Annotated in this window: 104 protein-coding genes, 1 pseudogene and 1 riboswitch (2 of these 106 running past the window's edge); of the genes and pseudogenes, 33 read left to right on the top strand and 72 right to left on the bottom strand. The window is 43.0% G+C overall.

All coding sequences use genetic code 11. The features are described 5' to 3' along the window. On the top strand, nucleotides 1–636 hold the 3' portion of the coding sequence (locus tag C0J08_RS06145) for an efflux RND transporter periplasmic adaptor subunit (protein ID WP_212655224.1). 531 nt of this gene lie to the left of the window's left edge; 636 of the gene's 1167 nt are visible here — the last part of the coding sequence; the start codon falls outside the window, past its left edge; its stop codon occupies nucleotides 634–636. Continuing rightward, nucleotides 636–3836 carry an efflux RND transporter permease subunit gene (locus C0J08_RS06140; RefSeq protein ID WP_212655223.1) on the top strand — a complete coding sequence of 1067 codons (3201 nt, stop codon included), beginning with the start codon at nucleotides 636–638 and terminating at the stop codon, nucleotides 3834–3836. The genes C0J08_RS06145 and C0J08_RS06140 overlap by 1 nt, the downstream gene beginning before the upstream one ends. Nucleotides 3837–3896: 60 nt before the next feature. Here the strand turns inward: C0J08_RS06140 and zigA are convergent, their stop codons facing one another. After that, nucleotides 3897–5108 carry a zinc metallochaperone GTPase ZigA gene (zigA, locus tag C0J08_RS06135; RefSeq protein WP_212655222.1) on the bottom strand — a complete coding sequence of 404 codons (1212 nt, stop codon included), beginning with the start codon at nucleotides 5106–5108 and terminating at the stop codon, nucleotides 3897–3899. 300 nt (nucleotides 5109–5408) lie between these two features. Here zigA and C0J08_RS06130 point away from each other — a divergent pair, with 300 nt between their 5' ends. Further along, nucleotides 5409–5885, top strand: coding sequence for an Lrp/AsnC family transcriptional regulator (locus tag C0J08_RS06130; RefSeq protein WP_212655221.1), 477 nt, complete (start codon nucleotides 5409–5411; stop codon nucleotides 5883–5885). Between the two features lie 42 nt (nucleotides 5886–5927). Further along, complete coding sequence (locus C0J08_RS06125; protein WP_212655220.1) at nucleotides 5928–7601, top strand: aminotransferase class V-fold PLP-dependent enzyme; 1674 nt, start codon at nucleotides 5928–5930, stop codon at nucleotides 7599–7601. Between the two features lie 28 nt (nucleotides 7602–7629). On the opposite strand, the gene C0J08_RS06120 is transcribed toward C0J08_RS06125, so the two are convergent. The 3 genes and pseudogenes from C0J08_RS06120 to C0J08_RS06110 all read right to left on the bottom strand — a co-directional run. Next, a complete protein-coding gene (locus C0J08_RS06120; protein ID WP_212655219.1) occupies nucleotides 7630–8097 on the bottom strand; it encodes an MOSC domain-containing protein in 468 nt (155 codons plus the stop codon). A gap of 36 nt (nucleotides 8098–8133) precedes the next feature. Then, a complete protein-coding gene (locus C0J08_RS06115) occupies nucleotides 8134–8598 on the bottom strand; it encodes a VOC family protein (protein ID WP_249344640.1) in 465 nt (154 codons plus the stop codon). 18 nt (nucleotides 8599–8616) lie between these two features. Next, nucleotides 8617–8808, bottom strand: a pseudogene (locus C0J08_RS06110) (DUF6500 family protein); the annotation flags it as partial. A 156-nt stretch (nucleotides 8809–8964) separates the two neighbouring features. On the opposite strand from C0J08_RS06110, the gene C0J08_RS06105 reads away from it, so the two are divergent. The 3 genes from C0J08_RS06105 (at nucleotide 8965) to C0J08_RS06095 (ending at nucleotide 11608) form a co-directional block, all read left to right on the top strand. Continuing rightward, nucleotides 8965–9225, top strand: a complete 261-nt coding sequence (locus C0J08_RS06105; protein WP_212655218.1) for a DUF4212 domain-containing protein — start codon at nucleotides 8965–8967, stop codon at nucleotides 9223–9225. A 5-nt stretch (nucleotides 9226–9230) separates the two neighbouring features. After that, nucleotides 9231–10997, top strand: coding sequence for a sodium:solute symporter family protein (locus tag C0J08_RS06100; protein WP_212655217.1), 1767 nt, complete (start codon nucleotides 9231–9233; stop codon nucleotides 10995–10997). Between the two features lie 98 nt (nucleotides 10998–11095). After that, the gene (locus C0J08_RS06095) at nucleotides 11096–11608 is read left to right on the top strand and encodes a hypothetical protein (protein WP_212655216.1); all 513 of its coding nucleotides are present in this window, start codon (nucleotides 11096–11098) and stop codon (nucleotides 11606–11608) included. Between the two features lie 32 nt (nucleotides 11609–11640). Here C0J08_RS06095 and C0J08_RS06090 read toward each other — a convergent pair whose 3' ends face one another. From C0J08_RS06090 to C0J08_RS06045, 10 genes are all read right to left on the bottom strand, one after another. Then, nucleotides 11641–12609 (bottom strand): NAD-dependent epimerase/dehydratase family protein, encoded by a 969-nt coding sequence (locus tag C0J08_RS06090; protein ID WP_212655215.1) that lies wholly within the window; start codon nucleotides 12607–12609, stop codon nucleotides 11641–11643. 90 nt (nucleotides 12610–12699) lie between these two features. Then, a complete protein-coding gene (locus C0J08_RS06085) occupies nucleotides 12700–13278 on the bottom strand; it encodes a cupin domain-containing protein (protein ID WP_212655214.1) in 579 nt (192 codons plus the stop codon). Nucleotides 13279–13355: 77 nt separating this feature from the next. Then, on the bottom strand, nucleotides 13356–14486 hold the full coding sequence (locus tag C0J08_RS06080) for an FAD-dependent oxidoreductase (protein WP_212655213.1): 1131 nt from the start codon (nucleotides 14484–14486) through the stop codon (nucleotides 13356–13358). 32 nt (nucleotides 14487–14518) lie between these two features. Beyond that, a complete protein-coding gene (locus C0J08_RS06075) occupies nucleotides 14519–14881 on the bottom strand; it encodes a Rieske (2Fe-2S) protein (RefSeq protein ID WP_212655212.1) in 363 nt (120 codons plus the stop codon). Between the two features lie 5 nt (nucleotides 14882–14886). Further along, nucleotides 14887–17280, bottom strand: a complete 2394-nt coding sequence (locus C0J08_RS06070; RefSeq protein WP_212655211.1) for an efflux RND transporter permease subunit — start codon at nucleotides 17278–17280, stop codon at nucleotides 14887–14889. Then, complete coding sequence (locus C0J08_RS06065) at nucleotides 17277–18362, bottom strand: WD40/YVTN/BNR-like repeat-containing protein (protein ID WP_212655210.1); 1086 nt, start codon at nucleotides 18360–18362, stop codon at nucleotides 17277–17279. Before C0J08_RS06065 ends, C0J08_RS06070 begins: the two co-directional genes overlap by 4 nt. A gap of 8 nt (nucleotides 18363–18370) precedes the next feature. After that, nucleotides 18371–19534, bottom strand: a complete 1164-nt coding sequence (locus tag C0J08_RS06060) for an MFS transporter (RefSeq protein ID WP_212655209.1) — start codon at nucleotides 19532–19534, stop codon at nucleotides 18371–18373. A gap of 227 nt (nucleotides 19535–19761) precedes the next feature. Continuing rightward, a complete protein-coding gene (locus C0J08_RS06055; RefSeq protein WP_212655208.1) occupies nucleotides 19762–20715 on the bottom strand; it encodes a VOC family protein in 954 nt (317 codons plus the stop codon). A 320-nt stretch (nucleotides 20716–21035) separates the two neighbouring features. Continuing rightward, a complete protein-coding gene (locus tag C0J08_RS06050) occupies nucleotides 21036–22397 on the bottom strand; it encodes a DUF1329 domain-containing protein (RefSeq protein ID WP_212655207.1) in 1362 nt (453 codons plus the stop codon). 17 nt (nucleotides 22398–22414) lie between these two features. After that, nucleotides 22415–24025 (bottom strand): DUF1302 domain-containing protein, encoded by a 1611-nt coding sequence (locus C0J08_RS06045; protein WP_212655206.1) that lies wholly within the window; start codon nucleotides 24023–24025, stop codon nucleotides 22415–22417. A gap of 154 nt (nucleotides 24026–24179) precedes the next feature. Between C0J08_RS06045 and C0J08_RS06040 the strand changes: the two genes are divergently transcribed. Next, nucleotides 24180–25097: a LysR substrate-binding domain-containing protein gene (locus C0J08_RS06040; RefSeq protein WP_212655205.1), complete on the top strand. Its 918-nt coding sequence runs from the start codon at nucleotides 24180–24182 to the stop codon at nucleotides 25095–25097. A gap of 152 nt (nucleotides 25098–25249) precedes the next feature. On the opposite strand, the gene C0J08_RS06035 is transcribed toward C0J08_RS06040, so the two are convergent. The 5 genes from C0J08_RS06035 to C0J08_RS06015 all read right to left on the bottom strand — a co-directional run bounded on the left by C0J08_RS06035 (nucleotide 25250) and on the right by C0J08_RS06015 (nucleotide 31790). Then, the gene (locus C0J08_RS06035; RefSeq protein WP_212655204.1) at nucleotides 25250–26221 is read right to left on the bottom strand and encodes a fumarylacetoacetate hydrolase family protein; all 972 of its coding nucleotides are present in this window, start codon (nucleotides 26219–26221) and stop codon (nucleotides 25250–25252) included. Nucleotides 26222–26262: 41 nt separating this feature from the next. Beyond that, nucleotides 26263–27042 carry a cyclase family protein gene (locus tag C0J08_RS06030; RefSeq protein WP_212655203.1) on the bottom strand — a complete coding sequence of 260 codons (780 nt, stop codon included), beginning with the start codon at nucleotides 27040–27042 and terminating at the stop codon, nucleotides 26263–26265. Between the two features lie 6 nt (nucleotides 27043–27048). Further along, nucleotides 27049–28209 carry an alpha/beta hydrolase family protein gene (locus C0J08_RS06025; RefSeq protein ID WP_212655202.1) on the bottom strand — a complete coding sequence of 387 codons (1161 nt, stop codon included), beginning with the start codon at nucleotides 28207–28209 and terminating at the stop codon, nucleotides 27049–27051. Nucleotides 28210–28698: 489 nt separating this feature from the next. Then, complete coding sequence (locus C0J08_RS06020; protein ID WP_212655201.1) at nucleotides 28699–29922, bottom strand: anaerobic sulfatase maturase; 1224 nt, start codon at nucleotides 29920–29922, stop codon at nucleotides 28699–28701. 32 nt (nucleotides 29923–29954) lie between these two features. Next, nucleotides 29955–31790, bottom strand: coding sequence for an arylsulfatase (locus C0J08_RS06015; protein ID WP_212655200.1), 1836 nt, complete (start codon nucleotides 31788–31790; stop codon nucleotides 29955–29957). 323 nt (nucleotides 31791–32113) lie between these two features. Between C0J08_RS06015 and bluB the strand changes: the two genes are divergently transcribed. Beyond that, nucleotides 32114–32767, top strand: coding sequence for a 5,6-dimethylbenzimidazole synthase (bluB, locus tag C0J08_RS06010; RefSeq protein ID WP_212655199.1), 654 nt, complete (start codon nucleotides 32114–32116; stop codon nucleotides 32765–32767). Nucleotides 32768–32931: 164 nt separating this feature from the next. Beyond that, nucleotides 32932–33135, top strand: a complete 204-nt coding sequence (locus C0J08_RS06005) for an RSP_7527 family protein (protein WP_249344531.1) — start codon at nucleotides 32932–32934, stop codon at nucleotides 33133–33135. Nucleotides 33136–33305: 170 nt separating this feature from the next. Here C0J08_RS06005 and C0J08_RS06000 read toward each other — a convergent pair whose 3' ends face one another. Then, a complete protein-coding gene (locus C0J08_RS06000) occupies nucleotides 33306–33782 on the bottom strand; it encodes a WbuC family cupin fold metalloprotein (RefSeq protein ID WP_212655197.1) in 477 nt (158 codons plus the stop codon). Between the two features lie 234 nt (nucleotides 33783–34016). Here C0J08_RS06000 and C0J08_RS05995 point away from each other — a divergent pair, with 234 nt between their 5' ends. After that, entirely contained in the window at nucleotides 34017–34484 is a 468-nt protein-coding gene (locus tag C0J08_RS05995; protein WP_212655196.1) for a GNAT family N-acetyltransferase, read from the top strand. Here the strand turns inward: C0J08_RS05995 and C0J08_RS05990 are convergent. The 5 genes from C0J08_RS05990 to C0J08_RS05970 form a co-directional block, all read right to left on the bottom strand. Beyond that, nucleotides 34453–35079, bottom strand: coding sequence for a uracil-DNA glycosylase family protein (locus tag C0J08_RS05990; RefSeq protein WP_212655195.1), 627 nt, complete (start codon nucleotides 35077–35079; stop codon nucleotides 34453–34455). The two genes, C0J08_RS05995 and C0J08_RS05990, sit on opposite strands and share 32 nt — an antisense overlap. Nucleotides 35080–35139: 60 nt before the next feature. Next, on the bottom strand, nucleotides 35140–35928 hold the full coding sequence (locus C0J08_RS05985) for a hypothetical protein (RefSeq protein WP_212655194.1): 789 nt from the start codon (nucleotides 35926–35928) through the stop codon (nucleotides 35140–35142). 294 nt (nucleotides 35929–36222) lie between these two features. Then, nucleotides 36223–36705: an FKBP-type peptidyl-prolyl cis-trans isomerase gene (locus C0J08_RS05980; protein WP_212655193.1), complete on the bottom strand. Its 483-nt coding sequence runs from the start codon at nucleotides 36703–36705 to the stop codon at nucleotides 36223–36225. A 278-nt stretch (nucleotides 36706–36983) separates the two neighbouring features. After that, entirely contained in the window at nucleotides 36984–37412 is a 429-nt protein-coding gene (locus C0J08_RS05975; protein ID WP_212655192.1) for a GNAT family N-acetyltransferase, read from the bottom strand. Nucleotides 37413–37436: 24 nt separating this feature from the next. Next, a complete protein-coding gene (locus C0J08_RS05970) occupies nucleotides 37437–37799 on the bottom strand; it encodes a DOPA 4,5-dioxygenase family protein (RefSeq protein ID WP_212655191.1) in 363 nt (120 codons plus the stop codon). Between the two features lie 214 nt (nucleotides 37800–38013). Between C0J08_RS05970 and C0J08_RS05965 the strand changes: the two genes are divergently transcribed. Then, nucleotides 38014–41472, top strand: a complete 3459-nt coding sequence (locus C0J08_RS05965; RefSeq protein ID WP_212655190.1) for a hybrid sensor histidine kinase/response regulator — start codon at nucleotides 38014–38016, stop codon at nucleotides 41470–41472. A gap of 6 nt (nucleotides 41473–41478) precedes the next feature. Here the strand turns inward: C0J08_RS05965 and C0J08_RS05960 are convergent, their stop codons facing one another. From C0J08_RS05960 to C0J08_RS05885, 16 genes are all read right to left on the bottom strand, one after another. After that, nucleotides 41479–42108, bottom strand: a complete 630-nt coding sequence (locus C0J08_RS05960) for a TetR/AcrR family transcriptional regulator (protein ID WP_212655189.1) — start codon at nucleotides 42106–42108, stop codon at nucleotides 41479–41481. A gap of 198 nt (nucleotides 42109–42306) precedes the next feature. Further along, complete coding sequence (locus C0J08_RS05955; RefSeq protein WP_212655188.1) at nucleotides 42307–42675, bottom strand: DUF2750 domain-containing protein; 369 nt, start codon at nucleotides 42673–42675, stop codon at nucleotides 42307–42309. A gap of 13 nt (nucleotides 42676–42688) precedes the next feature. Beyond that, nucleotides 42689–43378 carry a pseudouridine synthase gene (locus tag C0J08_RS05950; RefSeq protein ID WP_212655187.1) on the bottom strand — a complete coding sequence of 230 codons (690 nt, stop codon included), beginning with the start codon at nucleotides 43376–43378 and terminating at the stop codon, nucleotides 42689–42691. Nucleotides 43379–43408: 30 nt separating this feature from the next. Next, nucleotides 43409–43939, bottom strand: coding sequence for a GNAT family N-acetyltransferase (locus C0J08_RS05945; RefSeq protein WP_212655186.1), 531 nt, complete (start codon nucleotides 43937–43939; stop codon nucleotides 43409–43411). A gap of 137 nt (nucleotides 43940–44076) precedes the next feature. After that, a complete protein-coding gene (locus C0J08_RS05940) occupies nucleotides 44077–44697 on the bottom strand; it encodes a YitT family protein (protein ID WP_212655185.1) in 621 nt (206 codons plus the stop codon). A gap of 107 nt (nucleotides 44698–44804) precedes the next feature. Then, nucleotides 44805–45119 carry a S24/S26 family peptidase gene (locus tag C0J08_RS05935; RefSeq protein ID WP_212655184.1) on the bottom strand — a complete coding sequence of 105 codons (315 nt, stop codon included), beginning with the start codon at nucleotides 45117–45119 and terminating at the stop codon, nucleotides 44805–44807. 117 nt (nucleotides 45120–45236) lie between these two features. Continuing rightward, nucleotides 45237–45467: a hypothetical protein gene (locus C0J08_RS05930; protein ID WP_212655183.1), complete on the bottom strand. Its 231-nt coding sequence runs from the start codon at nucleotides 45465–45467 to the stop codon at nucleotides 45237–45239. A gap of 28 nt (nucleotides 45468–45495) precedes the next feature. Continuing rightward, the gene (locus C0J08_RS05925) at nucleotides 45496–45939 is read right to left on the bottom strand and encodes a DUF2753 family protein (protein ID WP_212655182.1); all 444 of its coding nucleotides are present in this window, start codon (nucleotides 45937–45939) and stop codon (nucleotides 45496–45498) included. A gap of 212 nt (nucleotides 45940–46151) precedes the next feature. After that, entirely contained in the window at nucleotides 46152–46790 is a 639-nt protein-coding gene (cobO, locus tag C0J08_RS05920; protein ID WP_212655181.1) for a cob(I)yrinic acid a,c-diamide adenosyltransferase, read from the bottom strand. Between the two features lie 3 nt (nucleotides 46791–46793). After that, nucleotides 46794–47408 (bottom strand): trimeric intracellular cation channel family protein, encoded by a 615-nt coding sequence (locus C0J08_RS05915; RefSeq protein WP_212655180.1) that lies wholly within the window; start codon nucleotides 47406–47408, stop codon nucleotides 46794–46796. 68 nt (nucleotides 47409–47476) lie between these two features. After that, complete coding sequence (locus C0J08_RS05910; RefSeq protein ID WP_212655179.1) at nucleotides 47477–48070, bottom strand: histidine phosphatase family protein; 594 nt, start codon at nucleotides 48068–48070, stop codon at nucleotides 47477–47479. After that, the gene (locus C0J08_RS05905) at nucleotides 48067–48843 is read right to left on the bottom strand and encodes an adenosylcobinamide-GDP ribazoletransferase (RefSeq protein ID WP_249344528.1); all 777 of its coding nucleotides are present in this window, start codon (nucleotides 48841–48843) and stop codon (nucleotides 48067–48069) included. The genes C0J08_RS05910 and C0J08_RS05905 overlap by 4 nt, the downstream gene beginning before the upstream one ends. A 26-nt stretch (nucleotides 48844–48869) precedes the next feature. Further along, nucleotides 48870–49931 (bottom strand): nicotinate-nucleotide--dimethylbenzimidazole phosphoribosyltransferase, encoded by a 1062-nt coding sequence (gene cobT / locus C0J08_RS05900; RefSeq protein WP_212655177.1) that lies wholly within the window; start codon nucleotides 49929–49931, stop codon nucleotides 48870–48872. A gap of 14 nt (nucleotides 49932–49945) precedes the next feature. Then, nucleotides 49946–50713, bottom strand: coding sequence for a 23S rRNA (guanosine(2251)-2'-O)-methyltransferase RlmB (rlmB, locus tag C0J08_RS05895; RefSeq protein WP_212655176.1), 768 nt, complete (start codon nucleotides 50711–50713; stop codon nucleotides 49946–49948). Nucleotides 50714–50800: 87 nt separating this feature from the next. Next, nucleotides 50801–53380 (bottom strand): ribonuclease R, encoded by a 2580-nt coding sequence (gene rnr, locus C0J08_RS05890; RefSeq protein WP_249344526.1) that lies wholly within the window; start codon nucleotides 53378–53380, stop codon nucleotides 50801–50803. A 404-nt stretch (nucleotides 53381–53784) separates the two neighbouring features. After that, nucleotides 53785–54588 carry a pyruvate, water dikinase regulatory protein gene (locus tag C0J08_RS05885; protein ID WP_212655175.1) on the bottom strand — a complete coding sequence of 268 codons (804 nt, stop codon included), beginning with the start codon at nucleotides 54586–54588 and terminating at the stop codon, nucleotides 53785–53787. A 219-nt stretch (nucleotides 54589–54807) separates the two neighbouring features. On the opposite strand from C0J08_RS05885, the gene ppsA reads away from it, so the two are divergent. From ppsA to C0J08_RS05850, 7 genes are all read left to right on the top strand, one after another. Next, entirely contained in the window at nucleotides 54808–57207 is a 2400-nt protein-coding gene (ppsA, locus tag C0J08_RS05880) for a phosphoenolpyruvate synthase (RefSeq protein WP_212655174.1), read from the top strand. 816 nt (nucleotides 57208–58023) lie between these two features. Next, nucleotides 58024–58722 (top strand): hypothetical protein, encoded by a 699-nt coding sequence (locus C0J08_RS05875; RefSeq protein ID WP_212655173.1) that lies wholly within the window; start codon nucleotides 58024–58026, stop codon nucleotides 58720–58722. 147 nt (nucleotides 58723–58869) lie between these two features. Further along, nucleotides 58870–59850, top strand: coding sequence for a hypothetical protein (locus tag C0J08_RS05870; protein ID WP_212655172.1), 981 nt, complete (start codon nucleotides 58870–58872; stop codon nucleotides 59848–59850). Nucleotides 59851–60277: 427 nt separating this feature from the next. Further along, on the top strand, nucleotides 60278–60532 hold the full coding sequence (locus tag C0J08_RS05865) for a type II toxin-antitoxin system Phd/YefM family antitoxin (protein ID WP_012069116.1): 255 nt from the start codon (nucleotides 60278–60280) through the stop codon (nucleotides 60530–60532). Beyond that, the gene (locus C0J08_RS05860) at nucleotides 60525–60788 is read left to right on the top strand and encodes a Txe/YoeB family addiction module toxin (RefSeq protein WP_212655171.1); all 264 of its coding nucleotides are present in this window, start codon (nucleotides 60525–60527) and stop codon (nucleotides 60786–60788) included. Before C0J08_RS05865 ends, C0J08_RS05860 begins: the two co-directional genes overlap by 8 nt. Before the next feature lie 124 nt (nucleotides 60789–60912). Further along, nucleotides 60913–61188: a type II toxin-antitoxin system Phd/YefM family antitoxin gene (locus C0J08_RS05855; protein ID WP_212655170.1), complete on the top strand. Its 276-nt coding sequence runs from the start codon at nucleotides 60913–60915 to the stop codon at nucleotides 61186–61188. After that, the gene (locus C0J08_RS05850) at nucleotides 61188–61514 is read left to right on the top strand and encodes a type II toxin-antitoxin system RelE/ParE family toxin (RefSeq protein WP_212655169.1); all 327 of its coding nucleotides are present in this window, start codon (nucleotides 61188–61190) and stop codon (nucleotides 61512–61514) included. Before C0J08_RS05855 ends, C0J08_RS05850 begins: the two co-directional genes overlap by 1 nt. Before the next feature lie 46 nt (nucleotides 61515–61560). Here C0J08_RS05850 and C0J08_RS05845 read toward each other — a convergent pair whose 3' ends face one another. The 5 genes from C0J08_RS05845 to C0J08_RS05825 all read right to left on the bottom strand — a co-directional run bounded on the left by C0J08_RS05845 (nucleotide 61561) and on the right by C0J08_RS05825 (nucleotide 67248). Beyond that, on the bottom strand, nucleotides 61561–62145 hold the full coding sequence (locus C0J08_RS05845; RefSeq protein ID WP_212655168.1) for a 3'-5' exonuclease: 585 nt from the start codon (nucleotides 62143–62145) through the stop codon (nucleotides 61561–61563). A gap of 18 nt (nucleotides 62146–62163) precedes the next feature. Then, a complete protein-coding gene (locus C0J08_RS05840) occupies nucleotides 62164–62583 on the bottom strand; it encodes a tetratricopeptide repeat protein (RefSeq protein ID WP_212655167.1) in 420 nt (139 codons plus the stop codon). A 77-nt stretch (nucleotides 62584–62660) separates the two neighbouring features. Then, a complete protein-coding gene (locus C0J08_RS05835) occupies nucleotides 62661–63389 on the bottom strand; it encodes a DUF1266 domain-containing protein (protein WP_212655166.1) in 729 nt (242 codons plus the stop codon). Then, the gene (locus C0J08_RS05830; protein WP_212655165.1) at nucleotides 63382–65529 is read right to left on the bottom strand and encodes a tetratricopeptide repeat protein; all 2148 of its coding nucleotides are present in this window, start codon (nucleotides 65527–65529) and stop codon (nucleotides 63382–63384) included. The genes C0J08_RS05835 and C0J08_RS05830 overlap by 8 nt, the downstream gene beginning before the upstream one ends. Nucleotides 65530–65589: 60 nt before the next feature. Next, a complete protein-coding gene (locus tag C0J08_RS05825) occupies nucleotides 65590–67248 on the bottom strand; it encodes an Hsp70 family protein (RefSeq protein WP_212655164.1) in 1659 nt (552 codons plus the stop codon). A 657-nt stretch (nucleotides 67249–67905) separates the two neighbouring features. Between C0J08_RS05825 and C0J08_RS05820 the strand changes: the two genes are divergently transcribed. Further along, nucleotides 67906–68451 (top strand): DUF3237 family protein, encoded by a 546-nt coding sequence (locus C0J08_RS05820; protein WP_212655163.1) that lies wholly within the window; start codon nucleotides 67906–67908, stop codon nucleotides 68449–68451. Nucleotides 68452–68473: 22 nt separating this feature from the next. Here the strand turns inward: C0J08_RS05820 and C0J08_RS05815 are convergent, their stop codons facing one another. Continuing rightward, nucleotides 68474–69679: an MFS transporter gene (locus C0J08_RS05815; protein WP_212655162.1), complete on the bottom strand. Its 1206-nt coding sequence runs from the start codon at nucleotides 69677–69679 to the stop codon at nucleotides 68474–68476. Between the two features lie 135 nt (nucleotides 69680–69814). Between C0J08_RS05815 and C0J08_RS05810 the strand changes: the two genes are divergently transcribed. Beyond that, the gene (locus C0J08_RS05810) at nucleotides 69815–70702 is read left to right on the top strand and encodes a LysR family transcriptional regulator (RefSeq protein WP_212655161.1); all 888 of its coding nucleotides are present in this window, start codon (nucleotides 69815–69817) and stop codon (nucleotides 70700–70702) included. 64 nt (nucleotides 70703–70766) lie between these two features. Here the strand turns inward: C0J08_RS05810 and C0J08_RS05805 are convergent, their stop codons facing one another. The 3 genes from C0J08_RS05805 to yegD form a co-directional block, all read right to left on the bottom strand. After that, the gene (locus C0J08_RS05805; protein WP_212655160.1) at nucleotides 70767–71438 is read right to left on the bottom strand and encodes an energy-coupling factor ABC transporter permease; all 672 of its coding nucleotides are present in this window, start codon (nucleotides 71436–71438) and stop codon (nucleotides 70767–70769) included. A gap of 67 nt (nucleotides 71439–71505) precedes the next feature. After that, a riboswitch (cobalamin riboswitch) is annotated at nucleotides 71506–71716 on the bottom strand. A gap of 155 nt (nucleotides 71717–71871) precedes the next feature. Continuing rightward, on the bottom strand, nucleotides 71872–72945 hold the full coding sequence (locus tag C0J08_RS05800) for an FUSC family protein (protein ID WP_212655159.1): 1074 nt from the start codon (nucleotides 72943–72945) through the stop codon (nucleotides 71872–71874). 164 nt (nucleotides 72946–73109) lie between these two features. Further along, nucleotides 73110–74474 (bottom strand): molecular chaperone, encoded by a 1365-nt coding sequence (yegD, locus tag C0J08_RS05795; protein WP_212655158.1) that lies wholly within the window; start codon nucleotides 74472–74474, stop codon nucleotides 73110–73112. 193 nt (nucleotides 74475–74667) lie between these two features. On the opposite strand from yegD, the gene C0J08_RS05790 reads away from it, so the two are divergent. Beyond that, a complete protein-coding gene (locus C0J08_RS05790; RefSeq protein WP_212655157.1) occupies nucleotides 74668–76578 on the top strand; it encodes a methyl-accepting chemotaxis protein in 1911 nt (636 codons plus the stop codon). Nucleotides 76579–76664: 86 nt separating this feature from the next. Here the strand turns inward: C0J08_RS05790 and C0J08_RS05785 are convergent, their stop codons facing one another. Further along, the gene (locus C0J08_RS05785; RefSeq protein WP_212655156.1) at nucleotides 76665–77246 is read right to left on the bottom strand and encodes an NnrU family protein; all 582 of its coding nucleotides are present in this window, start codon (nucleotides 77244–77246) and stop codon (nucleotides 76665–76667) included. 293 nt (nucleotides 77247–77539) lie between these two features. On the opposite strand from C0J08_RS05785, the gene nspC reads away from it, so the two are divergent. Together nspC and C0J08_RS05775 are read left to right on the top strand one after the other, a co-directional pair. Continuing rightward, nucleotides 77540–78637 carry a carboxynorspermidine decarboxylase gene (gene nspC, locus C0J08_RS05780; RefSeq protein WP_212655155.1) on the top strand — a complete coding sequence of 366 codons (1098 nt, stop codon included), beginning with the start codon at nucleotides 77540–77542 and terminating at the stop codon, nucleotides 78635–78637. A gap of 36 nt (nucleotides 78638–78673) precedes the next feature. Then, the gene (locus C0J08_RS05775; protein ID WP_212655154.1) at nucleotides 78674–79912 is read left to right on the top strand and encodes a saccharopine dehydrogenase family protein; all 1239 of its coding nucleotides are present in this window, start codon (nucleotides 78674–78676) and stop codon (nucleotides 79910–79912) included. A 117-nt stretch (nucleotides 79913–80029) separates the two neighbouring features. Here the strand turns inward: C0J08_RS05775 and C0J08_RS05770 are convergent, their stop codons facing one another. The 4 genes from C0J08_RS05770 to C0J08_RS05755 all read right to left on the bottom strand — a co-directional run bounded on the left by C0J08_RS05770 (nucleotide 80030) and on the right by C0J08_RS05755 (nucleotide 84107). Further along, nucleotides 80030–81403, bottom strand: a complete 1374-nt coding sequence (locus C0J08_RS05770; RefSeq protein ID WP_212655153.1) for a short-chain fatty acid transporter — start codon at nucleotides 81401–81403, stop codon at nucleotides 80030–80032. Between the two features lie 129 nt (nucleotides 81404–81532). Further along, nucleotides 81533–82708, bottom strand: coding sequence for an acetyl-CoA C-acetyltransferase (locus tag C0J08_RS05765; RefSeq protein ID WP_212655152.1), 1176 nt, complete (start codon nucleotides 82706–82708; stop codon nucleotides 81533–81535). A 21-nt stretch (nucleotides 82709–82729) separates the two neighbouring features. After that, nucleotides 82730–83389, bottom strand: a complete 660-nt coding sequence (locus C0J08_RS05760; protein ID WP_212655151.1) for a CoA transferase subunit B — start codon at nucleotides 83387–83389, stop codon at nucleotides 82730–82732. Nucleotides 83390–83402: 13 nt separating this feature from the next. Further along, nucleotides 83403–84107 (bottom strand): CoA transferase subunit A, encoded by a 705-nt coding sequence (locus tag C0J08_RS05755; RefSeq protein WP_212655150.1) that lies wholly within the window; start codon nucleotides 84105–84107, stop codon nucleotides 83403–83405. A 163-nt stretch (nucleotides 84108–84270) separates the two neighbouring features. Here C0J08_RS05755 and C0J08_RS05750 point away from each other — a divergent pair, with 163 nt between their 5' ends. After that, the gene (locus C0J08_RS05750; RefSeq protein WP_212655149.1) at nucleotides 84271–85152 is read left to right on the top strand and encodes a LysR family transcriptional regulator; all 882 of its coding nucleotides are present in this window, start codon (nucleotides 84271–84273) and stop codon (nucleotides 85150–85152) included. 12 nt (nucleotides 85153–85164) lie between these two features. Here the strand turns inward: C0J08_RS05750 and C0J08_RS05745 are convergent, their stop codons facing one another. Next, a complete protein-coding gene (locus C0J08_RS05745; protein ID WP_212655148.1) occupies nucleotides 85165–86076 on the bottom strand; it encodes a LysR family transcriptional regulator in 912 nt (303 codons plus the stop codon). Between the two features lie 418 nt (nucleotides 86077–86494). Between C0J08_RS05745 and C0J08_RS05740 the strand changes: the two genes are divergently transcribed. Then, complete coding sequence (locus tag C0J08_RS05740; RefSeq protein WP_212655147.1) at nucleotides 86495–87790, top strand: hypothetical protein; 1296 nt, start codon at nucleotides 86495–86497, stop codon at nucleotides 87788–87790. A gap of 367 nt (nucleotides 87791–88157) precedes the next feature. After that, nucleotides 88158–89351, top strand: a complete 1194-nt coding sequence (gene fdhA, locus C0J08_RS05735; RefSeq protein ID WP_212655146.1) for a formaldehyde dehydrogenase, glutathione-independent — start codon at nucleotides 88158–88160, stop codon at nucleotides 89349–89351. An 85-nt stretch (nucleotides 89352–89436) separates the two neighbouring features. Here fdhA and C0J08_RS05730 read toward each other — a convergent pair whose 3' ends face one another. Next, nucleotides 89437–90963: an NAD(P)H-hydrate dehydratase gene (locus C0J08_RS05730; protein ID WP_212655145.1), complete on the bottom strand. Its 1527-nt coding sequence runs from the start codon at nucleotides 90961–90963 to the stop codon at nucleotides 89437–89439. 472 nt (nucleotides 90964–91435) lie between these two features. On the opposite strand from C0J08_RS05730, the gene C0J08_RS05725 reads away from it, so the two are divergent. After that, a complete protein-coding gene (locus C0J08_RS05725) occupies nucleotides 91436–92431 on the top strand; it encodes a porin (protein WP_212655144.1) in 996 nt (331 codons plus the stop codon). A gap of 206 nt (nucleotides 92432–92637) precedes the next feature. Then, nucleotides 92638–93417 carry an IclR family transcriptional regulator domain-containing protein gene (locus C0J08_RS05720; RefSeq protein ID WP_212655143.1) on the top strand — a complete coding sequence of 260 codons (780 nt, stop codon included), beginning with the start codon at nucleotides 92638–92640 and terminating at the stop codon, nucleotides 93415–93417. A 46-nt stretch (nucleotides 93418–93463) separates the two neighbouring features. Here the strand turns inward: C0J08_RS05720 and C0J08_RS05715 are convergent, their stop codons facing one another. The 3 genes from C0J08_RS05715 to C0J08_RS05705 all read right to left on the bottom strand — a co-directional run bounded on the left by C0J08_RS05715 (nucleotide 93464) and on the right by C0J08_RS05705 (nucleotide 97802). Continuing rightward, nucleotides 93464–94777, bottom strand: coding sequence for a sulfatase-like hydrolase/transferase (locus C0J08_RS05715; protein WP_212655142.1), 1314 nt, complete (start codon nucleotides 94775–94777; stop codon nucleotides 93464–93466). Then, the gene (locus tag C0J08_RS05710) at nucleotides 94777–96720 is read right to left on the bottom strand and encodes a TRAP transporter permease (RefSeq protein ID WP_212655141.1); all 1944 of its coding nucleotides are present in this window, start codon (nucleotides 96718–96720) and stop codon (nucleotides 94777–94779) included. The genes C0J08_RS05715 and C0J08_RS05710 overlap by 1 nt, the downstream gene beginning before the upstream one ends. Nucleotides 96721–96794: 74 nt before the next feature. Further along, nucleotides 96795–97802, bottom strand: coding sequence for a TAXI family TRAP transporter solute-binding subunit (locus tag C0J08_RS05705; protein ID WP_212655140.1), 1008 nt, complete (start codon nucleotides 97800–97802; stop codon nucleotides 96795–96797). A gap of 264 nt (nucleotides 97803–98066) precedes the next feature. On the opposite strand from C0J08_RS05705, the gene C0J08_RS05700 reads away from it, so the two are divergent. Together C0J08_RS05700 and C0J08_RS05695 are read left to right on the top strand one after the other, a co-directional pair. Next, nucleotides 98067–99830, top strand: a complete 1764-nt coding sequence (locus C0J08_RS05700; protein WP_212655139.1) for a SulP family inorganic anion transporter — start codon at nucleotides 98067–98069, stop codon at nucleotides 99828–99830. A gap of 20 nt (nucleotides 99831–99850) precedes the next feature. Continuing rightward, on the top strand, nucleotides 99851–100780 hold the full coding sequence (locus tag C0J08_RS05695) for a LysR family transcriptional regulator (RefSeq protein WP_212655138.1): 930 nt from the start codon (nucleotides 99851–99853) through the stop codon (nucleotides 100778–100780). 4 nt (nucleotides 100781–100784) lie between these two features. Here the strand turns inward: C0J08_RS05695 and C0J08_RS05690 are convergent, their stop codons facing one another. Next, nucleotides 100785–101735 carry a LysR family transcriptional regulator gene (locus C0J08_RS05690; RefSeq protein ID WP_212655137.1) on the bottom strand — a complete coding sequence of 317 codons (951 nt, stop codon included), beginning with the start codon at nucleotides 101733–101735 and terminating at the stop codon, nucleotides 100785–100787. Between the two features lie 110 nt (nucleotides 101736–101845). On the opposite strand from C0J08_RS05690, the gene C0J08_RS05685 reads away from it, so the two are divergent. Then, complete coding sequence (locus tag C0J08_RS05685; protein WP_212655136.1) at nucleotides 101846–102616, top strand: class II aldolase/adducin family protein; 771 nt, start codon at nucleotides 101846–101848, stop codon at nucleotides 102614–102616. A 135-nt stretch (nucleotides 102617–102751) separates the two neighbouring features. Continuing rightward, complete coding sequence (locus tag C0J08_RS05680; protein WP_212655135.1) at nucleotides 102752–105028, top strand: copper amine oxidase; 2277 nt, start codon at nucleotides 102752–102754, stop codon at nucleotides 105026–105028. Nucleotides 105029–105134: 106 nt separating this feature from the next. On the opposite strand, the gene C0J08_RS05675 is transcribed toward C0J08_RS05680, so the two are convergent. From C0J08_RS05675 to paaK, 11 genes are all read right to left on the bottom strand, one after another. Beyond that, a complete protein-coding gene (locus C0J08_RS05675; RefSeq protein WP_212655134.1) occupies nucleotides 105135–105956 on the bottom strand; it encodes a helix-turn-helix domain-containing protein in 822 nt (273 codons plus the stop codon). Nucleotides 105957–106059: 103 nt separating this feature from the next. Next, nucleotides 106060–107088: a TRAP transporter substrate-binding protein gene (locus C0J08_RS05670; RefSeq protein WP_212655133.1), complete on the bottom strand. Its 1029-nt coding sequence runs from the start codon at nucleotides 107086–107088 to the stop codon at nucleotides 106060–106062. Between the two features lie 146 nt (nucleotides 107089–107234). Next, entirely contained in the window at nucleotides 107235–108563 is a 1329-nt protein-coding gene (locus C0J08_RS05665) for a TRAP transporter large permease (RefSeq protein WP_212655132.1), read from the bottom strand. Nucleotide 108564: 1 nt separating this feature from the next. Then, nucleotides 108565–109098 carry a TRAP transporter small permease gene (locus C0J08_RS05660; protein WP_212655131.1) on the bottom strand — a complete coding sequence of 178 codons (534 nt, stop codon included), beginning with the start codon at nucleotides 109096–109098 and terminating at the stop codon, nucleotides 108565–108567. Nucleotides 109099–109181: 83 nt separating this feature from the next. Beyond that, a complete protein-coding gene (paaZ, locus tag C0J08_RS05655) occupies nucleotides 109182–111236 on the bottom strand; it encodes a phenylacetic acid degradation bifunctional protein PaaZ (protein WP_212655130.1) in 2055 nt (684 codons plus the stop codon). A gap of 112 nt (nucleotides 111237–111348) precedes the next feature. Further along, nucleotides 111349–112422, bottom strand: coding sequence for a 1,2-phenylacetyl-CoA epoxidase subunit PaaE (gene paaE / locus C0J08_RS05650; RefSeq protein ID WP_212655129.1), 1074 nt, complete (start codon nucleotides 112420–112422; stop codon nucleotides 111349–111351). Nucleotides 112423–112458: 36 nt separating this feature from the next. Further along, complete coding sequence (gene paaD / locus C0J08_RS05645) at nucleotides 112459–112992, bottom strand: 1,2-phenylacetyl-CoA epoxidase subunit PaaD (protein ID WP_283247153.1); 534 nt, start codon at nucleotides 112990–112992, stop codon at nucleotides 112459–112461. Next, nucleotides 112979–113740 carry a 1,2-phenylacetyl-CoA epoxidase subunit PaaC gene (paaC, locus tag C0J08_RS05640; RefSeq protein ID WP_212655128.1) on the bottom strand — a complete coding sequence of 254 codons (762 nt, stop codon included), beginning with the start codon at nucleotides 113738–113740 and terminating at the stop codon, nucleotides 112979–112981. Before paaC ends, paaD begins: the two co-directional genes overlap by 14 nt. A 7-nt stretch (nucleotides 113741–113747) precedes the next feature. After that, on the bottom strand, nucleotides 113748–114029 hold the full coding sequence (gene paaB, locus C0J08_RS05635; RefSeq protein WP_212655127.1) for a 1,2-phenylacetyl-CoA epoxidase subunit PaaB: 282 nt from the start codon (nucleotides 114027–114029) through the stop codon (nucleotides 113748–113750). Between the two features lie 20 nt (nucleotides 114030–114049). After that, nucleotides 114050–115048 carry a 1,2-phenylacetyl-CoA epoxidase subunit PaaA gene (gene paaA / locus C0J08_RS05630; protein WP_212655126.1) on the bottom strand — a complete coding sequence of 333 codons (999 nt, stop codon included), beginning with the start codon at nucleotides 115046–115048 and terminating at the stop codon, nucleotides 114050–114052. A gap of 174 nt (nucleotides 115049–115222) precedes the next feature. Then, on the bottom strand, nucleotides 115223–115343 hold the end of the coding sequence (gene paaK, locus C0J08_RS05625; protein WP_212655125.1) for a phenylacetate--CoA ligase PaaK. 1199 nt of this gene lie beyond the right edge of the window; only the last 121 of its 1320 coding nucleotides appear in the window; the start codon falls outside the window, past its right edge; the stop codon is at nucleotides 115223–115225.

The raw sequence follows: 115343 nt of genomic DNA, 5'->3' as shown, positions 1-115343 counted from the left end.
CTTTTAGAAGCACAAGACAACCTCAAGCACACACAAATCCTTGCGCCATTTGATGCTCTCGTCATCAGCAGAGCTATTGCTCCGGGTTCTTATTTAAGCTCAGGTGGTGAAGTGGCGACTTTGTACAGTACAGATCGGGCAGAAATCACCATTAATTTGGCCAGCACGGATTGGCAAAAATTGCCCGACATGAAAACACTTCTTAAGCGTAAAACACCAGTACGTGTCAATAGCATTGAATCGAATGACCATTGGCAAGGTCATATCATTGGTATTGATCAACATATAGACACGACCACCAGAATGCGTAGCCTAGTGGTCGGCATTGATGCCCCATTAGATCAAACTCCGCCTTTATTACCTGGAGCCTTTCTTACCGTTCAGCTAGAAGGCAAAGCCATTGAACACCTCTGGAAGCTTCCCAGTACAGCACTAAGCCAAACCAGTGAAATATGGTATGTCAACGATCAGAGTCGTTTAGATGCTTTCGACACCACACCACTCTTCGTGGACGCAACATTTATCTATGTTTTAGTACCGGAAAAGCTACGAGGTCGCTCATATCAAGTTGTCAGAAAGCCCTTTAGTAGCTACCTAAAAAACACCCTTGTTAATCCGTCTGAGCCGTCGAAATAATGAACCCACTTGATCAACCAAAAGGTATTATTCCCTGGTTTGCTGGCAACCCTGTCGCCGCCAACCTACTGATGCTGCTTGTTATTTCTCTCGGTGTCATCAACATGGGGTCGCTCAATAAAAAAAGCTTCCCGACATTACCACCTAATGGCATCGATATTCGCGTAAGCTATGACAGTGGCTCGGCTAAAGAAAGCGAAGAAGGCATTGCCATTCCCATTGAACAAAAGCTTCAAGGCGTAGAAGGCATCAAAAATGTTATGTCTCAGTCTTCTGCCACAGGTGCTGAGGTGAGCATTGAAGTCAAAGATGACTATGTGCTTGATAATGTGTTTTCCGATATCAAAGATAAAATTGGCGAAATAAACTCATTCCCCAGTGAAGCTGATCGTCCGGTTATAACAAAAGACACACGGTCCGAACTGGCCATCATCATTCAACTCTACGGCGATGCAGATAGACGCACCTTACAGAAACTGGCAAACGAATTAAAAACCGACCTACTCAGCGATGAAAACATCAATTCAGTCGGGATTTCTGGCACATTAGAACCAGCTATGCTGATTGATGTCGATAAAAACAAACTCGAAGCTTACGATTTAAGCTTAAGCGATATTAGTAGTGCTATTTCTGCCGAATCATCCTCTTCACGGGTAGCGGCCTTAAGCAACAAAGATGTCTATCTAAAAATTAGCGCCGCAGAGCAAGCTTATTTCAAACAACAATTTAGCCATATTATCGTTAAAACCAACGCCACAGGCGGCAATATCAAGCTTGGTGACATCGCAACGATTCGTGACGCCTTTGATGATGACAAATTTGTACTGTCACGCTTTAACCAAAAAGACAGTCTATCCATTCGAGTGAATACCACGGGCAATGACGACATTATAAATACTGTCGAAGCGACCAAAAGAGTGGTGAATAAATGGCAAGCAAGCGACCGATTGCCTTCGCAAGTACAACTCGCCACTTGGAACGATCGCAGCGAATCCATTAATCAGCGTTTAGAGCTTATGGTTAAAAATGCCCTCACGGGGGTGTTATTAGTATTCGTGTTATTGGCCATTTTTCTCAATGTTACCGTGGCTTTTTGGGTTGCCATGGGCCTGCCTTTCATCTTCTTCGGCACTATTTTTGCCATGGGCACCAGCAGCATCGATCTCACCTTAAACATGATCACCACCTTTGGTTTCATTCTGGCGCTGGGGATTGTAGTCGATGATGCCGTGGTGGTGGGTGAAAGTATTTACACCACCCGAGCCAGAGATGGCGACACATTAGGCAATACCATCAAAGGTACAATGGAAGTGGCTGTACCAACCTTATTTGGTGTATTCACCACAGTGGCGGCGTTTTGGGCATTATCAAATATTGATGGTCGACTCGGCCAAATTTACTCGCAATTCGCTATTGTGGTCGCCATTTGCTTGGTGCTTTCGGTCATTGAATCAAAAATCATTTTGCCTGCCCATTTATCGCATTTAAACACCCGCAAAACCAAACCCAACAATATACTCTCCTCTTCTTGGGGAGTGGTTCAAGCGGGTGCAGACAAGGGACTGCAATTCTTTAGCGAAAAGCTCTACCGCCCTGCTATCGATTTTGCTTTAAAACAGCGCTATGCCATGTGCGTTGTTTTCATTACTTTGTTTGCTCTGGTGATGTCCATGCCTTTCACTGGTGACATTCGCATGAGCTTTTTTCCGCGTATTCCGGGTGATTCCGTTCGAACCACACTGACCATGCAAAGTGATAGTAGCTATGGTGAAACACAAAAAGCGCTATTAGCCATCGAGCAGAAAGCGTATCAAGCGGATAAAATACTGATTGAGCAAGCCAAGAAAAGTGGCAAAATCCCTGCGGATACCCCATCAAAAGCAACGGGCATTAAGCACATACAGACGTCATCGAATGGTGATCAAGGCGGTAATTTCCGTGTCGAACTCATGAGTGGTTCCCCTTATTACAACTCCAGACAATTCACCAGTAAATGGCAAGAGATTTCGGCACATGTAGAAGGTGTGAAAAGTCTGCGAATTCGTTATGGGCAAGATACCGTAGACGCCCTGTATGTTGAACTCACCAGCAGTGATTCCAGTGCCCTGAATGGTGCCATGGAAACCTTTATCGAAAAATTAAATGCTGTGCCTGCGGTAACGGGCGTAGAAAAGTTTGATACACCGCCTGAGGCTCGTTTATCCCTAGAGCTGACAGAGCAAGGACGATTATTAGGGCTAAACACCAAAGAGCTAGCCAGCCAAATTGCTTTGAATTTCGATGGTACTGTGGTGCAAAAATACCAGCGAGACAATGATGAAATGGAAGTTCGCTTAGGTTTCCCGAAAGATCAGCAGGAATCTCCCGCCGCTGTGATGGACACCAAAATCACCTTAGAAAATGGCAAAAGAATACCGCTTTCAACGGTCGCTAGCCTAAGCAAAACCGAAGTTCAAACTGACATCATCCGCATTGATGGCAAGCGTTCCTATTACTTATCGGCCGAAGTAGACAAAGACGTCATGTCCTCAACAGAAGTCGTTGAGTACTTGCAAAGTGCCGTGATGCCAAACCTGCAAAAGCAATTCTCTAGCGTGAATTTTAATTTTTCTGGCGAAGCAGAAGAACAAGCGGAAACAGAGTCCTCGCTGGCGAAGATGTTCATGCTCGCGCTACTTATCATTTATGCCCTTTTGGCGATTCCGCTTAAATCCTACAGCCAACCCATTATCATCATGATGGCGATTCCGTTCGGCATTATTGGGGCGTTATTAGGGCACTGGATGAACGACCTCGCTTTAAGCATTTTTTCTCTCAATGGTATCTTGGCACTAAGTGGTGTTGTGGTGAATGATAGTTTACTGCTTGTCTCACGATTTAATGACATTCGCAAAGACACAGTGCACGTAAAACTCGCGATCCGCCAAGCTTGTCAAAGTCGCCTACGAGCCGTGTTATTGACCTCTTTCACCACGTTCGCCGGACTGATGCCAATCTTGTGGGAAACCTCAAGACAGGCACAAGCTCTGATTCCTGCTGCCGTTTCTTTGGGTTATGGCATCCTTTTCGCGACCCTTATTACACTGATTTTGATCCCTGTTCTCTTGATGATTAAAGAAGACGTTCACTTACTGATGGCTCGCTTTAAGAACAAAACGACAGAGGTATTAGAGCCCGTGAAGACTGGGGAAGAAAAATAGAAAATAAAAGAGAAACAAAGGCATTTGATTAAATGCCTTTGTTTCATTTGAAGACGGCTCTTAAGCCACTTCAGACCATTCAGGAAACGGATCTGGCAGTTTTGCCCACGATGCTTTACCTGCTAGCAATTCTTCATCACTTAACAAACACTCATCCAGTGCCTCAATTACCGCTTCTTTTTTCAGATTTTGTCCGATAAAAACCAGTTCTTGGCGCATGTCACCAAAGGGCTCCACCCACTGGCTTTCTATCGACGCTAGGTATTCAGGGTCTTGTGGCCATCGATCTTTAGGAACCGCTTTCCAAAACATCCCTGCAAAACCATAATGAGCAATGCCACCAGCCTGACTCCATTGACCAGCAAATTCAGGACGAGTCGCTAACCAAAAGTAGCCTTTTGAACGCAGCAGTTTGCCATACGCTTCAGTACTATGAAGAAAGTCAAAGAAGCGCTGAGGGTGAAAAGGTCGACGTGCTAAATAAGAAAAACTGCCAATGCCATACTCTTCCGTTTCAGGTACATGCTCGCCACGCATTTCTTTTAGCCAACCTGCCGCTTGCTGAGCTTTTTCGAAGCTAAATTTATGGGTTCCTAATAAACGTTTTGGCTCAATTTGCCCCTGCTGAATAGGAACAATATCAGCTTCTGTATTAAAGCTTCGTAGAATGGACTCTAACTTTTTTAATTCCGTCGCACTGACTAGATCGGTTTTGCTGACCAAAATGATGTCAGCAAATTCGACTTGATCAATTAACAAGTCCGCCACACTGCGCTCATCCTCTTCGCCCAGAGATTCCCCTTTTTCTTGGAGAGACATGGCTTCATCGTAATCTTTCATGAAATTAACCGCATCAACCACGGTCACCATGGTATCTAGACGAGCAATATCCGAAAGACTGATCCCATCTTCATCGGCAAAAGTGAATGTCTCGGCCACAGGCAATGGTTCGGAAATGCCAGTAGACTCAATGACCAAGTAATCAAAACGATTGTCTTCCGCTAGCTTTCGTACCTCAATAAGCAAATCTTCGCGTAAGGTGCAGCAGATACAACCATTGCTCATTTCCACCAGCTTTTCTTCGCTGCGATTAAGCGACACATCTTGCTGTATCGTCGCGGCATCGATATTGATTTCACTCATATCGTTCACAATAACCGCCACTTTCAAACCGTCTCGATTATTCAATATATGACTTAATACGGTGGTTTTACCCGCCCCTAAAAAACCCGATAACACAGTAACGGGTAATTTGCTTTTCACATTGTTCATAAATCCCTCCCCAAACCAAAACGTTATGATATAACATTTCTTTTATTTCAGGTAGGTACATTTTTAAGAAGGGCCACAGACAAATAAAAAAACCGTGACTCAACCCCTCGTGAAAAGCCATTTTGTACAAATACTCGGTATTCTTATTTAAAAAAATTCATTTTTTTACGTTTTTTTCTCTTCGATTAAGAAAACCAAATTCCCTTATTGAGCAGAGTTAAGAAACCAAGTTGCAGCAAGCTAAAAAAAACACCACAATAAGAAATAAAAATCTAAAAAAACATTAAAAAAGAGATCAAAATGTACTTAGATGAGATAGATTTGCAACTACTTGCCTTAATTCAGAGTGATGATAGTATTTCCACAGAATCGATGGCTCAGCAAGTTGGCCTATCAAAAACCCCTTGCTGGAGACGAATTCAAAAGCTCGAAAATGCGGGGTTTATTAAACGCCACGTTGCTCTGTTGGATGCTGATAAATTAGGGCTTGGCGTATCCGTCTTTGTCCAAGTGAAAACCAATCAGCATGATGCAAACTGGGCAGAAGAGTTCGCCCACGTTGTTGCCGAGTTCCCTGAAGTGGTGGAGTTTTATCGCATGGCTGGGGAATACGATTACTTACTTCGTGTGTTGGTAAAAGACATTCCAGCGTACGACAAATTTTATAAACGATTAATTAGTGCCACCGCATTAACTGACGTCACCTCAAACTTCGCGATGGAGCAAATTAAGTGGACAACTCAGTTGCCCTTGCCCAATCCGATGCAATCAAAGTGACGACAGTATTTCTCCGTGCGGCAAGCCAAAAAGGAAAGAAACATGTCCATTGCTGCCGCAGAGAACATAACCGCCCCAAAAACCAATACGTCATTAGATAAAGACGCTTTGTTTGCCCGCATTCGTGATGGCATTATTGGTAAAGACACGCAAATACAAACACCTTTTGGCACAAGAACTTTGACTTACGCTGACTACACCGCCTCCGGCCGTAGTCTAGACTTTATCGAAGACGCCATTCGTCAACATGTCTTACCGCTTTATGCCAACACGCACACCGAAGCCAATGCCACCGGCCAACAAACAACCGCCTTTCGAGAACAAGCACGTCAACAAATCAGACAAGCCGTTAATGCCAGTGAAGACGACCTAGTTATATTTTGTGGCAGCGGTGCCACCAGCGCGATTAACACCTTGATTAGCCAATTAGGCCTGCGTCAATTGAGTCCGTCTGAGAAGTCTGAAATCTGCGTTTTCATTGGTCCATATGAACACCATTCCAATGAATTACCATGGCGAGAATTGGGCGTTGAAGTGATCCGTATTGCCGAATCTACAGACGGTGGTGTGTGTCTCAACACTTTAGAAACAGAGTTGCAGGCTAAACAAGGGAAACGTCTTATCGGTAGTTTCAGCGCAGCGTCCAACGTCACAGGCATTTTGTGCGATCAAGATGCCATTACCGCCTTGCTCCATCGCTACCAAGCGTTGGCTTTTTGGGATTTTGCTGCAGCTGCGCCTTATGTTGCACTGAACATGAACCCAAATGCGTCCTCCGATCTGGCGAAAGATGCGATCTTTTTCTCTACTCATAAATTCATTGGTGGCCCAGGTACTCCGGGGATTTTGGTGGTTAAAAAAGCCATTATTCACAACGCTAAACCCAGTCTGATTGGTGGTGGCACAGTATCTTTTGTTACTCCAGAAGAGCATACATTTTTGCCCGTTGGTGAACGCCGAGAAGAAGGCGGTACACCCAGTATTGTCGAATCGATTCGTGCCGGTTTGGTATTTCAACTTAAACAAACCGTTGGCGAAAACGCCATCGAAGCGCGTGAACATCAGCTAGTGCAAATGATCGACCAGCGTTGGCAGAACCACCCAAGAATTGAGCGACTAGGGCACCATCAAGCAGCACGCTTGTCCATTACCGCGTTTCGCATCAAAACAGATATTGGCTATCTGCATCACGGTTTTATCACCGCATTATTAAACGATTTATTTGGTATTCAAGTTCGCGGTGGTTGCTCTTGCGCTGGCCCTTATGGACACCAACTATTGGGCATTGGTAAAGCGGAGTCTGAACGAATCCAAGAAGCGATGAAAAAAGGCGAAAAGCTAGTCAAACCTGGTTGGGTTCGTTTCAATTTGAACTATTTTTTAGATGAGGCAGAAGCCACCTTTATTTTAGACGCCATCGATTTTGTCGCGAAACATGGCACGACTTTATTGCCCTACTACGCTTATGACCAAAAAAGCGATTTGTGGCGCTTCCAAGGCCAATCGGTAACACCTAAATCGCTCAACGACGTATTGTGGACGGCACCGATCAAGGAGACAAAACTAAGCCCAGTAGAAGATAAAATGGCTTATTTAATAGCCGCGGAAGCCACTGTCAAAGACTGCTTGGCAGGGAATTATCAACCGCAAACTCAACCATTTAATACCGAGTTCAGCGATATTAAATGCTTTGTTCTAGCAACGGACTTGGCTTAACTTTCTTACCCTTTGATCCCAAGAAACACTATTTGCTGTTTCTTGGGATCAAGTTAAATTGCATGCCAGTACGCAAAATACCGGTACTCAAAACATTGGCTCGTAACCCGCCACGATGTAACCAAGCTCTAACCACTTGTGCTGACGTAATGGTGTCATTCGCTAATGACTTACCCAGTGAAGCACAAGGTTCACACAATTCCACGCCATAAAAACGCACATCGCCAATAGAAAATTCTTGTCCGACTAACTGATTTAAGCGTACACCCTGCGTAATAATGTTACGGCGCGTATCAGACAAGCTAATGTTCTGCTCAAAATTCGCATTGAATGCGGCGATTTCTTCACTCTCTACAAAGGTAATATTCGGACCATCACTACCCTTTTTGCCATAATAGCGATCACCTACGATTCCTTTGCCCATATCTACTTTTACTGCATCAATGCCAACCTGAGGCTGAGCGGATTTTTTGGCGACAAAAATGGCTTGAATCATCCATTTACTCCTACTAATCGTCTGTGCAAATTCATTTTATAAAGACCTTATGGTATCGCTTTCATTTAGCCACACCAAACCGTCATAGGGATTTTCCTGCAATGAGTTTAGTCGCGTTGCTAGTGATCCAGAATGCAGCTCCAGTTTATGCCCATCTGGGTCTTCAATATACAAAGAATCGCCTTCGCTGGTGTTCGCTTGCCAGTGCCTGACCGCTGAAAAGCCTCTTTTTTTCTGCACATGAGACATGGCTTCTGCACTAAAACTGAAAGCAAAATGCGTATAATCTTGGCTAGGCTTAGGCGTTCCTAATGACAGGCATAGCCAACAATCACCATAAGACAAATAGGCGCCTGTTTTCCAACGTACCTCCCCAGTAAAGCCCAATACATCACAATAAAACGTCAGCGAAGCATCAAGGTTACTGACACTTAACGTGAGATGATTTAGCCCTTGGGAAGGACCAATCAAACTAGAAGATAGGAAGGCGTGGTCGTCCATGGAAGAAACCATGGCATAAATCTTGGTCGCTTTTTCAAAGTGATTTAATTGATTCTCTTCAATCCACCAACGAGCCACAGCCGTTAAAGTCATAGGATCATCATTTTTATTGGCAAAAAAAGCGTAGAATGAGACTTGAACCCCATCGCCCTTTTGTCTAATTTTTTCCGCACAAACTGAAAGAATCTTTTGTTTAATCTGGGTATTCACGTCTAATTACTCTCTTTTATATAACAACATTGCGAGAATCACGTACAAGCATTAACTGATCAAAAAACACACTATGCGACTAAAGTCTGACTTCTTATTAAACCACTGCCTGCTAAATTAACGGGGCGTATAAAAATAATTATAAGGAGATCTACCGTGTCAGATCATAACATCAATGCAGAAAAATACTGGCAAGCAAACCTCAGACTGATACTAGGCAGTTTAGTGGTTTGGGCATTGGCCTCTTATGGCTGTGCTATCCTTCTTCGCCCAATGCTCTCAGGCATTCATATCGGAGGAACGGATTTAGGATTCTGGTTCGCTCAGCAAGGTTCTATCCTCGTATTCATCATTTTGACTTTCTTCTACGCATGGAGAATGAACAAACTTGATGAAGAATTTGGCCTTCAGGAGTAAGTCGCATGGATCAGTTTACTGTTAACCTACTTTTCGTCGGCGGTTCCTTTGCTCTTTACTTCGGTATTGCGTTTTGGGCCCGCGCTGGTTCAACAAAAGAATTCTATGTCGCCGGTGGCGGCGTTCATCCGGTACTCAATGGTATGGCAACCGCCGCAGACTGGATGTCTGCGGCCTCGTTTATTTCAATGGCGGGTTTGATCGCCGCTGGCGGCTACGCTAACTCCACCTTCTTAATGGGCTGGACTGGCGGCTATGTGCTTCTGGCTATGCTACTCGCTCCTTACCTGCGTAAATTTGGTAAGTTCACTGTGCCTGATTTTATTGGCGATCGCTTTTACAGTAAAACAGCTCGTCTTGTGGCGGTTGCCTGCTTGATCATTGCCTCGGTGACCTATGTTATCGGACAAATGACGGGGGCGGGCGTTGCCTTTTCTCGCTTCTTAGAAGTCGATAACAACACAGGACTTCTGATCGCTGCCGTAGTGGTTTTCTTTTACGCTGTATTGGGCGGTATGAAAGGCATCACTTATACCCAGGTGGCACAATACATTGTGTTAATCATTGCCTATACCATCCCAGCGGTGTTTATCTCACTACAACTGACCGATACTTTCATTCCTGCGATTGGTCTGTTCTCAACACACACTGAATCAGGTATGCCATTACTGCAAAAACTCGATGAAGTGGTTCGTGAACTCGGCTTTAGAGATTATACCGCCGACGTGGAAAACAAACTTAATATGGTGCTGTTTACTCTGTCTCTGATGATAGGTACAGCGGGGTTACCACACGTTATTATTCGCTTCTTTACTGTACCAAAAGTAGCCGATGCACGTTGGTCTGCTGGCTGGGCACTTGTTTTCATCGCAATGCTTTATCTAACAGCACCAGCGGTTGCTTCTATGGCTCGCTTGAATCTATTGACCACTATCTATCCTTCTGGACCTACGGAACAGCCTATTGAATATGCTGAACGTCCTGATTGGATTCAAACTTGGGAAACCACTGGATTAATCAAGTTTGAAGACAAAAACGGTGACGGTCGCGTGCAGTTCTATAATGATGTTCCCGCCTTTAAGGACGAAGCAACCGCGCGTGGCTGGGAAGGTAATGAACTGGTAGTGAATCGCGACATTCTGGTGTTAGCCAACCCAGAAATTGCCAACCTACCAAGTTGGGTTATCGGACTCATCGCGGCCGGTGGTCTTGCTGCTGCACTTTCCACGGCGGCGGGTTTGCTCTTGGCCATTTCTTCAGCCATCAGCCATGACTTAATCAAAGGATCGATCAACCCCAATATCAGCGATAAAGGGGAATTGAAGGTCGCTCGGGTATCCATGTTCGTTGCCATTGCTGTAGCCACTTACCTTGGTATGAATCCACCAGGATTCGCCGCTCAAGTGGTTGCCTTGGCCTTTGGTATCGCCGCTGCGTCTATCTTCCCCGCGCTGATGATGGGTATTTTCTCGAAACGCGTAAACAGCACAGGAGCCGTTGCTGGTATGTTAGCTGGATTAATTTCCACCTTGGTTTATATCTTCCTCTTCCTTGGCTGGTTCTTTATCCCAGGTACAGCGTCTTTGGCAAATACCCCTGATAATTGGTTATTCGGAATTTCACCATTATCGTTCGGTGCCATTGGTGCCGTGATTAACTTTGTGGTTGCATTTGTTGTTTCTTCTATGACAACGCCACCACCAAAAGAAATCCAAGACCTTGTTGAAAGCGTTCGCTACCCACAAGGAGCAGGCGGCGCTGTTGACCACTAAGGTTTAAGGCAATCGTCCTCTATCTGTTGGGCCTTACTTCTTTGTAGGGCCCAACTTCTCTATAATAAAAACACACAACATCTGACAAGAGAGCGTTTATGTTTTGGGAACTTATTGCTACCGTTTTTGCCGGCCTTGGCGGCGCGGGTATTGCACTCTTATTAAGAAAGATAACCAAGCAAACGGCACCTAAATGGCTGGTTCCTGTGTTTGCTGGCGGTGCTATGCTCGGTTTCCAAATCCAAGGCGAATATGACTGGTATGACCATCAGGCCAGTTTATTGCCAGAAGGCGTGGTGGTGGTAAAAACCGTTCAAGAAGAAGCCCCATGGCGTCCTTGGAGCTACGTTTTTCCTCAAACTATGCGTTTTATTGCGGCCGATGTAGCAAACGCAGCAACAAATAAGATAGACCCAAATCTTGTACTAGTGGACCTCTATTTCTTTGAGCGTCGTCACATGGCAAAGCGTGTTCCGCAGATTGTCGATTGTGTTCAAGAAGCAAGAACGGATTTTACTCAATCCTTTACAGCGTCTAAAAAGTCATCGGCCTCATCATGGTATCCACTTAAAGATGATGACCCATTACTAAAAGCTGTGTGTTCTGGTTAAAGTAATGTGATCAAATGCTTGATATAGCCCATTCATGTTAATAACGCTCGCTTTACTAGCTTATTCAAATCCCCATCATGTTTGAATCCCAACTCATCCGCATAGGGTGTTTCCAGTGGTGGAAAACGTCCGAACAAGTTTTCTATTATTGAATTTGGCTCGTAGCGAACCAACTCACGCGCGTTTTGCTTATAAACCAAACCAATAGCATCGACCATTTCTTCCATACTGAAACACAGCGTTGGCAAGGTAAAAGTTCGCCCTTTGTTTAATTGAGTGTCCTCAACGACAGCACAGTGAATAAGGTTTTCAACAATATTTGGTAAGGATGATGACCATGTTTTTGCTTGAGCCGACATTGGACAAACAAAAGCATGCCCTTGAGACACTTCGCGAATAATATCACTTAGAAAAGCCGACATTTGTCCGGTTTCTGCTGAAGGGCGAGCTAAGACCCCAGGTAAGCGTAAAGATCGACCATCAATCCAACCACGACGACTAAAGTCATCAATCATTACCTCTCCAACAATTTTATGAGCACCATAACTCATTTGAGGTTTCAATGCTGTATCGTCGGTGACCAACTCTGGCATGGAGCCAAATACCGCAATACTACTCGCAAAAACCAATGTCGGTTTAAGTCCTAGCGATTCTGTTTGTGCTTTACAGATCTCAAGTAAGCTCATCGTCACGTCAATATTTACTTGACGGCCAAGTTCATCATTTTTTTCCGCCAAACCTCCGGGAATACTGGCCAGATGAAAAATAACATCGAGAGAGAAGCGCTCCAGTTTATCTTTAAACCATTGCTTATCTACCAGATCACCACTATGTTGCTCCACCAATATATTCGATGAATTCTCCGTGAGTTCCCAATTAAACTGACGATCCAACAAGGTCAAACGCGAAACCTCACTTTCTCCAATCCCCCCTTGAGAAAGAATATGATGTGCTAGTGCTTTACCAACAAAACCGTTTGCTCCCGTGATTAACACATGCATTAGACAGTCCTTAATAATGAGTTCGCAGAAGGGCCAAAAAACAAACCAAAATGTTATTTGGGAAGGTGAGGAGTTTCATCGCATGATACTTTACTGAGATAAGCTCTCTGCCAAGCATTCGTCATACTGCCCACCCACTAAAATGAATAGCACACGACACATTTTTCCTGACCGATTCGCCCAGGCATGATTCGTACCACGCTGCACAACCACACTACCTGGTTTTAAAATGGCTTCATCTTTGTCAACAATCAAAGTCAGTTCACCTTCAATCACAATACCGTAGTCCACTGACTCAGTACGATGCATCAGAGGATGAGGAGAATCTTCTTTTACCGTCGAAGCGCCTTCATCACCAACGGTCGAAAACATCGCTTTCATTTTGTCTTTTCCCTGAGTCAAAAATTCCTCAGTATCAGGTGGAACATCGACAAATCGAATTCTAGTCCCAGACTGCATTGGTGGTAATACAACTGGCCCGAGAGTTGGATCTTCTTGTGTATAAGTAATATGGGCGGGCGTTTCGCTCGTATTCCAAACTTCATGAAACCTAGTACCTGGAACAGCCTCTAAATCCATCACTGTATTGAGTGGGCCATTTTCTAAAATAATGGCATTGCCCTGTTCATCATGACCAGTTACTACACGGTAAATATCAGGAAAACTCATAAAACCTCTCTCTAAGAGGACAAACAAACCTTTTAAAAAAGGCAGTGATCATAAGCTTCACACTGCCCACCAAAGCGTTAAATTGGCTCAGCTAACGCCATTAATGACTGCCCCATGATTTTTGAATGTTCGGCTTTATCACCACCATTTATTTCGATATGACATAAACGAGCCGAATTTTCGACCACCATGCGGCAACGCTCCCAACGACGTTCATGAAACTTATCAAGCGCTACTTGGATATCATTGTTAGCAGCCAACTCATCCGCTAATACAATGCCACTTTCGATACCGATTCCAGCGCCAGAAGCAAGGTGGGGAGTCGTCGCGGCAATCGTGTCCCCAATCATCACTAAGCGACCCTTGTTCCAAGGAGTCTTAACTAACAAGTTCGCCAACGGGCGGTAGTCAATATTCGCTTCCTCTTTAAATGCACATGGGATCAATGCTTCTATAATTGGATTAGGAAAATGCTCCATCAAACCTGCAAAAACACTCGGCCACGTGGCTTTATCAATATGCTCTTTTGTCGGACGATCTTCCGTAATGAACATATACATATGAGTATCTGACACTGGATTCACTCCCAATTTAAGATGGTCTGACATCCACATAGTGACACGGTTAATTTCTTTTGGACGCGGCATAATGGCACGCCACACGCCTTGACCTATGTATTCAGGATCCGCAATTTCTGGGAAAAATTCTTTGCGAATTTTAGAATGAACCCCATCCGCCCCGACAACAAGATCATAGTCACGGGTACTTCCATCCGTGAAGCTTACCGTGATAGTAGAGTCTGTCTGCTGCATATTGGTGTAGGTGCAGCCCAAACGAACATCAACACCAGATTCAACAGTCGCATTAGACATAATTCGCGCAAGAGTTGGGCGAAAAATACCGCCACTGCCTCCCACCGATGAACCAACAGGACTCGGTGTTGGTAGCTCCATAACCAAAGGCCCATGAGCTAAGTGAATGGACACACCATCCGTCACACAACCTTGCTCAACAACTTGTTCATACAAACCAAGATCTTCTAATGCACGCATAGATGCGCCATTAATACTGATACCGGCTCCCAATTCACACCATTCTGGATCTATCTCAACAAGATCAACCTGAATGCCATGACTACGCATTTTTATGGCGGCAGCCATACCAGAAAAACCACCACCAATGACCAATACTTTATTTACAGCAGCCATTTAATTACTCCTTATTTTTGTTATATGTACGATTAGTTAATGTCTTTTAGTAAAACGGAAATCATGCCATTCGGGTCTACATAGATAGGGATTTTATTTAATGCCTTACCGAGGCACGGCCCTTGAATACACAAGCCAGTGTCTGCTTCAAACAAAGCACCATGTGCATGGCAAGCAATGTGTTGCTTTTTAGCATCCATATAAGCGTCTTTGCGCCACGCCATTGGTGCACCATTTACATGAGGACACGCATTTCGCCACCCATAAAATGCCCCTTTAAATTTCACGACGAACAACAAGTCCTGCCCGGCCTCATTTTCTAAAAAGCCTTTTGTTTCGCTTTCTTTAAGATCATCAATATGACAAAGCGCAATCATGTTCTCGGTCAACGTCATCCTCCTCACTCCTCGTTGAAGTCATTGCTGTTCGCGAATTTTGGCTTGAGTAAAAAATGCGCCAGAGCAGGCAACAGAATCAACGCTCCGAGCATGTTCCAAATGAACATAAAGGCTAGTAACAGACCCATATCTGCCTGAAATTTAATCGGACTGGCAACCCAAGTAATGACTCCCACAGACAAGGTGACACCGGTTAACATAACGACTTTACCGGTGAAATTGAGTGCTCTTAGATAAGACTGGGACAGGCTAGTACCTTGGCGCAATCCGACCAAAGTAATGGACAAAATGTATAAAGCGTAATCGATGCCAATACCGACCCCTAAAGCAATAACAGGCAAGGTGGCGACTTTCACCCCCATACCCAATTGCACCATCAAGGCCTCCACCATAATGGAGGTCAGCATCAAGGGAAGTAACGCGACAACAACGGCCTTCAATGACCGAAAAGTAATTAGGGAAAGCAAAGCAACAGCGCCATAGACAAGGAACAGCATTTGATACCAAGCCGCTTTTACGGAAATATTTGTCGCCGCTTGAATACCGGCGCTGCCCGCCGCCAATAAAAACTGCACATCATCGGTATTATTATCTTTAGCAAAAGCTTCTACATGATTAACAATGTTGCTTAAAGTGTCTGCTTTGTGATCTTGCAAATAGACATAAAGTGTCAACAGATTACAACTGCTGTTGTACAACCCCCGTGGCGCACCTGCTGTGATGTAATTCAACATACTTTGATTTGGTAAAAACTCGTACCATTTGGGGTTCCCTTCATTTAAACCAGACAGCACACGACGAGAAAGTAAAGCCAAAGAGTTAGTCGATTCCACACTAGGGAGCTGTCGTAATTGCCACTCAAGAACATCAATTTTTTTCAACGTATCGTACTGAGAGCATGCACCATCAGGGGTCTTAACCATGATTGCCATAACATCACTAGACGCGCCGTAATGCTGGTTCATAAAAGCAATGTCTTGGTTATAACGACTGTCTTGACGTAACTCAGGAGCGCCTTGATCAAGGTCACCTATTTTTAACTGAGTACTTAACGAGAATGACCCAACAGCAAGCAAAGTTCCGGCAACTAAAGCCCCCGTTGCCCATTTACGCTGAGTGAACTTATCTAAGAATACCCATAAGGCAGGTATCTTTTTTACATTAGTCGGATCAATATCATTGACGACACTGCGCTGCGCTGCTTCTTCACCAACGCCCACATAAGACAGCATAATAGGTAGAAGAATGAGGTTAGTGAAAATCAAAACAGCAACCCCAATAGAGGCGGCAATAGCTAACTCTTGAATCACTTTAATATCAATCACCAACAAGACGGCAAACCCTACGGCATCGGCTAACAAAGCAGTAAGCCCAGCAAGAAACAACCTTCTAAAGGTAAAACGTGCTGCAACAAGTTTGTCAAAGCCACGACCAACATCTTGCATAATGCCATTCATTTTCTGTGCGCCATGGCTCATACCTATGGCAAATACTAGAAAAGGCACCAAAATTGAATATGGATCCAAGACATAGCCGAGAGTTGGCAAAATCCCCAGCTGCCATACCACAGCCAACAAAGAAGCGAACACAACTAAAAAGGTTGAACGCACACAACGGGTATACCAAAACACCATAATAGTCGCGATCACAACGGCTAAGGCGAAAAACCATAAAACCGCCTGTACCCCTTCAATCAAGTCACCCATTACCTTGGTAAAACCGGTGATATGAATTTCCAGCCCTTTTGCTTGATACTTGGCACGCAGCCTTTCAAGAGCCTCAGAATACTTTGCGTAATCTAGCGCTTCTCCTGTTGCATCTTGACTTAACAATGGCATGTAAATAATGGTGGATTCTTCATCTGCCGCAATCAATTGACCCACTTGCCCAGAACGAGCAACATTGGCTTTCAATTCTTGCAAACTGGCTGGAGAACCATCGTAATTTTCAGGAATGACCGGACCACCATCCAAGCCTTCAGCGGTAACCCCAATCCATCGAGTTGAAGGCGTCCATAAAGATTTCATCTGAACTCGATCGACACCTGGAAGTAAAAATACCTCTTCGCTTAATTGGCGTAGTAACTCTAGATAGTCTTGATCATAAATCGTACCGCTGGGGCTGACGACCGCAATTCGTAATGCGTTACCTAACCCGGTTAGCTCTTTTTCATAGGTTAAATAGTTTTCAATATAAGATTGATGTGTCGGTAAAGTTTTTTCGAAACTGGCATTGATTGTTAACTTGGTCGCTTGCCAGCCAAATATAGCGGTCAACAAAAAACAAGTGATAATAACGATGAAACGATTATTAAATAATACTCGCTCAACAATGGACCCTGTATTTGGATCAAATTGGTCTTTTGGAGACGCAGAGGTAGACGAATGGTGTTTCATTTCATATCTCCTACATCAATGGAAACTGGTCCATGGATGCTTAAAGCAAGTACATTCCCATTAGACTTTTCTATCAAGTTGGTAAGTGGAGGAAGGCGTTTACGAGTGAGTGGAACCAATCGATTGGCAGTCAAACCTAATAAAATACCAGCTTGATTGGCGAAAATGATTTGACCACTCTTATTAATAAAGGATGACATGATAGAGGCACTGATTGGGTTTTTGATTTTCTTCCAATCTTGGCCATTATCTGAAGACACAAAAGTATTGCCACGCAAACCAGCTAACACTACCTCACTGTTCCCTGCTAATTGAGCGGTAAAGAAGCTGCCCTCATATGGCGTTTCAAGGGTCTCAAAAGACTGGCCATCATCGACTGAAAGAGCGACAAATCCTTGCTCTCCAGCAATAAGAATACGATTACCTTGCTTACGAATACTGTATAAATGCAATCCCAAATAGTTTTCAATGCGGTCCATCCAAGAGTCCCAAGTCAGACCACCATCTTTCGTTTCCAAAACAAGACCATAGGCTCCCACCACAATTAAGTGATCACGGCCCAGTAACAACATATCTAAAAAAGGTTTATCTGGACCATCGGACACCAATAACTTAGCTTGATGAATCGCCTCTTCATCATTGGATGCTTGCGCTTTAAGTAAAAGATCGGCAGCTAAGGTACGACCATCTAACTGCACCTTCCATTGCTGACCTCCATCAGTGGTGCGCAATACAATGCCACCATGGCCAATCGCATAACCGTTTTTAGCATCAGTAAAGGCAACCCCTGTTAACGTCACACTGACTGGAGAAGGTAGCTGACTCCAATTTTTACCATCATCATCTGAACGTAAAATTAAGCCACGCTCTCCAACAGCAATAAAATGACCTTCTATCGAGGCCACCGACATCAAAACAGAATGAGCACCTAAATTAGACTGAATAGCAGGCCGCTCAATCGCATCGGCTACTGCAGCATGAGCACCTCCGACTCGGCTAAGAAGCAGAGTCATTAGAGCCAATAAAGCAAGCTGACCTAATAAACGAGATGATAAAGTGGCCACGTTGTTTTGCTTAGACATTCACCACCTCACGCCAACCGCTCGGATTGGATAACCGCTGAACTGCGTTGAAAAACACGAATAAAACACCCAAGTGACACCGTTCCGAACACTAAAGCGGCAATACCAATACCTGGATAGCCCAAAAATTTAATAATGGTTCCACCCAAAATTGGACCAATTGCTGCGCCAATCATAAGCATTGCTGGCGTAGCCGCCATAGCACGGCCAGACAGATCTAAACGAGACAACAAACCAAAAACGAAGGTATGAGTGAATATCATCAGAGGCACAAAGCAAACCGAAGACGCGGCATAGAAAACAAAGCCATCCGCTTTCATGATGATATTTGACAATAGGATTTGTAGTATTGGACCTGAAAACAGTACCCACTTAGTGGAAAAACGTTTCTCGAAAATGCCAGCAAGTACGGCTGCGACAATATTAACCAACGCTACTCCAACCAAAACCAATGTGACTGAGTCAGTCGAAAAGCCTCGATCATTACCTACGCGCTCCATGAAACTAAATGTCATGGCTTGAGTGACAGCCATTAAACTAATCCCTACTATGCCGTACCAAACACTAGAAGGAATTTTGACTACTACTGATTTAGCCTTGCCACTATCATCATGATCAAACGTCAATGATGGAAAAGCGACAGCACAAACCAAAGCCGCAAAAGTCATAATGCCACCAAAGATAATGAACAATGAATGTCCTCCAGCGACTTTGGTAATATTTGGCGTTGCTCCCATAAAGACAAACGCCATAATGCCTAAAGTCAGTCCCGCTATTGCAAACAGACGATGTGGGTTTTCTCCTCGGGCAAACGTGCCATGTGCCATACTTAATGCCGCACTTGAACTAACACCGGCCACCAAATGCAATCCAGCCAGTTGTGCATAATCATTGGTTTGAGAAGCGATGAAAAAGCATAACCCTGAAATGAAAAAGCCAACGCTTGCCACCATGCGACGCTTTAGTTTTTTAAAGCGAGGAGCGATTAAGACGCTGGCGCAAACAGCACCAATTAAAAATAAGGTGACTAAGCCACCCGCTTGCTGACTATCAAAATGATATGAGGCAACTAAAACCCCAACCCATAAAGGCAAGGCCACAAGGTCTAGCATTCCCGCACTATGAGAAACCATCAGAGCAAGATTGCCTTTGAATCCAAAGCGATAACTCATCACTCACCTCCCTTTATAAGGGTCGGTTTTGTCAGAGCCTTAAAGCCATAAATTTCATATCTCTTAGAGATCATCAACATTTTTACCATCCACTTTGTTTATTGTTATTTCGTGGTGACGACGTAATAACGTCGCTTTGTGTTTTATAGAACGGCAACTCGTAAATTGCCGTTACTTATTAAAAACTTTTTATATCAATAGCTTGCAGAATATTTCGTTAAATATATTTACTCGTAATCACCATTGTGGGGAGTATCTTTTCCTGGCGACCACTTGCTGCGATAGCGCATAAGAAATGCTTGCGAGTTATCCGCTCCCATAGGAAAGGAACGAGGACTCCAATTTTCATCATGCAAATCCATATCCGCATCCATTTCGATATGACATGCAAAAGGACTGTTGAAATACCAAAACCAGTTCGAGCCCATGATATGTCGACCAGGCCCCCAAAAAGCCTGATAACCCTTTTCAATAAAGCGTGAGCCGTTTTGCATCACCTCAGTGGGGCCACCAAAATGGAAAGTGAAGTGCTCGACGCCTTGCATAAACGGTGGCGCACCAATTAAAAAGTGCGTGTGATGGTCTAAGGTTCCTGCTGGTTGTAAAAACGGTCCAGCGCCTTCAAACCTATCAGTACAACGAAAGCCTAAACGTTCAACATAAAAGGCTTCGGCTTTGACAGGATCAGGTACAAAATACACAATATGAGAAAGGGTTCGAGGACGTATCGGATCCTCTTCTATGTTTACTGCCTGATGATTTACAGGGCGTTGAAAAGGTGCCCCCGGCGCGTTCGATATTTCACCTGCTAAGGTCAGGGATTTACGCTTAGTAACCTGAAAACCAATGGTAAAACCAGAATCATCTGTCGATTCAATAGAGCCATCAGCTAAATGGCGCACTTCACGATCTTTTCCTAACTCAGCCGAAATTGCCTCAATAGTTGCAGCATCAGCCACCCCCATCACCGTTTTACGCATCATACAGCCATTACCAACACTTGCTGGAATGCTCTCATCCGAAGCATGGGCCAAAATAACAGCCGTACCATCTAACGCCTCAAAACGTCCTCCCTTTTCCGTCACCCCTACAGGAAACAAACCATAATCTGTCAAAAAGGTTGCGCAAGAGGCAACATCCTCAACACCAAAAATGATGGTTTCTAAACCAACTATATTCATTATTTATTACCTCTATAAATTTTGGCCGTATGGCCACTCAATGCCTCTGCAACTCAATCGGCTATGTTTAAGCCCCTGTATTGGCTTAGTAAAACTGAAGTATTGCCTTTATCTCTTCCCAAACTTCCCACCAAAATTGATCCTAGTGTCTTAGGAACAATGAATAGGAAAGAACATACCTATTCGTTGGTCTTTTCTTTGCTACTGAAAATCGAATATGTTTAAGAAATACATGAAAAACTTGTATCAAAAGATGAGTGAAACCAAAGGGGAAAGGCAGACTCATCCCTTGATACAAAATTAACCGGATTCATTAAAACTTATCGTGTTCCTTGGCGAGCTAAACCTTGACCAGTAAAAGTGCTCGTCGGAAAGCGCTCAACAGGTCTGTTTTGAAAGGGTTTATCATTCATAACATTGGCAACATAAGCTTCACCTGACAGCAAATTGTAGAAACCAAATGTTTGAGGAACGGTTCCTGGGAACTCAGGCATGACGTAGTTAAACTGCCAAAGAGTTTTCCATAGCTGGCCATTGCCATCCCAACGATCAGCAAGTAGTCCCTGCCAAGTATCTTCATCTAAATAGTATTTACTACGAACGGCTTGGTGACGCTTACCAGAAGCTAACGTTGCTTCCACAACCCATACACGATGAAGCTCCCAACGAACGGCATCTGGATTCAAATGGTGCTCACCTATGGCGTCTTTATCAGTGAATTGAAGGAAGCGGTTTTCATTGTAAGGAATAATCATTTCCTTCTTACCCAGCAGCTTCCAATCGAAAATGTCAGTGCGACCAGAAAAAACACTTAACTCGTCAAAAGACATTAAACCTGCAGTAGCGGGGGTTGGCGTATCACAACACGCATTTGGCAAACGACGGACACGACGCTGACCAGCTAAATAAACATAAGACTTTGATTTATCGGGATCTAGATTAGTTCGACCCACAACTCGTTCACCAGCACGTATTGGCGGACCATAGTTTTCAAGGTTAACTTCCCAAAAATAACCATCGAAATCTTCACTGGAACCTTCTTCAAAATAATAAGGCATTTGGTTTTTCAGTAGACCATCCGTCGTCAAAACGATCTTGCCATTAGAGGTAATTTGGTACTGATTAATATCAGCCTCCCAACTCACTCCACGCCAAGACAACCTATGGTTGTTAATGGCTTCTAGACCCGTTTGAGGAATAGGAAAGGGAATGCCTCCATAAGCTCCCACGATTTTGTGCCCATCCATTTTGGCTTTTAAAGCATTTTGTACAGTGTAGTTATATACCCAATCTGGGGCTGTCGCTGTCCTGTGAGTTGGATATACATCTAAACGATAGGTATCTGGATACTTTTGTATCAACGCCTTTACGCCATCAGTTAGCTTTTCAGCATATTTGTCTAGATTTGCTGCCGTAATGGTGTACAAGGGCTTTTCATTAGCAAAAGGATCTAAACGCTTACCTCCTAATACTTCACCTGGTATAGGATCGTTAAACCCACCCGTCCAAGCAGGGATAGAACCATCACTATTACCCGCTTTTTCACCACCCATTGGGGTTAAATCGGTTCCCAATTGCGCTGCTTTTTCAGGGCTAACAGCGGCATAAGATGCCAACGAAAAACAGCCTAATACTGCAGAAGTGATAAAAAAAACAAGAGAGTGCTTTTTATTCTTATACATTGTCATTCTCCAAAAAGTTAAAAGGTGGTGCTTACAGAAGCGGAGATAAAGTCTCGATCTTTTTTCGATTGTTTGTACGTTGCGTTATTTGAACTGTCATTGAATAAGCCTTCATCACCCAAGTATTTGGTATAGTTCACAGAAGCTTTCCAACGACTTAAATACACTGCGTTTACACCAACATTGATATCGCCACCGCCATCAACACCAAAAGACGAACCTAATGCAGAAGATTTACCCCAAGTGTGACCAATCCCAATAGAAGGACTTAGATCAACCCCGTCAAAAGCTTGACGATACATAGGGGAATAAACCATTTTCAAACTGACAGCAGAGCGGTCCGCATTGGGGTTTAACTTATCTTTATTTTTCGTTGTCTTTACGCGAGTGTTCCAAGCAATCTCACCGACAAAACTGGATTCTTGAGACAAAAAATTCGCCCCCAAACTAGCCAACCAAGAGAATTGAGCATGCGCCGTCTCACCAATCGCATAACCTGGATTTTTATCGTTATCGTATTGCACACCTGAAACGGTTATCGATGAAGGAGAACTTGCTAGAGGAGCATTTACTCGATATGACACTTCGCCAGCCAAACTCCAAATACCAAATGTTTTTGCAGCACTGGCACCATAAGCTTCTATGCCTTTAGCGTAAGTCCATTTGTATTGACTCGGATGAAACGAAGCATCCAAAACCGTATACATGTTACTGGGAGAGCTAGAATCAAAACGAATGGCATACAGACCAAAATCAGCATCAATATCATAGTCGCTCCATTTAAGCTGTAAGCCATATTGCCCAGAGTCTGAGCCTTCATCATCAGCGGTGTGCTTTGCTGTATATGGTCCAGCAAGCAGCACCTCACCTTCTAATGTATCGCCAGTAGAAAGATAAGATCCGGCCGGCGGGAAGCGAGACTTTTCCCATTCATAACCAATATAGGCACCTAAAGAAGCCGTTTCTGAAATAGGAATATCAATCGATACTTTACCTGTCGGTCTTACTGTTTCTTTAAAAGTAGAGTTCGGCACAGATGACAGCTTCACAATATCAACTGGCCCTTGACCACCAGCAATACCATTGGCACCGAAAAATAAACTTTCGCCCCATAGCAAACTATGACGCCCAACACGCACAGTGCCTTCCATACCATCCATCACAGGAAATCTGGAATACACAAATGCATCAAGAATTTCAGCATCGCCGCCCATGACTTTTTCAGCCTCATCGGAAAACTCCGTTGCGGGCGTATGGTTTGAACTTGAACTAGTGTTGTCTGTCTTCTGATGATAAACATCGTCATACCATACAGCGCCACTAACCCGAATCCCGGCATTTTTGTAAGACAAGTCAAGCTCAGAGAAGAGATCTAAACGATTCGAGACCAACCCTTTATCAAAGTTATTATCGCCATCGTTATAGTTAGTCGCATTGCGCCCTTCTGTTAGACCTGAAGAAGCCTCTTTAGTACGAAAAGCTGTACTGTATTTTAGAGTATTACCTAGACTGAGCCTTACATCAGGATTTCCGGTTTCTATCTCAAACCCATAAGCAGCGGAAGTGCTAGAAACAATGGCAATCGCCAATGCTTTTAGCCGAAATGACGTTGGTTTTATTATTTTCACCTGTTCTTCCTCTCAAATTTTATTTTTATGTTTTTTAAGAACAAGCTGAATATAAATCACCAAAATCTTTCAGAAAAACCCTTTAAACTAAATTAACCATTCGATACTATCGAATGATTAAAAATAAAAACAACCTGTAACCAAGGCCTAATATATGCGTTTTAAAAAGCTCGATTTGAATTTACTGGTGGCATTAGATACGTTATTAACCGAACAGAGTATTACGAAAGGCGCAGAAAAACTTAATATGAGCCCTTCCGCTCTAAGTAATTCCCTATCTAGGTTAAGAGATTATTTTGAAGATGACTTATTAACACAAATAGGTCGAAGAATGATCATTACGCCTTTAGGGGAAAGTTTAAAAGTCAATGTTCGTAACGCGCTAAATAACATTGAAAGCACCATCCTTGTTCAACCCAGTTTCGATCCCCAAACAACAGATAGAATTTTTAGTATTTTTTGTTCTGATTACACCCAAACAGTATTTATTCCACATACGCTAGAAATCGTTGGAAAACAAAAAAGTACGGCTCGTTTTCAACTATTAGCTCAAGTCGCAAATAATCCTCATGAACAACTAGAACAAGGCAAAGCGGACTTACTCATCATTCCATCTGACTTCATGTCTACCGAACACCCGAGTGAAGTACTTTATGAAGAAGAGTTTGTTTGTGTTGTCTGGAAACACAGCAAAATCGCGCAAGGAGAGTTAACCACAGAAAAATACGCTTCAGCAGGTCACGTACTAATGCGTCCAGAAGCAACAAAAAAAGACTTTTTTGGAACATCGTTTGCACAAAAATACGGTATTGAAAGGCATGTCATCGCCACGACATTTAGCTTTGCTTCATTGCCAGCATTAGTAATAGGGTCAGAGAATATCGCCACCATCCATGCCAGATTAGCATCCAAAATGGCCAAAGTTTGGCCTCTTAAAATATTGCCTTTACCTTTTGACATTCCACCGATGAAACAGTGTGTCCAATGGCATCAATATAGAAACAATGATGAAGGGCTAATTTGGTTACGAAATACATTAAAAGAAGCGGCCATTAATATGGATATAGAGTAAGTAAAGCCCATTCATGAAAGCCATAATTTGCCTTTAGAAAGTTTTTACCCACGGCAAAAAGGGAGCAAAGCACATGCCTTGCCCCCTTTTTGGCAAATATAATCCAGTTTCTTTAGAGTCTTAATGCAAATTAAGCTCATAAGAAACTGTATCTATAATGCTTTTTTTATAACGGTTTGCTCGATTGTTCCAAACAAATGGGACGACTCATCCGATACAGCCTCCATTCTTACTTGGTCACCAAATGACATATAAGCCGTTTTAGCGGCACCAGTATCTAGCGTTTCTATACCACGTCGCTCAGCAATACAACTTGATCCAATCTCTCGATAATTTTCATTAGAGACCGTACCCGACCCAATAATAGTACCGGCACAAAGGTCTCTGGTAGCGGCCGCATGGGCAATTAATTCATGGAAACCAACGCCCATTTCAGCACTAGATGCTTTACCAAAACGTTTACCATTCCAATCAACCACTAAATCAAGGTGTACCCGTCCATCACACCAAGCCGTACCAAGCTCATCAGGAGTGAGCGCTACCGGAGCCACAGAGCAAGCCGGTTTTGCCTGCACCCAGCCAAAGCCTGTTTTCATTTCTGGTATAGCAATTGTGCGCAATGACCAATCGTTAAGTAACACAACCAGTTTAATGTGCTTAAGTGCATGCTCAGCCGTCGTTCCCATTGGAACATCATCGACAATGACGGCAAATTCTCCTTCAAAATCAATGCCATCCTCTTCTTTCATAAAAGGAACATCTGCTGTAGCACTTAAAAATTGATGTGACATACCTTGATACATCAGAGGCTTAGTCAGTTGCTTTGGCTCAAAGCCAAATGCTTGATCCATCAAATCACCATGACTTTTGAACGCAGAACCGTCTAGCCATTGCCATGCTCTAGGTAAAGGCGCTAAATAATTTAACGAGGCAGAACTCATACCTTTACCATCTTTGAGCTGTTGAAAAATAGCCTGCAATATAGGCTCGCTCTCAGACCAATTATCCAGTGCTACTTGTAATGTAGGTATTTTTTCTGGCGCTGGTAGATAAGACTGACCGTCACAAGAAACAATCACTAATGCGCCATCACGGGTGCCGTTATCTATTGTTGCTAACTTCATAATTTCATTCCTCAAAAAGACTATAACTTCAAGTAGTTCAATTAGTTATCAATAATAGCAACAGCACGAGTCCAACCGGCTGAACCACCTCGCACTTTATGAGGAAAGCACACTACGGTGTAACCAAAGGGAGGCAAAGCTTCAAGATTATGCAGTTTTTCCAAATGACAATAACCTATATCTCGACCAGCTTTATGCCCTTCCCAGATAAGTGAATTATCCCCTGTTTCCGCCACGCGTTTGGCCGTATGACTAAATGGCGCATCCCAAGACCAAGCATCTGTACCTGTGACGCGTACGCCACGCTCAAGTAAATACATAGTCGCTTCGTAACCCATACCACAACCAATATTGACAAAGTCTGGATCACCTAGCGCATTACCTGCGGCGGTATTAACCAAGACAATATCCATTGGCTGCAACTCATAACCGATACGTTTTAATTCCGCTTCCACATCCGCAGCGGTAACCACATAACCGTTTTCGAAATGACGAAAATCCAACTTCACCCCAGGACGAAAACACCAATCTAAAGGCACTTCGTCAATGGTAATCGCTCTTTCACCGTTATTCATCGTCGGGTGAAAATGCCAAGGTGCATCCAAATGGGTTCCGTTATGGGTGGTTAATTTAACCGTCTCTGCGGCTGCAAAACCATGCCCTCCAGGGAACTCATCCGCACCAACACCAGGAAAAAAATGATTTGCCTCCGGCACGGTTTCTTCATGCGTCTGATAGGTGATTTCAGGGCGCATAAAAGGCGGATCGGTTATCACGTCATTTTCAAGGTAAATGGATAAATCAATAAATTGACGAGCCATAGCAGACTACCCCCTTTTACCGTTAAAAGTTTTCGCAAACCAATCTGCAATGTAATCACAACCAAAGCTCATATTGTCTGCACCAACGTGCTCAACCCCACCTTCACGCTCAGTAAAAATTTTAAATTCACGATTCGGTGAGTTAATAAGCTGATCATAACTTTGGTAAGCGTAATCTAAGCTAATTTGACGATCTTTCTCCCCATGAGTCACAAGGAAAGGCACCTTAATTTTTTCCATCACACCATTTAGGTTCATCCCTTCGGCTTTAACAAAAAAATCGTCCATATCTTTTGCGCCAAACACCCACATAACATGCGCCCAATAATGTGGAACAGGGTTTTCACCTTCGCGCTTTAAGCGTTTCTGCTGCACTTCTGCCCAGTTATGATTTGCTCCCCATACAGCACCAGCTGCGAATCTTGGCTCATAGGCGACAGCTCTAGGCGCATAATGACCACCTAAAGAAATTCCCGTCATACCAATACGGGAGACATCTACATCGTCTTGTTGCTCTAGCCAATCAACCGCTTTGGATGCCCAAACTTCACTGTTATAAACCGCAGGCAAACCGTAAGTGCGCAATGTATCACCAGTACCAGGTTGATCAACACACAGCGTCGATATTCCTCGCTTAGCCAGTGCTTGAGGTAGATTTGACCAATAGAGCATCTCTTTACAACTGTCCAAACCATTACAATAAACGACCGTAGGGTGAGGACCCTCTCCTTCAGCTCGAACATACAACGCAGGCATAGTTCCGCCATTATCAAGTGGCACCTCTACATACTCACAATTATCTTTGCTGAGCCTAATACTTTTGCGGAATGTCTCTTGCGCTTTATCCCAAGTTTCTTTGCGATTTGGATGTCCTTGACCTTGCATTCGCTCAGCCACCATTAAATACAGCGCCGCTCTCTTTAGCTTGGCACCAGCCGAAAAATAATTCCCCGCGGCTTCATCTTCATCAGCCAGTCCAATCAGCTTATCCGCCATATTGACCCACTGAATCAGAAATTCGGCTGTCCCAGCATCTTCGCCATTTTCTGCGGCTTCGCGTAAAGGCTTACACATATCAATAACTTCGCCAATTTTGGCTCCGCTTCCTAATGCAATAGAAACAGATAAGTTCCAAACATAATTGGGAAAGTATTCAAATAACGCCATATTTATACCTCTAATTTTTATAATAGTATTGGATCATGTTTTGATTAAGAGATTCTTCAATACCAAAGAACCATAATTAAACTAGTTATTTTCATAGACTTTTATTAATCAAATTAACTCACTTAAAAAACCGAATTCATATATAAAAGCCCGTCAAAAGGATGATCATAAAATTAACGAATAATAATATCGCCATTCAATATATCTTGATTTCAAAAACAAACAGGTACTTTAATAAACGAAAAATGTTTTTTATTGATAAAATAAAAATGAAAATATATTTATATGAAATAGCACTTTATACATAAGCCTGAATTTATGTTTCTGTTGATACAGCCAATATAAACCACTACAACCATTCAGAAAAAACCTTTAAACAGAATCAACCATTCGATGTGATCGAACAATAAAAAGTGTGATATAAAACGTTGAAACACCTTAGAATGGGTAAGATTCTGTTGCAAAATAGGCGGCCATTTAAGCTACCAACTACGAATAGAACCTTCGCTTTATCTCTTGCTTTATTTTTTTCATTGGCAATTGTCGACTTAACAAACCTATGGTTTCCGACATTTTCGGCACAGCATGAGAAAAATGTGATTTAAAGCCATCACAAAGATAGTTCCGATTCAATAATCCATCACTAGATGACTCAAATCGGTGCTTTGGACAACCACCATGACACACTGAGCGCACCTCACATGGGTGACAATCGATACTGATATTAAGACGTTTATCTTCGCCAAACTTAAGATTTTGCGGTAGGTTCACTAGATCAATTAATGATGTTTCATTAACGTTACCTAATTTATGATCTGGATAAACATAGTGATCACAAGAATACACATCTCCGTTAGATTCCATCGCTAACCCATTACCGCAAGTTTCACTGAACACACAGGCTCCGGGGCGACCAACCAACTGACTCATGGTTTGCTCAAAATTCATCACGAAGATTTCACCCAAATCGTTTTGTATCCAATGATCAAAAATCGTATTCAAAAACTTACCATACGCTTTAGCTGGAACGGACCATTCAGCGAGATTGGATTCACCGTCAAACCTCGGCTGAATTAAAGTTAAGCCGTGACTATCCGGAACGACCGCTTTTCGCTCTACCAAAGGGATAAACTGCATATATCGGCTACCGATGCGCTTTAAAAATGCATACACATTCAGTGGTCGTTTTACGTTTTCTGCATTCACAACGGTCAACGTATTGAAATCCACCTTGTATTTTTTGAGCAACGCAAGACCGTTTAGGGTCTCGTCAAACGTACTTTTCCCTTTCCTAGATAAGCGATAGGCATCATTACTAATTCGATCACCATCAATTGAGACGCCAATCAAAAAATGGTGCTTTTTAAAAAATAACACCCATTCTTTATCAAGCAAGGTAGCATTGGTTTGCAGGGAATTCGTTACCGTTTTATAACCACGATACTGTTCTTGGAAGGCGATTGCTTGGCGAAAGAAGTCTACTCCCAGCAGAGTGGGTTCACCTCCTTGCCAAACGAAATCAATAACATCACCATGCTGAGACTGAATTTGATCGCGGATGTAATTTTCTAGCGTGGTATTGTTCATACGCCATTGCTTCTTTCGCTCTGGATAAAGGTGTTCTTTTTCCAAATAGAAACAATAAGTACAATCAATATTGCACACTGAACCACTTGGCTTAACCATTACACCGAAGTGATTAATTCTTTCCATTAGCTTGTGACTAATCATCCTCAGTAACGACCTTATCTACCGTTATAAGAAGCCGCGTGTTCTACAACTTTATTTTGGCGAACATACTCTCTAAAGGCTTCTTTCATATCAGCTAGTAACTCAGGATATTGAGCAGACAAGTCCTTTGTCTCCCCTCGATCGGTAGAGATATCGTACAAAGCAAAAGGAACATCTTTTGTAAACACAGGCGTCTTACCTAAAGGTGCTTGTTGACTTAATTTCCAGTTACCACGAACTAGATAACTTGCTCCCATTAGCTCATCGGCCAGCACACTACCTTGCGCATGGACATGAGTAAAACTTCCTGATTCCTTTAAAGCAGATAAAAAAGACACGCCTTTAGGTGGGTAAATTTCTTTTCCCTTGTAAGTGTTAGTTGGTATGTCTACATCAGCGACTTCTAAAACAGTAGGTAAAATATCTACCACTTGTAGTCGTGCATTTGAATTAGGCTTATGTTCATTTTGACCATTTAATTTCACAATTAAAGGCGATGCCGTTGCGCCTTCTGCCCCAGTAAACCCTTTAAATAAACGAAAAGGTGCTGCACTTACTTCAGCCCAACGAGGTCCATATGCCACAACAGATCCCGGCTTTCCCATGTTCGCTAATGAGTTATCAACTTTAGTACCAGGAATTGGCAACATGAAAGCTGGCGCGCCTTCAGCGCCATTATCAGACATAAAAACGATCATAGTATTATCGTATTGATTAATCTCTTTCAAATGATGAACCAATCTGCCTACATGGCGATCCAGATTGCTAACCATGGCCGCATAAATTTCCATGTATTTTGACTCTTTATGTCTTTCCTCTTCCGTTAATTCCTCCCAACGTTTTGGACCAACAGATTCAGCGGCAATATGATTCACATCTGTGATTAATCCCAAGGATCTCATTCTAGCAATACGTTTTTCTCTAACTACTTCATATCCTTCATCATATCGGCCCTTCTGAGCATCAATGTCAGCTTGCGGAGCTTGTAGTGGCCAATGAGGAGCAGTATAAGCAGCATAAGCAAAGAAAGGCTTGCCATCACCATGATTCGAATCAATATAATCAATCAGCTTATTGGTATAAAACTCCGTTGAGTAAAAGTCTTTTGGCAAAAACTTGGCTGGAAATACACGACCATTTTCAGCATACATGGTCAAATCAAGCGGGGTTGGCACGGCAGCTGGAGCAAAATGAGATCCTCCACCATCAACCAAGACATAACTTTTTTCAAAGCCTCGCGAATAAGGAAGTGCACTCTTATTAATACGATACCAGCGTTTGTGGTCTTTATCGGGAGATTTCACGTCATAAGCTAAATGCCACTTTCCTACCATATAAGTATGGTACCCAGAATCAGAAAGTAACTCAGACATAGTGGCGGTTTTTTCACTTATATGGCCATGATAGCCTTCAGGGATATTGTCAAAATCATAGGAATTAGATGCTCCCCACGGCGCATTAATGGGTTTATTTTGAACAATATTAAAACCAACAACCTCACCCATATTACCGATGCCTGCTAAATGATGGTCAACCCCCGTCATTAAACTCGCCCTAGTTGGGGAGCACACAGCCGCGGTATGAAAATTCGTCAAAATACGTCCGTGTTCTGCCAAGGCATCAATATTTGGCGTATTTATTTCACTACCAAAAGCACTTAAGTCTGAATACCCTAAATCATCCGCCATTATCAATAATATGTTAGGACGACTAGGGGCTGAGGGGCCAACTTCAGCCTGAGCAACCATTGATGAGCTTAATAAAGAAACAGCGACAAGCCCAAAACGCAAATGAGGTACTTTGAATTTCAACAAGGTGCTAATACCCTTGCCATGCAAGCGATCAATCATAGATACATCCACTAACTAGCTATTTTTGTTTTTATAAGGTATGAAGCTATCAGTAATTTTTTTTCGAACAAGTCCTTAAAATTGAAGCCATGTATTGATGAAATCGAATGGTATAAATAAGGTGTTCCAAAATAGTGAAAGAGTGAATAAGAAATGCTCCTGATTTGGAAGTGCTACTTCGCTCCTAACCCACCAATAACAAGATCCCCCCCAAATGCCTATACAAAACTCAAAAGACACATCTCAACACAAATTTTCCTCATTAACCTATCTTAACCCCAGCCACCATAATATCGGCCTCACATACAAAAAAGCTGACTTTTATGAAGATCACCCCAGAAGAACGCGACGCGGTTTACAAAACCATATTTTCTCGTCGAGATGTACGACGAGAATTCAAACCAGAACCCATTCCAAACGATGTTTTAAAACGCATCTTACTAGCGGCACACCATGCACCGAGTGTCGGTTTTATGCAGCCTTGGGATTTTATCCTTGTCACTAAACCAGAGTCCAAGACAAAGATTAAACAAGGCTTTTTACAAGCCCATGCGGAAGCAGCCGAGCTGTTTAAAGGTGAGCGCAAAGAGCAATACAAAAGCTTCAAATTAGAAGGCATAGAAGAGGCGCCATTAGGTATCTGCGTCACCTGTGATCGCAGTAGAACGGGTTCCGTTGTATTGGGTAGAACAGTAAAACCTGAAATGGATTTGTTCAGCTCAGTATGTGCTGTACAAAACCTTTGGTTGGCCGCGAGAGCAGAAAATCTAGGTGTCGGCTGGGTCAGTATTATTCATGACAACGTCATACGCGACACGCTGAATATTCCAGAATCCATCGATATCATTGCCTATTTGTGTGTGGGTTATGTGGATACCTTCCATGCTATGCCAGACCTAGAAAGAGCGGGTTGGTTGCCAAGAAAAGAGGCCGATTCTGCCATTCATTATGAATCTTGGACTCCTACTAATGAGTAAAGTCTTCCGCACTTCAATCAAATATTGTCCAATTGATTAGTTTTTTTCATCTATAGCTGTATTTTTTATCGTTTGTCTTCTTTACCTATAGTTTCTACTATATACCTATCAAAACAAGATAAGTTTTGAAAAGGCAAAAAACACAACCAAATGAGGAAAATACCATGAAAGACACTAAAACTATCGCAGAATTACTAGAAAGCGTAAACACAAGCTACTTAACTGATGCCGAAAAATATGAAGCAATTGCTCGAGCTGAACGTGCTGAATACATAGTTGCTGGCTTCTCATACGCTTTCCAAGCAATCAAAAAAGCAGCACTAAAAATGAAATCTGCATTTGCACATTCTTCTGCACAACACGCTTAATTACGTCAGTAAACTTAACTGTTTATTAGATAAGTAGCTACAAATCAATTTAGATATTGTGACTTAGACTAATAAGCCAGCGAAGCAGGAAAGAGCGCTAAAATAAAAACATTAAGCGCCTCCCTACTCCCTTCCTTTTCCAGCACTTCTTTTATTTCTTTCTCTTTATCTTAACAACCAGACCATTGTTGGCCAATTTCAGCATCACGATACCAAGCCATTAATGCTTTATGATTTTCATCATCGGCAGCTGGCGACCAAGGAGCAAAATCTTCTTCTTTGAACGGCGCATAAGGTCCTTGTTTTACTTCAAAAATTACCGCATCCGTGTCCAATGATAAAACAGCATGCCAACCCGCAACAGGTGTTTCAATTACAGACTCACTTTCACCCAATACAGCTCTATCGATCACCACACCGTTATCATCAAACGTCAAAACCACAAAACGTCCGCGTAAAGCCGTTAGCAACTCCCATGTCTGTAAATGACGATGAGGTCGGATATAAGTGTCTGGTTCCATCGCAATGGCTAAACGCTGGACTGGATCAGATAATTCACTATGAATGTTGTGATTCATACGCTGGCGTGAAGATTGGCGAGCGGTATCACTGAGGGTAGAAAGTTTATCAAAACTCAGTTTATTCATGGGGCAAGTCACTTATATGAAGATTGAGAAAAGGGAATGCTAATGCTACCGCATCCGCCAGTCAAACAGATAGTATTTTCAATACGCCTAAATAGGACAGAGCAAAGCGACAAAAACGGCGCACTCTAACATCATGCAGACTATCAAATGGAATCCGATCTTTCGTGTTCATGGTGTGGCTTTCTTGGCATAATATGCGACGAAAAAATGACACGGATTTGAAGGATAAAAGAAATGATCACATGGCATTGTCAGGAATTTAGTGAGCTATCCAATGACCATTTATATGGCATATTGAAACTTCGCATTGATGTATTTGTTGTTGAGCAAAACTGCGTTTTTCCAGATTTAGACAACCTGGATATATTGCCTAATACTCGACACTTGTACGCTCTCCAAGACAATAAAGTCGTCGCATACGCTAGGCTTTTAGCCAAAGATGATTGTTATCCCGACTACTCTAGTATTGGTCGAGTGGTCGTCGCCCAAGAAAACCGCAAAGATAAACTTGGCCACGCACTAATGACTCATGCGATTAAAGAGGTATTAGCAATCTGGCCAGACACCCCGATCAAAATTGGCGCGCAATCCCATCTTGAGCGTTTTTATCAATCACACGGGTTTATCACCGTATCAGAACCTTACCTAGAAGATGGTATCGAACATTATCTTATGACGAGGAAGTCTGAAGTAACCGGCTAATTCTTAATTTCAGTTCCGGTAAAACGTCTGCTTCAAACCAAGGGTTTTGCTTGAGCCAGCGATTATTCCGTGGGCTTGGGTGAGGTAATACAATCTTGCCTTGCTCAAGCCAATATTGCCATTGCTTAACCTGCTCAGTGACCTTACCAGACGTTCCTAAATGATAGGCTTGCGCATAAGCGCCTAAGACAATCGTTAATTCAATATTGTGAAGCTGCTTGAGCACGTCTTCTCGCCACTTCGCCGAACATTCAGGTCGCGGAGGTAAATCGCCAGACTTTTTCCCTGCTGACGGGCCACTTTTATGAAGACTATTTCCAGGAAAACAAAACCCCATCGGCAAAATCGCAACTTGTTGTTCATCGTAGAATTCATGAGAAGCCAAACCCAGCCAGTCTCGTAAACGCTCGCCGCTTAAATCATCAAATGGACGACCAATGTCATGGGTCTTTTGCCCTGGCGCTTGACCCGCAATAAGAAGTTTCGCATCTGGGTGAATTTGCAGAATGGGTTCGGGAGGATTAGGCAGAACCTCAGCGCAATGTTGACAGGATAAGATCGCACATTTTAGTTCAAGGAAGGCATCATATGACATTGAAGTTACCCCATAAAAAAAGGCACCGCCCGTTTGCAGTGCCTTCAGTTAGAGAAGCGATTACATATTGTTTAAGTAAGCCTCGATAAACTGTCCTTGATTCGGTGCTTTAGGCGCAGTTTTAAAATTCAATACATGATCATTAAGTCGTAACTTAAGTTTGTCAGTAAAATCGCAGCGAATCGCCTTAAACTCTTTTGCTGTTTCTTTAAAATCAGGCTTAGCCGCACATTGATCCGCAATTTTTGATGACACTTGCGCGCAATAAGCTGCAATAGCATAAGATCCTAAGTCACTGTCAGAAATTTTATTCCAATCCACTTTCGTCGGAATCTCTGTGTCACACTGCTTAGCCACATTGTCGTCGGCTTGTTGAATCTTGGTTTTTTGATACGCTAAATGCTTTTTACGATTAAACATCGCCAACTTTTTTTGCACGCCTTGTTGTAATTGCTGGTCATAAAGTGCAGAAATAGCCTGAACAGTATCGCTTTTCACCTCATCCTTCTTACCTAGGTAAATACCATCTTTGCCATCAGGTAAATATAAGGTGTATGAGCAACAACCGTAGTTATTCGCGATATAAATCAAAGTTCTTTTTGAACCATCATAAGTGTATTTCAACCTTTGATCATCGCCCTGTTTGTTTACCTTGGCTAAGAAAACTACCCCATCAATCTCATGATTAACTCCTGTCACTTTCACCAAGGCTTGAGTGTTATCCACGGTCGGTGCAATAACCACACTCACACCTTCACCTGATGTTAATTCTGTTGGGTATCTAGCCAAATCTAATGCGAAAACAGAATGACTTAATAAAACCAAAAACACAGACAAAATCTTTTTCATCACAAGTCCTTTTAAGAATAGAGTTCATTTTAAAACTGGCAGCAACATCGCCACTGTGTAGATTGCGCGACATTTAAACACTAATTTTTCTATCTTTCTAGGTCTCGGCAAAGCGCTAACAGCCTATACTAAGTATTAAATGTGTAAATTTTATATAAACTATTCCAACCAATTTTTAATAAAGTACGGACAAATAAATCGGTTTAACAAAAACTGGGCTAAATTATTGGACGCATAAAAAAACGGCTTCTGTTTGTGTTTCAGAAGCCGTTTTTTAGGTTGTTCACATGGTACTTAGTGCTGATGACCACCAGCGCCGTGAACGTGACCGTGTTCTAGTTCTTCCGCTAATGCTTCACGAACTTCGATGATTTCAACGTCAAAGTTCAATGTTTTACCTGCTAAAGGATGATTACCATCTAGCATAACGCCATCGTCTTCAACAGCGATAACCGTTACTGGCTGTTGGCCACCAGGAGTCTGTGCCATAAATTGCATGCCAACTTGGATTTCATCAACACCTTGGAAGTTTTCAGTGGGCACTTTTTGAATCAGTTCTTGATGAACCGCACCGTAGCCATCTTCTGGTGAAACAGCAACAGCTAGCTTATCACCAGCGGCTTTACCTTGAAGCGCTTTATCTAGGCCATCAATAATATTTTGAGCGCCGCTTAAAAAGACTAAAGGCTCTTGACCAACAGAAGAGTCAAGCTCTTGACCTTGCTCGTCAGTCAAAGTGTAGTGCATGCTTACAACGGTGTTTTCTGCGATTTGCATTGTATTCTCCTAATAAACAAATAAAAAAAATAATGAGGGAACGAGCGCTTGATACAAGCAAATCTTACATTTCAACAATAAGCGTTACACCGCCACAACACGAACCCAAACAATAGTTTGTAGCATTATGATAACGTCCCATAAGCTGAATAACTACCGTATAGCCTTAGAAGTTTGGTACGTTCGACGATTTTTAAAGGGATATTTCGCAATTTTTTTAGGAAAAAGTAAAAAACAACCCGAGCAGGCCACATTTAAAACAAAAATACGTCATTAAATTAACTGGAAAATTCAAAGACAGATTGCGTTTTACTAATAGAAAAACCAAGCGTTGAATAAAACATTTTCGCCCCTTCTCGAACATCATTAGTTCGAACGCGCAGTGTTATGTTCTCTGCTAAAGCCCACTCTTTAGCTTTCTCGACTAAAGCCCGACCTGCGCCTTTTAACCTAGCCTGATCCGAGACAGACAATCCGAGGATTTCAATAAAGTCGGCCGAAGCTGCTCTAAACGCATGTTGGACGTGAAGCCAACCAATCAATTGACCATTGATTTCTGCCACCCAAACTCTGTCATTATTGGATTTAAGTAAGCGCTCAAGACGCTTTTCCGCCAGGTCGTTGGCGGTTTTACTCTCATAACCTAGAGCCGAAGCAACATCGGCAATAGCCTTAGCATCCTGTAATACTGCGATTCTAACGTCCATAATGTTCTCTGATTCAATCAATGGTCATTCATCCTTTGAAATGAACTGGGTAACATCTAGATCATAGGATTTGCCTAACCAGCTCACACCTTGCGTATGGTCAACATATTCATTGCCTGTTAATGGGTGAACAAACACGTCAAGTGATTGGCGATTTAGCATCAGCCACGGAATGATCTCACCATAGTTTTCCGCGGCAAATGAAAGTTGGCAGCTCCATACAGGATGCGGTCCTACTGGCTTTTGATGAAAACGTCCAACCCGAATCTCAAACAGCTCACAGGCCTGTTTAGCAACTTGCTTTGCCATTTCAACACCAGCTTCATCATGATAGTAAAGATGAGCATGAAATGCTTTGATGTTCTTATAGGTGGGAAGCTTGCTCATTGTGACTCCAGATATTGTCGATAGAGATTATTAAAGTATTCTAACATTAGACACTAAGCCATAAGAGCTTGAGACTCGAAAAACAACAAGTCCACAAAAATACTCAAAGCCTTCTACATTACGCTACCTAAGTCGTAGGGGATTCTCAAATAAGCTGTGTTACATTAAAACGAATAACCACAATGTTTTAGCCTATATTCAGGTAATTTATTGAATGACTGTTTTCTGGATTTTGTTAGCCATCCTTTATGTTTTAGGTCTATTTTTTATCGCCACTTGGGGCGATAAGGAAAGTCCGGCAGCGAAAAAACTAACGCGACACCCCTTAGTCTACAGTTTGTCATTAGCAATATATTGTACAGCGTGGACATTTTATGGCTCCATTGGTGAGGCTTCTCGTTCTGGATGGAGTTATTTACCCATCTTGCTCGGCCCTATTCTGCTGTATCTATTTGCCTTTCCCATCCTGCATAAAATGATCACAGTAAGTCATAAACAAAACATCACCTCCATTGCAGACTTCATATCTTCACGATATGGCAAACGTCCTATGACAGCACCATTGGTCATACTCATTTGTATGTTGGCGGTAATCCCATATATTGCCTTGCAGTTAAAAGCCATTGGTTCAAATTTTGCGCTTTTTGTAAATCAAGACGAGTCCTCCACTAGCTTTGTTGTCTTGGTCGCAACCATACTTATTGGCATTTTCGCCATGTTGTTTGGCACCCGAAAAGTCGAAGTCACAGAGTATCGTTCCGGAATGATGCTAGCGATTGGTGCAGAATCCTTATTTAAACTCATTGCGATCGTAGCGGTGGGCATGGTGGCGGTTCTCATGACCCAAGAGTTTACTGCCACAAAACTTAGTAAGAATGTGGATTTAACTGTCTGGAATCCGGAGCAACTCTTATCTTTTCCTTTTCTAATGCAGACCTTTATGTCTGCTGCGGCCGTGATTTGTTTACCTCGACAATTCCATGTCACGGTCGTTGATCACCAAAACAACCGCCAATCCAATATGGCACGCTGGTTATTCCCGCTATATTTACTGATCTTTGCCATCATTATTCCGCCTATTGCCATTGCCGGGCAAAGCCTGTTTTCAGCGGACATTAACCCAGATACGTATGTCATTCAGTTCGCTTTAGCCTCTGACAATTTGCCACTGCAAATGCTGATTTTCTTAGGCGGTATGTCGGCCACCACAGCGATGATTATTATCGCTACTTTCGCCCTGAGTATCATGATCAGCAATGATGTCATTTTGCCTCTCATGTTGGCTCGTGCCAGTGCTCAGCAGCAAGCTTTGCCCTTGTACCGACGTCGAATATTAATGATTCGCCGCTTAGCGATGTTGGGCATACTGTTACTGTCGTTTTTGTATTACCAAAAAATGGCCAATGCAGAATCATTAGCTAACACGGGGATATTGGCATTTTCCCTCGTATTACAACTTATGCCAGCGGTATTAGGTGGTCTGTACTGGAAACGTGCCCATGCTCATGGTGTGTATACGGGATTGACCTTAGGTTTTTTATGCTGGGTCTTACTGATGATGTTACCGCTTACTGGCAATATCAATTGGGGGCTAGAAAATGAACAATCAAGATCAGAACTCATCAGCTATGGCGCTTTTATAAGCTTATTAGCAAATATTTTTGGTTATATCCTTGGTTCTTTATTATCGACAGAACGTTTAATCGACCGAATTCAAGCCACCGCCTTTGTTAGCCCTACGACAGAATTGGAAAAAGGCTTTTTCAAACCGAAAAGCAAAGCCACAAATGGTGATTTTTTTGTGCTGCTTGAAACCTTTTTAGGAAAACAAAAAAGCCAGCAGGTTTTAACAAATTTCGAGCATGATTACAGCCAGACAATTCCTGCTAACGCCTCACCAAATCGCTTATTTGTTGATTACTGCGAACGTATTCTTGGCGGCGTACTTGGTGGCTCTTCAGCGCGTACTATCATTAATTCCATCTTGATTGATAAACAAATCAAGGTAGAAGAAATGGTGACTTATTTAGATGAAACCACCCAAGCCATTCAATTCAGCCAAAACTTGTTATTCGTCTCTATGGATAATTTGGATCAAGGTATCAGCGTTGTTGATAAAGATTTGCGTATCGTCGCTTGGAATAAAACCTACCTATCTCTCTATCCCTACCCTGAAGGCATGCTGACCGTCGGCTTGCCCGTAGAAGAACTGATTCGATTCAATGCCGAACGGGGTGAATGCGGCGTCGGTGATATAGAAGAACTGGTTAGCAAGCGCTTAGAGCATCTCAAAAAAGGCAGTACTCACAGATTTTTACGTCGTCGAGCCAGTGGTCGAGTCATTGAAATGGTCGGAAACCCATTGCCTGACGGCGGCTTTGTGACCAGCTTCACAGACGTAACCGAGCACATAGAAAGCCAGCAAGCCTTAAAAGAAGCCAACATAGACTTAGAAAAGCGTGTTGAAGCCCGTACCGTCGAAGTGCAAGGGGTTAACAATGAGCTGATGCAAGAAATTGAGCGCCGCAATCAAGCGGAAAAAGCCTTACTCAGTGCGAAAGCAGAGGCTGAACAGGCTAATGCTTCTAAGACAGAGTTTCTTGCCTTAGCCAGCCATGATATTTTGCAGCCGTTAAATGCAGCCAAACTCTATATGGGCATTTTACAATCCACAGAATTGCCCACTAACACTAACCAAGTCATTGAAAAACTCTCTGATTCCTTAGAATCCACTGAAGCCCTTATTTCCACTTTGCTTGAAATCGCTCGTTTAGACCAAGGCGCCATTCAACCTAAATTAATAGATTGTCATCTTGAGGATATTCTCACACCGATCATAGCGGAGTTTGGCGTCATTGCGGAAAGTAAAAATATTCGCTTAAGCACTCACCTGCGCCCCTTTAGAGTTCATACAGACCCTATTTACTTACGTCGGATCATTCAGAATTTTGTTTCTAATGCTGTGAAATACACACCAACAGGACGCGTATTATTAAGCGTTAGAGCTCGCGCTAACTCAGTATATTTACAAGTGTGGGATACTGGCGTCGGTATTCCCATTACCGAACAAAAGAAAATTTTTGATGACTTCTATCGCTGGGAAAATACTCAAGAACCAGGGATGGGGCTCGGTTTAGGCCTGGTCAGAAGAATGCAAAAACAACTTGGCTTAGAAACTCAAATAAAATCGATTCCTGGTAAAGGCAGCTGTTTTAGTATCCTTATTCCATTGGCTCAAGGTAATCACGCCACTAATTTTTCATTGCCTCAAGTCGTCAGCCTATCATCCGAAAAGCGCGCACATTGTTATGTTTGGTGTATTGATGACGAAAAAAACAACCTCACCGCGATGAACACCCTGCTAGCCCATTGGCAATGCGATTGTCGGACCTTTAACCGTTTTAATGACGCTTTGGAAGCGGAAGGAGAAGCAGAATTACTCTTAGTAGATTATCACCTTGATGATAATAAAGATGGCCTGTCTTTGATCAAGGCACTAAGAATGAAAGCTGGCAAAACAATTCCAGCGGTCTTAATCACCGCCCTGCGCGACCCAGAATTAATTGAGCAATGTAAGCGACACAATATTACCTTCATGGCAAAACCAGCAAAGCCCGCAAAACTACGGGCCTTGGTACAACACATACATCAATTAAGAGAAGAAACTCAATAACAAGCTCTAAACCGACGATGGCAAGCTCAAACCACATCCAGCTAAAATGATGCCACTAACAGTATCACCGACGCGCTTTAAGTCATTATCATCTAAAGCATCAATACCACTTAAAGCCAATATTTGGGCTTCAAAGTCGGCGTAGTGCTGAGTCGTCGCCCAAATCATGTAGATAACACTTGATGGGTCACATTGACGCATTTTCCCTGCGTCCATCCATGATTGAAGCACTTCAACACGAGATTGAAACCAAGGCCTTAACTCTTCTTTTAAAAAATCACCGATGTGCAAAGCACCGCCAATGACTTCCATCGCAAAAAGACGTGACGCCACCCCTTTCTCAAAACTTTGTTTTAATTTAACACGGATAAAACTGTCTAACACAACCGCGGGGTCATCATCGGCCGTCGCTTTATCAAACAGGTCGTTCCACCCCATTAATGTTTGATCCAGTACTTGTTTGTACAAGTTCGCTTTCGATTGAAAATAATAAATAATATTAGGCTTAGGCAAACCTGCACGCTCTGCAATATGCTGCAAACTGGCGCCATTATAGCCTTTCAAACCGAATTCAATTTCAGCAGCTTCTAGAATTTTTACAAAGACTTCTTCACGGTGGTTTTGGCGTTTACTCATGGGGGAGTTTAGTCCTTAATTGAAAAGTTACTCTGGTAACAAGATATAACTCCCCTCTCGGCCTCGTCCTTTGATCGGCAAGAAGAACAAAGCACTCTTTAAAGTTTTATCCTTTATCTTCAAAGGGGCTTGCGATTAACTTCCTTCCATTAATGAGCAAAGAAGGACTAAGAGGGGTTTTCTTAAATTTATTGTGTATTAAGCAAACAGTGCCGTTAGTTCTTCGGCGGTCGATAGCTTACCTTCATCTTCTATGTTTGGAAAAACCGCCACAGAAATGTTATCGACAGCAAGACTCGGTAGCCATTCGCTCTTAAAAGTATCAAGGGACACAGAAACAGGCTCGCAATCGTCCCAATCTTCAATCGCCCATTGGCTCGCAAACTCGGCATCAGGCCAAACCATGACGCAATCGCCATCATCCGTTTCAACCATCACAAAGCCCTCTTCGTTGCTCAAACTCCACACCAACTCTGTAGCCTTAGCTTGCTCAACAAAATACGCTAAACGTTCGCTATCAGGCGCAACTAATAGTTGAACGCGTTCATCCATCGATAATTCTTTCATTCTTCAATCTCTCTTAAAAATACGCCACTTCATCTTCAGTTAAAGCACGGAACTCACCCACTTCTAAGTCAGCATCAAGTGACAATGGACCAATTTGGTCACGATGCAGCTCTTCTACTTTATTGCCTACTGCTGCCAACATACGTTTCACTTGGTGATATTTACCTTCTTGAATCGTAAGATAAATATCACAGTCCGTAATGCGTTCTGCGATAGCGGGTAATGTCGGTTGTGATTCACCATTTAGCATCACACCTTCTTCCAGCTGCTTCATATCTTCGTCGCTGATCGGATCGGCTAACATCATACGGTAACGTTTGTTACAAGCGTTGCGTGGCGAGGTAATTCGGTGCAACCATTGCCCATCAGTAGTGAGCAATAATAAACCGGTTGTGTCTTTATCTAGACGGCCAACAATTTTCAACTCTTGCCCTTGGTGAGAAGGCAAAAGATCCAGTACCGTTGGGTGATCTGAATCTTCGTTAGCGCAGACATAGCCTGCGGGTTTATGTAGTAGATAGTATCCCTCAGATGGCCACTCAAGCAGAGTATCATCTAGACAAATCTGATCCCCTTCTTGTACAGTAAAATTGGCTTTATTTACCACTTCACCATTCACAGTTACACGGCCTTTGGATGCCGCAATTTTTGCCGCTTTACGTGCCAAATCAGTCACGTGGGATATATAAAAATCAAGTCTCAAGGGAATCGCCTATGGCTTTGTTAATTAAATTTAGGAAAATACTTCGTGGGTGGTTTCAATTTCTTTGTAGAAAAACGTCGCGTTATGCAGCATACCGTTTGCGCTTCGGGTGTAACCTGGTACTTCACCAAACGGAATATAGCCCATATTCACATACATGTCGTGAGCAATGTCATCGCTTCTCACTTCCAAAATAAGCAGCTGTCTTTGCATAGAGGCCGCTACTCGCTCAACGCCTTGCATTAACTTACTACCCAAACCGTGCTCTCTAGCTTGAGTGTGCACCATCAGTTTTTCGACATCACAGCGATGTAAGGCGTTCGCTTTTGGAGACATCGCAATTTGCACACTACCAACCACCTTGTCGTCTTCACGTACCAATAGAACCTGGCGGGCATTTACTTGTAAATCATCATTAATAGCTAACCAATAAGCTTTTGCTTCGGACTCGCTCATAGGTGGCAAAAAACCAATGGGCGCACCGGAATCAACAGCATCACATAATAACTCGACTAAATCGTCTAAATAGGGATTAAGGTTGTCTACTTTGAGTAATTCCAAACTCTTTTCCTCAGTCTTTTGGATTGCAGTAATAATACCTGAGCTACGCTCGGTTAGGAAACGCCAGCAGGGTTTAAGCAAGTGACAGACACAAAAAAGGCGACCTAAGTCGCCCTTCTACATAATGATTATGCTGATTAAACATTACCCATGTAACGCCCAGGTTTATGATTCACCGCAATAATCATATTTAGCGCAATGGCACCAGCAAACGAGATCAGTATCAACCAATAATCCACAATGAAAACAGACAGCATAACAATCATGCAGTCTACTACCATTTGGAATTTACCCATTGAGATTCCATATTTTTCAGCCAAAAAACGCGCTAGGATATTCAACCCACCCAAGCTGGCATTATGTCGAAATAGCATTAAAAACCCAACTCCCATCAAGAAGCCACCTGCCACACTGGCATAAACGGGATTAACGTCATTAAAAGAAACCAACATAGGCGTAATATCGGCAAATACCGACAAGCAAAACACGGCAAGGAAAGTTTTCAACGTGAACTCCCAACCAATGTGCCTAATCGCCAATAAATAAAACGGCAAGTTAATCAAAAAGAATGCCTGACCAAACGTCAAAGGCGTGGCGTATTTGAGAAGAAAAGCCAATCCAGCCGAGCCGCCGGTTAACAAGCCAGTATGTGTGTAAAGGTTCACGCCCATTGCAATGATCATAGTGCCAAGAATGATAGCTTGAACATCTTCAAGGCGAGTGTGTTTTTTCACTTTTGGTAGTTCTACAGTCGACATTAAATTCTCTTAGGATAGATCAATGATATGTATTTTCTGGAGGGTGAATTTTAGAGAAAAGTCCTCGTAATACCAACACCAGAGCGAAAGCAATTTTTGGGACTTTTTCATAAAGTGTCTTTTTTTCTGTACACTCTATAATGCTGACCAATTTTATAAATAACCTTACCAATCACACGTCTTGGTGACACCCAGCCAATCCTTTCTGACTGCAAACTTTGATTACTTTCTCCACCCAACCACAGTTGTCCATCTGGCGCGATATGCACTATTTTTTTGATAATCATCCCATACAACGCATGATCAACCACAACCAGATGGCCTATTTTGAGTTTTTTATGCCAACGGCTGGTTAAAACAAAATCACCATCAAATAAGATCGGGACCAAGCTATCTCCCTGCACCTTCATTAAACGAAGCATGACCACTCCTATAAATAGTATCCAAGTTAGTCTTAGATTGATGTTTTCTTCGCTTTATTAGACCTTACAGCACATAAAGCCTGCGCTGTTTTAAAGCCGATCACTTTATCTAAAATTTTAATGACACTGTACATCATGATTCTCCACCTCTCTCTGCAAATACTTAACACGACGTAATAACTGCTTATAAACAAAACTGCCGACAATAATCCCACCTACCGACAATATTGTTAGTAAATGGATCAAATCACTCGACCAATGAGAATGGTCATGACCGGGATGCGCCTGTAAGACTTGGCTTATCAGAAGCAAAACGCCAGACAACATAGCAACAACCACCCGTTTCATATCATGCTCCTTTCGTTAATAAAGAATATTAATGACGCACCATAGAACTCGGTATAGACACCGCATTAGACAAAGTTTGAATCAGCGCCCGACTTTGCGCTGATAACGCTCGACTATAGCTCTGAGTAAACAGCTCCCATTCAAAACGAATGTGTGTGGCCGTTCTCATTACGAGGGATCGTTGTTCATCATCCATATCCGGGCGTGCAATAATCGCCTGAAGGAAGTTCACTGCCTTTTCAAATTGCGTATTTGCCGAAACAAAATCCCCCAAAGCCGTGTAGGATTCTGCAATATTTAGGAAACTAACCGCTGCGGCGGCAACGGCCGATTCAGCGTCTAGATAGAAGTCTTCATCAAATGAGCGTTCAGCCTCTAGCAAAGCTTTTTGATTTAAGTCTACGGCATCTGAATATGCGTGATTTGAAAAAGCTCGATTGGCTTGTCTTGTTAAACGTTCCCAGTCCTGCATTATTTTTCCACCTATGAATGATACAATAAAATATTAATGAGAATCATTATCATGAAAGAAAAATTAAAAAGCCAGCCTTTTTGAGAATAAATCTCACTTTTATAGATGCTTTACATTGCGTGATTAAACATTGTCGATAGGAAGAGAAAAAAATGAATAGATAAAAAGTCAAATCTACGATGCCACAATGAAAAAGTAGCTCGTAAGACGAACTACCATTCAATACCAGCTTGCGCTTTTACACCATTTGCAAAGGCATGACGCTCATTGCCAATTTTACTGTGTGTATCCACGCTATCTAACAAGACTCGCGGAGCCGTACGGCCTGTCATCATGACATTTTGATGAGGAGGACGCGCTGCCAAGGCGGCAATCAAATCGTCTTCATTTAGATAGCCGTATTTATACATATAAGTGATTTCATCTAATAAAACAAAATGCACACTTGGATCTGCCAGCATTTGCTTAGCCAAGGCCCAAGCTTGTTCTGCGGCTTCTTTTTCCAATTCAGGATCGCGTGTTTCCCATGTAAAACCATGCCCCATCACATGGAAGTCCACCATAGGATGCGAACCAAAAAACAATTGCTCCCCTGTCGCCTTACGGCCTTTTATAAACTGAATCACTGCACATTTTTGCCCATGACCAAGTGCACGAGCCATAGTGCCAAACGCACTGGAGCTTTTTCCTTTGCCGTTACCCGTTAGCAAGATGGTCACACCACGCTCTTCTGTTGCGGCGGCAATGCGTTGGTCCACCACCGCTTTCTTCTTCAACAAACGCGCTTCGTTTTTTACAGCTTGATCATCTTTTTGTTCTTTACTTTCTTGTTCTGATGAAAGGTCTTTCATAATTTATCTCTTTTTATAAAGTAACCAACTCGGATAATACAAATCTTTATGTATCGCAAACACTCTTAGTATAAAGACTAAAGCCACAGCGTAAATCGAGTTAAACTCATGTGTTGGTATGTTTTTTTCAAGTAACACGAATAACAAAGCCCCTAAAAAAGCGGGCGTAGCATAGAATTCTCGCCCTAACACCAAAGGTGGGCGATGACTCAAAACATCACGAATAATGCCACCAGCCACTCCAGTAACAATTCCCATGGTGATGGCAATCGTTGGTGGGAAGCCGAGACTCAATACCTTTTCTGTCGCCACCACAGTAAAAAGCGCCAAACCAAAGGAATCCGCATAATGAAAAACCGTCTGTCTATCTTCAATAAATCGTACGGTAAAAAAGGCCAGAGCCGAAAACAAAAACGCCACCCACAAATAGGAGGTATCTTTCACCCAGTAAACCGTTTCAACAGATAAAATCGTATCTCGAATCGTCCCACCACCTAATGACGTAACCATACCAAGGAATACGACACTAAAAAGGTCCATGTCTTTTTTACCGGACGAAATAACCCCTGTGATTGCAAAAGCCGCAATCCCAAACATACTCAAAAAATATAGCAACATTTTTTATTGATTCTCAATCGAACTTAGGAGGGTCTGGCGAACACCAAACCCAATATAAAAAGCACTGGTTAAGGGTTAGAAACCCAGTCCCCTGCACCCAAACGCTTTAACATGACAAAATCGCCCTGTATGGAAAATTCAGACAAACTACTAAAACCCACATCTATTCGATGGCATTGATCCAACGGCCATTGGCAAAGCATACTAACAAAGACTTTAATAACCCCAGAATGCGCCACGACAACACAGTTATCCATTGATGAATCTTTTACCGACAACCACCACTGCCAAACGCGCTCAGCAACAACATGAAGAGATTCACCTTGATAAGGGGCAGAATGCACAATATCGCTGGCCCAAAGATCTATCTCATCTTGTGGAATATCTGGCCAGCACAAGCCTTCCCAAGCACCAAAATCCAGTTCTTTTAATGCGTCAGAAACCTGAGACTTTCCATCACTAATACGCTCAGCCAACTTCGCAGCACGACTCAATGGACTGTGAAAACACACATTCGACTCACCATCGAAGTCAATCGATAAAGCGCGTTTTAACGCATCCGCGCCTTCTTCCCAACCATCGGCAAGGGGAACATCCATATCACCGTAACAAAGGCCTTTTTTCACATCAGGCCGCGGGTGACGAACCAAATACAGTTTCATGAATATGACACCAACAAACACAAAATGATGAAGATCTCGCCGACTTGTTCACTTGCTCCTAACGTATCGCCATTAAAGCCAGATATCTTTCTTCGTAGATAAAGTCGCATCAACAAAAGCAACACAGCCAAAAACACAAAAGTAATAATCAAATCAAAAACGCTAAACGCCAATACACCTATCAGCAAACAGGGCAACAAGGCTAACAACCACTGACTGGGTTGTAATTTAGCAATCATGCTAGAGGCCTTACTGTGTCCAAGAGAAACATAATCAAGCGTATTCATCAGTACGATTGGAATAAATCGAGCGATCACATGCACGAGACACCAACCACTTAACGTATAAATAAACCCCAAAAACGAATCAGGAATGATCTGCAACCATTCACTTAGCAGCAACCATTTCAGCGTTAAGGAAAACCAAATAGACAAGGCCGCGTAACTGCCAATTCGGGAATCTTTCATAATCGACAGACGTTGCTCTTTATCCCATCCGCCAACCAAACCGTCACAGCTGTCCATCAAACCATCTTCATGGAATCCGCCAGTTAATAAAACGGCTGTCAGTAACATTAATAGCGCTTGCAAAGAGGTCGACCAATCAAACCACAGCGGCCAAGCGCTCACTAATCCTACGATCAAACCAACCCATGGCAAAAAGCACACCGCTGGGGTGTGCTCTATCTCATCACTCCAATCCACTTTCAGGGGAATACGAGTGTAGGTAACAAGGCTGCGTTTAAAACCTTGCCAATACGGACCTAGGATCATGCCTTTCACTTTTTCCAGCCACCTAATTATTTAGAGTCGGTCACACCAGCACTTTCAAAGCTCGCCATCTTATTCAAGAAGATGCACGCGCTATTAATCAATGGGTACGCCAAAATCGCCCCAGAACCTTCACCTAATCGTAAATCCAAGGACAAAATAGGCTCTGCATTCAAATGGTCCAATAACATCTTATGGGCTTTTTCATTCGATTGATGAGCAAACACCGCATACTCACGCACATTCTCAGCCACTTTTTGAGCAAACAACAACGCCACCGAACAGATAAAACCATCCACCACAAAGGCCGTTTGGCGCTGTGCAGACTGCAACATGGCCCCTGCCATCGCCAAAATCTCAAAACCACCAACTTGCTCAGCCAAAGTTTGAGCGCTCCACTCAGACATCACTTGCCCAGTTTCTTGCTCGGCACGTTTTAATGACTGTTCAATCACCTGGGCTTTATGAGAAACCCCCGCCTGATCCAAGCCGGTTCCGCGTCCAGCACTGTCTGTCGCATTGACACCAATCAAAGCGGTCATCATGCAAGACGACACACAGGTATTACCAATGCCCATTTCGCCAAACATCAGCAAATTAACGCCATCATCAATCGCCAAATTCACTTCATCGATACCGGCTTGAATGGCCTGTTCCAGCTGCCGTGTTGTCATGGCGGCTTCTTGGCTAAAATCCTTAGATGAAAAAGCCACTTTGCGTGCAGCTAATAAAGGATGAGCAGCTAACTCTGCATTCACCCCCACATCCACAATGCGTAATGGCACATTATGTTGATCACAGAAAACACTCACTGCCGCCCCCCCCATCAGAAAGTTCATCACCATCTGTGGCGTTACTTCTTGTGGAAACAGGCTAATGCCCTGCGCGACAACACCATGATCCGCCGCAAAAATAATCATCTTCGGCTTAGAGACAGTAGGAGTAAGTGTTTGCTGAATTTTACCGAGCTGAAAGGCGATGTGTTCAAGCTCGCCGAGTGCACCTAAAGGCTTGGTTTTGTTATCAATTTTCTCTTGTAACTCTGCCGTAATATCCGCCGCAGGCGCTTGAATGTTAAATTGCTTAAACAAGGCTTAGTTGCCCCTTACCCTTTGGCCTTAACAGCACGTTGACGCACTGCTTCGTAGAGACACACCCCTGTCGCTACAGACACATTCAAACTCGAAACCACACCAGCCATAGGCAGTTTCACTAAGTAATCGCATTGTTCACGAGTCAATCGGCGCATACCATCACCTTCTGCTCCCATCACAATGGCCGTTGGGATGGTCAAATCTTGCTCGTAGATCGTTTGCGTTGCTTCTCCCGCCGTACCAAAAATCCAAATACCTTGGTCCTGTAGCTTCTTCATAGTACGAGCAAGGTTCGTTACCGCGTAAACAGGAATACTTTCAGCCGCACCACACGCTACCTTGCTCACCGTCGCATTCAAAGGCGCAGAGTTGTCTTTTGGCATCACCACGGCATGCGCACCAGACGCATCCGCACTACGCAAACAAGCCCCTAGGTTATGAGGATCGGTCACACCATCCAAAATAATAATCAGCGGTGTTTCATCTAAACCGTCCACTAGGGTATGCAGATCCGCTTCTGTTCCGGCTTTATTCATCGCCGTATAAGCCACCACACCTTGGTGAACCACACGATCTTTATTTGCCGTAAATAACTGGTCTAAATCACGACGAGCGACAACGCTATAGCGTACTTTTTTGGCCTTACAAAGCTGCATTAAACGCTGGGTTTTCTTATCGTCACGGCCTTCTTGGAAACGTACTTCTTTAATACGCTCAGGCTGCTGGTTTAAGGCATTTTCCACGGCGTGTATGCCGTATATCCATTCTAAATCTGACATTATCTACTCTATTAATTGGGGGGCGTACGCCCCCCTTTACTCATCTAAAAAGTTATTCATCTAGCAAGCTTGCTTCAAGACCTCAGATCAGTCTTTTGCTTTTGGCTTCGCATTGCTCTTTTTCGCTTTCTTAGGCTTCTTGGCTTTTTTGGCCGATGGCGCCGCAGACTTGCCATTAGCGGCAACGGTACCTGATTTTTTCTGTCTAATGCGTTTGCCTTTAGACACAGGCGGACGACGCTTTTTCTTCGCCTTGCCCTTGGATTCTTTATCTTCTTTCGTTGGTTTAGCGTCTTTAGACTGATCGCCTTCTACTTTATTAGTAGACTTTGACTTAGCGCGACCGCCCAATTCAATCGGTGGTAGCTGAGCCAATTGCATTTCAAGCTCAGTCATTTCATTACGTTCCACCTTTTTACGTTGTGGACGCGCACTGCTTTCATCTAAGCTCAAATCAATTTTACGTTGTTCCAAGTTGACGTTAGACACTCGAACTTTCAGCATATCGCCAAGACGGAAAACACGACCTGTGCGTTCACCTACAATGGCTTGATGCTCCATATCGTGAACAAAATAATCTTGTCCAAGACCAGAAATATGCACTAAACCATCAACAAACAAACCTTGCAGTTCAACAAACAAACCAAAGGACGTCACCGCGGTAACAACACCGTCGAAAGGTTCGCCGAGATGTTGCTCAACATATTGGCATTTCAACCAAGCTTCAACATCACGAGTGGCTTCGTCAGCACGACGCTCCGTCAAGGAACAGGAATCCCCTAACTCATCCATATCGGCATGATCGTAACCATAGATTTTACGCTCTTTCAGCTCTGGGCTACCGGCCACACGATGCGCTTGACGCACAGCAGGACGATTTTCCCCGCGAATCAAATAACGAATCGCACGGTGAACCAACAAATCTGGATAACGACGGATTGGCGACGTAAAGTGGGTGTAGGCTTCGTAATTCAAACCAAAGTGACCCATGTTGTCAGCTTGATACACAGCTTGGGACATAGAGCGCAGCATCATGGTTTGAATACTACGCGCATCAGCTCGATCTTTTATCGCTTCAGACAACGCCGCGTAATCGGCTGGGGTAGGTTTTGTGCCACCCGTCAATTCCAAACCAAGTAATCCTAGGTAAGTACGCAAGGTTAATAAACGATCGTCTTTTGGCCCTTCGTGGACACGGAACAACGCAGGCAAATCCGCTTTAATCAATAACTCAGCCGCCGCCACGTTGGCGCACAACATACATTCTTCAATGAGCTTATGAGCATCATTACGTTCAACAGGCACAATGTGCTCAATCTTAGAATTCTCATCAAACACCATACGTGTTTCTACGGTATCGAATTCCATGGCACCGCGCTGATCACGAGCACCTTTTAATACGTGGTACAAACCATTTAAATCATCAATGTGCGATACGATAGATGCGTACCGCTCACGCAACTCAATACCTTGTTCTTCTGGCTCGTCAGCAATCATCTTAGCGACTTTGCTGTACGTTAAACGAGCATGAGAGCGAATAACGCCTTCATAGAATTTGAAGCCACGCATCTTGCCTTTCGAAGTTAACGATATTTCGGCCACCATCGCCAAACGATCAACGTCTGGGTTTAATGAACAAAGACCATTCGACAGAACTTCGGGCAACATAGGAATAACGCGACCGGGGAAATACACCGAATTACCGCGAACAATCGCTTCTTCATCTAACGCTGTGTCTTTCTTCACATAATGAGAGACATCGGCAATGGCAACAAATAACTTCCAACCGCCCGGCGTTTTTTCACAATAGACCGCATCATCAAAATCACGCGCGTCTTCACCGTCAATGGTCACAAACGGCGTATCACGTAAATCAACACGATGTGCCTTGTCTTCTTCCGCTACTTCGGTACTGAAGTTTTTAATCTGCTTTTCTACGGCAGCTGGCCATTCATGGGGAATTTCGTAGCGATGCATTGCTACTTCGATTTCCACGCCCGGTGCCATAAAGTCACCGAGGATTTTTTTCACCAAACCTTGTGCAGGTTTGCCACGCTCGGCATAAGACACAATTTCCGCTAAGACATACTGACCATGCTTTGGTGTTAAACCAGAGTCTGTGGTAATCAGAATGTCTTGGGCGATACGTGGATTTTCTGGTGTGACAAAAGCCGTGCGGCTTTCTTCATAGTAGCGGCCAACCAATTGGCTGTGTTTGCGCTCTAACACTTCAACCACAACACCGTCTAAACGACCTTTAACACTGCGGCCCGATAAGCGAGCTTTCACTTTGTCGCCATCCATCACATTTTGCATTTGTCGAGCGGATAAGAAGATGTCGTCATCACTCTGACGCAACAAGAAACCATGACCTTCTTTATTGCCTTGAACGTAACCTTCAATTAGATCACTTTCTAAAATCGGCGCATATTCGTCATTTTGATTACTGGTCATTTGGTTGTCTCGGCACATAGCGATGAGACGACGACGAAGGGCTTCAATTTCGTCTTCACCGGTGAGCGAAAACGCGTCGCATAAATCTAAGTGACCCATGCTTTTATTTTGGCTGGCAAGAAACTCTAGAATGAATTCACGGCTGGGTACGGGGTTATCGTACTTAGACGCTTCACGCTGCTGATGTGGATCGTTAATTTTTTTATTACTCAATGTATTTTTATCCTTGGTTTTTTCAATAAGACGCCCTTTTATAAAATAGAAATATGAACATCTCACTATTCAGAGCATTTGCAGCACCCGCCATCACTTCTGACAAGTCATTTCTAAAAATCTCATCTGCGAGTCACTGTCGCGCTCAATTAATCGACATTATAGAGCAAATTAAGTAAATACTCTCGAAGTTAGCGCCGCTCTTAGCATTATCTGCACACTCTCTCCGAGGTTATTTGGTAATTACACAACAATTCCCTTTTATGGCTCGGTATTTGTGTACCATCTTGCGCTCTTTGTAATGCCATTTTGACCTAAGCGAAATGTTTTCATTACTTAATTTTCTAAATTTCAAGCAAAAACGATGAACCCATCGAATTTACTGATCAATTCGCCACGCTTTATTACTGTCTGTGACGCACCAAATTCATTTCTGCCATCACTTTGGTGGAAATTTCTTCCACAGAAAGTTTGGTCGAATTCAAATAAGGGATGCGTTCCTGACGATATAAAGATTCCACTTCGTCGACTTCATAGCGACACTGTCTCGACGAAGCGTACTTACTGGCGGCCATCCGCCCGGTGCGAATTTCATGTAAACGCTGAGCGTCTATGGTCAGCCCATAAAGTTTTTTCTTATGGTCTTTTAATACCTTAGGCAAACCAGGAGAAGAAAAGTCATCTTCTGTGATGGGGTAGTTTGCCGCCTTGATGCCATATTGCATAGCCAAATACAAACTGGTGGGGGTTTTACCTGAGCGAGACACCCCCAGCAGAATAATATCCGCCTCATCGAAATTCTTCACGGAAGCCCCGTCATCATTCGCCAAAGCGTAGTTAATCGCATCTATTCGACCATCATAAACACCCTCTTTCATACCATGGGCTTTTTGGGCTGTTGGCTGCGCTTTCACACCTAACGCCTGCTCAATAGGAGACAACAAATCACCAAACAAGTTATAACAATGACAGTCACAAGACTGAATAATGTCACGGATCGCCTCATCAGAAATCGTATAAAAAACCAGCAAAGCAATACCTTGCTCTACCTCCAAACTAATCTGTTTTTTTAACCCTTCTGCCTGATCTTTGGTACCTAAAAACGGCACACTTTTTGTCTCTACTGCCACATCAAAAAACGACAACATGGCCGAGCCAAATACTTCAGCGGTGATCGCTGTCCCGTCTGATACAAAATACACTTTCATGCGTTTTTCCTGCTTTTGTTGTTATCTAACGACATTCGTTTTTTCGATTGAAATAAAACTACATCGAATAATCGATTTTATTCAAAGTAACACCCCTACATACAATGAACTCAGACCGAGCGTTTTGACAAGTGCACACAGCAATTTGATAAGCACTGTAAGGTCTACTTGGCAAACCAGCCATATTCTTTGAATAAGAAAAAATAATCGGAGTCTCTTGTGAGCAAATTTATTAAGTGGTTTAAAGATCTTCATATGGAAGATGTCGGTGAAGTAGGCGGCAAAAACGCTTCTTTAGGTGAAATGATTTCCAACCTGACAGACCTTGGCATTCAAGTGCCAAACGGTTTCGCAACTACTTCCTATGCTTATCAAAGCTTCATTACCGAAAGTGGCCTAGATGAAAAAATCCATCAAACATTAGACGCTCTGGATGTGGACGACGTTCACGCCTTAGCTGAAACAGGTGTACAAATTCGCCAATGGATTGAAGACGCTTCTTTCTCTGCTGAGTTTGACCGTGAAATCGAAGCGGCTTTCGCCACTTTATGCGATGACAATACAGAAGAAACGTCATTCGCAGTTCGCTCTTCAGCCACAGCCGAAGATTTACCTGACGCGTCTTTCGCAGGCCAACAAGAAACTTTCCTAAACGTGAAAGGCTTGGCAGACATCAAAGCCTCTATCAAACGCGTTTTTGCTTCCCTATTTAATGACCGTGCCATCTCTTACCGTGTTCACCAAGGCTTCGAACACCAAGGCGTGTCTTTATCCGCTGGTATTCAAAAAATGGTGCGCAGTGATATCGGCGCTTCTGGTGTACTTTTCACCCTAGACACAGAGTCTGGCTTTGACGAAGTGGTCTTCATCACAGCGGCATACGGTCTTGGTGAAATGGTCGTACAAGGCACGGTTAACCCAGACGAATACTACGTACACAAACCCACTCTGGCTGCTAGCCGCCCAGCGGTGGTTCGCAAAAGCCTAGGCAGCAAAGCCCAAAAAATGGAATACGCCGAAGTCGGTAGTGATGACGAATTCGTTAAAATCGTACCAGTAGCCTTGGACGACCAAAACCGTTTCGCCCTAACCAACGACGAGATCCAAGATCTTGCTCGCCAAGCCTGCATCATCGAAAAACATTACCAACGTCCAATGGATATTGAGTGGGCAAAAGACGGCATCGACGGCAAACTTTACATAGTCCAAGCGCGTCCAGAAACCGTACGCAGCCAAGCTAACGCACAAAGCATGGAACGTTATAACCTGAAAAGCACCTCTCAGGTAATGATCACAGGCCGTGCCATTGGTCACAAAATTGGCACTGGCGCGGTGAAAGTATTGTCTTCTATTACCGAGATGGATCGCATTCAACCAGGTGACGTACTGGTTACCGACATTACCGACCCAGATTGGGAGCCAATCATGAAGCGTGCTTCAGCGATTGTTACCAACCGTGGTGGTCGTACTTGTCACGCGGCGATTATCGCTCGTGAACTGGGCATTCCAGCGGTTGTAGGTTGTGGTGACGCAACCGACGTATTAAAAGATGACCAAGTGGTCACCGTATCTTGTTCACAAGGCGACATGGGCTTTGTTTACCAAGGCGAATTGCCATTCGACATCATCACCTCTGAAGTCGGCAACATGCCAGAACTGCCAGTAAAAATCATGATGAACGTGGGCAACCCAAACCGCGCCTTCGACTTTGCCATGCTGCCAAACGCAGGTATTGGCTTAGCGCGCCTAGAGTTCATCATCAACCGCATGATCGGCATTCACCCGAAAGCCCTACTGAACTACGCAGACATGGCTCCGGCATTACAAGAAGAGATCAATCACCGCATCGCAGGTTACTCAAGCCCAGTAGAATTCTACGTCGACAAATTGGTAGAAGGCGTAGCAACATTGGCATGTTCTTTCTCTCAAAAACCAGTCATCGTGCGTTTATCTGACTTCAAATCGAACGAATACCACAACCTTGTGGGTGGTCCATTGTTTGAACCAGATGAAGAAAACCCAATGCTGGGTTTCCGTGGTGCGGCGCGCTACATCGACGACTCTTTCCGCGACTGCTTCGCCCTAGAATGTGAAGCTATTCGCCGAGTACGTAACGACATGGGCCTAACCAACGTACAAATCATGATTCCATTTGTGCGCACCTTGGAAGAAGCACAACAAGTCACCGAACTGCTTGCAGAACAAGGCTTGGCTCGTGGTGAAAATGGCCTGAAAGTCATCATGATGTGCGAACTACCATCTAACGCCCTACTGGCTGACGAGTTCCTAGAATACTTCGATGGCTTCTCCATCGGCTCGAACGACCTAACTCAGCTAACACTCGGACTTGACCGCGACTCTGGATTGATCGCAGACAAATTCGACGAACGTAACCCAGCCGTGAAAAAACTGCTGAAAATGGCTATTACCGCTTGTCGTGAACAAGGCAAATACGTCGGCATCTGTGGCCAAGGCCCATCCGACCACGCCGACTTCGCCGACTGGCTAGTCGCCCAAGGCATCGAAAGCATGTCTCTTAACCCAGACACAGTGATCGAAACTTGGCTACACCTTGATGAAGTATTGAAAAATACCGAACTGAACAACAAAGCCATTTAAAGAATCTTCCGCCGCGCGGCCATCCGCGTAGCGGGAAACCAGTCTGCGTCTGGTGGTGTTTTTTGCATTCACCACGAGATCAGAATGCTGTTTCATAGCAGCGTGTGACCTTATCGTAGTCACTCTCTAGTTTTATAGCCCCGCTCTGCGGGGCTTTTTTTATTTCTTTCTTCTTCAAGTATATTTGTTACTTCTCAACGCTTCCTAGTTTGCAAACTTGGTTCCGCTCTGCTGAGCGGGTAACTTTTGCCCAGATCCGCAAAAGTAACCAAAAAGTCTCTTTGTCGGGCTATCGCCCAAACGTCTCATTCACTTTGTTTATTATCGTTTTGGCAAGACGATTTTTATCGTAAGGCATAGATTGTTTTTGCAGACTTAAGGAAGAGTATTTTTAATGGACTCTGAAACTCCATAGAGTCGCGCAATCAGGATTGCGTCGAAGTGATTGTTTGGGCGAAGCAAAATACAATTCGTGGATGAATATACAGTCTATTTTTGGGGTGAACGCATTTTTGCTCGTTTCACCACTTTAAATAAACAGTTGTGCGCGTTTTGTACTGGAGGTAAATAAGAAAGTCCTCTAATATCAATGAATAAGGATTCATAGGGTAGAAATAACGCATTGTGGATAAAAGGAATAACACGCATGCTCGTTTTTCCAGTTTTCACTTTTGTGAATAGCTTTATAAAACTTTTATTATTCAATTATTTATAAGGTTTTTTTAGATAGTTTTGAAATTGTCTAAACGCGCATGCGCATTATTAAAATGTTATGTGCCTAAAACTTAGTTGGAAATCGCAAGATAAGGAAGTTAGATGGATATAGAGCAAACCAGCATAGTCTTCACACAGGTTCGGGATTGGGCTGAATTACTGTACTTTATCAGCGGGGTTATTTTAGTTTTCATTGCCGGCTTTGGCCTGCGGCAATTGAAACTCACTAAAGACCAGCTCGAATTAGCGAAAAAAGACATACACTCGAACGTAAAAATTTTTAAGACGCAAAGTCATAGAGCAGCTGTAGAGTCCGCAGTTGTTGAGTGCAGGAGGTACTCGGATGAAATAGTCCAAGTTTCCTTAGAGCTTGATTCTTTTTGTAAGGCACACGAACTAACCTATTTCAAGGACGTGATTTTCGAACGGACAAATGAGGGATTTAAGCTTCACACCAAAGATATTAAGAGTAGTGACGTGAAAAAGTTAGCTGAAGCGGAGCCTCTTATAAATAGGTATGTAAACGGCATGGAAGCTTTCGCTTTATTTTTTCTCAGCGGAGTCGCTGATGAAAAAATCGCGTTTCACACAAATGGAAAGACATTTGTGAATATGTCAGAGGAAATGTTTAAGCTTTTTCCCATCTGTAACGCGTCAGATGAAGATGCAAAACCAATTAAAGCACTTTACTTCATGTGGAGAAAAAAATTGGATAACCAGAAAATGTTAAAGGAAAAAGAAGAAATTGAACAAAAACTGAAAGAATACGACCAAAAAGAAATTAAGCCTATAGGCACATAACAAGTCAATTAACACGCTCACTTCGTTCGCTGGGACGCAGATACGCGCGCGGCTTCGCCATTATGCGCCACATGTCTGCGCCCGTTATTGAAAAGTTAGCTTAATCCTGCCTCTAGCCAACATAGTGCTTAAAAGAGAATACAAATTGTGAATGCATATCACTTTAAAACGAAAAATCATCGCCCGGAATTAGCAGAAAGAAACGGTAGGCCTCATGTATCGTACGAAAAGGATGGCAAATACTATATCTGGTATGTTGGTGAAGATGGGGAGTACCGTGGGCAAGTAAAGGACTTTGACAAAGAAAACCCAAGAAGCCCTACACTTGAACACCTACGTGGCTTGCCTTTGAAAGAGTTCTCAGAGCTTTTTGGCAGCTGGTTTGATCCTAAACTTGAGGTTTTTGATATAGAGCCATTAGATTGTGCCCCCGGAACTATTTCAAATAGAGTTTGGCGTCCATGCAAACTTTATTATGAAGGAGAGAATGAATTATCAGATATCTCTGAAATCTTAATTAACCAGAATCGTTCGGCATTTAATCAAGCTTTAGTCTCAGTAGATGGAATCGTTGGGAAATTGAAAGAGGTATTTTATACGATTGAGCCCTCAATCAATAACAACGATGTTTATGGGCACGAACTTAGAAATTTACTCTTGTTAGCTTGTATGGAAGCAGAAGCGGCATTTGTCGGGATATTAGCAGCAAATAATTACTCTGGACAGCGATGGAATACAACAGACTATGTAAAACTAAAAGAAATATTTGACCTTAATGACTGGAGCGCTTCTTTTACTTTTTATCCAGATTATGGCGAAGTTTGTCCGTTTTCTAATTGGGATAGTGTAAGGCCAACTGAGTCCATAGAATGGTATTCCGCATATAACAAGACAAAGCATGATAGAGAAGGAAATTTTGATAGCGCATCCTTTAGGAATGTGATTAATGCTGTTTGTTCAGCTGTTATCATGCAGTATGCCCAATACGGCCCAAGGCCGGAATTTAAGAACTCTAACTTAGCATCAATATGCGTTTTTCCACCAGAGGACTACTCATTTAGGAAATTCTACGTTCCATTGTTTCAGGGTGACCGTTCATCTTGGGTAATTGAAGATTTGCAGCTTTGAAATACTCAAGCTAAATTTTCAGTGAAAAAGTTAACAAGCGCAGGTTGTCGGAACGCCTTTCCGCCCCTTCGTCGCTACAAGTCGTCCGCAACTGCGGGCGTTATAAATCAAAAGTGAGTCTTGAAGTTTTTGGAGTAATACCCCCAGATAAAACAATTAAAACAATTAAAACAATTAGGGTCAGATAAAAATTAAACATGTTTAGGCGCATCACGCTCCGCTCATGGCGCCCTACGTTTTCACTCTCCATCCAATTAAAGTTAGTTTGGAGCGTTTTCTGTTAATGAGCCGATCAAGCAGTTAGGCTCAGTTAAAAATACCTCCCTCCCCGTGCATTGTTGCCATGGCATAGTTATGCACAACATTCTGTACATGTTTTCCTTTTCAGACTAGACTTGTCTTATATAATGTACATGTGAGGTGCAATATGAGAATTGTCTCTTTTACTGAAGCCCGAAATAACCTTAAGTCCGTTTTGGACGATGTGATTAACGATGCGGATACGACGGTTATCACTCGTCGTGACTCTGAGGATGCGGTGGTAATGTCACTGGATTACTACAACAGCCTTATGGAAACTGTGCACTTACTTCGTTCACCAGCGAACGCGGAACACTTGAATCGTTCAATTGCACAGTTTAAAGCGGGCAAAACATCTCAGCGAGAGCTTATTGATGAGTAGCAGACTTTTATCATGGACTGATGAAGCTTGGAACAGTTACGTTTATTGGCAGACACAAGACAAGAAAACCTTAAAACGCATCAATAAACTGATTACCGATGTTCAGCGTTCACCATTTGAAGGAATAGGAAAACCAGAAGCCTTAAAAGAAAATCTAACAGGCTTCCGGTCTCGCAGAATCGATGATACTAATCGTTTGGTCTACGCCGTAGACGATGCCGCTATTACGATTATCTCGTGTCGTTATCATTACTGAAAAGTAGCCGATAAAAACCAAGAGGCAGGTAACAATTAAACTTCTGAGTTTAGCTTGCATCAAGACCATTCATTGACCGACGACCTATTTAAAGACTATATTTGGTCGTAACGAAGAGGTATTTATGAAGTTATCAGATCAAGTCAAACCTATTAGCTATTTGAAAGCTCATGCCGCTGAAGTCGTACGTAACCTGTCGACTAACATGCAGCCGATGGTAATCACTCAAAATGGTGAAGCTAAGGCGGTTATACAAGACATCAAAAGCTATGAGCAAACCCAAGAAACGATGGCGTTACTTAAGATGTTAGCCCTAGGTCAGCGTCAAATAGAAGAAGGTAAAGTTCAGCCTGCTGGTGATCTTGTCGCCAAGCTTCGTAACCGGAGTAAAACTCGCTAATGAGTGATCAGGTATTTCTCACTGATGATGCTGCTTACGATCTTGAGACTCTATACAACTATATCGAATCTCATGATGCTCGAGAGAAAGCAGATTACGTTCTAGACAACATTGAAGAGGCATTTTTAAGCCTTGCCGATAATCCAGAACGTGGGACTTATCCAAATGAGTTGCTAGCTATCGGTCTACGAGAATATCGAGAAATCTATTTCAAACCCTACCGTATTATTTATCGAATCAGTTCGCAGTCGGTTTATGTCATGGTGATCGCCGATGGTCGTCGTGATATGCAATCGCTTCTAGAACGACGCTTATACCAAGCCTAAGAAACGTTCGAATAAGCTTAATTCCCCCTTGAAAAAGGGGAAGAAACTAAAGCTTGCAAGCTAGCCCCCTCTCCACGCAAATAGCAGAATGCGCATCATTGGCGGCATACAGTATTTGATGTTCTTTCAATGGATAAGCACCCCAGTTGGATCTTTGGGCGCCTTTGCCAAGACGTTTTCCTAGTACCATGGCGACAGCGGCGCGGGCGCCTATGGTGTTTTTCTCGCCGGCCAGTTGCTTTAAGGTGACGGACAAATCTTGTGTGTTGCAAATGTCTATATCGAGTTTGTTGCGCAGTTCTTTGTTGTCGTCTTTTATGCCAAAGCCAATTTTTTTGATTTTTGGGTTAGTCAGTATTTTCTTCGCCGCAGCGACAGCGGAAGGAAATCGCACTGGGAAGAGGAACGCTTGTGACTCGGTAGCGAGTTGAATAAGCGATGGGCCAGGGCTAACTTGGCCTTTGCGAAATATCGGCTTGCTCTCGGTGTCGAATCCTAGGCGTGTCTCATTTTCTAGTGCTTTTAGGGCCTGTTCCGCTTCAACTTCGTTTTCTATGATGTGGATGTCTGACAAACCAAGGCCAATATACAAAGGCAATTGGCTGATTTGTTCCTTGGTAGGACGTTCCATTCTGTTTCTCTTGTTTCTTTAGGCTTTTTTTAGGTCATAAAGCACGTCATGTATTTCGGCTTTTAGCTCTTTGTCAATAATTTTATTACTGTGGATCTTGGCTTGCTCTAGGTATTCAATGGCACCGGCGTTATCACCCAGTTCCAGTTTCAGTTGCGCGGCGGAAAAGCCAATGGAAGATAAATAATCTTTGGAATTAATAGCGGCGGCTTTTTGCAAGGCTGTGTCGTAGATTGCAATGGCCTGCTCAAGGTCGTCGGTAAAGTCACCAAGGGTTTCCCATTGTACTGGGTGATCTTTGTCTGTGCCGTCGTTGTCATCACAAATGGCTTTCAGTTCTTGGTAATACGCATCAAAGCCCGCTTGGTCTTTTTTGTTCGCGCAGGTCATCAGTTCTTTGGCTAGATACAATACTTCTTTATAAATTTTAGTGTTCATATTTTGCTCTTACTTAGCGTTCTATTTGAGTATTGCTTTCTATGGCACGTTCACTGGGATAAGCGTTTTGATCTTCCCTAGAACGAGATTTCCCAATCCAGTGTACTCCAAGGGTGCTCATCATCGGCCAAAATTGCCTCTAACTCCACAGATTCTGTTTGGATTTTTTGCAAAACATCAAAAGTGTTTTCCGTTGATTCTATGCCATCAATATTAATATCCAGCCAAATACAGCGACCTACGGTGTAGCTGGTGGCAAATTCGTACCAACTGGTGAAGCGTTCTTGGGTGATTTTCCCAATCCGCAGAAGAAAAGCCCACGCTTCCTCTTCGGTTATTAAGCTAACGGTGTAAGCACAGCGACACAGAAAGGCATATCGACCAATATCAAACGCTTGAATACCACAATGAGACAATGGCGTTCGGTACTTTTCAGCCCAGACTGACGCGATTTCCACCTCTGTACCTTTGTATTTATGACGATTTCCAAAAAGCCGTTTCGCATATAAATCAGGTTTGGCCCACTCTTTCATTAAATACATAAATTCTTGGCTGCGAGCGGTACCACAAAAAATATCTAAGGTGTCAATAAACTCATTTTTGTCATTAATTCCGTAGCTGTTTTTTAGCACTTTTGAGTTGCCAGCGATAATGGCTTCTGGGGTGTATTTTTCACTCTTATTTTCCAAGCTGTCTAAGGAATAGCTATTAGGCAGAGAAAGAAAAGAAGAAAGACTAATTAGCCATGATTTTTGCTCGGCGGTTAACGGCTCGCTAGGAAGCAATATTTCATTTTCACTACTCACCAACAACCTCCTTCATGGTTTTCAACTGCTGAGACAATTCTGTGTATTTGTTATGGAAAGGTTGACCGTTTTCTATCAGTTTCTCACAGCATTCAATGGCAAATTGAAGTGAGTAAACACCATACTCTTGGTTGCCAAATTTCTGAGCAGACAATTCCAATAAGGGCACGGCATGTTCGTATTTTTCTAAATCTGCAAACGAGCGCCCTTTGTAATAATAAGCCGCCGCTATATTTGGATAAGCGCTGATGCAGATATCACATAAGTTGAAGCATGTGTCGTAATCACTTTCGATATAGGCGATATTTAAAAATGGCAAAACCCATTTAGGGTTATGCTTCACTTTTGGCATTGCCTCATTGATTCCAGCAAGTGCCGCTTGTCTAAGCTCAGGTGCCACGCTAGGATCATCGTATTCCGCTAATGTGGCTCTAAGCACCATAATAACGGCCCACGCGTGTTCCTGACGGTAGATAAAATCCCAATATTCTTTGAAACAAGATGGCTTTTTGGTTTCAATGGAAAGTTCTAATACGGCGCTTTCCCGTTCTGAATAAGCCACTTCTTCTACAGACCCTGGTTGATATAACACTTCATGGGAGCGGTTGAAATCATCCGTTTCAAGCTCATCCATTAAATCCTCAAATAAGTATTCAAATGTGATGAACTCCGAACAGTATTCCACTAAATCCACAATTAATGGCCAAGTACAAAGCTGTCTTCTTTTGTATTGCTTAAAAAATGACTGGAATAATGAAAACGCATCTTCTAATTGGCCTAATTTAGCGAGACATAGGGCCTGTAGATAATTATTGTTACTGACAAAGGTACGATGATAGCTTTGTGTGCTTGTTAAAGCGTCTTGATAGCGTCCGTTTTGATATTGTAATTGCGCTATTTCAATTGCGTTTGCTTCCTCGTCTTTCTGCAACTCTTTTATATAAAGCCGTCGAGCTGTGGTTAAGGCCGCTCTTATGTCTATGTCAGAAAAAGCCATTCGAACAGAAGAAGCGAGATAAAAATACGCTTTTTCGTATTCTTTGAGGTGCAAATAACACAAACCAATGTCCTTAAACATGAGCTTGGTGTTTAAAAAATCTCGATCTAATTGGTCTATTTTCAAATACAGTGATAACGCGGAATGATAATCCTGTATTTTGAAAGCAGCGTGAGCTTGGTAATTCAATAGATCTTCGGCAGACTCAGAAATTTCTAAGGAATCAAGTAAGACATGTATTTCTTGATAAGCATCTAATGACCAAAGCCACTTAGTCATGTACTCATACAGAGCAAAGTCTTCTTTAAATTCAGGCAGAATTTTGGCTGCCAGCTGGAGAATGTCGCTTTTTTCTAAGTTGTCATAGAGGCACTTGTTCTCAATGTAATTACGCAGTTGCAAGTGGTACAGCAATTTATCAAAAGGCACATCTGCATTGACTTGCCCATGAGAACCAAAGCCAACTCTGAGTGGTAAACTTTTAATATAAATACTAAGAGCAAGCGCCATGTCTCGCTGGTGGCTATTTTTTGTCGAAGAGAGTTCGCTGGTAATTTTCAAGTTACCATCGATGAAGCTGAAAACGTCTTCCGGTAAAAAGAGGTGTGCTGAAAAGAACTCAAGCAAGCAAATTGACAAAGACTGGCTTTGATCAACCTGCCAAAAGATAGGAGAAGAAAACAGTCGTTTCCACTGCTCTACATCACTGCGTTTTTGAACATCGCTGTATAATTCTTGCAAAGCCATTTGCAATGATTCGATAGAATCAACAGAACCCAGTTCAATAGGCTCTGGAGCACGCTCTTCCGTATAGGCTTGCGCTTCTTCATCCCTCTGAAAAGCCTCTTCAAAAGAATCCGCCTCGTCAAAAGAAAAAGTGTCTTCCTCGGTGAAAGCTGGCTTTTCAGTGAAGCGGCTCTCTTCAGTTAAGCTTGTCTTTTCATGATGCGAATCACTTGACTGGCTTTCAGCTTTTTCTAGCTTTTTAGCTTCTTTAGTCGCTAGTTCAAACGCTTTACGTAGGTTCTTAAACTCTTCAGGAAATTCCGTCGGCGAGTTTTTTTTCAATAATTCGGTATAGGCTAGTTTGATGACACGCTTGTCTTTAGTGGGCTCTATGCCTAATACTTGCCAATGATTCATTACTTGTCCCTTGCTTGCCTCATGAAATAGCGCAACCTCTTTTCAGAAAAGAGCCTTCAGTTAAATGTTAAGATATTGTTTGATTCTCTCAACCATTCGCTCGATTTTATGATTATCATGGGTTTCCAATACGTCTAAAAATTGACCTATGGCCTCACCAACTTCGTGCCTTTTTTCTCCTAGACTCTCTTGGAATAACCGCTCAAGTTTGGCCTTGAAAGCCGTATTAGTTAACTTGTCTTTCGGCAATATTTTTAACGCATTCAGCCTTATAAAGCGCTCACGCAGTTCGTTTTCATCCATGTTTTCACTGTTTTCGCCCACATAAGTTCGGTATTTTTTACCACTGATAACATTGGTCACTTCCACTTCAATCACACCGTTTAGGTCATAGGTGTAAGTTAAATACAGCTCTTGTATTTTGTTTAATGGCTCTAAGTCAATTTCTAAGTCGCCCATATAAACATTATCTTTCGGCAAATAATTTTCACCTTGATAGATCTTTATGAGTACTTTTTCTTGTTGAGGATGAGCCGAGTAAACGGAACGAGTTTCACTGACAGGAATGGTGGCATTACGCTCTATGATGGGTAAAAACTCGGATTGACCATGCTTATTACTTACCTCAACACCTAATGTGTATGGGCAAACATCGGTCATTATGACATCTTGGAGCTGCTTATCACGCTCATTCATACCAGCCTGAATAGCCGCACCAATGGCAATAGCATGGTCTGGATTGTATTGGGTTTGAGGAATACGTGAAAAGGCATGACTGATTTGTTTTTGAAAAATCGGCATGCGGGTCGCACCACCGACAAAAATCAATCCATCTATCTCATCGACTTTAAGGTCCGCGTCTGACATGGCTCGGTTAATAGGGAATTTAATTCGCTCTATTAACTCTGAACTAATAATACGAAAATCTTCATTAGTAAGAGAGTATCGGTATATTTCGTCTTTATATTGAAATTCAAAGCTCGCTTCTGATTGCTCTGTTAAATCGCGCTTCAGCTGATCACATAAGGACCAAATATTGCGTTCTTCACTTCCGGTGAGAAATCCTCTCTGAACATTATGCTTTTGATACACATCTTTTTGAATAACATTGGTAAAGTCATTCCCCCCCAAGTAGTTATCACCTGATGAAGCATGTATCTCAAAAATTTCGTTAAATACTTCAATAACCGACACATCAAAAGTGCCACCACCTAGGTCCAATACTAAATAAGTTTGCTCACTGTCTTGGTTATCTAACCCATAGGCTAAAGCCGCTGCGGTTGGTTCATTAAGCAATCGTTCAACATCTAGTCCCGCAAGTGATGCGGCTTGTTGAGTGGCTTGGCGCTGTTTGTTATTAAAATAAGCCGGTACTGAAATAACGGCCTCATAGACAGGTTCTTCTAAATATTGCTCAGCTTGTTCTTTCAGGCTTTTTAATAAAATAGCCGATAATTCAATGGCGCTGTATTCTTGATCATTTAGCCAAAAAGTTTTGTCAGTCCCCATGAAGCGTTTAAATTCTGTTACGGTTTGATCTGGATTTGTTGCTAATCTGTCTCTAGCAGCTTGTCCAACAAGGATATAATTGTCTTCAGATATCCCCACGGCTGATGGAACAAGTATGTTGCCTTCCATATCGGGTATTAACTGAACGCTACCATCTTTCCAAACACCAACGACACTATGGGTTGTCCCAAGATCAATCCCTATCTTCATTCAAACTCTCCTAACAAATTAGCTAAAATTACAGCGTTTCGATTGGATCAAACAAGGTTAAAGAACACAACTCTAACTTGCTTATAGCTATGCTGCTTTGTTAATAACGTTTGATATTACAAACGTTTAATAAAAATATGTTCTCTAAAGAAACATCAATATTTATCTGATTAAGAAGACTATTTAGCAAAGCACATTCAACCAACCTCTAACCTAAGCAAGAAGTATTTCAAGATTGTGCCTTTTATAACAATCAACAATTAGCAACTAATGAGGAAGATTGGCCTCTTCTGAGCTTTGATAGTGATCGATTAGCCAGTTTTTATTCTTAGGGCCAGTATTTTTATATTAAACCAGACCGCCGTTATCTTGCCGTTCTAACGTATGACAATGACCCCGACTACTTTCAAATATGGCATAGCCAAGGTATGTAATGGCTGCGTACTGACTCAAATTGATGATAGACACGCTGAATTAACTGGCGGTGTATAGGGACATATCGATAAACAAGGCAATCTGATATCGCAAAAAGCAATACACTAGAACAATTAAACAATTACGCAGATAAACAATATCCCTCTATTATCACTATACCTTTTCGTAAAAGGCCGCTCTTAGGCTACAAGAGCAACAAAACAATAAAAATGGAGAACAAGTATGTTTAAAGCCATCCCCACTATCGCGTTGTGTTCCCTCTCTTTATTCAGCAGTTTTAGTGCACTCGCCGCCGATACTAACCCCAACAGAGACGATCGTTTCGAAACTAAGTTTGTCTATGAATCCCGCGTAACAATAGACAAAATAAATCGCGTCTCGGTTGGGCAAAGTAAATACGGCGATCGGGGCATTGTTTGGATTACAGGGGGGGAGTTTGAAGGTCCATCAATCAAGGGCAAAGTCATTTCAGGTGGCGGTGACTGGCAATTACTACGACCTGACGGTAGTAAAGAATTAGACGCTAAATACGCTCTTGAAACCGATGATGGTTTCACTATCTTGGTTCAAAACAAGGTAACCATTAGCCCAGCTCCAACCAAAGAGAACCCCAAAAACCGTTATGCTAAGAGTGTATTAAGCTTCGAAGCTCCCATTGGCAGCCCTTACGAATGGATGAATAAATCCATTTTTCTAGGCACTTTAGACAGAGCGGCTAACTATAATGAAGACCCCGCTGTGATCATTCGCGTGTGGCAATTACTTTAAAAGTGCTTCAAGGCTCCGACACCTAAACCGTGTCGGAGCTTAGTTTATTCAAACGTTGGTTTTGTCGAATCAAGCTAATACCGGCCAGCATCACCAGACCCAAGACCAACCAAGAGCCGATAATCACGCCCGTCCAACCGTCAGCTTGCCAAAAAGGGTCAAGATAAAAACCGCCAAGGCTGGCACCTAAATAATAAAACACCAAGTACAAAGACGATGCGCTGGCTTTGGCGTGTTTGGCATTACGACTCACAAATCCGCTGGCGGTGGAATGACATAGAAAAAAGCCAAAGCTGTTTATCAACAAGCCAGCAATAATCGCTAATAATGAATTCCCCAATGTCACCAAAGAACCGAACATAAAGATACAAGTCCCCAGCACCATAATATTCGGCTGACTCCAGCGTTTGGCAAGCTTGCCGGAAATCGCTGATCCTAATGTACCAGACAGGTAAGTTAAGAAGAGCAAGCCCACGTATTTCGCAGTGAGATTATACGGCTCGGCTTCTAAAACGAAGGTTACGTAGCTGTATTGGTTAATAAAAATGAAGAAACTAAAACCGCCAATAAAGTAACTGGTTAACAGGCGACGATTCTGCAAATGACTTTTCATGTTCATCAATATATGACCCACCCGCAACGGCTTCGCTTCAAAGTGTTGGGATTTGGGTAATAGAAGATAAAAAGCCAATAAGCAAAACAGACTAATAGCACTCATCACACCAAAGGTTGCGGAACGCCCTAACCATTCACCAACAAAACCACCAATAAGACGCCCACCAATGCCACCTAGAGTGTTGCCGCTAATGTATAAGCCAACGGCTACCATCAAGGCTTCTGGTGTGTATTCATCCCCCAAATACGCCACGGCAATAGCAGGTAATCCGGCTAAGAAAAAACCTTGTAAACCGCGAAGTGCCAACAAGGCTTCATAGCTTTGCACCAAAGACAAACAAAAGGTGGTGAGCGTAATACCAACCATGGTCATAACCATAATGCCTTTACGCCCTATTGCGTCGGAAATAGGACCATAGAAAAGCAAGGAGATGCCCAATGTCAGTGTGGTGATCGTAAAGCTGCCACTGGCTTGTAATGGAGAAATAGAAAACTCACTAGCAATCATTGGTAACAATGGCTGAGTGACATACACATTGGCAAAAATCATAAATGAACCAATGATCAGCGCCACGGTTCCCCGCCAAAAAGCACGACTACCTACTTCTATCACAAACACTCTCCAATGATCGCCGCAGCCCCCGAATGGGATGATGCTCGAATAAAACGACGTATTATTTCGACACTATACGCCCAGCCAAATAATCAATAAAATATATCCATCTTATCCAATTCATAAGGATTACTGATGGACATTAAGCCGCTGCGCTATTTTATAGCCATTGCCAAAACAGAAAGTTTTACCAAAGCCGCACAACAACTGGGTGTAGCACAGCCAGCCGTAAGTATGGCGATAAAGAAACTAGAGGCAGATTTGGGTTTAACTTTAGTCCACCGAGCAGATAGAAACATAGGTTTGACCGACGAAGGTAAGAAGCTGCTGATTCATGCTGAAAAAATCATCCAAGCCACCGACGATGCTCTGCTCGAAATGAGTGAACTGAAAGGTTTAAGCCAAGGTGAAGTTCGGGTCGGCATTCCCAGTATGCTAGGGTCTTATTACTTCCCTCCTATCTTAATGGCATTTCGACACAAATACCCAACCATTACCTTAAAAGTCATAGAAGGTGGTACTTGGCAACTTCAAAAAATGCTCGAAAATGGTGAACTGGATCTCAGTGTGATTGTTGCGGAGACCCTCCCTGATGGCTTGGAAACGCAAGCGCTGATTCGAGAAGAAATGCTCGTCACCATTGCGACGGATCACCCTTTTAGTCAACTAGATAAAATCTCTCCTGATGCCTTTTTCGACGAAGAGCTGGTGATGTTTAAAGAAGGCTATTTTCATCGCCGCATTGTCGACAAGCTAGCAAAACAGAGTAAAAGAACCCCCAAAATTGGTTTTGAAACCAACCTAATTCCGCTCATCAAATCCATTACTAAACAAGGGTTCGGCATTTCTACCCTACTTGCTATGGTTATTGAAGAGAACGATGAATTGATTACTCGTCCCTTTGATCCGCCAATATGGCTAGACCTTGGCATTGCATGGCGCAAAGACAGCTATTTATCTCGAGCAAATCGGGCGTTTTTGGAATTTGTTAACGAGCATGGACAATACAAACGTCATCCATAAAAAATGCCCCCTTGGTCGCTTCAATACAAACCAAGCGGGCATTTTTATCCTTCAAAGACGCTAATTAATGGAACAAACGCGCTTCAAATAAAGACGAATGTTTAAAACGATGCAGGCTTTTGGCACCAGCGAGTACAGCAAGGTCTAACACAGGTTCAATCAGCACAACACTCAAATACGCCATACCAAAGGTTGCCACAGAAGCTAGGTTTTCGGCCCCAAAACCTTGTCCATAAAATGCCCAAAAAGCCACCCAAGCGACAATGCCACCTTGGTAGGTTAAAGACAGTTGTAATGCTTGCTTGTAACTAATATCAACATAAGCGGTATTATCCGCAATGGTTCGACGAGCTACCGCCGACATGGCAAACAAAGGTAACAACAAGGTCGTCACGTTCATGCCATATTGTGGCAAATCAAACTGAGCAAAGAACACGCCTTGCGTTAACAAGCCTAATATCAAGCCAAGAGACGCAGCCGCAGGACCAAAAATCAAAAACAGCGTTGAGCCTAATATAAGGTGAACTTCCGAAACACCGACGGCGTGATGGGGTAAGAGCTCAAAAAAGGCAAAAACAAACAACGAGGTTAAAACAGTGCGGCCGATTAAAGACATTAGGCCGTTCTTTTTGATCATCTCGATAGAGGCTTTGGCGGAAAAACCAAACGCCGCTAACGCTGTAGCGTAACTTAAAACAATTTTTGCGCCATCCACGACGCCAGGTTCAATATGCACAGTGTGCCTCCAAAATATGCTTCATACTCACCCGTATGATTCAAATTAACGGATTTTTCATAGCAAAAAATCCTCATCAATGAAGGCCGGTCTCCGGACTGATAAGCGTTTGATAGACATGTATTTTAAAGCCCTCGATCCTTCCCATTTAATCAAACAGTGGAAGCGAGAAAAACACAGCACTTATTTACCGTTGCGGGGGCAGTACAGGGTTTGCTGATTTAAGCGCACCTGTTTCCCGTTTCACCCATGAGGGCACCTTCACAAGGACTGACAGACATTAGCTTAATCTTAGATAATGCCTATCAGATAACGGCAGCGTACGTTTAAACTTAGTTTTAAGCAACTAAAGGAAACCAAATTCCGTAGGCAAAACAAATGCCTTTCATACAAAGCGGAAAGGCATTCATTTAGGTTCATCTTTGAAAGAATACTAAGAAGGTTTACGCCCAGATAATGAGCTACGTGCATTCATTCTCGACTCAATACTTTTAAGTAAAGAAGTTCGATGAAAAATGGTTCCGCCTAAAATGCCAATCGAGCTACCGATGAAAATATCCACCAGCCGATGTTCCAGTAATACCTCGGTACTCATATCAGCACTGGTAATTTCAGCCATAATAACGGTTAAAGGCGTAATAAAAATCACCGCTGCGCCGTAGTTTTTTACGATCAACAATTCCACGACAAATTGAAAGAAGATCATGCTCAATGCCAGCACCCAATAATTAGGATGAAGAGAGAATAAACACCAAGCGACACCCATGCCAATTGCCGTCCCAACGATGCGGTGAACATTTCGGTGCCAAATCATTCGATACGTAGCACCTTGCAAAATAGCCGCACAAGAAATAGGCACCCAAAGCGCATTAGGCAATGCTAATAAAACAGCAATGAGATAAGCAAATGCAATAAAAAAAGCGACCAACGCCCCTTCTAAAATAATGGCATTTACTTGAGGGTCTGTTTCTACTTTAGTTGTCGGTAAATCATTTGCTCCGGTCATTAGGCTATAAATAAAAGCAAGACCACAAGACAGCATCCCTCCTAAAGCCACCATGCCGATATTCGATGACCATCGACTTAAATCAAAGGGTAAATAAATTGCCAAAGCCGAAACAAGTATAAAAAAGAAACTGCCAGGAGGAGCTAAACGGTAATACCGAGTAATGACAATCGCCCCAAATGACAATATCCCTAACGCCAAAGCGGCAACATAATGATTAAAACTAGAAAGAGAACCAACGGCAAAACACACCATGAAACCAAATGTACACATACCAAGGGTTACCATACGGTGTGCTGTACGCGTTTTGGGCAAATATAAAATGATCATGGCTCCTAGGCTTGACAGAGTAGCCACAGCAAATTGATCAGTTGCCGCGCCGATCAACGCAGGAATGCCAACACAAAGAGCCGCAAGAACAGCAAGATGCCAAGGACGCTTTACATCACTCCAGGCAAAAAGCGCCTTGAACTGGATAAATACATTGTTCAACAAATACATACTCCGTATAAAATGTTTAGTGAGTAAACATTGTATCAAGATTAACTGAGCTTAATTATGGAAAAATCTCAGTTAATTAAGCACAATTTTAATTTGTTGATGAAAAGCGAACCTTAGTCCGCTCTTAAGTGCCCTTCTCTTTATACCATGATCACTTGTTAAGCTTATCTAAAAATCCGCTCGGACCAAACGGTTAAACCTGCAGCAACGCTTCCAAAGTGATCACCATCTAAAACAGGAATATCACCAATATGCCGCTGAATCGCATCACGAATCACTGGGGATTTAGCCGAGCCCCCCGTCATATAGATAAGGTCTGGTTTTTCACCCGCCTGCTCAATCGCCGAAGTCATTAGCTGAATCATTTTCTCTAGAGGCGAGAAAATAGAATGGGCCAACTCCTCACGATGAATTGAGGTATTTAACCCCGATTCAATGTATTCAAGCGCAGCGGTATAGTGCTCAACATCCGATAAAGCGATTTTTGCTTCTTCTGCATTTCGAACCAGATGGTAATTATGCTTTTCTTCTCGCAATCTTATAAAACGCTCAATTAACTTAGGTTCAGCCGCATCTAAACGCAGTTGCGCCATTTGATTCAGTGTCTCCATACTATTGAAAGTGGCAATGGCAGACACATCATTCGTTGTCACCGCATTCCAATACAATTGTGTGGGCATTGGTAGCCCAGTTTTTAGCAGGGACCCCATACCAAACAAGGGCATAAAATGCTTACCTGCGATTTGAATATCCAAATCATTACCGCCAACACGCTCCCCAGTATGGGCTAAGAAATCATTTCGACGGTCTTCTTTATCAAGATAATCTGGCCCCATACGAACCATAGCGCAGTCTGTTGTACCACCACCGATATCCACAACCAAAACGGTTTTATTTTCGCTAAGCTTCACTTCAAAATCCAAGCCAGCCGCGATTGGCTCATACAGAAACTCAATTTCTTTAAAACCAGCGCGTTTGCCAGCCGTGGTTAGGATCTCTAAAGCTTGGCGATTACTGGCTTCAGCATCAAGACCTTGGAAGTTTACAGGGCGACCAATAACGGTATGGGTTATTTCTGCGCCCAAACTTTGTTCGGCACGCTGTTTGATGTTCTGCATCATGACAGTCACCACATCTTCGAAAAAATGAATGTGCTGATCACGTAACCCTGTGCCGCCTAAAAACGATTTAGGGGATTTCACAAAGTAGCCTTCTTCTGGCCACTGAAAATATTCTTCAAATGCAGCACGACCAAAAAATAAGGTTTGATCTTCGTCTGCTATGTCTTCTTCATAACGGGCTCGTTTAGCACGCGCCAAAACATTCTTACGCAAATCAGCAAAAGCTTGTCTAGAATGAATATCTTGAAGCCCTCTACCAACCGCTTCAGTAATTAAGTCGCGATCCAAAGCGTATAATGTTGAGGGTAAAAAAGTATGCTCGCCTTCTAAGGCGACCAAACGTACAGCAGAGTCCTGAACGATACCTAATGCACAATTTGATGTTCCGTAATCAAATCCACAAATCATCTAATAATTACCAGCTATAGTGAATAAAAAGGGGCGCGGACGATAACAGAAAGATTCAAAAGTATCAAAACTATCGAGCGAAGACCTAATCATAGAAAACACACGCTAGATAACAGAAAATAGCGGATTTTTAGCCTTACAAAACGACCGTATAAACAAAAATCCCCACAACACATTTCCATTGGAGAAAAGGATGCACCTTTCCTTACAAACTAAGATAACGCTTCAATCCATCATAGTCGCAATAATCATTGCGACTGGCGTTGGAGGCGTGTCTTTTTATGCTTTTCAATCCGACAGTAACACTCGAATACAATCACAAGCCAGCTCACAAGCGAATGCGATCTCGACCTATATTCACAGTTGGTCGGATGATCGAATGAGTGCCATGCTGGCGACCAAACAAAAGTTAGAGTCTTCTTTACAAGCAACTCCAGACCTAAACGAAAAAGAAGTTCTCAATATTCTTCAGCAAGCCCAAAGTAGCTTGAACTTTGGCATGACCTTTTTAGGTTTAGAAAATGGCGCTATGTATCGTCATGATCCTTCACTAAACAGCGCAGATTACGACCCTCGTAAACGCAGCTGGTATATTGACGCTAAAGCTAAAAATAAGGCTTATGTGACAGCGCCATACATTTCAGCTTCAACTAAGAAACTGTCCATGACGTTTGTCCAACCCATTACCATTAATGGCAAATTTGTTGGCGCTATTGGTGGTCTCGTCTTTTTAGACAGCATTCTAGACAGTATTTTAGCGATGAAAGTAGCGGGTGATGGCTATAGCGTATTATTTGATGGTAATGGCAAAATCATTGCTCATCCAAACACCGACCTTATTCTAAAAGACGCAACCGAACTATCGCCTGAACTGAATAACAAGTTCTTTCAGGGTATCCGAAATCAAGCCCAATTTACCGAGCTAACATTAGACGGTAGAGACACAGACATGTACGCCAGTAATATCAAAGGCAGCCCTTGGGTGTTAGGGTTAATAATGAACAAAGACGTGCTCAATGCGCCTCTCATTAATATGGGCACAAATATTCTTATCGCAGTGTTTATTTTGCTTTCCATCGCAATAATAGGGGTGATTCAAGTCACACGATTTTTACTGAAGGATTTACGCCGCGTATCTGACAGTATGGCGCAAATTGCACAAGGTAATGGCGATTTAACACAGAGATTAACCGCCAGTTCTAAAGATGAAATAGCCGTTTTGGTCGATAACTTTAATAAGTTCGTGGCATTGCTGCACCACACAGTGTCGCATCTTAAAAAGATTGGACACGATCTGGAAGGACAAGCCATTGCAGCACACGACTCGTCGCAGAACAGCTCTTTAAAACTTGAAGAGCAACAACATAATATTTCTATGGTTGCCACCGCTATCCATGAAATGGCACAAGCAACACAAGAAATTGCAGGCAACGCAACCAATACAGCAATCAACGCTGATGAAACCGTCGCTGCCAGCAACATAGGCCAAACTCAGGTACTAAAAAGCCAAGAAAGTATTCGAATTTTGGCGGCCGATATCCAAGATGTTGCTAATGTCATTCACGACCTCAGCGACAACGCCGATGGCATTAACACCATATTAACGACCATTTCTGGCATTGCTGAGCAAACAAACTTGTTAGCACTGAATGCAGCAATTGAAGCAGCTCGCGCTGGTGAACAAGGTCGTGGCTTTGCCGTGGTTGCCGATGAAGTTCGAGTGTTGTCGCAGCGAACTTACAGTTCCATTGAAGAGATCCAAAAGATGATTGAGTCTCTGCAAAATATAACCAGAGATGCGGTGAGCAAAATCCAACTAAGCCATACTAGGGCGAATAGCAGTGTCGAAGATGTTAATCAAGCTAAAGAAAGCCTTGATAAGATCCAGCAGTCTGTTCACACAATAAACGATCGTGCGGCGCAAATCGCAACCGCCACAGAAGAGCAAACCAGTGTTACTGCAGAAGTAAACCAAAACACTACAGAAATACAGCAAGGTTCAATGGAATTAGTCGAGCTTGCCACCGAAAGTGCGGCTCGTGCAGAGGAACTAAAATTACTGGCAGAAGATTTAACCAAGAACATCAATCATTTTAGAACCTAATGCATTGATATGAATTAAAACGCCCAATTCAGATCAACCTGAATTGGGCGTTTTTTTGTTCTATCTCTATTTAATCTAATAACGCATTAAACTAATGGTGAAACACCGATAATCGCCTGATGAAGATAAAAGGCAATCGCAAACCAAGAAACCATAGCAAAGGTGAAAGCAGCCAAATCATACTGAACACCAGTCTCCTGCTCGCGCACAATACCAGCTTTTCGATCACGTCGACGATAAACAGCAAAGCTCACAATAGACCAAACCAAGAAGCTGCCGAAAAGAATCATATCGGCCAAAGTACCATTACTGATCAAATGCGCAAATGCCCAAATCTTCACCGCAATTAACATTGGGTAGCCCACTTTCTTTTTCATCGTGGTATTTGGCACTAGAGCAGAACCAGCAAAGAAAAGTGCCACCAATACAAGCAAACCAGCCAGATGGCGAGTCCAAACGGGTGGAAACCATAACCAGACAGGTTCAAGGCGAGCTTGCATATACCCCATAATAATCAATGCGGCCGCTAGTAGAGTGACCATACCAAAGCGCATCTTCCAACGCATCGCACCATGAGTGGCCATACTTTTTTCACGCCACTTAGGTGCAACTAAACGAATCGAATGCGCAAAAAAGAAAATTACCAACCCCATTACCAAAATCAACATACTAAGATGTTCCTCATATACTTTAAAAAATCTTTCGCCTATCGCAGCCATAACTCACTAACGTTAAAAAACCGCATCACATTTGTAGCAAGGATTATAAAGGGAAATACCTTATAGGCCTATAATTCATTACACCATAACGAAAACTCAATCGCCGACCTCCAACCAAAAGAATAATTCTGACAAAAGTCGTCAAGATGTCACAAAAAGCACTATAAAATACCTTTATTAAGCTAGAAAGAGCCCCCGACTTTGCTCTAGAATACACCGTTTTGACGAGCGGGCAGGTTGCCATGATCAAGACACCTTACTACCTAATTGATAAAGCGGCTCTTCTGAAGAATTTAGAGAAGATTGCCTATGTACGCCAGCAGTCTGGAGCTAAGTCTTTGTTAGCCCTAAAATGTTTTGCGACTTGGTCTGTGTTTGACCTGATGCAAGACTATATGGATGGCACCACCTCTTCCTCTCTATACGAAGTCAAGTTGGGTAAAACCAAATTTAAAGGTGAAACTCACGCTTACAGCGTGGCCTACTCCGATGATGAAATTACTGAAGTTCTCAATCATTCAGACAAAATCATCTTCAATTCGATTGGTCAATTCAATCGTTTCAAAGAAGCCAGCAAAGACAAGACCCGTGGTTTGCGTGTTAACCCGCAAGTCAGTACGTCAGAGTTTCTCATTGCTGATCCTGCGAGACCTTTTAGCCGACTTGGCGAATGGGATCCGGAAAAAATTGCTGGTGTCATTAATGATATATCAGGGTTTATGTTCCACAATAACTGTGAGAACAACAGCTTTGACCGCTTTGATGAAATGCTGACCCTTATCGAAGAACGCTTTGGTCATTTGATTCAACAAGTCAAATGGGTCAGTCTTGGTGGAGGAATTCATTTCACTGGCGAGGACTACCCTATCGACCAGTTCTGCCAGCGTCTGAAAAGTTTTTCTGAAAAATACGACATTCAGGTTTATCTAGAACCAGGTGAAGCCAGTATTACAAAAAGTACGACATTAGAAGTAACCGTGCTCGATACCTTGTTTAATGGCAAAAATTTGGCCGTTGTCGATAGCTCTATAGAAGCTCACATGCTAGATCTATTGATCTACCGTGAAAATGCCAAGATGGCACCTTGCGATGGCGAGCATGAATACATGATTTGCGGTAAATCCTGCCTTGCAGGGGATATTTTCGGCGAATTTAAATTTGATAAAGCACTGCAAGTGGGTGACCGTTTGTCTTTCCAAGACGCGGCGGGTTACACCATGGTGAAAAAGAACTGGTTTAACGGTGTTAAAATGCCGTCTATTGCCATACGCCAATTGGATGGCAGCATCGAACTTGTTAGGGAATTCGATTACAACGATTTTGAGCAGAACCTGTCTTAATTCTGATTCAGTTACTACTTTGGAGAAAGCACTACCATGAAAAAAAATGTACTCATTATTGGTGGCGGAGGCGTGGCACGTGTAGTGGCACATAAATGCGCCCAACACAATGACACACTGGGCAATATCGCAATTGCTTCACGCAGCGTTTCGAAATGCGACGATATTGTATCCAGTGTCCTCGACAAAGGCAGCATGAAGGTAGAGGGCCGCATTCAAGCATTCGCTCTTGACGCTCTTGACGTGCCAGCAACGGTTAAATTGATTCAAGAAACCGAATCTCAAATCGTGATTAACGTAGGTTCTGCTTTTATTAATATGTCTGTGCTTGAAGCATGTATGGAGACTGGTGCCGCCTATCTAGACACCGCGATCCATGAAGACCCAGCAAAAATCTGCGAAACCCCACCATGGTATGCAAACTACGAGTGGAAGCGTCGCGACGCTTGTAAAGAAAAAGGCATTACGGCCATTCTAGGTGTGGGCTTTGATCCTGGTGTAGTTAACGCCTACGCAGCACTGGCTTACAACGAATACTTTGACAGCGTAAGTGATATCGACATCATTGATATCAATGCGGGTAGCCATGGCAAATATTTTGCGACCAATTTTGACCCAGAGATTAACTTCCGTGAATTTACCGGACGTGTTTACTCTTGGCAGAATCGCGCATGGCAAGAAAACAAAATGTTTGAAATTAGCCGTACAGACGATTTACCCGTTGTCGGCAAGCAAACAGCTTACATGACAGGCCACGATGAAGTGCACTCCATTTCACAAAACCTAGATGTGCCAAACGTACGCTTTTGGATGGGCTTTGGTGAACATTACATCAATGTCTTCACGGTACTGAAAAGCCTAGGACTTCTGTCTGAACAACCTGTTAAAACAGCGGAAGGATTAGAAGTAGTGCCACTTAAAGTGGTTAAAGCCGTATTACCTGATCCATCCTCTCTTGCTCCAGAATACACAGGCAAGACCTGTATCGGTGATGTGGTCAAAGGCTTGAAAGACGGCAAAGAAAAAGAAGTGTTTATCTACAACGTTGCAGACCATAAAGATGCTTATAACGAAGTGGGTAGCCAAGGTATTTCTTACACGGCTGGCGTTCCACCTGTTGCCGCTGCCATCCTAGTCGCTAATGGCACTTGGGATGCAAAAGAAATGCGTAACGTTGAGCAACTTGATCCAAAACCTTTCTTGGGCTTGCTAAACGAAATGGGCTTACCGACACGTATTAAAGACGAAGACGGCGACCGTCCTTTTACTCTTTAATCGCTGAACAATAGTCACTGCAAATAAATGCCCCCAGTCATTGGTTAGTCCAACGGCTGGGGGCATTTCAAATCCACCCTAGTTTTTTTGTAAACTCTTTTCTCAAGTAAATCCCAATCAGAAAATCAAGAAACCTAAAGAAATAATGACCCCAGATCCAATCAAAGCCATTAAGCAATAACCCATCACATCTTTCGCGCCTAGCCCTGCAATAGCCAGCGCGGGTAACGCCCAAAATGGCTGAATCATGTTGGTCCAAGCATCGCCCCAAGCAATCGCCATTGCCGTTTTAGCCGCATCCACACCCAATGCCGCGCCAGCAGGCATCATAATGGGCGCTTGTACTGCCCATTGGCCACCTCCCGAAGGGACAAAGAAATTGACGATGCCAGCACTCAAAAAAGTAAGTAGCGGAAACGTCGTCTCATTCGAAATAGAAACAAACGCTTGCGAAATCAGACCGGCTAATGAGGCACCTGAATCACCTGTTGCGGTCATCATCCCCATAATCCCTGCGTAGAATGGGAATTGCAGTAGAATACCAGAACAATTACGTGCGCCTTGAGAGACTGCACTTAACAAGCTTTTTGGCGTTCCATGTAATAAAACCGCAGCAAACAAAAAAGTAAAATTGACAATATTTAGGTTTAGCGCAAAGCCATTCGTCACAAAATAATAGATCACAAAAGCGAAGCCCATGATCCCCAGCAATGTCGATAAAACTCGGCTATTTTCTAGGCGCTCTGCTGGCGTCATATCTGTTTTATTTAGCGTCTCAGACGTTTGTTCTTTCAGCAACTCAGCATCAATGGTAACCGTGTCCTGCGGTGTAGGATGCATCAAACAATTCAACAATGGAATCGTGATAAACATCACCGCTAAGATGACTAAGTTCATCGTAGAAAAAATAGTCTCAGATGTCGGAATGGCAGCGGTTACCGCGCCATTAGTGACTTTTTCTATATTCGCTCCACCAGCGATTGAAAGAGGAATAGATCCCGACAAACCGCCATGCCAAAACAAAAAACCACTGTAAGCAGAAGCGATCAATAAGCGATAATCTACGCCCTTAACACGGGCGGCAATTTCTTTGGCGAAAATCGCTCCCACCACCAAACCAAATCCCCAGTTCACCCAGCAGGCCATGGCACTGATCACAGTGACCAAAATAATCGCCTGCCCAGGAGTGGAAGCGACGCCCGCCAGCATGGCCAATTTGCGCTTAAACGCGGGGGCACTTGCCATGGCATGTCCGGTTACCACTACCATGGCCATCTGCATAGAGAAACTCAGTAAGTTCCAAAAACTGCCAGCCCAAGCATTTACTACCTCCATTGGCCCCTGCCCAGTACTCGGCATGACCAATAAAAATACAACAAATGTTAAGACAATCGCGAAGATGAAAGGGTCTGGAAGGAAGCGCTGTAGTAAGGTGACAAAAAATTGGCTGACTTTTTGTAAGCCAGTTTGTCTTTGTTCAAGCGTATTCATTTACTTATCCTTTTTTTTATATTTTTTATTGGACGAAAAAGCAAAAACATAAAGAGGAACTCACTAAGAGCCCCCCTTTGTGCCTCACTTTATGACGTTAATTAATTGGACTGATCTGAACGGAATGGACTATCGAGAAACCAACATAGCAACACCCATACCGCCACCGATACATAAAGTGGCTAGGCCTTTTTTGGCATCTTGGCGTTGCATTTCATGGAGCAAGGTAACCAGAATTCGGCATCCTGATGCGCCAATAGGATGACCCAATGCCACAGCGCCACCATTCACATTGACCTTAGAGGCATCTAAACCAAGCTCTTTATTCACGCACAATGCCTGAACAGAAAACGCTTCGTTTGCTTCTACTAAGTCCAAATCTGTTACTTGCCAATGGGCTTTTTTGAGCACCTTTTGGGTCGCCGCAATTGGACCGGTTCCCATTATTTCTGGATCAACACCCGCACCGCTGGCCGCTTCAATGACAGCAAGAATTGGCAAGCCCAAGCGCTGCGCTTCTTCCTCAGATGTCACTATCACCATGGCCGCCCCATCGTTCAAGGTGGAAGCATTACCCGCCGTCACCGAGCCTTCTTTGGCAAAGGCTGGACGCAATTTGGCGAGAGAATCGGCGGTTGTATCGGGACGAATTTGTTCATCCGCCTCAACCATGACAGGGTCGCCTTTGCGTTGCGGTATTGAGACAGGCAGAATTTCCTCCACAAATCGCCCTGATGTTTGCGCTTTGGCGGCTTTTTGCTGGGAGTTGGCAGCAAAAGCATCTTGTTCTTGACGACTAATCTCCCAGCGATTGGCAATATTTTCGGCGGTTTGCCCCATGTGATAATCGTTAAAAACATCCCATAAACCATCGGTTACCATGGAATCCAACAACGCCCAATTGCCCATTTTTTTGCCTGAACGACTGTTTGGTAAAACATGCGCCGCTTGGCTCATACTTTCTTGTCCACCTGCCACAACCATCTTGGCATCACCATTCAATACCGCTTGTGCGGCGAGCTGTACAGCTTTTAAACCAGACCCACAGACTTTGTTAATCGTCAGAGCTGAAACGTGTTTTGGCAACCCTGCATGAATGGCCGTTTGACGCGCTGGATTCTGCCCGCAGCCAGCCGTCAGCACTTGGCCCAAAATCACTTCATCAATCTGTTCTTTCAAAATTGGCTGCTTAACTAACATGCCAGACAACAACTGAGTGCCTATTTGCACGGCACTCAATGAAGATAACGCGCCATTAAACGCACCAATTGGCGTTCTTGCTGCTGCAACGATGACCGCTTTCATAAGAAGCTCCTTTCATTTTTATTAGGCAAAAACCATTTCCGGTACATGATCAGGCACGATCAATTTACCTTGTGTTTTTTCAATAATTTCTTCAACGGACACCCCTGGTGCTCTTTCTTTCAAGATAAATGCACCCGCTTCGATTTCAAGCCAAGCTAAATCCGTGAGTACTTTTTTGATACAAGCTTTGCCAGTAAGTGGCAAGGAACAATGAGAAAGAAGTTTTGATTCGCCATTTTTAGAAGCGTGTGTCATGGTGACTATTATATTTTCTGCCCCTGCCACCAAATCCATCGCACCGCCCATGCCCTTAACCAACTTATTAGGGATCATCCAAGAGGCAATATTGCCATTTACATCCACTTCAAAGGCGCCCAAAACGGTTAGATCCACATGGCCGCCACGGATCATGGCAAAGGATTCAGCCGAAGAAAAAGTAGACGCACCTTTCACTGTGGTCACAGTCTGTTTGCCTGCGTTAATCATGTCCGCATCAATCGTCTCTTCTGTTGGAAACTCTCCCATACCAAGCAAGCCGTTCTCTGATTGCAGCATAACCTCCATGTGTTTTGGTACATAGTTAGCCACTAAAGTAGGAATACCAATACCTAGGTTCACGTAAAAGCCGTCTTGTAATTCTTGAGCAACGCGTTGTGCCATTTGTTCTCTAGTAAGTGACATAAGAAACCTCTTTTTATTCTGTTGGCTTAAGGGTGCGTTTTTCGATGCGCTTTTCAAAAGTGCCTAGCACCACGCGGTCCACATAAATACCGGGCGTGTGAATCTGCGCCGGATCAAGCTCACCAACCTCAACGATTTCTTCTACTTCTACAACGGTAATTTTGCCTGCGGTCGCGGCTAAGGGATTAAAATTCTGGGCGGTATGACGATAAATTACATTGCCATAACGATCGGCCTTCCAGCCTTTTACTATGGCAAAATCGCCAACAATGGCTTCTTCTAAAAGGTACTCACGGCCATGAAACTCTTTGGTTTCTTTACCTTCAGCCACTGGCGTTCCCACACCAGTAGCGGTGTAAAAAGCCGGAATACCCGCGCCGCCAGCGCGCATTTTTTCCGCTAGCGTGCCTTGTGGAGTAAGTTCTACTTCTAATTCGCCATTCAACAGCTGTTTTTCAAATAAAGCATTTTCGCCCACATAAGACGACACCATTTTGCGAACTTGCTTATCTTCCAACAAGATTCCCAAACCAAAACCATCCACTCCACAGTTATTGGAGACAACCGTTAAGTCTTTTGTACCTTTGCGTTTGATCTCAGCAATTAGGTTCTCTGGAATACCACACAAACCAAAACCGCCTGCGAGCACCGTCATATTATCTTCTAGCCCCATCATGGCGTCTTCGTATGAAGCAACGACTTTGTCAAAACCGGCCATTTTATTCTCCTGTTTTATTATTCTTAATGCCCCCCAGTTTGACCCAAGCCTATAAATTAATTAAATTTGTTTTTTCTTTTTATTAATAAGTTTTTCAAATGTAAATTTAACCATGAGAATAATGTGAAGAGACCTGTTCACAATGTAACGAGTAAAGGTATCTATGAATATTAAACAGGTAAAAGCTTTCCTCGCCGTTGCTCAGTCCATGAGCTTTGCCAGCGCGGCAACACAACTTCACTTATCCCAACCGGCATTAAGTCTATCGATCAAAAGTTTAGAGGATAATTTAGGAGGGAAGTTACTCACTCGAACCACACGCCATATTGCCTTAACACCGGAAGGCGAAGCGCTTGTTCCCATTGCCAGACGATTATTAGCTCAATGGGAAAACGCAGAAGACGAAATGAAGCAGCGCTTCGCCCTACAACTCGGCAAAATCACCATTGCAGCCATGCCCTCTTTTGCCGCGTCTTTACTGCCAAAAGCCATACGTAATTACCACGAATCTTACCCAAATATTCAGGTCGCCATCGACGATGTGCTCTCCGACGTGGTAGTAGAAATGGTGCGTAACAATCAAGTGGAACTGGGGATTTCCTTCGAACCAAGCAACCTTGTGGATTTATCTTTTCACCCACTTTATGAAGACAGATTCATTGCTATTCTGCCGCAAGGCCACCCACTGGAATCACTAGACGCCATTAGTTGGCAGGCACTTTTGCAATACGATTTTATTACCTTACAACGCCCTTCCAGTGTTCGAACTATGATTGAAAACACTCTCAGCAAGGCTGGAATCGAGCTCAATGTCGCCTTTGATGCCCATCAACTGGCTACAGTAGGACGCATGGTCAGCGAAGGTATGGGGGTTGCGGTTGTTCCTGCACTTTGTCGACAACAAGCCATCGAACAAGGCGCGATTTGCCGCCCAGTTATGGAACCTGAAATAATCCGGCGAGTGGGCGTAATCTGCCAACCTAGGTCCAATCTTTCCATTGCTGCGGCCGCCATGTTGGATGTGTTAATCAATACGTATGCTTAAAAAAACTAACAATTACTTTGCCAACCTAGTAACAGCTTCAAGCATCAGTTTTCTCAACCAAATAATCCCTAAGTCTACATTTTGGTACTTATGCCATTGCATACTCTCATTAAGCAAGGGCAATGAAACCGGTGAAGGGAAGAGTTTCAGAGGCAAGCCTTGTGCAATAGCTTTATCAATCAAGCGTTTCTGCAATGTCGCGATTAAATTACTGCCAATAATTAAACTAGGAATACAAGAAAAACTAAAAGTACGAACCTCAACACGACGGTACACGCCCTGCAAATCATAGGAGTGGGTTTCGAAAGACGGGTTCGAATTAGGTGGTTGCATGCATATATGACCCGCCGAGGTAAAAACGTCCATCGTCATATCACCTTTCGCTAAATCGCTTTGGTCCCAAACAACACATGCAAACTCATCAGTCAGTAAATGTTCACTGAAGTGAAAATCAGAGCAAAAAATTTCTGGAAGAATCAATAGGTCGGCTCCGCCTCTATCCAACTCTTTCTTAGGATCACTGACCTGAGGTAGAAAGTTTAATTTTACTGTACAGCCTTGCTCTTGTGTCATCTCAATCACATGAGGAATAAGCGTGTGCAACATATAATCTGATACACAAATACGAAATTCACGATCTGATTTAGTGGGATCAAAACCTGGCTTAAGCATTAGAGACGCATCTATTTTCACCAAAATATCCCGTATAGGCTGCTCCAGTTGCTCTGCAAGCGGACTCAATATCATTGATCGACCAACTTGAACCAACAGATCATCATTAAAATAGCGACGTAAACGAGATAAAGAACTACTCATTGCCGATTGACTAAGATGTAACTCTTCAGCCGCTAGGCTCACATTCTGATGACGAATCAACGCATCTAAGGCCACTAATAAGTTCAGGTCTAATTTTCGAAAATGCATTATTTTTATTCTCTTTTCTAATTTTTTAACAGGCTAACAATGCAAGAAGCGCATTGTTTATACCATCACTCTACCTACTTGTTAACACAATAATGGAATCGATACCATAGATACCTCATAGTGATATTATCCATTTAAAATATATTGTTTTTTTATCTAACATGACTCCAATCAAGTTTCAAAACTTGATTTTTTATTAAAAAAAGTAGCAAAAAAGAAAATAAAAATAATACTTTGGAGTCAATATGCCAGCCATTTCAATCAGTGCAATTTATTTAATAAATCTGAATAAAACCCTACCAATAACCCCCTCAGCATCACTAGTAATAAATCATTAAATACGAGTACATTTTTTAACAGCCCAATACTTTATGCACCCAAAATAAAACTCAAATATAAAAATAAAAAGAGATAAAAAATGAAAAAAACAGCTATTGCACTTTGTATCTTATCGCCCATTACTTATGTAAACGCAGGAGCCATTGATTTTTTAAAAGAGAGTAATCATACATTTGGCCTTGAAAACTTTTATGATAATGTCCAAAGTGGCCGATATGATAAAACAGGAAATTCAGATATATTAAACTGGGTACAATCTGCTTCTTATAACTTTGATTCTGTATATGTTGATGATCATTATGGTTTTAACCTAGGCTTACTCGCCGTTGAACCACTTGATTATGGTGAGGTTTTTTTTGCTAAAAGTATTGCTCAAGTAGATGTGGATAAAAATGGTAAAAGAAGTGCACAAGGCTTTAACAAAGTTTCTGAGGCCTTTTTAAAACAAAAGTTCACAACGAATGACAATTTGAATATTAACTTGTATGAAGGTCTTCGTGTTCTAAACAAGTTCGGAGCTTTATCACGGGAAGGAAGCGTGACTTCCAGTGCCTATTATGGCATTACAACAGAAGTCAATTCGGAGAAATGGGGTATCAAAGCAGGCTATTTAACCGAGTACTCTTCACCAAACGACTCTGATACAAAGGAGTTACTCACCAAGGATAATAAAGAAATCGATTTCATTTACACAGTTGCAGTCGATTACAAAAATGACGGTCAATCTTTCAAATATTATATTGGCGAAGGACAAGACTACTTAAGAAGTCAGTCCATTGGCTACAGTAAAAAACTAACCGCTAAGAAAGTATCCGCCAATCTAATTTACGTGAATTCATTATCCAAATATAAAGCCCAGTCAGATAGAAACCGCTTGTTCGACAACGATGCTTATATTGCAGAAGTCAAAACAGACTTCTTTTTATCTTCAGGCATATTCTCCTTAGGATATGCTTATGTCTCAGCAAAAAGAGACAGTAGCTTAGGTCGTTTTGAAAACCACCTTTCAAATAACTCACAAGGTGATGATAGCAGCCTAGCAAAAGGTTTATCTAAAGATTTCTATAATGATCAAGAAAACGTTTTATTAATGAGTTATTTCCACAGATACAGTCAAGAAATTAGATTTGGTGCAATAGCTCGTTATGGTTTTAATTTCGAATATGAAGGACAAGATTTATACGAATATGAGTTAGGTGGGGCTATCTTCTATACTCCAAAATCAGTACCAGGGCTTCAATTAAGTCTTAAAGGAGGCCCTAACTCATCTTACCGACGAGCTAGAGGTAGTAACACACCTTATTTAGATAGTAATGGAAAAACTAACAACTTTGATGGTACAACCGTTATGGCCAAAGTGAGTTATAACTTCTAATTTTTCCATCACTCAACCGACACGAAAAAGTGCTCTATTGCCAATGCTATAGGGCATTCATTTACCTTTAAAAATAAGCTCCTTGTCATCTTGCTTAATCTAAGTCACGCCATAAATAGATAAAAAAGCAATTAAATAATATTAAAAATACAACCCTTATAGCGATACTCAATGAATAGTTAAAAATAGGTCATTTTATAGCAACCATTAAAAAAATGGACGAAATAAGGAAGTATGAAAATTCGTTACGTTTAGGTCGTTTTTAGCATGTTTTTATGTCGTATAAAGGCCTATTCTTTTTTCAGCTGATGACAAAATAATCAGTCATGTTCAAATAAAAATAAACAACAGCAAAAAGGATATTGTTATGAGCAACCATGCAAACCGCGGTGTTATATATCAAGGTAATGGCACTGTAAAAGTTGACACGATTCCCTTTCCAGAACTTTCTCTTGGCAAGCGCCGATGTGATCATGGCGTTATCCTTAAAGTTGTTACTACCAACATCTGTGGTAGCGATCAGCACATGGTACGTGGTAGAACAACGGCACCAAGCGGCTTGGTTTTAGGCCATGAAATTACAGGCGAAGTTATCGAGTGCGGCCGCGACGTTGAATTCATCAAAGTTGGTGATTTAGTGTCTGTGCCTTTTAACATTGCTTGTGGTCGCTGTCGCAACTGTAAAGAAGGTAAAACAGGTATTTGTTTGAATGTTAACCCTGCCCGTCCAGGCGCAGCATACGGCTACGTTGACATGGGCGGTTGGGTCGGCGGACAAGCCGACTACGTAATGGTTCCATACGCTGACTTCAACCTATTGAAATTCCCTGACAAGGATCAAGCGCTAGAAAAAATTCAAAGTCTAACCTTGCTGTCTGACATTCTTCCTACGGGTTACCATGGCTGTGTTACAGCAGGCGTTGGTCCAGGCTCCACCGTTTACATCGCTGGCGCAGGCCCTGTTGGTCTGGCTGCAGCAGCATCAGCTCACCTACTTGGTGCGGCTTGTGTCATTGTCGGTGATATGGTGGAAGATCGTCTTAATCAAGCTCGGTCTTTCGGTTGTGAAACCATCGATCTAAAACAAGAAGGTGATATTCAAGATAAAATCGAAGCTATTCTTGGAGACCGTGAAGTTGATGCTTTTGTGGATTGTGTGGGCTTTGAGGCACATGCTTGTGGCTGTAACCACCATCAGGAATCTCCTGCAGTAGTATTAAACTCAGCGATGCAAATGACACGCGCGGGCGGACAAATCGGTATTCCTGGCTTGTACGTTACAGAGGATCCAGGCGCCATTGACAGTGCCGCTCAACAAGGTAGCTTGAGTATGCGCTTTGGTTTAGGTTGGGCAAAATCGCATTCACTTCATACTGGTCAATGCCCTGTCATGAAATACCACAGACAATTAATGCAAGCGATCTTGTTCGATAAGATCGATATTGCGAAAGCGGTTAACGTGCAAATGATTTCGCTAGACCAAGCGCCACAAGGTTATGCCGACTTTGACGGCGGTGCTGCGAAGAAATTTGTTATCGATCCTCATAAAATGGTCAGCTAAACGGGCTTCCCATTTAAAAATCTAGAGTTGAACTGGCCTTGTCCTGCTAACCCTAATTAGTAGAACAAGGCTTTTTTTTATGGCGTCAACGGGATAAATACTGGGCTTTAAATCGAGATAACACTTTTGGCAGATGCTCAGGCAAATCTTCGGCAATCAAACCTATACCCACTTCATTACCAACTTGCCCATGCAACCAAACTGCGGCCGCAGCTCCATCAAATGGCGACATTCCCTGAGCCAACAATCCTGCAATAAACCCAGCCAATACATCGCCAGAACCACCTGTTGCCAAATTCGCAGGTGCGTTTGAATTGATAATCGCTCGTCCATCAGGTGCCGCAATAACCGTATCCGCCCCTTTTAAAACAACCACTGCACCACTTTGCTGCGCCGCAAGTCGAGCACGCGTTAATTTATCATTAGGATGTTGTTGATTGATTTCAGGAAATAGTCGCGCAAACTCCCCTTCGTGAGGAGTCATCACACAAGGACAATTTATGGCATCAAAGAGTATTTGCGGATCATTAGCGAAAGCGCTGAGCGCATCCGCATCGAGGACGACCGCACGATCAGCCTTAAGAGCAGTCATCACCATCTTACGTGTGCGTATGCTTTCAAACCCCGCCAGCCCCGCTCCAGGGCCAACCACAATGGTGTTATGACGAGTGTCTAATAACAACTCTTCAAAATCCTCCGCTTCTTGTGTTTGCTCTAGCTTCGCCACCATGATGCTAGTTAATGCACTAGCGTACACAGGCCATGCTTTGATAGGTGCTGCAAGCGTCACTAACCCTGAACCGATCCGAAGCGCACTGCGCGCGCTCAAACGACTTGCTCCAGTGATACTTTCGCCACCGTAAATCAAGGTATGACCACGATGAAACTTATGTCCATCCAGACGCGGCCAAGGATAATCTCGATACCAAAGCTCTGGGCTATTTTCCCATGCTTGAATATTTAGCGCTTCTAACACAGTAACGGGAATGCCAATATCGGCAACAACCAGTTCACCACATAAAGCACGGCCTGGAAGCAGTAAATACCCCGGCTTTTTGTGGAAAAATGTCACGGTTAATTCAGCAGGAGCAACAGCACCTAGCGCCGCCCCTGTTGTGCCATCCACGCCACTGGGTACGTCCACCGCGCAAATAGGTATCTCACGCTCAATCATGGCATCGACTATGTCGCGGGCTTTGCCTTCTAAAGGACGAGTCAACCCTGCGCCAAACATAGCATCGATGACCAAATCAGTTTGCTCTAATAAACCGACAGAATACTCTTCAACGTCACCTTGCCAAGCATGATAAAAGTGCTTAGCTTCCAAAGATAACGCCTCCTCAGAGCCAAGAAATGCCAAACGAACAGGCCAACCTACCGAGCGTAAAATTTGAGCAATGACAAAACCATCCCCGCCATTATTACCGGGGCCACAAAGCACTAATACAGAGCATTTAGACCAACGCTCAATAACAGCATCCGCTACCGCTTTGCCCGCTGCGGCCATTAAATCTAACGCTGGCACGCCAGCCGCTACCGCCGCTTTATCTGCCATGCCCATTTCATTTGCTGTGAGAAGTATTTGAATACCTTGTCTATCGATGCCCGCCATTACCTTCTACCTTATTAAGCTTAGAAACTTTAGTATCAAATAATTTTAGCAGATATCAGCCCCTTAAAATCTACCTGTATCTTTTTATATTTAATACTTTTATATATTGAATAATATCAGAAGAAAAACCTATACCAAAAAAACGTATAGTTTTCATCAAAACAATAAAAAATTAAAATTAAGACTCGGTTTTTTGAAAAATTAATATTTAACCATAAAAAACAATTCCCTTAAAAATAATCATAAAACTCAGCCCTCATCTCATCTCATCTCATCTCATCTCATCTCATCTCATCTCATCTCACAATATTTTTAACTTCGACATTTATATAGGATTAACTTATCAACTCAAAAAATGATAAAAATATTTTTTAAATATAGCATTTCACTAGGTGAAACAGGCTATTTCAGAAAAAAACATTCTTGTTAGCATTAAATCCCCTGTAAAAATAATTATTAAAAAGGCTTTACCATGATGAAAAAAATAAAATTATCAATGGCTATTTCTATACCATGCATACTAAGTCAACTTGCTTTGGCAGAAAATACTTCAGAAACAACCATAAGTAAGCCAAATTTTACTTTATTCACCAGTCTAGGTGTGCTTAATATTGAAGATAAAGACTTTGACCCTGAAGCGTTTGAAACAGAGCTCGGTGTAAAAGGCAATATAAAATCCAATGATTTCAAGATGATTTACAATGTCAAAGTGGATTTGTCTGATGCTATTAATAGCAGAGATACTGGTGGCCCCGATGGTGAAGCAGATATTCATGTTAAAGAGACAAACATGATTTTCCCTACTTCATACGGTACCTTCATATTGGCACCAAGAGCAGTAAGTGGGCAATATAGAGACTTATACTCTAATGTAGATTATTTCGAATACAATGAAGCCCACTCAGGAAATGCAACTCCATCTGGAAATACTTTATTTGCTCAAGCATCCGAAGGAAGCGATGTCATAGCTTGGGCATCTCCGAAGTTTTATGGAATTAAGTTTGTTGCCGCAACGTTATCTGTCAAAGAAGATAATCACAACGATCTTGATGTAAAATCATTCCGTGCTATTTACAATCAAGGTGGATTGAATTTTGGCGTAGGTCACGTTATTGCAAGCAAAACATTAACCGGAGCAACAAAAGACTACAAACGTTCAGCAATAACGGCCGGTTATAAATTTGACAAAATCGACCTAGGCACTACTTATGAAATCAATACGGATACATTTGGTACTGCAGGTGACTACAAGACTCTAGGTCTAGCTGCTCGTTACTACATAGATGACTCTTATTCAGTTGCTGCTGCATACTACCAAAAAGACTCTGATATTGATTCAAAAGACAACAAAGGAAGGGTTTTTCAGGTCAAGAAGCAAATTGGCAAAAGCGTTTCTCTTTGGGCGGAAGTGGCTAATTATGACATAACACCTGACAATGTAGCGCTAGGTATTAACTTAAGCTATTAACCTTCTAATACTTTCAATTTTATAAAAACGCTCAAGTGTTAATCCCCTTTTTACTTGGGCGCTTTTATATCAAAAAATGTTACAACATCCTTTTTTTTGAATACACATTCCTCTCCCTAAAATATTATCATTGAACATAAGAACACCTCCTCAAACCTTATAAAAATAAAATTGCATAGAACAATATGCTTTTGAAGGTTAATACCATGGTAAAATCAATTGATTCTGTCACTAGGGCAATGCAGGTATTAGAGATTCTAAAGAAAACGCCTCAATCACTTACTCTTTCCGAGCTTCAACACTACACAAGTATAAACAAAGCGACATTGTTGAGAATTTTAAAAACATTAATGATGAACGGTTGGGTAATAAGATCACTTAATGAAAGTAGGTATAGCGTATCTTCTTCGGTTTTAGAGAATATTCGACCTAAGTCTCTAGAAGCACGTTTAGCTGAGGCCGCAAACCCAACATTAGAAAAACTTTATTATAAATTAAACTGGCCCTCTGATATTACTGTAAGAGATGGGGACAGAATGAAGTTAATTGAAACAACACGTGATAGAAATTCTTTTCTCACAGTAAAACTTTCTCAATGCCGACCTGAATTCTTATATTCAGGTGTTGGCCGTTGTTATTTATCATTTTGTGAAGATTGGGAAAGAGAAGAAATAATAAAAAAACTCAAAAACTTAAAAACGAAAGAGGGTAAACTTGCTCAAGATACTGAATGGATAAACCAACTAGTTATTCAAACTAGGCTACTAGGTTATGGTGTTCGACAATCATCTTATTACAATCATAGAAATAATAGTGGCATGCTTATAGAAGCTATTGCAGTACCCATTAAAAAGCATAATAAAAAATTGATCGGATGCCTTTCTTTAGCTTGGTCATCAGATAGTTTAAAAAAAGCAGAAATAGAGAATAAAATACTATTTCAACTTAAAGAAGCGGCAGAAGAAATATCAAATCGAATGCCATAATTAAAAAATAAAACCAGCTCCAGTTAAGGAACTGGTTTTCCTAGAACTACCTTTGTGGCATATCTGCCACACTGTAACCAAGACTCACCACGGCATCTTCTGGTATGGCTGGTATGGTCGCATTCCAGTCGAGCCATTGCTGTCTCATGCTGGCAAGCTTCTCTGGGTGGCGTTTTGCCAAATTCGCTCGTTCACGAGCATCGTCAGTCACGTTAAACAGGTACTCATGCTCATCCACTTTAAGATATTTCCAATCATCGATACGCAAAGCACGCTGACTACGATGCTTCATACGCCAATACAAAGGTCGCTCGAATCGCTCCGTTTCACCTTTTAATACTGGCATTAAGGACACACCATCCACGGGGTAATTGGGGTCAAATTGACCATTGCCCGCTTCAAGCAAGGTGCGCGACCAATCCATTGTCATACAATGCTGCATACTAACGCTGCCTTTTTCGACGACACCAGGCCAACGCACCACCCAAGGCACACGAATACCGCCTTCGGTTAAGTCCATCTTGCCCCCTACCAAAGGCCAGTTGTCAGAAAAACGCTCACCACCATTGTCGCTAGTAAAGACGATTAACGTGTCATCCGCAATACCATGTTTTTCTAGGGTTTCCATAATACGTCCAATCCCTTCATCCATATGGTGGATCATTTTTCTATAAGTATGGATGTTGCCGCCTTCTAGGTGAAATAAGGTTGAAAGATTATCCGCCAAATGCGCATCATCTCGGGTTTCCCATGGCCAATGAGGCGCCGTGTAGTGAATACTCAAGAAGAATGGCTGTTCGGGACTTTCTTCCACCCTGCGATTGATAAAATCAAGAGAATGCTCTGAAATAAGATCTGTCAGATAGCCTATTTCTTTATGCTCTTCTTCGTTAATCCATAAGTCATGATCACCATGACCACTTTTATGTGAAAAATAATCAACACCGCCCGCCATAATGCCAAAGAATTCATCGTAGCCTGAAGAACGTGGGCCAAAATGGGGTGGATAGCCAAGATGCCATTTACCCATTAACCCCGTGTAGTAACCCGCTTTTTTAAGCTGAGATGGCAAAGTAGGAATATGCGGAGGTAGTCCCAGAGTAGAACTGCCTATGCTTTTACTATTTATAGGCTCTTCCAACGCACCGCGCAGGCGATACTGATAAGCCATAGTCATTAAAGCAAAACGGGTCGGCGAGCAAACTGGAGAATTGGCATACCCTTCTAAAAAGATCATGCCCTCCTCTGCCAATTTATCTATATTGGGTGATACCTTACCAAACTGAGCTTCACGCCCGCCGTAGCAACCTAAATCTGCGTAGCCAAGATCATCAGCGACAATGTATATAATATTCGTCATTATTTTGCTCCCTTAAAACGCTGAGATATTTTTAAATCGTGTCTTAAATGCCAACCCCATAAAAAGATGGCTAATGAAATGCCAACCTGATCCCATATAAGACCCGGAGCAAACAAAAGAATCGCCGCAACCAACCGTGCCGCCACTTCGTAAAAGCGTAATTTATGGGCATGAAAACCAGATAACGCTGTCGCCATCAAAAGAATTCCAACCGCTAATTTGACTAATAGCCACAACCAGGGAATGAGCTCAAAGTTAACGCCAGAGTCCGCAACCGTGAGTAACAAAGGGTTAAAAGCAAAGGTGAATGGAATGACAAAAATCATGATGCCGACTTTAGACGCCTGAACAGAAGTTCCAATTGGCCCCCCTTTCGCAATGCTGGCTGCCGCGAAAGCGGCGATAGCAACGGGAGGCGTAATGGCCGAGCCAACAGCGATAAAGAAGACAAACATATGCGCTGTAAGTGGTGCCAGCCCAAGCTGCTCCATGGCTGGAATAGCGATGGTTGCCACTGTGACGTAGGCTGGCAGTGTTGGCATCCCCATGCCCAATACGATGCAACAAAGGGCGGCAACCAGTAATGAAACCAACAAAGAATTTGATACGATACTAGACAGCAACACACTAAACTTGACCGGAACTCCCGTGGCTGACAAAGCGGAAATAACAATACTCACGGCCGCAATCGCCATCAGCAAACCAGCAAAGGTTCTACCGCCGACAGACAGACTGTTTAACAACTTAACTGGCTTAGCTCTAATATCAGGATTGATAAGACTCAGCGGGAACAAGCAAGCCAATGCGGCAATGGAAGCGCCTGATGGCGAGAGTCCATATAAGAGCAAGGCCACAATGATAATAAGGGGGATAAAAATCAGTAAAAGATTTAAATAATCTTGTTTGTTTGGCTTATCTACCCCTTCAAACTCATCATCAGCTTTGATATTTAAACGACGAGATTCAAACACAATCATAGCGAATAGACTGGCGTAATACGCAATGGACGGCACTAATACGGCAATAATGACCGTCATGTAATTTACACCGACAAAGTCCGCCATCACCAACGCTGCCGCGCCCATAATGGGTGGCATGATTTGCCCACCGGTAGAAGCAGAAGCTTCAACGGCTCCAGCGAAATTGGCAGAAAAACCGCGACGCTTGATCATGGGAATAGTGATCACCCCGGTTCCTACCACGTTACCTACTGCGCTACCAGAAACCGTTCCAAACAAGGCAGAAGACAACACCGCCGCATGAGCTGGACCACCCGCTGTTTTTCTCATCCAATGAAAAGCAATACGGATCATCGAGTCGCCCGCACCAACGCCTTCCAATAATGCACCAAGAATGATGAAGGGAAATACCGTTGTAATAACGATTGCAAAAGTACTGCCTAAAATACCAGAATCTAAACTGTATAAGAGATTTTGCGCCAGTGTCTCATTCACATCATGACTAACGGTTTGTAGGGGACCAGGCCAATACTGACCTGTTGCCATATACAAAATACCAATTACCCCAAGTAGAGCAACGGGAATCCCCCAAATTCGCCAACAGAAAAACAGAGCACCAGCTGACGCTAAAACCGCCACCCACATCTCGCTAGAGCCAAACAAAAACATCCCATCATCTAGCGCAGCACTCACTTGATAAAAAGACCAGCAACACCACAACATGCCGAACATGAATGCCGTACTGATAGCCGCTACCAATATATTGGTTTTTCCAAGCAGGTAGCTTTCCATCATCGAAAAAGCAATGGTGACAATACACAAGGCAAAAAAAGTGGCTCTAAAAAACACCAGAGGAAATGGCCCTATACGAAAATCACCAATAGCAGGCATCACATTCGCAAGGCCATATAAACATATCATTAAACTCAATATGACAATGACAGACGAAACTAATCTGAGTAAAAGACGAGAAGAAAAAAGCATAAAAAGCTCCCTTAAGCAAAGAGCATTGCTCTTTGCTTAATGAATAATTACATAAGAAGATTAGTAAACCGTTGTTAAGACTGTGGAGGCAACAACTCTTCAGGAATAGTGATTCCAGCTTCTCGATAATACTTTACCGCTCCCGGATGAAGAGGAGCATTAACACCAACAAAATAATCCGTTGTTAGGAGATCATTAAAAAGGGGATTTGAATTAGCCAAATCCAAACGGTGCTCAACAAACTGTTTTGTTAAGGTATAGGCAATATCATCAGACAGGTCTTTTTTAACGGCCACCATCATGATAGTTTGCCAAGTTAAAACTGATTGAGTGTTTACCTGACCTGGGTAAGTATTCGCTGGTATTTCTGCTGGCTGCATACCTAGCCCTTTAGGTGGCACCATTTTGTCTCCGGGAATACCGAGCAGGCGTATATCATGGGAGAGACTAAGTTCAGCTAAAGACTGAGACCCCAAACTAAAAGTTCCGACAAACACGTCAAACTGTCCATCTTGATAACTTTGCGCAGCCGCTCCCCAAGGCGCTTTAATGGCTTCATATTCACCTTCAGCAAGCCCACCTGCCGCAGCAAGACTCATAATTTGCGAGTTAGCGGCACCTGCTGGCGGTCCAATAAAAACTCGCTTGCCTTTTGCATCAGGCCAAGTATTAATACCCGAATCAGCTCGAGTAATGGCATGATAATAACTACCTGGTAAAGTAAATAATCCTCGTACATTCTTAGACAAAGCCTTCGCTTTATCTGCCATCCTTGCATATGGTCCTACCCCTTTTTCCATCGCAGAAAAAGCCAAAGGTGGAATGACAGCCGAGTCCAAACTCCCCTGTCCAATCTTTAAAAGAGATTTAGTTAATGTCTGATTCAGAGATAATTGAATATCAACACCTTGTTTAGACCAATAAGGCGCCATGGCTTGAGGTAGCATACCCAGAAGGCTATTTGGCGTAGCTGATTCCATGCCAATTTGCTCAGCATGAGTGAATGAAGCCATAAATGAGCTAGCGAATACGACACTAACAGCACACAATCCATTTTTTAGAAGTTTTCTAGGGTTATACATTTTGTTCTCCGGCTCGATGTTATTTTTTTTGTCTAGCTATCTCATCAATTTACCTTCTATTTTTATATCCGTAAAATACGATTTTGAGAGATTAATCAATCATTAATGAATACTAAAAACCAATGTTATATCCATTAATGATTGATTGGATATCTGATTTATCATTTTAAGAATAAAACTTTATGTTTTATCATTTATAAAAATAGGCATTCATTACACACTCAAAGAACCCAGATTAACCCTTTTCTACCTAATGGAATCATCATGCTTCAAGCCATCTTGTCGGTCTTATTTCCTTTCTTTTCTTGGGCTCAACAACAAACACCCGCTACATTTAAAAAAGATCTGATGGCCGGCATCACTGGGGCTGTATTAGTCTTACCTCAAGGTGTGGCATACGCTTATATCGCAGGGCTTCCACCTGAAATAGGCTTATACACAGCCATTGTTTCAGCATCTGTTGCCGCCCTCTTTGGCAGTTCATTTCATATGATTTCAGGTCCCACAGCGGCTTTATCCATTGTTGTCGCCTCTGTTGTACAACAAATAGGCTATTCCTCCATCGCAGAACAAATGACCATAGTCGTGACTCTTTCATTTCTTACAGGCCTGATACAATTCTCTTTAGGTGCTCTTCGACTAGGGGCCTTGGTCAATTTTATTTCTCATACCGTAATTATTGGCTTTACTACTGGCGCAGCCATACTCATTGCCACCAGCCAAATAAAGCACTTTTTAGGGGTCAAATTGGCATCAAACCTATCATTCATCGAGGAAATAGCGGCTCTCGTTGAACACTTTAGCGAACTGAATGTCTACGCTTTGATAATAGGTATCGCCACTTTAATCACGTCACTGCTGATCAAACTTATCAACAAAAAGCTCCCCAATTTATTAATAGGCATGGTGTTTGGTAGCATCATCTGCTTATGGCTAGATGGCCAAGCTCATGGGGTTGCCATGGTACAAAGTATGCCAGGTACCTTACCCCAGTTATCTTTACCCGATTTTTCATCTTCACGTATTCATAACCTATTTCCAGGCGCTTTCGCAGTGGCATTACTTGGGCTAATTGAAGCCGTATCGATAGCTCGTGCTATTTCAGTCCGATCAAAACAGATAATTGATGGCAATCAGGAATTTGTTGGGCAAGGAATGTCGAATTTAGTCGGTGGTTTTTTCTCCTGTTATCCAAGCTCTGGTTCATTCACCCGATCTGGTGCCAATTACGACGCCGGAGCAGTTAGCCCTCTTTCTGCGGTGTATGCCGCCATTATTGTGGCTATCGTGATTGCGTTTATCCCAACGGCGACCTCCTATTTACCACTTCCAGCAATGGCTGGCAGCGTACTATTAATTGCTTGGAACTTAATTAATAGAAAAGAAATCATCGAGACTCTAAAACTCAGCTACGCAGAAGCAATCATTCTATCAGGCACTTTTTTTTCAACGCTGTTTATACAATTAGAGCTTGCTATCTATGTAGGCATTATTTTGTCCATTGGTTTTTATCTGCGCAGAACCTCAAGACCTAGACTCATCGAGGTCGCTCCGATACAAGACGCAGAAAACAGAATCATCCGAAATATTCATCGCTACTCTCTGGCCGTTTGTCCACAAGTAAAAATTATCCGCATTGATGGGTCCTTGTATTTTGGCTCTGTGGATTATGTACAAAAAGAAATCAGCAAACTCAGTAAGGATGGGACAAAACATCTCATCATTGTTGCCAAAGGCATCAATTTTATGGATGCCTCGGGCGTCCATTTGCTTGAATCCGAAATAACACGAATTGAAAAACTAGGCGGCTGTGTCAGGATTTGTTCCCTTAAAGGTACCGTCTTAGATGAAATTAGTTCCATGCCTGTTATCAAGTCACTTCTTAGCGATTACCTAACAAAAAATACAAAAGAGGCGATTTCAGACATTTTGCAACATATAAATAAAGAAAAGTGTCGCCATTGCAGCGCGCGTATTTTCAATGAATGTGCTAGTTTTCCAGATCATCAAAAAAATAATAATGCGTAAGTCTTAGTAGGTCCGACTGTATGGAATCAAAACACCTTATTTATCTGTCTATCATTCTAGAAAAAGGTTCTATTACCGCGGCATCAGAACATTTAAACGTGGCACAACCCACCCTAACCAGAGCCATGGCGACTCTTGAAATGCAGGCTGGCGCACAATTATTTACAAGAAGTCGATTTGGTGTTTCAAGTACGCCGATAGGTGAATCTTTGGCCCGAGAAGGTCGCGCCATTTCTCGCAGACTGAGCTCAGCTCAAGAGCAAGTCTCTCGCTATAAATTGGGCATTAAGCACAATTTGCGCATAGCAACCGGCTCACTACTCGCCATGGGGGTTCTGCCCACCATAATTGAAAGAATGTTAGCCGAGCAACCTGATATAGCCATCACCATTACTTGCTTAAATCCTTCGATTGCTTTGGAAGGCCTCATGGATGATCAATTCGACATTATCATTGCGCCGCAGCCTTCCGATAAAATAGTAGAACACCTACATCGTGAACTCATTATTGAAGATAGAATTGGTATTTTTTGTGGTGAAAGTCATCCGCTTGCCAATAAGAAAAACCTTCAAATTGAGGATTTTGCTGAACTTGATTGGCTTAGCTTGGGCATTGCCTCGTATTTCGAAAAACAAACAACAGAGATGTTTACTTCCTACGGCATCCACAGTACACGAACAAAAGTGGTCTTTCGAAATGACGCCGTAATGATCATGAAAATGCTATCTACGGGTCGGTACTTAGCCGCTCTCCCCCATTTCCCTGTATCTGTGATTAAAGACGATTACTCTGTAAAAGAAATTACTTTAGAAGATGCCATTCCTATTGAACGGAATATATACATCATGTGCTCAGACGCATTAAAAGAACACCTGGCTTATCAGTCTTTCAACAAAATCACTCAACACGTTTTTGCTGAATTAACCCAAGACAATAAAACTTCACCTTAATGCATCATGATACTAATAGTTCCCCCTGCCAGCGTCCGGCCTCCCATTCGGCTTTTGTGACTTCCTTGATAAGAGGAATCACTGCGTTTAATAAAGCCGTTTGCGGCCTTTCTATTGCGGTGGAGACACACACTTCACGCCATAGGGTTGGCGCCACAATGTCGATTGCTTGAATCTGATTTGTCTGCAATAAATGATAAAAGGCAGAGCTAGGTGACAGCATAATTCCATGGCCATCCGCCACATAGCGCAGTGTCGTCATGAGTTGCCCAAAAGCCGGCTTGTGGGACAACTTAACTCCGGTTTCCTCTTCGTATTGACTCAAGACATAACCCAGTGAATCACGCGGACCAGTAACAATCACCTCATGCTGGGCCAGCTCAGAAAATCGCATTTTTTTAGCGCCACTTAACACCTTATGAGAAGCCACTTTGGGCTCAGAACCCAGCGCCAAAAATAGTTTTTCTCGGAACAGTTTTTGTTGGCGAATTTGGCTCATGTCCGATCCATCAGGTGATGAAATAGCCATATCAATTTCTCCTGACAACAATTGCTTAGACAAGTTATAAGATAAGCCGGCATGTAGATCCAAGGTGATCTTAGGATAACGCTGTTCAACCAAGGCCAATAACGGCACGGAAATAATATTGCCAATGGGCTGAGTCATGCCAATTGATAAAACGCCCGATGGCTCATGCTCAAACTGATGCACATCGCATTTTGCTTGTTCGATTTGACGCATGATGGATTGCGCATGGGCTCGAAAAATCTGTCCGCTTTGAGTTAACACCACGCCACGAAAGCTGCGATCAAATAAATTCGCCCCCAATTCATGTTCAAGGTTTTCAATCTGCAAACTGATACTGGGCTGAGCGACATCTAAAGCTCTTGCCGCTGCCGCAATGCTATTTAACTCGGCTGTTTTTAGAAAAAAGGTTAATTGTTTACTGTTCATAATCGTAATGGCTACATAAAAAGTATTGAGCTACACCATATTAATTTTTGTTTTTTATAGCCAGTTTTTTATTTAGCCTAACAACAAAACAACAAGAAAAGAGAGAAATTATGTCTACAGCAAAACGCTATTTTGAACAGCCCAGCCGATTCAGTGATGCCGAATGGCAAGCGAGACAGGACTTAGCCGCCATGTACCGAATCTTTGCCTACCTAAAATGGGATGAGTCCATCTACAACCATATTTCTTTGCGCGTACCGGGTGAAGACGAACACTTTTTGATTAACCCTTTTGGGCTACATTACAGTGAGGTAACGGCTTCGAACTTGGTTAAAATCGACTTAAAAGGCAATATCATTGGCCATTCTGACTGGCCAATTAACCCTGCTGGATTTACCTTCCATAGCGCCATTCACGAGCAAGTTGAAGGTGCGCACTGTATTATGCACGTCCATACCACGCCGACGTTGGCCGTTTGCTGCCTAGAAGATGGCATGTCATATAGCAATTTCTACTCAGCACAAATCTACAACAAAGTGGCTTACCACGACTTCGAAGGCATCACCCTGCATATGGATGAAGGTCAACGCATTATTGACAGCGCAGAAGGTAAGCCGATTTTAATGCTAAGGAACCATGGCCCCGTGGTCATGGGTGGAACCTTGGCTCAAGCCTTTGCCCTTATGTGGTTGGTTAATCGAGCTTGTGAAGTGCAAATGGCGTCTATGTCCATGGGAAAAGTTCGCGAAATACCGGAAGACATTTGCAAAAAATGCACCGCAGCCTCTCTTCCACTCGACCCTAAATACGGCGCTGGTGAAGATGTTTTTGCGGCGATGAAACGTATTATTGAAAAACAAGACCCTTCATATAAACATTAACTAAAAACTGGCTCTATGAATGAATAGAGCCAGCCTAATTTTTTCCTGCCCCGTTCCGCTTTTTACAATACTCATTTACCTAATTCTCTTTGAATGAAGGTGTATAAATATTATAAAAACACACGGGAGCACCCTATGAATAATAAAAAAAATACACTGACAGCCGCTGTTATTGCAGCACTTTCTCTCTCAGCAAGTAATACTGTCTTCGCCCACGGAGCATCACCAGACTATATAAAAATAGAGGATTCTCTTAAAAGTTCTGGCGCGGCTTTTTTCTATGATAAAACAGCCAAAGAAGTTCATATCGCCTTAGAGAAAGTACACGCCTGCATTAAAGTGGGTGCCATGGAAGCGGAAGTAAATGGCAAGAAAATCCACCTTGATGCCCCGATCAAACTTGAACATGGTCACCTATTGGTGGAACGTGGTTTTGCCAATGAGATTCTAGAAGAATATGTACCACAGACCATTTCAGTGAGTGATGCAAAACACCCTCTAGATCCTCTATCTGAAGCCGAAATTACCCTTACTCAGCAAACGGTCCAGGCTTCTAAATATTTCCGTGATAATCTCCGCTTTACTGAAATCAAGCTAGCCGAGCCAGAAAAAAGTAGAGTATGGGCTTGGTCATATGGCAACAAGGAAGACTTTCAGCGTTTAGCCAACTTTACCATTTTAGATGGTAAGCAAGTCATTGAAGGCACGGTGAACTTAGACACAAAAACAGTCACACGCTGGCAACCCGTTAAAGACGTTCACGGTATGGTCATCTGGGATGACTTCATCGCAGCTCAAGAGATTATTGAAGGCAGCAAAGAATACGCCGATGCCCTCAAAAAGCGCGGCATAGACAATGTTAAAGAAGTGGTCGCCACACCATTAACCGTTGGTTTCTTTAACGGTGAAGATGGGCTAAAAGAAGATGATCGCTTATTAAAAATTGTTTCTTATCTCGATATTGGCGATGGCAACTTCTGGGCACACCCTATAGAAGGTCTAGTGGCGGTGGTGAACCTAGAAACCAAATCCATTGAAAAAATTGAAGACAGCGGCGTGATTCCTGTGCCAATGAAAACCAATCCTTACGACGGAAGAGACTTCCCTAACAAAGCGAATGTAAAACCCTTAGTCATTGAAGAACCTAAAGGCACCAATTACAAACTATCGGGTAATACGATCCATTGGCAAAACTGGGATTTCCACCTAAAACTCGACCCACGTGTCGGTCCTGTTCTGTCAACAATGACCTATAACGACCAAGGCACCAAACGCAAAATCATGTATGAAGGTTCTTTAGGTGGCATGATTGTACCTTACGGTGACCCAGATATTGGTTGGTATTTTAAAGCCTACCTAGATTCTGGCGATTACGGTATGGGCGGCCTAACCTCTCCTCTTGAGCTGGGCACAGACGTTCCACCCAATGCCAAATTGTTACCCGCTACCCTAGCGGACAACAGTGGCGCACCTTATACCATCCCTAACGCCATCGCGATATTTGAACGTTATGCGGGACCAGAGTACAAGCACAATGAAATGCTTGGCAGCGGTGCGGGTAATCAAAGCCGAGCGCGAAGAGAACTGGTGGTTCGCTGGGTCAGTACCATTGGCAATTACGACTACATGTTTGATTGGGTATTGCTAGCAAATGGCACCATTAAATTGGATGTGGGAGCGTCAGGGATTGAAGCGGTAAAAGGCGTGAAGACCAAAACAATGCATGATGCCACGGCCAAAGAAGACACACGCTACGGCACCCTGATTGACCATAATATTGTCGGAACCACTCACCAACACATCTACAACTTCCGTCTAGATTTAGACGTTGATGGCGAGAAAAACTCCTTAGTTGAGCTGAATCCTGCGGTAGAAAAAAATACCTCTGGTGGCCCTCGTAAAAGCGTAATGGTCGTTAACCAACATACGGTGAAAGACGAGCAAGAAGCGTCACAGAAGTTCGACCCTTCGACCATCCGTTTAATGAGCAACCCAAACAAAGAAAACCGCATGGGTAACCCTGTTTCTTACCAAATCATTCCCTTTGCAGGTGGCACACACCCTATTGCAAAAGGGGCATTATTCAGTAAAGACGAGTGGTTATATAAACGTGTGAACTTTATGGACAAGCAAATTTGGGTCACAAATTACAAACCTGAAGAACGCTTCCCAGAAGGTACGTACCCAAACCGAGCGAAAACCGATACGGGGTTAAAAGTGTACGTAGAAGATAATGAGTCTATTGAAAACAAAGACAACGTATTATGGATAACCACAGGAGCGACGCACGTTGCTCGTGCAGAGGAATGGCCAATGATGCCAACCGAATACGTCCATGCCATGCTAAAACCATGGAACTTCTTTGACCAAACACCAACCCTTAACCTTCCGGAAGAGAAACCTAATAACTAGCCATAAAAACCATGACGAATAAGGGCCATTCTTCCCTTATTCGTCACTTCCTGCTTGGTATGTCGGCATTACTCGAAGCCATCAATTCAACAATAAAGCTTCTGGGTTAGCCTTCCTCTCTGTACCTTGTCATGTTTACTTCTAGCATTTCTTTAGCAAACCAACTCGGTGTCATTTGTGTGAAGTATTTAAAATCTTTAATCAAATGGGAATCATCATAATAAGAAAAATCCATAAAATCGGTATGATGTTTTTTATGAAATGTTTCGCCGTACAAAATATCATTAATCAGATCTTGGAAGCGTACAATACGACTATATTGTTTTGGTGACATACCAATAGCTTGATTAAATTTCTTTCTAAGAAGTCGCTCACTAATACCGATATCATCTGAAATATCAGCAATCCTCATGGTTCCACGGCTATTAATTATTTTATCAATGCAGTGATCGATCAAATCAATACTTGAATCCGCTAACATCCCAGATTGTATTAACCAAGTTTCTAAAACCTTAACTCGTGAAGAAAAGTCCGTAGCGCAATATAAATCGTCTAAGAAACTTGAGCCATTTTGAACAAGATCCCCAAAAGAAACACCCTGATTAATAAGTTCAGAATAAGGCAGATAAGATATCTTTCGACTAATAGAAGTAGAAATCCGAATACCACAATACGTCTTTTCAGGTTGATAATTAATGATAGTCGGCGTCACCACAGAGCCCCAAAGCACAGCGGATTGCTGGCTTGCATCACAACAAAATTGAAAATCCGCACAGCCGTCGGCGATCACAATGGTTTGATCAGATATGGACGTAGTAAATTGATAATAAAGAACTGAAAAATCGGAATAATGAACGATCCGCTCATTATAGTTTTTAAAGTCTAATGCGAAGCAATATTGAGCAGGAATCACGTGATGGGCTTTCATAAAAACCTCTTTTTCTAATAATAGACTCCTTTCTACAGTGAAGAAAAAAGCCATTATGTCTCTCATAATGGCTTTTGATTATCATCAGAAACGCTTTTTGCTTTTACTGACTTAATTCATTAACACTTTTTCTAAAGTAAGCCAGTGCGGCTTTAGCATCCACTTTACGATCAGAGACGGAATCAATCCACGCTTGATCTATTCCCTCTTCTAATTTATCCATATCTTTTACGATAGCATCATCGGGAGAAAGAATGACCACGTTCACACCGTTCGCTTTTGCTTCTAAAATGCCGTCTTGGTCTTCTTTACCCCAAGCGGCACCAGCAAGTCTTGAAAGCTTTTCACCCGATACACTCATGATCGCTTCTTGGTCTTTTTTGCTAAGGCTATCTAGCGTATCTGGGTTCATCACAATACTAAATGCCGTGGTATAAAGCCCTTTAGGGAACAAGGTAAGGTCAGTCGTTACTTCATTTAAACGCAAAGTCTTTTGCTGCGAAGCCGGTAAAAAGGTGCCGTCTACCACACCTTGCTGCATCATTTCATAAGATTTTGGCGCAGGAGCAGAAACAGGCGTCACTTCTAAACGTTCAGCAAGCGTGTTTACCAAACCACCGCCAATACGCATTTTTTTACCTTTCAAATCGTCTAACGAATTGACTGAGAAATTGGTATTCAGCTGACCCGGACCATGTACAAACAAGGCCAACAATTCAAGACCTCTGAATTCTTGGTCGGCTTTGAAGTACTTTTCATAGGTATTCCACAACGCCACAGAGCCTACTTCTGCATCAGTGATTTCACCCGGAATTTCAGCCACACTGGCCAGTTTGAAGCGACCTGGCAAATAAGCATTCACACTAAAACCCACATCAAATACACCGTCTTCTACAGCATCGAAGATTGTTTTAGGGTCACCGGTATAGTTCTCAATCACCACTTCAACACGGCCTTGCGTGGCATCTTCAACCCATTTTTTCCAAGTTGGCCAAACAATGGCGTTTTGCGAGCTCGTAGGTGGTAACCAAGTCGCCACATGCAAGGTCGTTTCTGCCGCCGACGCTAAGCCCGATGCAAAAATAGAGGTTCCGCATACGGCCCAAAGTAGATTTTTCTTAATACCCATCATATTTATTATTCCTATTATTTATGATTTACATTGATGAAAATTTCGCTCTCTCATAACAATGACTTTTATCCAAAAAACCTAACAAACTAAGGCTCTTGGAAGTCATAAAACACACTGTTAATAACCCCCTCCACTAACAAAATGGCTTACTGATATAAAAACCTAGGTAAAAACATCGATACTGGAACGATGAAAACGATGATAAAAAGTCGAATAATATCGGCACACCAGAAAGGCGTAACCCCTTTAAAAATCGTGCCTGCTTTTACGTCCTTTAATACCGCACTTAATACAAATACATTCATCCCTACCGGTGGCGTAATCAAACTGATCTCAGTCACCACAACCACCACAATGCCAAACCAAACAAGGTCGAAACCTAGGCTAGAAACAAGGGGGAAGAATACTGGTACGGTCAGTAACAACATGGACAGGCTTTCGAACACCATTCCAAGAATGATGTAGATGACAAGGATGACCATGATCACCAGCATCGGGCTCAACTCCAAGGCCGTCACAAAACCCAACAAAGCATCAGGCAAGCCAGCTCTGGTAATGAAATCCGAGAAAATAAACGCACCAATTACCACACAAAACAGCATGGCGGAGGTACGAGTGGTATCCACAAGCGTTTCAAAAATCCCACCAAAGCTCAGACTACGGCGGCTCAAACCAATAATGAGTGCACCGCCCGCACCAATACCCGCTGCTTCTGTTGGAGTGAAAACGCCCAAATAAATACCGCCCATTACAATAATGAATAGCAACAACACACCCCAAATACTTTTCAGGGCACTAATTCTTTCTTTAACTCCCATGCGCTCCCCAGCCGGGCCCGCAGAAGGATTACGCCAGACAACAAAACGCACCGCACACATGTAGAGAAAAATCCCCAACATGCCGGGAATGAAGCCCGCGGCAAACAATTCACGAATACTGGTTTGGGTAAGCAGACCATAGATAACCAAGATCACACTAGGTGGAATCAAGATACCCAATGTTCCACCCGCTGCGATCGAGGCCGTCGCTAAACCATCGGAATAGCCAAACTTACGCATAGGCGGCATCGCCACTTTGGCCATGGTGGCCGAGGTGGCCAAACTGGAACCACAGATAGCCGAAAAACCACCGCAGGCCAATACTGTCGACATCGCCAAGCCGCCTTTACGGTGACCTAAAAAGGCATAAGACGCGTTATACAATTCTTGTGACAAGCCCGAACGAGTAACCAGATTCCCCATCAAAATAAACAAAGGAATGACCGATAAGTTATAGTCTTGCACCGTTCCAATCACGCGACTCGATGCCAATGTAAGAGCCGCCGTCCAACGAAAAGACAGAATATTGTCGAAACTCAAGCCCTGTAAAATAGCAAAACCTAAAAAGCCAACCACTCCCATTGCGAAAGCGATTGGCATACGAATCACTAGAATCAAAAACAAAAGAACGGCAAAACCGATTAATACTACTGACATGCTACTCTCCCAACTGCTGTGTTTCGTTATCGCCTTTCAACACGCGATACGCACCATAGGTCAACATACAAGCGGCGGTCATCCAGCTCATAATGGCGATATATTCGGTTAAATAACCGGTTGGGATTTTTAGATATTCACTCACCTCCCCACGGCGTAGGGAGCGTTCTGCCAGTTGATAAATACGAACGGCTAAGAAGTAAAACGAAGAGGAAACAATCAATACAGAAAATAGACCAAGCACCTTAACAATTCGGTTGCCTAGTACATTATCCAATAGATCCACGACCACGTGACTTCCTCGCCAAGTAATCAGTGGCATTTGAGCAAAAACCAGCACGGTTAACCCGATTTGAGTCAACTCAAAAGCCCCATTAATGGAATTATTGAAAAGGTAACGACCTGCGACATCCACACATGTCAGGGCCATTAATAGAAATAATACCGTTGCAGAAATCCCTTCCAGCACAAAGCCAATCCAGCGATAAATATTGGGCTCTGGATAATGCTTATCGATCCAGCCTTTAAACGACATGACAACTCCTATTTTTTATTATTGTAGGTAAGGCAAAATGCACAAAGTCCGAAAATATAGGGCGACTTAGCCGCCCTATTGGATTAAACAGATTGCTTTTTAACGAGTGTTAAAATGTCATAACTGGCAACCAACTCATCATCTTGGTTAGTCACTTGAACATCCCAAACCACGACCCCTTGAGGCTCACCTTTCGGACTTAACTTACCTTGGTCAATTTTACGTTTGCACGTTAAACGCGCTCGAATAGTATCACCAATTGGAACAGGCGTAATAAAGCGCAGAGTGTCCAAACCATAGTTCGCCAAAACAGGCCCTTCGCCAGGAGAGACAAATAACCCCGCAGCGGCAGATAACACAAAGTAACCATGGGCAATACGTTGCTCAAATTGAGAATCGCGCGCGGCAATGTCATCAAAGTGCATGTAAAAATGGTCACCAGATAAACAGCCGAAGTTCACAATATCGGTTTCTGTCACTGTGCGACGATGAGTTAACAAAGACTCACCAATGCGAAGATCTTCAAAATAACGGCGGAAAGGATGCACATCCGTTTCATAGGTTTCGCCGCCTCGCACGTATTCGCCAGTAATTGCAGACAACATAGTAGGTGAGCCTTGAATAGCCGCACGCTGCATGTAATGTTTTACACCGCGAATGCCACCCAACTCTTCGCCACCACCAGCACGACCTGGGCCACCATGTTTTAGCATGGGCAAAGGTGAACCGTGTCCAGTCGATTCTTTTGCAGAGGCTTGGTTTAAGATATGTACTCGTCCATGCCATGCTGCCAAGGCCGGAACGACTTTTCTCGCCACCTGAGGATCTTGCGTGACAAGAGTGGTAACCAAAGAGCCTTTACCACGAGCAGCCAGTGCAATCGCGTGATCAATATCTCGGTAAGGCATTAATGTGCTGATTGGGCCAAACGCTTCAATATCATGAGCCCCACCATCTGCATCAGGGTCGTTGCTCAATAGCAAAGTCGGCTGTATAAATGCCCCTTTTTCCGTGCCCTTGCCCAAAAGCTCAAAACCGTCTTCCTGCCCGTAAACCACACGACTGCTTTTTAGAAGCTCAGCTAGTTGCCCAAGGACATCCTCTTGCTGTTCAAAAGAAGCCAACGCACCCATTCGCACTGTATCCAAATGCGGATCGCCAATTGACACTTTAGCAAGGCGTGCACTTAAGTGTTCCGACACTGCTTCGACTTGATTTTCAGGGATCAATACTCGACGAATGGCGGTACATTTCTGCCCGGCTTTGACCGTCATTTCTCTTGCCACTTCTTTGATGAAAAGCTCAAATTCTGGGCTATCAACAGAGACATCTGGCGCTAGGATAGCGCAGTTCAGAGAGTCGGCTTCGGCATTAAAAGGAATAGAATTATTGATGATATTTGGTGTGACTTTTAATTTGGCGGCGGTGCTCGCAGAACCTGTAAAAGTCACCACATCTTGACCATCCAAACGATCCAACAAATCACCAGTACGGCCAATGATTAACTGCAAACTGCCTTCTGGCAATAAACCCGACTCCTGCATCAAACGCACACAGGCTTCCGTCAGATACGAAGTAGAGGTGGCAGGTTTCACAATACATGGCATGCCCGCCAAAAAGTTAGCGGCGAATTTTTCTAACATCCCCCAAATTGGGAAGTTAAAGGCATTGATGTGTACGGCCACACCTTGGCGAGGCACCAAAATGTGCGAACCAAAAAACTGCCCTTCACGTCCTAACGGAAAAGCATCGTCTTCATGAATCAGGTTACCGGATGGCAACTCACGTCGACCTACACTGGCATACGCAAATAAAGTACCTGCGCCACCTTCAATGTCCACCCAGCTGTCATTACGCGTCGCCCCCGTGAGTAGGGAAATAGCGTATAACGACTCCTTGTATTCGAGTAAGTATTTGCCTAAATCACGTAAGCAAGAGGCACGGCTCTGGAAGTCCATCGCCATTAAAGAAGCTCGACCTTTGCTACGAGCAAATTCTAATGAACGAGCAAAATCGATGGTTTCTGCGTGTGTATGATAAATTGTTTCGCCGTTAACAGGGCTAGTTAACGCTTGTGCGGCTTGATTCCCTAACCATTCTCCAGCAATAAAGCTTTGTAAAACATGGCTTTGGCTCATAACATTCTCCATCGGCAGCGTATGCACTGCCGTCATCTTTGTTGTTTTTATGATGTCTCGATCTAGTTTTTTGCTATTAACGCTTTACGTTTAGCTAAGCGGTCGTAACGCGTTATATCTGGTCAAAATCCAGCACAACTTTTTTGGATACTGGATAAGACTGACAAGAAAGCACATAACCGGCTTCTACTTCGTAATCTTCAAGACCAATACTGATGTCCATATCCACTTCGCCTTCAACCACCTTACATTTACAGGTAGAACACACACCGGCACGACAAGAAAACGGCAGATCTGCACCCTGCTCGTTACCTGCATTTAGCAAGTTTTCGGTATTTTGTTTCAGGTCAAAGCTCATTGCGTGACCATCACGAATGACGGTAATTTCTGACATATCAGCATTCGCTGCCGCTTGCGCTCGCTTCTCGCGCTTACGCTCATCGCCCGCCGCAGCAAACAATTCAAAGTGGATGTTTTCTTCTGGCGCACCCGCTTCTTTCAAAATATCTTTTACGGTTTCTGTCATGCCTTGTGGACCACAAATAAAAGCCCCCGTTAGCGCTTTCACATCTACCCAACGCTCAAATAAAGCGCGACATTTCTCTTCATCAATATGACCGTTGTATAAATCGATATCTTGCTGTTCGCGGCTCAATACAAAAATCAGATTAAATCGATCCATGTAGGTGTTTTTCAGGTCAGCCAGTTGATCCCGAAACATGGTGGAAGACGTAGAACGGTTACCGTATAACAAAGTGACTCGGCTATGTGGTTCAGCCGCGAGTGTCGTTTTGGCTATGGATAAAATTGGTGTAATACCACTGCCAGCCGCCACCAAGAGATAGTCGCCATGACGAGTTGGATCCAGTTCCGAGTAGAAACTGCCCAACGGAGGCATAACCTCAAGCACGTCACCGACCTTGATGGAGTCATTCGCAAAGGTAGAAAAAAGACCGTCTTGCACGCGCTTGATGGCAACACGCATTTCATTGTCTTGAACACCGCTGCAAATAGAGTAAGAGCGACGAACTTCCTGACCATTAATTTGAGTGCGTAACGTCAAATATTGACCTTGTTTAAAGTGATAGCTCTGCGCTAAATCCTCAGGGATATCAAAAGCGAGGGAAATAGAATCACGAGTTTCACGACGTAAATCAGAAACGGTAAGTGGGTGAAATTGATTCATCTGTGTCTCCACGGCCATGTTATTTTTATCTATGGCTCAAATGCATTTAAAATAATCAAACGGTTCTAAACAGGACTTACATCGATACAAGGACTTGCACGCCGTTGAGCCAAACTCACTTAATTGCTCCGTGTCGTCACTGCCACAATTAGGACACTCAACTTGCGTTACACCAGACAGCAAAGATCGTTTATTCGAGCTCCCTACTGGTGGTGCAATTCCATAAGCTTTAAGGCGATTTCGACCTTGCTCAGTTATCCAGTCGGTTGTCCAAGCGGGATCCAAGCGCTGCAATACTTTAGGGTGAGAAAACCCCGCCTCGTGTAGCGCATCGCGAATCGAAGTCTCAATATATTCCGTCGCAGGGCAGCCAGAATAAGTCGGTGTCACCACCACATTCAGGTGCCCATTTGCCCAACTAACGTCCCTCACAATGCCAAGGTCCATCACACTCACCACAGGTACTTCAGGGTCCATCACCTCTTCCAGCACGTCGTATGCATGCTGGATATCCGCTTCGTTGCCTGAACGACCTTGTTGGTCAGTGGTTATTAACTCACCAGCTTGCATCGGGATAGGCTCTTTGTAAGAACTGCATTTCTGCCAACAAAATCCCCAAATGCTCAGAATGCATGCCAGTTCGAGCACTCAAATAGAAAGAACTTGGCGCATCAGGAACCGTTAACGTAGCTGTTGCAAATACCTCATTGACAGTGGCTTGCCACAATTCAGGCAGCGCAGTGAGATCAGGAATACTTCCCGACTCAGACAAAGCCAACTCAGTATCGCTTTTCTCAACCAGTTCAAAGGTAAAGCGCCAAAGGACATCAATGGCTTTTTCCATCCGCTGATGACTTTCTTCCGTGCCATCCCCCAAACGCTCTACCCATTGAGTTGAGCGGCGTAAATGGTAAGTCACTTCTTTTAATGACTTAGTCGCTATGGCCGCAATTCGCTCATCTTTGGCGTCTTTTAACCGCGTCAGCAAATGGAATTGCCAAGCATCAAAGAAGAACTGCTTAGTCATGGTGACGGCAAAATCGCCATTAGGCTGTTCAACTAGTAACAAGTTACGAAACGCTCGCTCATCACGACGAAAGGCTAACGCATCCGCGTCCGTACCATCGTTAATTCGCTCTGCCGCGTACTCGTACCAATTGCGGGCCTGCCCCACTAGATCCAGACCCACGTTCATCATGCCCATTTCTTCTTCAAGGGCAGGCGCACGACCTGTCCACTCACAAAGGCGTTGGGCATGAATCAAGGCACTGTCACCAAGACGCAATAAAAATTCGGTTAATTCATCGTATTTAGTCATAACCACCTCACATGTGCCCGACTTCATCTGGCAGCTCATAAAAACTGGCATGACGGTAAACTTTGTCTTCGGATGGATCGAACAAGGGTTCTTTTTCATCACTTGCCGTTGCCGTGATAGAAGCCGATGGAACCACCCAAATACTCACCCCTTCATTACGACGGGTATAAAGATCACGGGCATTTTCAATCGCCATTTCGGCATCCACAGCGTGAACACTGCCAACATGTTTGTGATTCAGGCCGTGTTTACTACGGATAAATACTTCATAAAGTGTCCATTCAGACATGGGAGATACCTCAAAATTAGTTAGGCAGCAGCCTGTTGTTGTTGTTTTTGTTTTTTGTTTGCATGAGCAACCGCAGCTTCTCGAACCCAAGCCCCCTCTTCGATGGCGTTACGGCGAGTTTCTAATCGCTCGCGATTACATGGGCCATTACCTTTGAGCACTTCATAAAATTCTTCCCATTGAATTTCACCAAAATCATAGTGACCACGCTCTTCATTCCATTTCAAATCAGGATCTGGAACCGTGCAGCCCAATAGTTCTAATTGCGGGATAGTTTGATCAACAAAGCGTTGACGCAATTCATCGTTGGTATGACGCTTAATCTTCCACGCCATAGACTGGGCAGAGTTAGGCGACTCAGCATCGCTAGGCCCAAACATCATCAAAGATGGCCACCACAATCGATTAATCGCATCTTGCACCATATCTTTTTGCACTTGTGTGCCGTGTCGCATCATATGCAAAAGGATTTCGTAACCTTGACGTTGGTGGAAGCTTTCTTCTTTACAGATACGAATCATGGCACGGGAATAAGGGCCATAAGAGGTACGCTGTAACACAACCTGATTGACAATTGCTGCACCATCAACCAACCAACCAACCGCGCCCATGTCGGCCCAGTTAAGTGTTGGATAGTTAAAAATACTGGAATACTTAGCACGCCCAGAATGAAGCTTTTCAATTTCTTCATCACGATCCGCACCCAAGGTTTCCATTGCACTGTATAGATATAGGCCATGACCCGCTTCATCCTGAATTTTGGCCATAAGCTGTAGTTTACGTTTTAAGGTAGGAGCTCTAGTCACCCAGTTTCCTTCAGGCAACATACCTACGATTTCAGAATGAGCATGCTGCGAAATCTGACGGATCAATGTTTTACGATAGTTATCAGGCATCCAGTTTTTTGCTTCAATTTTAATTTCCGCATCGATTTTTTCCTGAAACGCCCGCTCCTCTGGACCCATTTCGGCAAGGGATTTAACCGCCTTTACTCCTGTTTCAACTTGTTGTGCATACATGAGAACTCTCCAATATCGTAGATATAAGTCATCTTATTAATAAACAGAATAGACTAATGACACACAAATTCAAGTATATTTTTATATTTATGTATCACTTTAAAATCTATTTTCAAGACACAAAAATCCCTAGCCTCTTGATACAAGAGGCTACTAATTAGAAAACACAATGAATTAAGCGGGGATTCGTTCGTCGAAGACGTGCTTCGCCTTACCTTCGGAACGTGCCAAGCTGCCTATGTCTCTTAGCTTGACGTTAATACTAATACCAACAGAGGACTTCACATGATGGCGC

The organism is Marinomonas sp. CT5, from assembly GCF_018336975.1.
GTDB lineage: Bacteria > Pseudomonadota > Gammaproteobacteria > Pseudomonadales > Marinomonadaceae > Marinomonas.
Note: the sequence above shows the minus strand (reverse complement) of the source record. Positions and strands in the feature narration are given on the sequence as shown.

Bases quoted from the DNA above. Each gene is read 5' to 3' on its own strand.
- C0J08_RS05770 (WP_212655153.1), bottom strand. From the start codon at position 81,403: ATGAATACGCTTGAACAAAGACAAACTGGCTTACAAAAAGTCAGCCAA.
- C0J08_RS05775 (WP_212655154.1), top strand. From the start codon at position 78,674: ATGAAAAAAAATGTACTCATTATTGGTGGCGGAGGCGTGGCACGTGTA.
- C0J08_RS05865 (WP_012069116.1), top strand. From the start codon at position 60,278: ATGAGAATTGTCTCTTTTACTGAAGCCCGAAATAACCTTAAGTCCGTT.
- C0J08_RS05990 (WP_212655195.1), bottom strand. From the start codon at position 35,079: ATGTCATATGATGCCTTCCTTGAACTAAAATGTGCGATCTTATCCTGT.
- C0J08_RS06060 (WP_212655209.1), bottom strand. From the start codon at position 19,534: ATGAGTTATCGCTTTGGATTCAAAGGCAATCTTGCTCTGATGGTTTCT.
- C0J08_RS06005 (WP_249344531.1), top strand. From the start codon at position 32,932: ATGAAAGACACTAAAACTATCGCAGAATTACTAGAAAGCGTAAACACA.
- C0J08_RS05665 (WP_212655132.1), bottom strand. From the start codon at position 108,563: ATGTCAGTAGTATTAATCGGTTTTGCCGTTCTTTTGTTTTTGATTCTA.
- C0J08_RS05720 (WP_212655143.1), top strand. From the start codon at position 92,638: ATGGTAAAATCAATTGATTCTGTCACTAGGGCAATGCAGGTATTAGAG.
- C0J08_RS05965 (WP_212655190.1), top strand. From the start codon at position 38,014: ATGACTGTTTTCTGGATTTTGTTAGCCATCCTTTATGTTTTAGGTCTA.
- yegD (WP_212655158.1), bottom strand. From the start codon at position 74,474: ATGATTTGTGGATTTGATTACGGAACATCAAATTGTGCATTAGGTATC.
- C0J08_RS05680 (WP_212655135.1), top strand. From the start codon at position 102,752: ATGAATAATAAAAAAAATACACTGACAGCCGCTGTTATTGCAGCACTT.
- C0J08_RS05910 (WP_212655179.1), bottom strand. From the start codon at position 48,070: ATGAAACTGTATTTGGTTCGTCACCCGCGGCCTGATGTGAAAAAAGGC.
- C0J08_RS05725 (WP_212655144.1), top strand. From the start codon at position 91,436: ATGATGAAAAAAATAAAATTATCAATGGCTATTTCTATACCATGCATA.
- C0J08_RS06000 (WP_212655197.1), bottom strand. From the start codon at position 33,782: ATGAATAAACTGAGTTTTGATAAACTTTCTACCCTCAGTGATACCGCT.
- C0J08_RS06085 (WP_212655214.1), bottom strand. From the start codon at position 13,278: ATGAGTTTTCCTGATATTTACCGTGTAGTAACTGGTCATGATGAACAG.
- C0J08_RS05700 (WP_212655139.1), top strand. From the start codon at position 98,067: ATGCTTCAAGCCATCTTGTCGGTCTTATTTCCTTTCTTTTCTTGGGCT.
- C0J08_RS05730 (WP_212655145.1), bottom strand. From the start codon at position 90,963: ATGGCGGGCATCGATAGACAAGGTATTCAAATACTTCTCACAGCAAAT.
- C0J08_RS05875 (WP_212655173.1), top strand. From the start codon at position 58,024: ATGGATATAGAGCAAACCAGCATAGTCTTCACACAGGTTCGGGATTGG.
- C0J08_RS05860 (WP_212655171.1), top strand. From the start codon at position 60,525: ATGAGTAGCAGACTTTTATCATGGACTGATGAAGCTTGGAACAGTTAC.
- zigA (WP_212655222.1), bottom strand. From the start codon at position 5,108: ATGAACAATGTGAAAAGCAAATTACCCGTTACTGTGTTATCGGGTTTT.
- C0J08_RS06055 (WP_212655208.1), bottom strand. From the start codon at position 20,715: ATGAATATAGTTGGTTTAGAAACCATCATTTTTGGTGTTGAGGATGTT.
- C0J08_RS05980 (WP_212655193.1), bottom strand. From the start codon at position 36,705: ATGCAAATCGCAGAAAACACCGTTGTAAGCATGCACTACACTTTGACT.
- paaD (WP_283247153.1), bottom strand. From the start codon at position 112,992: ATGCAAGCTGGTGAGTTAATAACCACTGACCAACAAGGTCGTTCAGGC.
- C0J08_RS06080 (WP_212655213.1), bottom strand. From the start codon at position 14,486: ATGGCTGCTGTAAATAAAGTATTGGTCATTGGTGGTGGTTTTTCTGGT.
- paaC (WP_212655128.1), bottom strand. From the start codon at position 113,740: ATGACTAAATACGATGAATTAACCGAATTTTTATTGCGTCTTGGTGAC.
- paaE (WP_212655129.1), bottom strand. From the start codon at position 112,422: ATGAATCAATTTCACCCACTTACCGTTTCTGATTTACGTCGTGAAACT.
- C0J08_RS05905 (WP_249344528.1), bottom strand. From the start codon at position 48,843: ATGATCCTAGGTCCGTATTGGCAAGGTTTTAAACGCAGCCTTGTTACC.
- paaZ (WP_212655130.1), bottom strand. From the start codon at position 111,236: ATGAGCCAAAGCCATGTTTTACAAAGCTTTATTGCTGGAGAATGGTTA.
- fdhA (WP_212655146.1), top strand. From the start codon at position 88,158: ATGAGCAACCATGCAAACCGCGGTGTTATATATCAAGGTAATGGCACT.
- C0J08_RS05660 (WP_212655131.1), bottom strand. From the start codon at position 109,098: ATGTCGTTTAAAGGCTGGATCGATAAGCATTATCCAGAGCCCAATATT.
- paaA (WP_212655126.1), bottom strand. From the start codon at position 115,048: ATGTATGCACAACAAGTTGAAACAGGAGTAAAGGCGGTTAAATCCCTT.
- C0J08_RS05820 (WP_212655163.1), top strand. From the start codon at position 67,906: ATGTTTAAAGCCATCCCCACTATCGCGTTGTGTTCCCTCTCTTTATTC.
- C0J08_RS05995 (WP_212655196.1), top strand. From the start codon at position 34,017: ATGATCACATGGCATTGTCAGGAATTTAGTGAGCTATCCAATGACCAT.
- paaB (WP_212655127.1), bottom strand. From the start codon at position 114,029: ATGTCTGAATGGACACTTTATGAAGTATTTATCCGTAGTAAACACGGC.
- C0J08_RS06030 (WP_212655203.1), bottom strand. From the start codon at position 27,042: ATGGCTCGTCAATTTATTGATTTATCCATTTACCTTGAAAATGACGTG.
- C0J08_RS05675 (WP_212655134.1), bottom strand. From the start codon at position 105,956: ATGAAAGCCCATCACGTGATTCCTGCTCAATATTGCTTCGCATTAGAC.
- C0J08_RS05930 (WP_212655183.1), bottom strand. From the start codon at position 45,467: ATGAAACGGGTGGTTGTTGCTATGTTGTCTGGCGTTTTGCTTCTGATA.
- C0J08_RS05760 (WP_212655151.1), bottom strand. From the start codon at position 83,389: ATGTCACTTACTAGAGAACAAATGGCACAACGCGTTGCTCAAGAATTA.
- C0J08_RS06020 (WP_212655201.1), bottom strand. From the start codon at position 29,922: ATGGAAAGAATTAATCACTTCGGTGTAATGGTTAAGCCAAGTGGTTCA.
- C0J08_RS06115 (WP_249344640.1), bottom strand. From the start codon at position 8,598: ATGGACGACCACGCCTTCCTATCTTCTAGTTTGATTGGTCCTTCCCAA.
- C0J08_RS05740 (WP_212655147.1), top strand. From the start codon at position 86,495: ATGAAAAAAACAGCTATTGCACTTTGTATCTTATCGCCCATTACTTAT.
- C0J08_RS06075 (WP_212655212.1), bottom strand. From the start codon at position 14,881: ATGACGTTGACCGAGAACATGATTGCGCTTTGTCATATTGATGATCTT.
- C0J08_RS05695 (WP_212655138.1), top strand. From the start codon at position 99,851: ATGGAATCAAAACACCTTATTTATCTGTCTATCATTCTAGAAAAAGGT.
- C0J08_RS05710 (WP_212655141.1), bottom strand. From the start codon at position 96,720: ATGCTTTTTTCTTCTCGTCTTTTACTCAGATTAGTTTCGTCTGTCATT.
- C0J08_RS05800 (WP_212655159.1), bottom strand. From the start codon at position 72,945: ATGTATTTGTTGAACAATGTATTTATCCAGTTCAAGGCGCTTTTTGCC.
- C0J08_RS05705 (WP_212655140.1), bottom strand. From the start codon at position 97,802: ATGTATAACCCTAGAAAACTTCTAAAAAATGGATTGTGTGCTGTTAGT.
- C0J08_RS05850 (WP_212655169.1), top strand. From the start codon at position 61,188: ATGAGTGATCAGGTATTTCTCACTGATGATGCTGCTTACGATCTTGAG.
- C0J08_RS06090 (WP_212655215.1), bottom strand. From the start codon at position 12,609: ATGCATGTGTTAATCACGGGAGCAAACGGTTTTGTTGGTAAAGCACTA.
- C0J08_RS06125 (WP_212655220.1), top strand. From the start codon at position 5,928: ATGTCCATTGCTGCCGCAGAGAACATAACCGCCCCAAAAACCAATACG.
- C0J08_RS06130 (WP_212655221.1), top strand. From the start codon at position 5,409: ATGTACTTAGATGAGATAGATTTGCAACTACTTGCCTTAATTCAGAGT.
- C0J08_RS05855 (WP_212655170.1), top strand. From the start codon at position 60,913: ATGAAGTTATCAGATCAAGTCAAACCTATTAGCTATTTGAAAGCTCAT.
- C0J08_RS06095 (WP_212655216.1), top strand. From the start codon at position 11,096: ATGTTTTGGGAACTTATTGCTACCGTTTTTGCCGGCCTTGGCGGCGCG.
- C0J08_RS05670 (WP_212655133.1), bottom strand. From the start codon at position 107,088: ATGATGGGTATTAAGAAAAATCTACTTTGGGCCGTATGCGGAACCTCT.
- C0J08_RS05765 (WP_212655152.1), bottom strand. From the start codon at position 82,708: ATGAAAGCGGTCATCGTTGCAGCAGCAAGAACGCCAATTGGTGCGTTT.
- C0J08_RS05940 (WP_212655185.1), bottom strand. From the start codon at position 44,697: ATGTCGACTGTAGAACTACCAAAAGTGAAAAAACACACTCGCCTTGAA.
- C0J08_RS05715 (WP_212655142.1), bottom strand. From the start codon at position 94,777: ATGACGAATATTATATACATTGTCGCTGATGATCTTGGCTACGCAGAT.
- C0J08_RS06040 (WP_212655205.1), top strand. From the start codon at position 24,180: ATGCGTTTTAAAAAGCTCGATTTGAATTTACTGGTGGCATTAGATACG.
- C0J08_RS06070 (WP_212655211.1), bottom strand. From the start codon at position 17,280: ATGAAACACCATTCGTCTACCTCTGCGTCTCCAAAAGACCAATTTGAT.
- C0J08_RS05845 (WP_212655168.1), bottom strand. From the start codon at position 62,145: ATGGAACGTCCTACCAAGGAACAAATCAGCCAATTGCCTTTGTATATT.
- cobO (WP_212655181.1), bottom strand. From the start codon at position 46,790: ATGAAAGACCTTTCATCAGAACAAGAAAGTAAAGAACAAAAAGATGAT.
- C0J08_RS05985 (WP_212655194.1), bottom strand. From the start codon at position 35,928: ATGAAAAAGATTTTGTCTGTGTTTTTGGTTTTATTAAGTCATTCTGTT.
- C0J08_RS06050 (WP_212655207.1), bottom strand. From the start codon at position 22,397: ATGTATAAGAATAAAAAGCACTCTCTTGTTTTTTTTATCACTTCTGCA.
- C0J08_RS06035 (WP_212655204.1), bottom strand. From the start codon at position 26,221: ATGAAGTTAGCAACAATAGATAACGGCACCCGTGATGGCGCATTAGTG.
- C0J08_RS05935 (WP_212655184.1), bottom strand. From the start codon at position 45,119: ATGCTTCGTTTAATGAAGGTGCAGGGAGATAGCTTGGTCCCGATCTTA.
- C0J08_RS05960 (WP_212655189.1), bottom strand. From the start codon at position 42,108: ATGAGTAAACGCCAAAACCACCGTGAAGAAGTCTTTGTAAAAATTCTA.
- bluB (WP_212655199.1), top strand. From the start codon at position 32,114: ATGAAGATCACCCCAGAAGAACGCGACGCGGTTTACAAAACCATATTT.
- C0J08_RS05755 (WP_212655150.1), bottom strand. From the start codon at position 84,107: ATGGCCGGTTTTGACAAAGTCGTTGCTTCATACGAAGACGCCATGATG.
- C0J08_RS06065 (WP_212655210.1), bottom strand. From the start codon at position 18,362: ATGTCTAAGCAAAACAACGTGGCCACTTTATCATCTCGTTTATTAGGT.
- C0J08_RS05955 (WP_212655188.1), bottom strand. From the start codon at position 42,675: ATGAAAGAATTATCGATGGATGAACGCGTTCAACTATTAGTTGCGCCT.
- C0J08_RS05745 (WP_212655148.1), bottom strand. From the start codon at position 86,076: ATGCATTTTCGAAAATTAGACCTGAACTTATTAGTGGCCTTAGATGCG.
- C0J08_RS05690 (WP_212655137.1), bottom strand. From the start codon at position 101,735: ATGAACAGTAAACAATTAACCTTTTTTCTAAAAACAGCCGAGTTAAAT.
- rlmB (WP_212655176.1), bottom strand. From the start codon at position 50,713: ATGTCAGATTTAGAATGGATATACGGCATACACGCCGTGGAAAATGCC.
- C0J08_RS05925 (WP_212655182.1), bottom strand. From the start codon at position 45,939: ATGCAGGACTGGGAACGTTTAACAAGACAAGCCAATCGAGCTTTTTCA.
- C0J08_RS05840 (WP_212655167.1), bottom strand. From the start codon at position 62,583: ATGAACACTAAAATTTATAAAGAAGTATTGTATCTAGCCAAAGAACTG.
- C0J08_RS05685 (WP_212655136.1), top strand. From the start codon at position 101,846: ATGTCTACAGCAAAACGCTATTTTGAACAGCCCAGCCGATTCAGTGAT.
- C0J08_RS05785 (WP_212655156.1), bottom strand. From the start codon at position 77,246: ATGTTGATTTTGGTAATGGGGTTGGTAATTTTCTTTTTTGCGCATTCG.
- C0J08_RS05790 (WP_212655157.1), top strand. From the start codon at position 74,668: ATGCACCTTTCCTTACAAACTAAGATAACGCTTCAATCCATCATAGTC.
- C0J08_RS05750 (WP_212655149.1), top strand. From the start codon at position 84,271: ATGAATATTAAACAGGTAAAAGCTTTCCTCGCCGTTGCTCAGTCCATG.
- C0J08_RS05885 (WP_212655175.1), bottom strand. From the start codon at position 54,588: ATGAAAGTGTATTTTGTATCAGACGGGACAGCGATCACCGCTGAAGTA.
- C0J08_RS06025 (WP_212655202.1), bottom strand. From the start codon at position 28,209: ATGGCGTTATTTGAATACTTTCCCAATTATGTTTGGAACTTATCTGTT.
- C0J08_RS05970 (WP_212655191.1), bottom strand. From the start codon at position 37,799: ATGAGCAAGCTTCCCACCTATAAGAACATCAAAGCATTTCATGCTCAT.
- C0J08_RS05810 (WP_212655161.1), top strand. From the start codon at position 69,815: ATGGACATTAAGCCGCTGCGCTATTTTATAGCCATTGCCAAAACAGAA.
- C0J08_RS05830 (WP_212655165.1), bottom strand. From the start codon at position 65,529: ATGAATCATTGGCAAGTATTAGGCATAGAGCCCACTAAAGACAAGCGT.
- C0J08_RS06120 (WP_212655219.1), bottom strand. From the start codon at position 8,097: ATGATTCAAGCCATTTTTGTCGCCAAAAAATCCGCTCAGCCTCAGGTT.
- C0J08_RS05975 (WP_212655192.1), bottom strand. From the start codon at position 37,412: ATGGACGTTAGAATCGCAGTATTACAGGATGCTAAGGCTATTGCCGAT.
- C0J08_RS05825 (WP_212655164.1), bottom strand. From the start codon at position 67,248: ATGAAGATAGGGATTGATCTTGGGACAACCCATAGTGTCGTTGGTGTT.
- C0J08_RS06140 (WP_212655223.1), top strand. From the start codon at position 636: ATGAACCCACTTGATCAACCAAAAGGTATTATTCCCTGGTTTGCTGGC.
- nspC (WP_212655155.1), top strand. From the start codon at position 77,540: ATGATCAAGACACCTTACTACCTAATTGATAAAGCGGCTCTTCTGAAG.
- C0J08_RS06015 (WP_212655200.1), bottom strand. From the start codon at position 31,790: ATGATTGATCGCTTGCATGGCAAGGGTATTAGCACCTTGTTGAAATTC.
- C0J08_RS05915 (WP_212655180.1), bottom strand. From the start codon at position 47,408: ATGTTGCTATATTTTTTGAGTATGTTTGGGATTGCGGCTTTTGCAATC.
- C0J08_RS06100 (WP_212655217.1), top strand. From the start codon at position 9,231: ATGGATCAGTTTACTGTTAACCTACTTTTCGTCGGCGGTTCCTTTGCT.